The following is an 83,355-nucleotide window of genomic DNA, read 5'->3' on the forward strand; positions in this document are numbered from 1 at the left end:
CGTCGTAGCGCGCGCATTCTTCCGCCGCCAATGCCAGCAGGTCCAGTTCTTCGGAGTCGGTGTTTTCCGGGATCGCGCCCAAGCGGCTGGCCAGCAGGATTTCATCCAGCAGGTGATTCAGTTCGGCGATGTCCTGTTCCAGGCCTTTGCGCCGTTTCGGATCAATGCCTTCCGGGATCAGCTCCAGCGCCAGCCGGATGCGCGCCAATGGTGTGCGCAATTCGTGCGAGGCGTTGGCCAGCAGCGTCTTGTGCGCGCCAACCAGTTGCTCGATCTGGTCGGCGGCGCGGTTGAAGCTTTGCGCCAGCCGCGCCACTTCGTCCTTGCCTTCGATTGGCACGCGCGCGGTGAAATCGCCGGCGCCGAGTTTTTCGACGCCGATTTGCAGTCGCTCCAGCCGCTTGGTCAGATGCCGCACCAGCGGGAAGGCCGCCACGCCGATGCCCAGCGCCACCAGCAGCAGGGCGTTGTGCAGCATGGCCTTGGGCCGCGTGAAACCCAGCGGTTCGCTGGACAGCAGCTTGCGGCCGTCCGGCAGGCGCACAAACGATTCCGGCGGCGGCCCGGTCACGCCCTGGCGGCGCCAGTGACGCGCCGGGATCAGGTCGCCCACCACGGCCAGCGGACGCCAGTCGCGCGTGTACAGCGTCATGTGGGCGTCATTCAGGTTGGCGGCAACACGCGCCAGTGCGGCCTGCTGCATGTCGGGCGGCGCGTCGGGCGGCGCCAGCACGTTCTGCATCACTTGCGCCAGCGTGGCGTTGGAGCGCTCCAGCGGGCTGCCGGTGCGGTTCCAGATTTCCAGCGTTGCGAAGGCGAAGATCGCCAGGATCACCAGCAGCGCGACGTAAAAGCGGAAGTACAGGCGTGGCAGGCCGACCAGCGCAAGGTTAAAGCGGCGCTTCATCAGTCCTGCACCTTGGCGAACAGGTAGCCGGCGCCGCGCACGGTGATGATGCGGCGCGGTTTTTTGGGATCGTCTTCAACGGCGGCGCGGATGCGCGACATATGCACGTCGATCGAGCGGTCGAAGGCTTCCAGCGGTTCGCCCTTGAGCAGGTCCATCAGCGCATCGCGCGACAGCACGCGGCCGGCGTGTTTGGCCAGCACCAGCAGCAGGTCGAACTGGTAGGCGGTCAGCTCACACGGCACGCCGTCGAGCCGGGCGGCGTGGGCGGCCGGGTCAACTTCCAGCCGGCCGAAGCGCAGGAACTCGTCCTGGCCGGGCTGCCCGCGCTGGCCGGCGCCGGGCGGCGTGTCCAGGTGGCGCACGTCGACGCGGCGGCGCAGAATGGCGCGCAGGCGTGCCAGCAGTTCGCGCGGTTCGAAAGGCTTGGGCAGGTAGTCGTCGGCGCCGATCTCCAGGCCGACGATGCGGTCGATGGCGTCGCCGCGCGCGGTCAGCATCAGCACCGGCACGTCGGAGGTGGCGCGCAGCTGGCGGCACACGTCCAGGCCATCCATATCGGGCAGCATCAGGTCGAGGATCACGGCGTCGATCTCGGAGGCGGCGATATGGTCCATGGCGATGCGGCCAGTGGGGGCGTGCAGCACGCGAAAGCCGGACTGGCCCAAGTATTCAGTGAGCATTTCGGCCAGGCGCGGGTCGTCTTCTACCAGCAAAATTCGGTCTACAGGGTTCATGCGATTAATTCTACGCTACGGTGAGTGCGGCCAGTATGCCGCGCACGCGTGTAGGAGCGATGTCGGCCCGGTAAAGATATGTAAAGGTAGTTTAACGATAAATGCGCAAAGTCCTTGATTTGTAGCGAGATTGTAACCCTAGGCAAAGGCCCACAGACAGCGGCAAGACCTTGTGCTAGAGTCCACGCATTGATTCCATGGCGCGTTTGCCATGGACACGCACGCCTAGAAAAAGGATAACGATGGATTCGCAAGCCAAGCCGACTTTGAATGCCAAACCTCCCAAACGCAGCCGCAAGCTACTCGGCAGCGTGATTGCCGTCGCCGTGATGGCGGCCCTGGGCGGGTTGGCGTGGTATCTGACGCACCAGCCGGCAGGTGGCGCGGCCAGTGCACAAGGTGCAGGCGGTCCTGGCCCAGGCGGTCCCGGTGGTCCTGGCGGCCCTGGTGGCGGTGCAGGCGGCCGCCGCATGCCGGCGACGACGGTCGGTGTAGCCACGGCTGAAAAGGCCGACGTGCCGGTGACGCTGGAAGCGCTGGGCACGGTGACGGCGGCTGCCACCACCACGGTGCGCGCCCAGGTCTCTGGCATCCTGCAATCGGTGCTGTTCAAGGAAGGGCAGATGGTCAAGGCCGGCCAGGTGCTGGCGCAGATCGATCCGCGCCAGTTCGAAATGGCGCTGATGCAGGCCACCGGTAATCGCCAGCGCGATGAAGCGCAGCTGGAAAACGCCAAGCTGACGCTGAACCGCTATCGCACCCTGTTGACCCAGGACTCGATCGCCCGCCAGGACGTGGACACGCAGGCGGCGCTGGTCAAGCAACTGGAAGGCACGGTGCTGACCGACAAAGCGGCCGAAGGCACGGCCAAAATCAATCTGGGCTACACCAAGGTAGTGGCGCCGATCTCCGGCCGCGTGGGCTTGCGCGTGGTCGATATCGGCAACCTGGTCAGCTCCAGCGACACCGGCGGCCTGGCTGTGATCACCCAGCTGTCGCCGATCGACGTTGAATTCTCGATCCCGCAGGACAGCGTGCCGGGCGTGGCGCAGCGCGTCAACGACGGCGCCACCTTGCCGGCGCTGGCGCTGAACCGCACCCGCACCGCAACGCTGGACAGCGGCGCCTTCAAGGCCATGGACAACCAGATCGACACCCAGACCGGCACCGTCAAGGCCAAGGCGCGCTTCGCCAACACCAAGCTGACGCTGTTCCCGAGCCAGTTCGTCAACGTGCGCCTGGAACTGAACACCATCAAGGACGCCATCATGGTGCCGGTGAACGCACTGCGTCATGGTAACAGCGGCGACTTCGTCTACGTGTTGAAAGAGGACAAGACCGTGACCGTGCGTCCTGTCACGCGCGGCGTCGCCACGGTCGACAAGGTGCAGGTCACCGACGGCCTGAAACTGGGCGAACAAGTCATCACCGAAGGTGCCGACCGCCTGAAAGAAGGCGCCAAGGTCACGCTGCCGGGCGCTAAAGGCCAGGGCGCTGGCGCGGCCGGCGCCGCATCGTCGCCGAACGGCGAGCACCATCGCCGTAACAAAGACGGCGCAGCCAAAGAAGGCGCAGCCAAGCAATGAGTCCATCCGCACCCTTCATCCAGCGTCCGGTAGCGACGTCGCTGCTGATGCTGGCGATCGTCCTGGCGGGTATCGTCGGCTTCAAGTTCCTGCCGTTGTCGGCGCTGCCGCAGGTGGACTTCCCGACCATACAGGTACAAACGCTGTACCCGGGCGGCAGCCCGGAAGTGATGGCGCAGACTGTGACCGCGCCGCTGGAGCGCCAGTTCGGCGCCATGGCCGGCCTGTCGCGCATGAGCTCCACCAGCGCCGCCGGCGTGTCCATCATCACGCTGCAGTTTGGCCTGGGCCAGACGCTGGACGTGGCCGAGCAGGAAGTGCAGGCCGCGATCAACGCCGGCAACTCGCTGCTGCCGACCGACCTGCCGGCGCCGCCGGTGTACGCCAAGGTTAACCCGGCCGACGCGCCGGTGATGACGCTGGCGATCACCTCCGACACCATGCCGCTGACGGAAGTGCAGAACGTGGTCAACACCCGCCTGGCGCTGAAAATGAGCCAGGTCTCGGGCGTCGGCCTGATTACCCTGAGCGGCGGCCAGCGTCCTGCGGTCCGCATCCAGGCCGACACCAATGCCTTGGCCTCGTATGGCCTGGGCCTGGACACGTTGCGCACCGCCATCACGGCGGCCAACGCCAATGGCGCCAAGGGCAGCTTCGACGGCCCGACCCGCGCCTACAGCATCAACGCCAACGACCAGCTGGTGGCCGCCAAGGACTATAAAGACCTGATCCTGGCCTACAAGAACGGCGCCCCGGTGCGCCTGTCCAATGTCGCCCAGGTGATCGACAGCGCCGAGAACGTGGAGCTGGGCGCCTGGTCCGGCACCAAGTCCAGCCTGAAACAGGCGATCATCCTCAACGTGCAGCGCCAACCCGGCGCCAACGTCATCGCCACCGTGGACGCCATCAAGGCGCGCCTGCCGGAGTTGCAGGCCGGCCTGCCGGGCGCCATCCATGTCGAGGTGCTGAGCGACCGCACCACCGGCATCCGCGCTTCCGTCGAACACGTCGAGATGGAGCTGGTGCTGGCCGTGGTGCTGGTGGTGCTGGTGATCTTCGCCTTCCTGCACAGCATCCGCGCGACCGTGATCGCCAGCCTGTCGGTGCCGATTTCGCTGATCGGCACCTGCGGCGTGATGTATTTGCTGGGCTATAGCCTGAACAACCTGTCGCTGATGGCGCTGACCATCGCCACCGGTTTCGTGGTCGATGACGCCATCGTCATGATCGAGAACATCGCCCGCTACATCGAAGAGGGCGAAACGCCGATGGCCGCCGCGCTGAAAGGCGCCAAGCAGATCGGCTTCACCATTATTTCGCTGACGGTGTCGCTGATCGCCGTGCTGATTCCGCTGCTGTTCATGGGCGACGTGGTGGGCCGTTTGTTCCGCGAATTCGCAATCTCGCTGGCGATCACCATCCTGATCTCCGCCGTGGTGTCGCTGACGCTGGTGCCGATGATGTCGGCCCGCTGGCTGAAGAGCCACGCCGAAGAGAAGCCGTCGCGCTTCGCGGTACGCTTCCAGCAGTTCTTCGACTGGGTGATCGGCCATTACGACAAATCGCTGACCTGGGTGATCAACCATAGCGGCCTGACGCTGCTGGTGGCGCTGGCCACCTTGCTGTTGACGGCACTGCTGTACGTGGTGATTCCGAAAGGCCTGTTCCCGACCCAGGACACCGGCCAGTTGCAGGCGCGCCTGGAAACCGGCAAGGCTGTTTCGTACGACAAGATGGCCGAGCTGCAGCAGCAGGCGGCCAGGGTGATTTTGCGAGATCCGGCGGTCGAGAACCTCAGCTCGGTGGTGGGCGTGGACGCAGCCAACAACACCATGCTGCACACCGGCAGCATGCTGATCAACCTGAAGCACGACCGCAGCGGCAACCAGCAGGACATCATGGACCGCCTGCGCGCGCATGTGGCCGAGATTCCTGGCCTGACGCTGTACCTGCAACCGACCCAGGACTTGACCATCGACGCCGAAACCGGCCCGACCCAGTTCCGCGTCTCAATTGAAGGCGCGGACAACGCTTCCGTCAACGAGTGGGCCACCAAGCTGGAAGCGCAGATGCGCACCAAGGCCCAGCTGCGCAACGTCACCTCCGACGTTGGCGCCAGCTCGGCGGCGGCCTATGTCACGGTTGATCGCGACACCGCGTCGCGCCTGTCGGTGACCGCCGCCTCGATCGATGACGCGTTGTACAGCGCCTTCGGCCAGCGCATCGTCTCGACCATCTTCACCGAGACCAACCAGTACCGCGTGATCCTGGAAGCGCGCCGCAATTCGATCAACACCCCGGCCGACCTGGAAAACCTCCAGCTGCGCACCGGCTCCGGCAAGGCCACGCCGCTGGCGGCGGTAGCCAGCGTGACCGAACGCACCGCGCCGTTGCAGGTAACGCACGTGGCGCAGTATCCGGCCACCACGCTGGGCTTCGATACCGCGCCGGGCGTGTCACTCGGCACCGCGGTGGACAGCATCAAGCAGGCCGCCGCCGAGATCAAGTTCCCGTCCGCCGTGACGCTGACCTTCCTCGGTGCGTCCGGCGCGTACCAGAATTCGTTGAACAACCAACTGTGGCTGATCCTGGCCGCCGTGGTCTGCGTCTACATCGTGCTGGGCGTGCTGTATGAAAGCTATATCCACCCGCTGACGATTCTGTCGACGCTGCCGTCGGCCGGCGTCGGCGCCTTGCTGGCGCTGTGGATCACCGGCCAGGACCTGGGCGTGATCGGCATCATCGGCATTATCCTGCTGATCGGTATCGTCAAGAAAAACGCCATCATGATGATCGACTTCGCCATCGAGGCGGAGCGCGACGAGGGCAAGCCGCCGCGCGAGGCGATTCACCAGGCCGCGCTGCTGCGTTTCCGCCCGATCCTGATGACGACGCTGGCCGCGCTGTTCGCCGCCGTGCCGCTGATGCTGGGCTGGGGCGAGGGCGCCGAATTGCGCCGTCCACTGGGTCTGGCCATCTTCGGCGGCCTGATTGTCAGCCAGATGCTGACGCTGTTCACCACGCCGGTGATTTACCTGGGCTTCGACAGTCTGGCGCGCCGCTTCAACCGCCGCTTCAACGGCGAGCCGCCGCGCGACCCGCACCAGGCGGCGCTGCTGTCGCCGGCGCCAGGTCAGGGCAAAGGTGACGTGTCGTGAATCTGTCGTCCCCATTCGTCAAGCGTCCGATCGCCACCGTCCTGTTGACGGTGGGCGTGGCGCTGGCCGGCATAGGCGCGTTCTTCGTGCTGCCGGTGGCGCCGCTGCCGCAGGTGAACTTCCCGATTATTTCGGTAAGCGCCACGCTGCCCGGCGCCAGCCCGGACACCATGGCGACCAGCGTCGCCACGCCGCTGGAGCGGCACCTGGGCACCATCGCCGGCGTCAATGAAATGACCTCGCAGTCGAGCACCAGCTCCGCCAACGTCACCTTGCAGTTCGATTTGAACCGCAACGTCGACTCGGTGGCGCGCGAGGTGCAGGCGGCGATCAACGCCAGCCGCGTCGACCTGCCGTCCACGCTGCGCAGCAATCCGACCTACCGCAAGGCCAACACCTCGGGCGCGCCGATCATCATCCTGGCGCTGACCTCGAAAACCCGCACGCCGGGCCAGATCTACGACGCCGTTTCCAACATCGTGCTGCAACGCCTGTCGCAAGTGACCGGCGTCGGCGACGTGGAACTGGGCGGCAGCTCGCTGCCGGCGGTGCGGGTGGAACTGAACCCGTATGCGCTGAACAAGCAGGGGCTGTCGATGGAGGACGTACGCGCCGCCATCCAGGCCGCCAACGCCAACCGGCCGCGCGGCGCCTTGCAGGGCAACGGCCGCCGCTTGCAGATCTATTCCGAGTCGGCCAACGCCTCCGGCGGCCGCAGCGCCTCCGACTACCAGAACCTGATCGTCGGCTACCGCAACAGCACCGCGATCCGCCTGAAGGATGTGGCGGAAGTGGTGGACGGCGTCGAGGACCAGAACAACCTTGGCCTGTTCAACGGCGAAAAGGCCATCATTGTGCTGCTGCGTTCCCAGGCTGGCGCCAACGTCATCGAGACGGTGGACAGCGTGCGCGCGCAATTGCCGATGCTGCAGGCGCAGCTGCCGCCGGACGTCAAGATCCAGGTGGCCAGCGACAGCACCAACTCGATCCGCTCGTCGCTGCATGAAATCGAGATCACGTTGATCATCTCGATCCTGCTGGTGGTGCTGGTGGTGAGCGTCTTCCTGCGCAACGTGCGGGCGACCATCGTGCCGACCGTGGCCACCATCGTCTCGCTGCTGGGCACTTTCGGCGTGATGTATCTGCTGGGTTTCAGTCTGAATAACCTGTCGCTGATGGCGCTGACCGTGGCCACCGGCTTCGTGGTCGATGACGCCATCGTGGTGCTGGAAAATACCACCCGCCACATCGAGGCCGGCATGGACCGCCTGGAAGCGGCGCTGCTGGGCGCCCGCGAAGTGGGCTTCACCGTGCTGTCGATCAGCCTTTCGCTGATTGCCGTGTTCATTCCGCTGTTGTTCATGGGCGGCCAGTTTGGCGCGCTGTTCAAGGAATTTGCGATTACGCTGTCGGCCGCCGTCATGATTTCGCTGGTGATCTCGCTGACCACCACGCCGATGATGTGCGCCTGGCTGCTGTCGCCGGGGAACCTGCACGCCAAGCCGCCAGGCCGCATTGCGCGCTTCTTCGAGCGAGGTTTCGACGCCATCCTCAAAGGCTACGAGCATGCGCTGGACTGGGCGCTGCACAGCGTCTGGCTGGTGATGCTTAGCCTGGTGTTCGTGATTGGCCTGAACTTCTATCTGTTCGCGGCGATTCCCAAGGGCGGCTTCCCGCAGCAGGACACGGGCCAGATCAACGGCGGCATCCGCGCCGACCAGAGCATCTCGTTCCAGGCCATGCAGGGCAAGCTGAAACAGCTGGTCGACATCATCAAGGCCGATCCGGACGTGGCCACGGTGGTCGGCTTTACCGGCGGCCGGCGCGCCGGCGGCGGCTTCATGTTCGTCAACCTGAAACCGGCCAATGAACGCAAAGTGGCAGGGCAGGCGGTGATTGCGCGACTGCGGCCGAAGCTGGCCAAGGTCACCGGCGTGACGCTGTTCCTCAGTCCTGTGCAGGACTTGCGCTCGGGCGGCCGTTCGGCCAACGCCAACTACCAGTACACGCTGAAGTCCGACAACCAGGCCGACCTGAAAAAATGGGCGGCCCGTCTGGCGGAAGCGATGAAGGGGCAGAAAGCGCTGACCGACGTTGACTCCGACCAGGCCGACAATGGTGTCGAGACCTTCGTCACCATCGACAAGCAGAGCGCCTCGCGCCTCGGCATCTCGACCAAGGATATCGACAATGCGCTGTACGACAGCTTCGGCCAGCGCCAGGTGGCGACCATCTACGATGAGCTGAACCAGTACCACGTCATCATGGAAGTGGCGCGCGAGTATGCCAAGAGTCCTGAGTCGCTGAAGGACGTCTACGTGCCGTCCACCGGCCTGCCGGCGCCGAGCGCCGCCAACCCGAGCGGCGCCCAGGTGGCGACGACGGCGGCGGCCACCAGCACCAGCGGCACCAGCAGCACCACGACGACGTCGTCGGCCACCGCCGCCAACATCGCCGCGCCGGCGGTGCGCGATGCCTCGTCCGGCAATTCGCTGAGCACATCGGCCACCACCATGGTGCCGTTGTCGACCGTGGCCAGCTACGCCGAAAGCTCGGCGCCGACCTCGATCAACCATCAGGACGGCGAACTGGCCACCACCATCGCCTTCAACCTGGTGGACGGCGCCAGCCTGTCCGAGGCGGCGACACAGATCGCCCAGGCGGAAGCGGAAATCGCCATGCCGAACAATGTGCGCGGCAGCTTTGCCGGCGCCGCCAAGTCGGCGCAGGACAGCAACAAGTCGCTGCCGCTGCTGATCCTGGCCGCCATCGTGGTGATCTACATCGTGCTGGGCATCCTGTACGAAAGCCTGGTGCACCCGGTGACGGTGCTGACCACGCTGCCGTCGGCCGGTGTCGGCGCGGTGCTGGCGCTGCTGATCTTCAAGATGGAGTTCTCGACGATTGCGCTGATCGGCATCTTCCTGCTGATCGGTATCGTCAAGAAGAACGCCATCCTGATCATCGACTTCGCGCTGGAAGCCGAGCGCGCGCGCGGCCTGTCGCCGATGGAAGCGGTACGCGAAGCCTGCCTGCTGCGTTTCCGTCCGATCCTGATGACCACCGTGGCCGCCGCCCTGGGCGCGCTGCCGCTGGCGATCGGCTTCGGCGAAGGCTCGGAGCTGCGCCAGCCGCTCGGCGTGGCCATTATCGGTGGCCTGATCGCCAGCCAGCTGCTAACGCTGCTGACTACGCCCGTGGTCTACATCCTGATGGACAAGCTGCGTCGCCGTAGCCCGTCCGAACAACAACTAAGCCGCATCCATAGCGGCGAATCGCCGATTACTCCATGAGCACATACTCTCTGACTTCCCGTTATCCCCTGACTGCGCTGGCCATGGCGGTTGCGCTGCTGGCCGGCTGCTCGGTCACGCCGACCTACAAGGTGCCGGAGACGCCGCAGCCGGCGGCCTACAAGGAAACCCCGAGCGACGCCGACAAGGCCGCCGCCGGCTGGACCGCCGCCGCGCCGGCCGACACGCTGGAACGAGGCCCGTGGTGGCAGCTGTTCGGTGATCCGGTGTTGAACCAACTGGCCGACAGCATCGAGGTGAATAACCAGAACGTGGCCGCCGCCATCGCGTCGTACGCGCAAGCGCGTGCGCTGGTGGCCGAGCAGCGCGCGTCGCTGTTCCCGGTGGTGGACCTGAACGGTAGCGGCACCCGCAGCGGCGGTGGCGGCAACACGCAGACCGCCAATCAGTACCGCGCCAACATCGGCGCTAGCTGGGAACCGGACGTGTGGGGCAAGCTGCGCGCCGGTGTCGGCAACGCCAACGCCAGCCTGCAAGCCAGCGCCGCCGACCTGGCCGCCGCGCGCCTGTCGGCACAGGGCGAGCTGGCCACCAATTACTTCGCGCTGCGCGAGGCGGACGCCGAGAAGGCGCTGCTGGAGCAGACCACCGAAGGCTATGAGCGCGTGCTGCAAATTACGCAGAACCGCTTCGACGCCGGCATCGCCGCCAAGTCGGACCTGCTGCAGGCGCAAACCCAGCTGGCGAGCGCCCGCATCGACCAGATCACGCTGGTGCGCACCCGCGCCACCTACGAGCATGCGATCGCGGTCCTGCTGGGCAAGGCCGCCAACGACTTCTCGCTGGCGCCGGCCGAGTGGAAGATCACCGTGCCGGATGTGCCGACAGGCCTGCCATCGACGCTGCTGCAACGCCGTCCAGACATCGCCGCCGCCGAGCGCCGCGTGGCCGCCGCCAATGAAAACATCGGCATCGCCCGCAGCGCCTACTTCCCGAGCCTGAACCTGACCGGTTCCTTCGGCTACGGCGCGGCGTCCACCGGCGGCTTGTTCAACGCCTCCAACAATCTGTGGTCGCTGGGCCTGACGGCGGCGCAGACGCTGTTCGACGCCGGCGCCACCAAGGCCCGCGTCAGCGGCGCCGAAGCGGCGCGCGACCAGGCCATCGCCAGCTATCGCCAGGCGGTGCTGACGGCGTTCGCCGACGTCGAGAACCAGCTGGTGGCCACGCGCGCGCTGGTGCAGCAGCAGGATCTGCGCAAGGCGGCGTCGGAAGCGGCCGACCAGGTCGAAGCGCAGCTGCTCAACCGTTACCGCGCCGGGCAGGTCAGCTATAGTGATGTGGTCACGGCGCAGCAGACCGCGCTGACCGCGCGCCGCGCGCTGGTGCAGGCCCAGGTCAACCGCCAGACCACGGCGATTGCGCTGATCCAGTCGCTGGGCGGCGGCTGGCACGCCGCTAGCGAGTAAGTTGGCGACTAAGCTGCACGCTTGGATTTTGACGGAGGGCTTTGTATAATCTGGCAAGATGATCACGCCCACCCCAGCCCCTGACGAGCCAGCCGCCAGCGCCACCGCGTCGCCGGACGCCGGTGTTCCGGTGGTCGGGATAGGCGCATCCGCCGGCGGCCTCGATCCGATCTGCGAATTCCTCGCCAGCGTGCCGGCCGCCAGCGGCATGGCCTACGTGGTGGCGCAGCATGTCGATCCGCAGCACCAGGATATTCTTACCCAGCTATTGCAGCGCGTGACCCCGATGCCGGTCAGCGATGTGCAGGATGGCATGGCGCTGCTGCCGGACCGGGTCTACGTGATGCCGGCGCGCGGTCAGCTCAGTCTCGACGGCGGCCGTATCGCCTTGCAACCGCACGCGGTGCGGCACCAGGACCATTTGTCGATCGACCGCCTGTTTATGGCGCTGGCCCGGCATAGCGCCGGCCAGACGGTCGGCGTGATCCTGTCCGGCATGGGCGCGGACGGCACCCTTGGCCTGAAAGCGATCCGCGATAGTGGCGGTCTGACCATGGCGCAGCTGCCGCCGTCGGCCCGCTTCGAATCCATGCCGGTCAGCGCCATCAGCGCCGGTGTGGTCGACGTAGTGGCGCCGCCGGGTGAACTGGCGCGCCGCGCGCTCGACTGGTGGCGGCGCGACAGTGGCCTCGGCCTCAATGTCGACGCGTTGCTGCAGCGCGACGCTCTGCAGCAGATGTACCAGCTGCTGCTGTCGCAAACCGGCGCCAATTTTTCCGACTACAAGCTGAGCACCGTCATGCGCCGCATCGAGCGCCGCATGAAAGTACGTCAATGCCGCGAGCTGCCGGCCTATATCGACTTCCTGCGCGATAATCCGGCCGAAGTCGAGCTGCTGTTCAAGGAACTGCTGATCGGCGTGACCAATTTTTTCCGCGGCCCCAAGGTGTGGGACTACCTGATCGAGACGGCGCTGCCGCAATTGCTGGCGAGCCATCCGCACGGCGCCGCGTTCAAGGCCTGGGTGCCGGCCTGCTCGACCGGCGAGGAAGCCTACACGCTGGCCATCAGTTTTCACGAAGTGCTGGAGCAACTGCGTCCGGCAGCCCAGTACACGCTGCAGATCTTCGCGACCGACCTTGATGACGACGCAGTGACGCGGGCGCGCCAGGGCCTGTTCAGCGCCGCCATCCGTGACGACGTCGGCGAGCAGCGCCTGCAACGCTATTTCGTCGCCACCGCAAACGGTGCTTACCGCATCCGCAAGGACATCCGCAACACCATCATCTTCGCGCGCCAGAACATCATTTCCGATCCGCCGTTTACCAAACTCGATCTGCTCTGCTGCCGCAACCTGCTGATATACTTTACCGCAAAGCTGCAGCGCGACTTGATCCCGCTATTCCACTATGCGCTCAAGCAGGACGGCCTGCTGCTGCTGGGTAGCGCTGAAACGCCGGGCGAGTTTGCCGAGCTGTTTGCGCCGATGAACGGCGCGGCGCGCGTGTACCGCCGGCTGGATGCATCGATCAACCATGTCGCCAGTTATTTTCCAACCCGGGTCAGCAATGTCTCGGCTCCTTCTGTTATCGCATCCGATCTCCCATCCATGAACGGCAATCTCCAAACTCAGGTCGAGCAGCAGCTGCTCAAGAAGCACACGCCGGCGGCGGTATTGCTGAACGTGCATGGCGACATCCTGTACATCCATGGCCGCACCGGCGCCTATCTGGAGCCGGCCGCCGGCAAGGCCAACTGGAACATCCATGCCATGGCGCGCGAGGGCTTGCGCCACGAACTGGCCGGGCTGCTCAAGCGCGCCATGCAGGGCGAGGAAACCCCCACTGTGCGCGGCCTGATACAGCGCGACGCCGCCGGCCATCCCGCCACGGCGGTCGACATGACGGCGGAGGCGATGGAGGAAGCCGGGCCGCTGGCCGGCGCCGTATTGGTTACCTTCGCCAGTGTCGCGGTGCCGGCCGAGCGCCGTCGTCCGCGTTCGCGCAACCCGCAGCTGCTGGAGCTGGAGCAGCAACTGGCGCAGGCGCGGCTGGAAATCCAGGCGGTGCGCAATGAAATGCAGGCCTCGCGCGAGGAGCTCAAGTCGGCCAATGAAGAGCTACAGTCGACCAACGAGGAACTGCAATCGACCAACGAGGAGCTGACCACCTCCAAGGAAGAGATGCAGTCGCTGAACGAGGAACTGTACACCGTCAACGCCGAGCTGCAATCGAAGGTGGACGACCTGTCGACGGTCAATGGCGACATGAAAAATCTGCTCAACAGCACCGATGTCGCCACCATCTTCCTCGACAGCGAACTGCGCATCCGCCGCTTCACCGACCGCGCCACCCAGATCTACAAGCTGATTCCCGGCGACGTGCAGCGGCCGTTGGGCGACATCGTCAACGACCTGGCCTACCCGGAACTGGAGGAGGACGCGCGCGAGGTGCTACGCACGCTGGTGTACAGCGAGCGCCAGATTCCGACCCGTAGCGGCGGCTGGTACACGGTGCGCATCATGCCTTATCGGACGGTGGACAACGTCATTGACGGCGTGGTGGTCACCTTTATCAATATCAGCGAAGCCAAGCAGCTGGAGGCCAGGCTGCGCCTGATACAAGGTACGCCGGAGTGATGATGAAAAAGCCGCCGCGTCCCGAGCTCGATCCCGTGCAACTGCGGGCGGCGGCCGAGCATGCGGTGGCGCGTCACCCGCTGCCGCCAGCGCCGGATGCCGGCAGCGATGAGCTGCGCCACTGGCATGAACTGCAAGTGAGCCAGATCGAGCTCGATCTGCAAAGCGAGGCGCTGGCCGAGCTGCAGACCGAGCGCGATCAGGCCAGTGCGCTGCATGCGCGCTACGCCGCGCTGTACGAGCAGGCGCCGGCCGGCTATGTGTCGCTGAACCACAGCGGTTTCATCACGCGCGCCAACCTGGCCGCCGCCGAACTGTTGGGCGAGGCGCAATCGCCGCTGCTCGGCAAGCGCTTCGAGCAGTTCGTGGCGCCGGCGGCGCAGGGCGGACTGCGCCGCTTTCTGCAGCGGCTGTTCGACAACGGCGAGCGCGCGGCGCTGGAAGTGCTGCTGTTTGAGCCGCCCGACGCCGCCGCCGGCCAGGAGCCGCGCTGGCTGCGCATCGAAGCCAATCTGGATGCGGGCGCGCAGACCTGCCGCATGATCCTCACCGACGTCGGCAACGCCACCACGCGCGACGCCGCGCGGTTGCGCGCCATGCAGGTGCTGAGCAGCATCAACGAGGGCGTGCTGGTGTGCGATGCCGAGCTGAATATCGTCTCCGTCAATCACGCCTTCAGCCAGCTGACCGGCTATGCGGCGGAAGAGGCGCTGGGCCGCAATCCGCGCTTCCTCGGCCGCGTCGGCGCCCACCCGCCTGGTTATCACGCGGCTGCGCTGGCGCAGGTGCGCAGCCACGGACGCTGGCAGGGCGATGTGTTCAACCGCCGCCGCGACGGTACGCCGTACGTGGCCGCCATGTCGCTGACGGTGATCCGCGACGGCGAGGGCGCCATCACGCATTTCATCGGCGTGTTTTCCGACGTCACGGCGCAGCGCGACGCCGACGCCGCGCTGCAACGCTGGTCGCAGGAGCTGGACGCGCGGGTGGCGGCGCGCACCGTCGAGCTGACCGCATCGCGCGAGGAATTGCGCCAGCTGGCCACCCACCTGGAAACCATCAAGGAGGATGAGCGCAAGCGCATCGCCCGCGACATCCACGACGAACTGGGACAGAACCTGCTGGCGCTGCGCATCGACCTGTCGATGCTCAACGCGCGCACCGCCGGCAGCCATGGCCGCCTGCACCAGCGCGTCAGCGCGGCGCTGGAGACGGTGGACGCCACCATCCGCAGCGTGCGCGGCATCATGAACGAACTGCGGCCGGCGGTGCTGGACTTGGGCGTGCAGGCGGCGCTGGAGTGGCAAGCCGCCGAATTCGCCCGGCGCAGCGGCCTGGCATGTGCGCTGACGCTGCCGGATGCGGACGGCCTGGCGGCGCTGGCCGGACTGTCGCCGGACATGCAGATCGTGCTGTTCCGCAGCCTGCAGGAGGCGCTGAACAATGTGCGCCGCCATGCGCATGCGCGGCGGGTGAACATCGTGCTGTCGCTGCGCGCCGGCCATCTGGCGCTGAGCGTGAGCGACGACGGTGTCGGCATCGGCCTGCAGCAGCCGGAGCGGCGCAAGCCCGAGTCCTTTGGCCTGATCGGCATGAACCAGCGCGTCGCCGCGCTGGGCGGCCGCGTGGATCTGTGCAACCAGCCGACCGGCGGCTGTAGGCTGACGTTGAGCTTCGATCTATAATACTGGCGCCGTAACCAATCAGGGGCCATATCTTGTTAAAATATTTAGTTATTCCCGCCGCACTGCTGTGCGCCACCAGCGCACACGCCGACGAAGGGCAATGGCAGCCATACCAGCTGCCGCAGCTGAAATCCGAACTCAAACGCATCGGCATCGCCATCCCGGCGGAAAAGCTGGCCGACCTGTCGAAGCATCCGATGAGCGCCATCGTCTCGCTGGGCGGCTGCTCGGCGTCGTTCGTGTCGGACGCCGGCCTGGTGGTCACCAATCACCACTGCGCCTATGGCGCCATCCAGCGCAACTCGACGCCGGAACATAACTACATCGCCAACGGCTACCTGGCCAAGACCCGCGCCGACGAGCTGCCGGGCGGCCCGAATACGCTGGTGTACGTGACCGACAAGGTGGAAAACGTTACCGGCCGCGTGCTGAAGGACATCACGCCGAGCATGAGCGGCAAGGCGCGCAGCGAAGCGGTGGACAAGAACATCAAGGCCCTGATCGCCGAATGCGAGAGCGACAAGTTTTATCGCTGCTCGGTGCCGGCCTTCCATCGCGGCCTGGAATACTACCGTATCCGCCAGATGATGATACGCGACGTGCGCCTGGTGTACGCGCCGGCCAATTCGCTGGGCGACTTTGGCGGCGATATCGACAACTACGAGTGGCCGCGCCACGTGGGCGACTATTCGTTCCTGCGCGCCTACGTCGGCAAGGATGGCCGTCCGGCCGAACCGTCGCCGGACAACGTGCCATATAAATCCAAGGACTTCCTGGTGGTGTCGGCCGCAGGCCTGAAGAACGGCGATCCGGTGCTGCTGGCCGGCTACCCTGGCCGCACCAGCCGCTACAAGCTGCCGTCGGAAATCCGCTACGCGCGCGACGCCGCCTATCCGGCCAAGGCCGCCGAGATCCAGTCCGACCTGGACGTGATCGCCGCCTCCACCGAGAAGAGCGAAGCCAACGCCGTGCGTTACGCCAGCGTGGTCAAAGGTCTGAACAACGTGATGAAGAAAACGCGTGGCCTGATCGACGGCTTTGCGCGCAAGGACATCGCCGCCATCAAGGACGTGCAGGACGCCGAGTTCCGCGCCTGGTACGCCAAGCAGCCGAACAGCGACAAGAAGCTGCTGGCCGAACTGGATGCGCTGATCGCCGCCGACATCGCGCTGAGCGACGAGGAATTCGGCTACAGCGTGGCCACCACCAGCGACCTGCTGAAAGCCGCCGCGCCGCTGTACCGCCTGGCGCAGGAAAGCGCCAAGCCGGATGCGGAGCGTGAGCTGGGCTTCCAGCAGCGCGACCTGCCGTTCATCAAGGCGCGTTTGAACCGCCTGGAGCAGTCGTATGTGGGCAGCGTTGACCAGGCGCGCTTCGTCGCCGCCTTGCAGCGTTACGCCAGGCTGCCGAAGTCGATGCACGTTACCGGCTTGGATGCGCTGCTGCCACCAGTGGACGCGGTGCCGGCGCTGTACGCGCAATCGCAGCTGGGCGATACCGCCACGCGCCTGTCGTGGGTTGGCAAGGATACCGCCGCCTTCGGCGCCTCGAACGACGCCTTCATCAAGCTGGCGGTGAAGACCGACGACGTGTCGCAGTCGCTGAAGGACCGCCGCAAGGAACTGGATGGCAACCTGGAACGCGTGATCCCACAGTACATGGCAGCCGTCATCGCATGGAAAAAATCGCAGGGCAAGCCGGTTTATCCTGACGCGAATTCGACGCTGCGCGTGACCTATGGCACCGTGTCGCCGTACTCGCCGAAGGACGGCATCACCAAAGGTCCGTTCACCACCATCGAAGGCATCGTCGAGAAGAACACCGGCAAGGCGCCGTTCGACGCGCCGCAAAACCTGCTGGATGCGATCAAGGCCAAGCGCTACGGCCAGTTCAAGGATCCGGTCCTGGGCACGGTGCCGGTTGACTTCCTGACCAGCGCCGACACCACCGGCGGCAACTCCGGTTCGGCGGTGATGAACAAGAACGGCGAGCTGATTGGCCTGAACTTCGATTCGACCTACGAGTCGATCACCAAGGACTGGTACTTCGACCGCGACATCACCCGCGCCATCCACCTGGATATCCGGTATATGCTGTGGGTGATGTCGGAAGTCGATCATGCCGACAACGTGCTCAAAGAAATGACCATCAAATATCCTAAAAAATGAACGTACTGACACTCCTGCTGGGTTACGCGAATATGCCGTTGCACCTGGCAGTATTTGCCACGACCCCGCTGGAGCTGTTGTCGTTCCTGCTGTCGGTGGCCACGGTGTGGCTGAACATCCGCCAGAGCCATTGGGGCTGGCTGTTCGCCATCATCTCGTCGGCCACCTATGGCCTGGTGTTTTATGGTTCGCGGCTGTATGGCGACATGGGGCTGCAGCTGGTGTTCATCGCGGTGTCGGTGTTCGGCTGGTATCAATGGCTGCACGGCGATGATAGCCACGACAAGCTGCCGGTGACGGCGCTGTCGGCGCGCGGCCGCTGGCTGGCCGCCGGCGCCTGGCTGGCCGGCTTTGCGCTGCTGGCGTGGTTCCTCAAGTCCTATACCGATACCGACGTGCCGAATTCGGACGGCTTCCTGACGGCCGGTTCGCTGGTCGGCCAGCTGCTGCTGTCGCGGAAGAAGATCGAGAACTGGCATGTGTGGATCATTGTCGATGTGCTGTATGTCGGACTGTATCTGCACAAGCACCTGATGTTGACGGCGATCTTGTACGCCATCTTCGTCGGCATGGCGGTGATCGGCCTGCGCACCTGGAGCGGCGACACGCATACGGGCGGCCGCCGTCTGGCAATGGAATGAAACCGCTGCGCATTGCGATTCTCGGCACGGCGTCCTCCGGCAAGACCACCTTGGCGGCGGCGCTGGCGCAGCGCTACGGCACCGTGTGGGTGCCGGAATACCTGCGCGAATTTGTCGATACGGAAGGCCGCGTGCCGGTGGCGGCGGACCAGATCCACATCGCCCGCACGCAGCGCGCACGCGAGGACGCCGCCGCGCCGCTGGCAGGCAAGTATCTTTTTTGCGACACTACGCCGCTGATGACGGCGGTCTACAGCCGCCATTATTTTGGCGGCATCGATCCCCAGCTGGCGCTGCTGGCGGACGCGCACCCGCGCGACTACGCCATGACGCTGGTGATGGCGCCCGATATCCCTTGGGTGGCCGATGGCTTGCAGCGCGAGAACGAGGAAGTCAGCATCATCGTCAACCGCATGCTGCTGGACGAACTGGCGGCGCGTGAGATACCCTACATCTTGATATCGGGCGATCCCGATCAACGCATCTCACAGGCGTCAGGGCATTTATGATCAAGCGGTTGGCGGCGTTATCGATGTTGGTTACTCCGCTGGCGCTGGCCGATACCGGCTACTACCTGGTCTCCACCTACGATGTGGAAGGCCAGGCATCGATCGACTACAAATACTGGCACGCCCAATACAGCGGCCGCACCACGGCGTCGCCGGAAATCGGCGTCGGCTATGGCGTCACATCGCGCTGGTACACGGAAATTTACGAAGAATGGTTCACGCGCAATGGCAGCGGTACGCAGCGCACCGCCACCGCCTGGCAGAACGACTACATGCTGACGCAAGGGCAGTATGACTTCGACCTGGCGCTGCACACCAAGGTGGAGCGCTCGCATGATCGCGACAATGGCTATATGCTGGAATGGGGGCCGGTGCTGCAAACGGAAATCGGCCGCACCCAGTTCAACGCCAACCTGTTCTTCCAGCGCGATTACCGCACCGTCTCCGGCCCGAATCCAGCCGAACTGACTTACCAGCTACAGGTGAAGCACAACTGGAAACCATGGTTCCAGCCCGGCGTGCAGGCCTTCGGCGAGGTAGGGAAATGGAACGACTGGTCGCCATACAAGCAGCAGTCGCATCGCGCCGGGCCGATGGTCGGTGGGCACACCGATATCGGACGGCAGGAATTGAAATATGAATTCGCTTACCTGATCGGCAGGAATTCGGCGCGCGCAGCGAAAAGTTTTTCGATGCGCGCGCAGCTGATCTTTTAAAGATCGAAGGTGGCCGAGATGCGGAAGGTGCGCAAGGCGCCCGGCATCAGGTAGCCACCCAGTTCCGGCGTCACATCACGCCAGTAGAACTTGTCGAACACGTTGTCGATACCGGCGCGGAAGGTGGTGCCGATATTGCCGATGCGGGTGGCATACGATCCGGTCAGGTTGACCACGTGGTAGCTCGGCACGAACACCGAGTTGGCGGCGTCGAAAGCTTTCTTGCCCGAGTACTGCCAGTTGGCGCCGACCTTCAGGCCCTGCACCTGCGGCACGGCGTAATCCGCATACACCGACGATTTGAACGCGGCGACGTCGGTCACGCGCTTGCCGTCCAGCTCCGCCGAACCGGTGCCGCTTTGTTTCGTATTCAGCGCAGTGGCCGATACGCCGACCGTCAGGTCACGCGATGCGCGGCCGTTCAGCGCTACTTCCAGGCCGCGGTTCTGCGCTTCGCCGTTGCGCACGTAGTAGTTGGCGGCGTCGGTGTATTCCAGGCCTTTGCGGATCTGGAACAGCGCCACGCTGGCGCTCAGGTCCTGGCGGATGTCGGCCTTGATGCCCACTTCCACCTGTTTCGATTTGCTTGGCTCCAGCGCGCGGTGCTCGTTCTCGGTGCCCATCGGCGCGACGCCGCCATGCTCAAGGCCCTGCGCGTAGGAGACGTAAGTCGCCACGTTGGAACGCACGTTGTACACCAGCGCCACATTCGGCAGCCAGAAGCCGATGTCGGTATGCGCGTACGGCAGCACGGCGCCGTCATCGTCGACGCCGACGTATTCGTCACGCTTCAATTTCACATAGCGCGCGCCGGCATGCAGCTTGAGTTGTTCATTCAGGCTGACGATGTCCTGCGCGAACAGCGCGCGTTCGTTGTCGCGGCGGCGTTCCGAGACCGGGCCGCTGGTGCCCGGCGCCGGCGCCACCACTACCGGATGATAGATGTTGCTGACGCCGGACAGGTCGTACAGGTAGTCGCCCCATTTTTCGCTGTTCTTGAAGAACGATGCGCCGCCGGTGAAGTCATGCTTGATCGTGCCGGTGGCAAAGCGGCCTTGCAGCAAGGCTTGCGCCGTCAGCGGCGATTTCTTTTCGCCCAGGCTGATGTAGTTGTAGACGTCGTAATCGCCATTGCCGCAGAAACCCGGATACAGATCCTGCGCGCCGCAGCCGTAAGGGAAGGCGGTGTAGTCGTCGCGCTTGAAGTTGTGCTGGTTGGCGCTGATGGTGGCGTTCCAGTCCGGCGAGAACTTGTATTCGAAGCGCGCGCCGACGTTGCTGCTGGTGGTTTCCACCGGACGGCTCCACGGCTGGTCGTTCAGCAGCTGGTCGGCCGGCACGTTTGGCAGCGTCAGGTTGTTCAGCAGCTGGTAGCCCGGCGCGGTGACCTGCGATTTGCGCTGGTAGTCAGCGTCGATTTGCAGCAGCGCCTGCGGCGAGATGCGCCAGTCGAAGGCGGCCGAGACGAACTTGCGGTTGCCGTCCGCGCCCTTGATGTAGGAGCGCAGGCGTTCGGCGGCGGCGTTGATGCGGTAGCCGAAGTCGGTGTTGTCGAAGCGGCCGCCCAGGTCGACCGCGCCATACAGGTTGCCGCGTTCGCGTTCTTCCAGCACCACGGTGCGCAGCGGCGTGTCGGTCGGACGCTTGATGACGTAGTTGATGATGCCGCCCGGCGCGCTGACGCCGGCCTGCAGGCCGGACAGGCCTTTCAGCACTTCCAGCCGCTCCTTGTTCTCCAGCGGGATCTGGGTGTCGCCGGTGATGGCCATGCCGTCCTTGCGGTAGCTCGATTCGTTATCCAGATTGAAGCCGCGGATCGAGAACTGCTCGGCATAGCCGACGGCGTTGTAGGCGTCGCTCAGGCTGGCGTCGTAGCGGGCGGCGTCGGTGGTCGAGCGAATTTGGAGGTCCAGCATCTGCTGCGAGGTCAGCACGCTGACCGAGGCGGGCGTTTCCAGCAATGGCGCGTTGGCGAAGCCGGCAACGCTGGCGGTGGTGGCGCGCGTCTTGGCGGCGCTGACGACCACTTCCTGCATGGTCTGGTCGGGATCTTCCGCGCGCGCGGCGCTGGAAGTCATCTGTAAAACCGCCAAGGCGATGGCGGACACTGCGAAGTTTGGTGTGGACATATTTGCTCTCTACTTGTCTCGGCTGGGGGCCGGCGAAGAGAGCCATCAAAGGAGGGAGATCCGACTTTTGCGCTTTCCTTCGCTGGCATTATCCAGATCAGGTACGAAGGGTATCTCTCACCCGGAAACGATGTTCCAGGACCCCTAGCGAAGCCGCGAGTGTATCACAGTTCACAATTGACATCTCGTGCGCCACGTTTGGCGCGGCGTCGCTACACTGCGAACTTGCGCCGCTGGGCGGAGGTTGAAGGGGTTGGAATGAAGCAGTCGTATCAAGAGGGGAGCTGGTTTGCCGTGCCATTGCTGGACGGCGGCTATGGATGGGGGCTGGTGGCGCGACTGTCGCCGGGCAGTAAAATCATGCTGGCCTATCTGTTCGGCCCCAAGCTGCCGCGCTTCCCGTCGCTGGAAGAACTGAACACGCTGCGGCCGCAGGACGCCGTCAAGGTGCTGCGTTGCGGCGACATGGCGCTGGCCAGCGGCCACTGGCGCGTGCTGGGCGATATCGATATGTGGGACCCGGCGCAGTGGCCGGTGCCGCAGTTCCTGCGCCGTGCCGACACGCTCAAGCGCGCTTGGCGCGTGACCTATGCCGATCCGGATCCGAGCCGCTCGGAGCGCGAAGAGTCGGTACCGTACGAGACGGAAGGGTTGGACGCCGACTCGTTGTACGGTTACGGCTCGGCCGAGTTATTGCTGACCAAATTGCTGGAAGGGCCGGACCACCCGATTAATCAGCAAACTGCGCGCAGCTGACATTCCACGCCGCGTATTCGCCGCGGCTCTTGCGCACCGCGACCCGCACCTGCGTGTCGCGGTCGCTGTCGAACACCATGCCCACCATGGTTGGTGCGCCGTTGGACGGCGGCGCTGGCTCGATCGCGCTGAGGCGGAAAGTCAGCGAGCGTTGGCGCGCGCAGCCGGAATTCCCCGCGAACAGCAGCCGCGCCCGCGCCAGCAGTTCGCGGTGCTGCCAGATCAGCGCCTTGACGTCGTCCGGATGCACGGCCGGGGCCATGCGCGTGGTGTATTGCGCGGCGGTGCAGATGGTCTTCGGCGTGGCCAGCCAGACATACCATTCCGGCGCGGCTGCCGACGGTGTCCAGCGCTGGTCCTGCGGCGCCTTGGGATTGTAGATGTAGCTGGTGCGCACCTGCCGGCACAGGTCCGGCGTGAAGTGGCGCGGCGACGAATCGACGCGCGCGATCACCCGCCACGGCTCATTGCCGCGCCGCTGGATGTCGAATGCTGGTGCAAACAGCGACGAGCCGCCGCTGATCTTGGCCGGCACTTGCAGGCGATAGTATTCCTCGAACGAGCTGCGTTCCTCGGCAGTCGGCTCGCGCAGTTGCAAGGAAGGCGGCGCCTTTGGCTTGGCGGCCGGCGCGGCGGCGCAGGCGCTGGCGGCAAGCGCCAACGCGGCGGCAAACAGGACGCGCCGCATCACAGCGCCTTCATCACGATCTGGATCTGCAAGCCGCCGCCTTCGCGGTTGCGCACATTCAGCTCGGCGCCATGGCGGGTGATCACGCGGTCGACGATGGCCAGCCCCAGGCCGGCGCCGTTGGCCTGGCCGCGCGCCGCGTCGAGCCGGGTGAAGGGCTTGAGCAGCTGCTCGATCTGGTCGGGCGGCACGCCGACGCCGTGGTCCTGCACCTCGATCGTCACGCGTTTGGCCGCATGCATGCCCTTGACGCTGCACTTGATGTCGATCTCGGTGTAGTCGGCATCCGCCGTGCGGCCGTAGCGGCGGGCGTTTTCGATCAGGTTGTTGATCACGCGCTTGATATCGGTGGCGTTGCCCATCGCATGCGCATCGGGTGCGATATCGGTGTTGATGCGCACGTCCGGCAGGCGCGCTGCTTCGTGCGCGGTGTCGGTCAGCAGTTCGCTGATGTCGACGTTGACGAAGCTGGACGCCTCGGTAGGCTTGGCGTAGTCGAGGAACTGGCCGATGATGGCGTCCATCTGGCCGATGTCGGACTGCATGCCTTCGCGCGCGTCGGTCGACAGATTGGCCATCTCCAGCTCCAGCTGCATGCGCGCCAGCGGCGTGCGCAAATCGTGCGAGATGCCGGCCAGGATCACGGCGCGATCCGATTCCACCTGCTGCAAATCGGTGACCATCTGGTTGAAGCTGCGGTTGGCTTCCATGATTTCGGCCGGGCCGCGTTCCGGCAGCGGGGCAGGGCGCTTGCCCTGGGCGAAATCGCGGGTAGCCTGGGTCAGGCGGCGCAAGGGCAGGTTGATCAGGCTCGAAATGAAGGCGGCGCCCAGCAGCGACACCACCGATACCACGCTGGCCCAGCCCAGCCACTGGATGCCGGTCAGGCCGCGTATGCGTTCGCGCTCCAGCATCAGCCAGTACTGGTCGTCGTCGATCTTGAAGCTGACCCAGAAGCCGGACACGCCGTTCACCTTGGACGAGAAACGCGTGTCCTGTCCCAGCTTGGCGCGCACCAGCTGCTCGATGTCCGGCATCAGCGCGTTGTTGGCCGGCGGCGCCACCTGGTCGTCCTCCTCCAGCGTGAACACGCGAATGCCCTCGTTGGCCACCAGGTCGAACAGCAGCTCGCGCCGCAGTTCGGGCGCGGCGTGGGTCAGCGCGGCGTGAGTGATGGTGACCACGGAGATCACCTGGGCGGAAATCTGCTGCACCTGCGGCTCGTGCTGCACCACGCTGATCATGCCGACCCAGGCCGTCATGCTGGTGGTGGTGAGGGCGCCGAGCAGAAAGAAGGTGCGCCAGAATAAGCCGCTTTTCAGGCTGGCGAGGCGTAGCGGGAAGGGAAACTTCAGCAGCGACTTCATAGGCGTCCGCAGATTAGCGCGGCTGTCCCTCCGGGATGAACACATAGCCCAGGCCCCATACGGTCTGGATGTACAGCGGGCTGGAAGGATCCGGCTCGATCAGTTTGCGCAGGCGCGAGATCTGCACGTCCAGGCTGCGGTCGAACACTTCGTATTCGCGGCCGCGCGCCAGTTCCATCAGCTTTTCGCGCGACAGCGGCTGGCGCGCATGGCGGGCGAATACTTTTAGTACCGAAAATTCGCCGGTGGTTAGCGGCACGGTCTCGCCGTTTTTCTTCAGCGTGCGGGTGCCCAGGTCCAGCACGAACTGGCCGAACTCGAAGGTCTGCGGGGTTTCCGACGGTGCGCCAGGGATTTCGTCCGGGCCGCGGCGGCGCAGTACGGCGCCGATACGGGCCACCAGTTCGCGCGGATTGAAGGGCTTCGGCAGGTAGTCGTCGGCGCCCATTTCCAGGCCGACGATGCGGTCGACGTCTTCGCCTTTTGCGGTCAGCATGATGATCGGCGTCTGGTCGCCGGCGCCGCGCAGGCGGCGGCAGATCGACAGGCCGTCTTCGCCGGGCAGCATCAGGTCCAGCACCAGCAGGTCGTAGCGCTCGCGCAGCCATAGTTTGTTCATGGCGGTGGCGCTTTCCGCGGTAAAGACGTTGAAGCCTTGCTCGGTCAGATAGCGGCGCAGCAGATCACGCAGTCGGACGTCGTCGTCGACCACCATGATTTTGGCGGCATGGCCCTGGCCATGGGTCGCGTTGTTGCCGGATTCAGTCGTTGTTGTAGTCATTTGGCTGCCAGATTTGTCTTATTCATGTTGCTATGGTAACGTCATATTCGTCCTGCGAAAACACGCACGACAACCCATTACAAAGTGTTACAAACTTTACCCAATTCGCCTTACCCCCTCAGGCAAAGCATCATACACTGCGGGCATAGATTCAGCTTTCCAGGGGACGTCATGTTCATCGATCACAAAAGAAAATTCGCGGCAGCTAGCGCATCTTTTTGCGTTCGATTCACTACGGCTTCCGCATTGGTGTGCGGCCTGCTGGGCGCCAGCCTGGCGCATGCCGACGGCGATGGTCCCAATGGCCAGCAACGCCGCGACCAGCCTCCGCCACCATCGCAGCATCAGCAGAACGCGCCGCGCGGCGATCAGCCGCGTGCCAGTGATACGCGCCAGCTCGATCCACGCAGCTACGAAGCGCGCGCCGAAGAACAGCGTCGCGCCATGCAGGACGCCAGCCGCAACGCCGAGATGAGCCGCCGTGTCGGCCGCATGACGCCGGACGAGCGCCGCGACCTGCGTCGCCAGATCAACGAGGTTAGTCAGGACTTGTACGCGGTGCCGCCGCGTCGTTGATGACTTTATTAATTGCTAGTCAATTAATGATAATAAAACGTTAAATTTATTATTTGCGTATTATTGTTTTGTATCAATATACTCACACTTGATGCGCTAAGAGCCGCCTTTCTCCTATCTTTTCCATGGTCTGCGTGTAAGATCAATTAATCACACGCAACGCCTTCCGGCAGCCTGCGTGCCGTTTGGAGGAAGACCGTGGTTCAAGACGTTGCATCCGCAGCGCCAGCCGCCGGCTCGGAGCCAGAAGCTCCCGGTCCCGGCTTGCCTATTGGTTTAGTGAAGCGTGCGGACGGAATTTATATCGATGTGGGCATGAGCAAGCCGGCGCTGACGGCGGCGGTGACGCACGTGTTCCAGTCCGGCGGTTACTTCGCCGGTCTCGATTACGCCGCGCTGATGCAGGCGCTGTATGGCGTCGGCCCCGACCTCGGCGAAGTGCAGGCGCTGCGCCTGGCCGATGCCGTGCAGGTGTTTGACGGCGTCCGTCTGGCGCTGTACAAGAATCCCAAAATCAGCCTGTCCTATGCCGAGTACACCTTCCAGCCGCTATTCCTGGACGAGATCACACTGCCCGACGGCACCGTGATTCCGGAACGCCCGGCGTATCTGGATATCGATGAATTCATCGCCGATATGTGGAACAAGGGTATCCGCTTCGGCATCGACGTGGCGGCGGTGAAGGCTGCCATGGCCTCGCCCAAGGCCGACCGCATCACCTTCGCCACCGACCTGGAACCGGAAGACGGCAAGGACGCCTTCGTGGTGGAAGTCTCGTCCGACCTGCACCGCAGCGATGCGCCCAAGGCGCGTGCCGACGGCCGCATCGACCTGCAAAGCTTCCAGAACCGCTTCCCGCAGATTAAGGCCGAAGTACGGCTGCTGAAGAAGGAGCCGTCGGTGCCAGGACTGCCGGGCTTCGACCTGGCAGGCCGCAGGACCGAGCCGGCGCCGCCCAAGGATTTGACGCTGCGCTTTCTGGCCGGCGAGGGCACCGAGGCGAAAACCTTCGACGATGGCGAATACCTTGTCTCCACGCGCGAAGGTTTTTTAAGCGTGGACGCCAAGTCCAACCGCATTTCCATCACCGATAAAATCATCAGCCTGGAAGGCGTCAGCGGCCGCACCACCGGTAACCTGCAACTGGCTGGCGCCTATGAGGAATACGGCGACGTGCAGGAGCAGCGCGATGTCACCGGCTCCGACATCACGGTGCATGGCAACGTCTATGGCAATATCCATTCGCGCGGCGGCACGGTGGTGCTGGACAAGAACCTGGTCAGCGGCAGTGTGCATAACGTAGCTGGCAATATCAACATCGCCGGCGTGGCGTCCAATTCGGTGATCCATGCGGTGAATGGCGCGATCACCATCCAGCGCGCCGAGAACTGCGTGATCTCCGGCGTCAACGTCACGGTGGAAGAAGCCTCCAACTGCGAAATCATCGGCGACGTCGTGCTGATTTCGGTGGCCGAAGGCTGCGCTATCGCCGGCCGCAACGTCGAGGTGGAAAGCGCCGGTCCCCGTCGCCGCACCGAGATGATCATCTATGTGCTGGTGAAGGATGTGACGCAGTTCGACCAGGAGATCGCTGAGCTGGAGGCACGCGTGGCCGCTTTCGCCCAGGCCAACGCCGACAGCCAGCAGGAGATCGACCGCATCTCGGCGCTGCCGGACGTGCGCCGCTATCTGGCGCTGGCGGCCAAGCTGCGCACGCAGGAACTGGTGCTGACGCCGGAGCAGGGCCAGTTCCTGCGCAAGATCGCCACGGCGGTGGCGGAAGAGATCAAAGCCATCCAGAAGCACAAGCTGGATTGGCAGGTCGGCCAGACCCAGCACACGCTGCTGAGTGAGCGGCTGGCGCGGGTGATCGAGCAGAAGGTGGAGGCGGCCGGCATTGCCCGCTGCGGCCTGCACATGGCCAGCGGCGAGACGCTGGTGCGCACCATGCCGTTCGTTGCCGACACGGCGGCGCTGCGGCAGCTGCCGCCCAAGGATCTGAAGCAGCGCCTGCGCGGCACGCCGACCGGCGGCCAGTTGCTGTTTGCCGACAGTGCCGGCTCACTGGACTGGCATCTGAATCCGCGCCTGCGGCCCACGCCTTAATGCGGCTGGCGCAAGCCCGGCGTAACATGCTAATCTTGGGCTAACATCAAAAAGTGAAGGGGACGCGCCATGGCGCGCCGGCCCGACGTACATCTTCCTGGGGATTAGACTGTGTCAGACGACGCTACGGCGCTGGAACCAACTGCGGAAGGCGATCTCCCGACAGCGATCGTCAAGCGCGCCGACGGCATCTTCTTCAAGGGCGATGCGTCGGCCGTGGCTTGCGCCCTGGCGGCCAGCCAGGTCTTCATGGGCAGCGCCTATTTCGCCGGGCTGGATTACGCGGTGTTCAGCAAGATGCTGTACAACGTTGGCCCGGACCTGCCGGAAACCCTGCGCGACCAGCCGCTGCTGCGCTTTGCCGACGCCATCGAACCATTCCACGCGCCGCGCCGCGCCTTGTACAAGACCGTCAAGGTCATCAACGGCGAGGCCGAATACTACTTCGAGCCGGTGTTCTTCGACGTCCCTGATATGCCACCGCAACCGGCGCGCCTGAACTTCGACGAATTCGTCGCCGATATGTGGGTCAAGGGCATCCGCTTCGGCATCGACGCGCCGGCGGTGCGCGACGTGATTGCCACCGGGAGGCTGGCGCGCATCATCGTCGCGCGGCGCCTGAACGCGGTGCCGGGCAAGGATGCTGCCATCGTTGAAGTCTCGCAGGATATCCACCGCAGCAATGCGCCCAAGGACATGGGCGACGGCCGGTTGGACCTGCAATCGTTCCAGAACCGCTTCCCGCAGGTGAAGCCGAACGTCAAGCTGCTGCGCAAGATGCCGCTCGCGGCGGGCGTGCGCGGGTATGAGTTGTCAGGACTGGTGCTGGAGCCGCCGCTGCCTAAGGATATCGAACTGGCCAGCGTGGCCGGCGACGGCACGGTGATTGAGAACCTGCGCGGCGGCGAATTCCTGGTGTCGGCGGTCGAAGGTTTTTTGAGCGTGGACCCGGCCAGCAAGCGGCTGTCGATCGGGCCCAAGATCATCAGCCGCGAAGGCGTGAGCGCGCGCACCACCGGCAATCTGCAGCTGACCGGCGAGTATGAGGAATTCGGCGACGTCCAGGAACAGCGCCTGGTCGACGGCGGCAACATCACCATCCACGGCGACGTGTTCGGGAATATCGTCTCGCGCGGCGGCGATGTGCTGCTGAGTAAAAACCTGATGGGCGGCACCGTCACCAATGCCGATGGCGCGATCCGCGTGCGCGGCGTGGCCTCCGGCGCGGTGCTGCAAACCAGGCGCGGCGAGGTGGCCCTGACGCGCGCCGAGAGCTGCATCATCTCCGGCAGCCGGGTGGTGATCGGCGAGGCCAGTAACTGCGAGATCATGGCCGATGAAGTGGTCATCAAGGTGGCGGAAGGCTGCGCCATCGCCGCCCGCAAGATCGAGATCGTGCACGCCGGTCCGCGCAAGCAGAACGAGATGCTGCTGTACGCGCTGGTGCCGGACACCACGAAGTTCGACAAGAAGATCGCCGAGTTGCAGCCCAAGGTGCAGCACGCGGCGCGCGAAGCGGATGCACGCAAGGCCGAAATGGATACCATCACCGGCCAGACCGAAGTGCGCAACTACCTGACGCTGGCCACGCGCGTGCGCAAGCGCGAGGTGGTGCTGACGCCGGAGCAGCTGCCGCTGTTCCAGAAGATGGCGGAGGCGGTCGGCCCGTCGCTGCGCCAGGTGGCGAAGATTTCGCTGGCGATCAAGGCGGCGCAGGTGCAGCAGGAACAGGCGCAGGGCGAGGTCGATCAGGTGCAGCGCCAGAAGGCCGCGCTGATACGCGGCTCGCGCTGCACGGTGGAGCTGATCACCGGCGACGTGCTGCTGCGGACCATGAGCTTTGTGCCGGGCGAACCGCCGCCATACGACCGGCCGGCCAAGGAACTGAAAGCCAAGGTGCGCACCGCCACGCCGGGCATGACGGTGCTGCACTCAGGCCCGGTGGGGGCGATCAATTGGGCGCCGTACGTGGAGTGAAGCCGACCACGGCGCCGTCGGGTGGATACTCGGCGCTGCGGCGCTGGCCGTTCAGCTGGAAGGCGTCGATCACGTAAGGCAGGCCTTCACCGCTCATGAAGTCGGCGCTGTTGGATACCTGAAAATGCAGGTGCGGCACGCGCGCGTCGCCTGAGATGCCAACCTGCGCCACCGGCTGGCCGCGTCGCACCCGGTCGCCGGCTCTGACCTTGACGCTGCCGGGCCGCAGGTGCGCGTACTGCGCATACTGGCCGTCACCCAAGTCGATCACGATGAAATTGCCGGCCAGTTTATCCATCGTCATTGGCACTGCCGGCGTGAAGCCGGCGCTGGTGCGTGGCACGTTGTCCGGCGCGTCGTTGCGGGCGGCGATCACCATGCCGTCGGCCACCGCCAGCACTTCCGCGCCGTAGGCCAGGTGCGCGTGGGCGTCGCGCGGATCGCCCTTGTAGGGTTGGCCGTCCTGATACTTCTTCCAGTCGATGGCGTAGCGGCGCGTGTTGTAGGCCAGGCCGCCGGCGACGAATACGCCGGTGCGGTGATGCGACTCCAGGCTGGGGCCATTGTCGGCGCTCCAACCGGGGCCGCTCAACGGTGGACCCAGCGTTTTCAATTGTGTGGTGTGGGTGCCGATCAGTGGGCCATCGGCATAGCCGTCGCCAAGCAGCACGCGGTTGCGCAGCCCCTGCGGCACGGCGGCGCCGTCAAACGCCAGGCAGAGAAAGACCACGGCCGTGCCGCCGCTGCCATATTGCTGCATGCGGCTCTTGAGTTGCGCCTCGCTGACGCTGGCCAGCAGCTTGCCCTGGTCGCTGATGACTTCCACGCCCTTGACCGGCAGCGGCTGGTCCGCATACGTGTGCAGGTGCAGTTCATATAGCAGCAGGTTGCGGCCTTCAATGGGGAAAGCCGTCGGCGGTTGCGGTGTGCGGATCTCCAGCTGGACCGGCGGGAAGGCGGGTTGGCGGATCTGTGCGGCCGGCGGTGCTGCGGGGATGTCGTCGCAGCCCTGGGGCATGGCGGCGTGTGCCGAGGCGATGGTGCAGCACAGTACAGCAAGGGTTTTGATCGACATGGCCTGGCCGGTGGACTAAAGCAGGCATCTTAGAATCCGGCCGGGTACCGAGACTGCCAATTTGCGATGAATTTATGCCAGCACCAGTGCGGCCAGCAGCTCGCGCGCGTAGCCGGGCAGCGCGGCTTCGTCGCGCACGCAGACCAGCAGTTTGCGGTCAGCCCAGGCGTCGCTCAGCTTGACGATGCGCAGTTCGTCCGGGCTGCGGCGGGCGGCGGTTTCGGGCAGCAGCGCCAGGCCGGCGCCGCTGGCGGCCATGCGGGCCATCGCTTCAAAGCTGCGCAGGCGGATCTTGCAGTGCAGCCGGCGGCCCAGCCGCGCCGCTTGTTCGGCCACTTGCTGCTGAAAGGCGCTGTCGCCGGCCAGTCCGATAAAGTCGTGGTCCAGCGCATCGGCAAACGCCAGGTGGCGCCTGTGGCCGAGCGTGTGCGCCAGCGGATGGCTGCGCGCCATCGCCAGCACCAGCGGGTCGTCGCGGAAGGGGAAGGTTTGCAGCGCGGCGTGGTCCACTGCATCCGAGATGATGCCGATGTCCGCCACGCCGTCGGCCAGCGCCTGCACGATGTCACGGCTCAGGCGCTCTTCCAGGTTGATGCTCAGTTGTGGATGCGTTTTCAGGAACGCCGCCAGCGCGTCCGGCAGGAACTCGGTCATGGCGGAGGTATTGCACAGCAGCCGCACCTGGCCTTTCAAGCCGGTAGCGAATTGCGCCAGGTCGGCGTGCATGTCCTCCACCTGGCGGGTAATGGCACGCGCATGCTGTAGCAGCGTGCGTCCGGCCTCGGTGGGTTCGGCGCCGCGCCGGCCGCGTTGCAGCAGTGGCACATTCAGCGCTTCCTCCATGCCGCGTACGCGGGCGCTGGCCGAGGGCAGCGCCATATGCGCCAACTGCGCGCCAGCCGTAATGCTGCCGCTGTCGGCGATATGGATGAACAGCTTAAGATCGGTCAGGTCGAAGCGCATAGCCTATGGATAATCCGAAGTCTGCCTCAGTATATGCCAGATTTTCAACCATGGCGCGGGAGGGCACAATGGCGCTCATGGATACCTTATTTATTACCGTTGTTTTCATCGTGGCAGGCCTGGTCAAGGGCGTTACCGGCATGGGCTTGCCGACCGTGGCGATCGCGCTGCTGTCGTTGCGCATGCCGCCGCTGTCCGCCGCCGCGCTGCTGATTGTGCCTTCGTCTGTGACGAATGTATGGCAACTGGCGGCCGGCCCGTCCGTCTATCCGCTGTGGCAGCGCTTCAAATGGGTGATGCTGGCCATCTGCGTTGGCGTGGCGGCTGCCGGCTGGCTGGGCGCAGCGTCCTGGAGCGGGGCGGTGCTCGGGTTGGCGCTGGTGGGCTATGGCTTACTGGGGCTGAGCGGCTGGCGCGCGCAGGTGGCGGAGCGCCATCAGCGCTGGGCTGGTCCGCTGGCCGGCGCGGCGACGGGGCTGATGGCGGGCGTTACCGGCGTCTTTGTCATGCCGGTAGCGCCGTATCTGCAGGCGCTCAATCTGAACAAGGACGATCTGGTGCAGGCGCTGGGCATGGCTTTCACCATTGGCACACTGGCGCTGGCGGTGATGTTGACGCTGAATGGCACCTGGCATGCAACGGCGGCTGGCGCTTCGGTGCTGACCTTGATTCCTGCCGTCGCCGGCATGCAGCTGGGGCAATGGCTGCGCGACCGCATGCCGCCGGCCGTATTCCGGCGCTGTTTCTTTATCGCTTTGCTGGCACTGGGTGCGCACCAGCTGATCCGACTCTAAAAATTGACTTTGCCGCGCATCTGTTTGCGTTCGCCGTCCTTGGCCTTGCCTTCGAGGCGGCGGCGTTGCGATCCCATGGTGGGCTTGGTGGCACGGCGGACGGCGGGCAGCACGGCCACGCTGTCGACCATCTCCTGCAGGCGGCGCAACGCGTCCTGCTTGTTGGCGCCCAGGCTGCGCGACTGCTGCGCCTTCATCACGACCACGCCTTCGCGCGTGAGGCGACTGTCGCGCAGGGCCAGCATGCGTTGCTTGATATGGTCGGGCAGCGACGACGCGGCGATGTCGAAGCGTACATGCACGGCGTTCGACACCTTGTTCACATTCTGCCCGCCCGGCCCCTGAGCGCGGATGGCGGTGAATTCCACTTCATCGGGATTAATCTGGTTCATACGGCGATTGTAGCAAACACGCCAACGCGCCGGGGAAGGTTGATGCCTGTCAACGCCGATCGCGGCGCGCGCGGTTAGGATGGCACTTGCTGTTCTCCGAACGAAAGGATCAACATGTCTTCCTCGACCACGCAGGCCAGCGCCGCTGAGGCGCAGCAGTATCTGGTATTCCGGCTCGGCGGACTCGATTACGCGCTGGATTTCAGCAAGGTGCAGGAATTGCGCCCGTTGCAGGCATTGGAGCGCTTCTCGTCGGATGACGGCGAGATTATCAGCGGCGTGGTGGTGTCGCGCGGCGTGATCATGCCGATCGTCGATATGCGCATCGCCTTCGGCCCGCGCCCGCCGCAGCATGATCCGCTGACCGACGTGATTATTCTCAAGCTATCGAGTTGCGTGATGGGGATGGTGGTAGATGGCGTGACGGATATCGTCGCGCTGAAGCTCGATCAGGTGCAGCCGATTGCCGGCGCAGCGGCGGTGGACTATCTGATCGGACTGGGGGAGGTGGACGGGCGCCGTTTGATCGTGGTGGACATCGATAAGCTGATGTCCATCCGCAAAGTGCAATTCGGCGCCCGCCAGGCGGCCTAGCGGCTAAAGCTTAGCCGAGTGCTTCCATCTGCTCGTTCAACTCCAGCCACTGGGCTTCCAGCTCGCCCAGGTCTTTGTTGAAGAAGGTCTGGTCGGCCAGCAGTTGTTTCAGCTTGGCCTTGTTGGCGGCGTCGTAGATCGACTCTTCGCCCAACTTGGCTTCCACTTCCGCCTTCTGCGCGGTGCGCTTGGCGATCTGCTCGTCCAGGCGCTTGATCTTCTGCTCCAGCGGCTTGCGCAGCGCGGACAGGCGCTGGCGCTCTTCCGCCTCCTTGCGCTTCTGTTCCTTGGTGTTGACCACCGGCGCATCAACCGCAGCCTTTTCCGGCGCGACCGGCGACTGCACCGGGAACGCGGTTTTGTTTTCCTTGCCCGCCGCCGGCAGCACGTCGGTGCCTTTACCCAGCTTGGTCTGGAACAGCCAATCCTTGTAGTCATCCAGGTCGCCGTCGAACGGTTGCAGCTTGCCGTCGGCGACAATGATGAACTGGTCGGTGGTGGCGCGCAGCAGGTGGCGATCGTGGGATACCACTACCAGCGTGCCTTCGAACTGCGCCAGCGCTTCGGTCAACGCTTCGCGGGTTTCCAGATCCAGGTGATTGGTCGGTTCATCGAGCAGCAGCAGGTTAGGGCGCTGCCAGACGATCAGCGCCAGTGCCAGGCGCGCTTTCTCGCCGCCGGAGAACGGCGCGATCGAGCTGGTGACCATGGTGCCCGGGAAGTTAAAGCCGCCCAGGAAGTTGCGCAGTTCCTGCTCGCGCACCGTCGGCGCGATCTTCGCCAGGTGCCACAGCGGCGATTCGTCGTGACGCAGCATCTCTACCTGGTGCTGGGCGAAGTAACCAATGTTCAGGCCCTTGCCAGTGGTCGATTCGCCGGTCAGCGGCGTGATGTCGCCGGCGATGGTCTTGATCAGCGTCGATTTACCGGCGCCGTTCACACCCAGCAGGCCGATACGCTGGCCGATCTGTAGCGAGAAGTTGATGTTGTTGACGATGGTCTTGTGCGTGATCTCGCCGGTCGCCTGGTCTTCGATCTTGTAGCCTGCATCGACGTCTTCCATCACCAGCAGCGGGTTCGGTGCGCTCAGCGGCTCGCGGAATTCAAACGAGAATTCGGCGGCAGCCCGCAACGGCGCCAGTTCTTCCATCTTGGCCAGCGCCTTCATGCGGCTCTGCGCTTGACGGGCCTTGGAGGCTTGTGCCTTGAAGCGGTTGACGAACGATTCCAGGTGGGCGCGTTTGCGCTGCTGCTTTTCCAGCGCGCCGGCGGCCAGGATCATCTGCGCTGCGCGCTGACGTTCGAAGGCCGAGTAGTTGCCCGAGTAGCGTTTCAGCTTGCGCTCATCGATGTGCACCACCACGTTGACGATTTCGTCGAGGAAGTCGCGATCGTGGGAGATGATCAGCAGCGTGCCAGGGTAGCGTTTCAGCCAGTCTTCCAGCCAGATGATCGCGTCCAGATCCAGGTGATTGGTTGGTTCATCGAGCAGCAGCAGGTCGGAAGGGCACATCAGCGCCTGCGCCAGATTCAAACGCATGCGCCAGCCGCCGGAGAAGCTGGCCACCGGTTGCTGCATCTGGTCCAGCGAGAAGCCAAGGCCCAGCAGCAGCTGTTCGCCGCGCGACTGCACGGTGTAGGCGTCGGCATCGGCCAGCGCGCTGTAGATTTCACCGATGGCGATGCCGTTTTCGGTGGTTTCCGGTTCCGACTCCAGGCGCGCCAGTTCGGCTTCCAGCTTGCGCAGTGTGACGTCGCCGTCGATGGCGTAGTCCAGCGCCGCGCGTTCCAGCGGCGGCGTTTCCTGCGCCACGTAGGCGACACGCCATTTGGCCGGGAAATCGATATCGCCCTGGTCCGGGTGCAGCTCGCCGCGCATCATCGCGAACAGGCTGGATTTGCCGGCGCCATTGGCGCCGATCAGGCCAATCTTATCGCCAGGATTGAGGGTAACGTCGACTTGTTCCAGCAGCGGCTTTATGCCGCGCATCAGGCTTACTTGGTTAAAACGGATCATTGCGTATTCTTCTTAGAGTTTCAACTGGTCGGCGGTCAGCAGGAAGACCATGTCGTCGCCATTGCTGGTGGTGAGCCACGTCAGGCCAAGTTCACCGAATGCGGCTTCGGCGAATTCTTTTTCATTGCCGATTTCGACGATCAGCAGGCCGTCGTCGGTCAGGCGTTCGGCGGCGCCGGCCACGATGCGGCGCACCAGGTCCATGCCATCCTTGCCGCCATCCAGCGCCAGTTCAGGCTCGGCGCGGTATTCCATCGGCAGCTTGCTCATCGACGCCGAGTTCACGTACGGCGGATTGGTGATGATCAGGTCATACTTCTTGTTCGGCACATTGGCGTACAGGTCGGACTGGATCAGCGTCAAACGGTCTTCCAGCTCGTAGGTGGCGACGTTGCGCTTGGCGACTTCCAGCGCGTCGGCCGAGATATCGACCGCATCGACGGCGGCATCCGGGAAGGCGTCGGCCATCATGATGGCCAGGCAGCCGGACCCGGTGCACAGTTCCAGGATGTTGGACACATTCTCAGGCTCGTTGACCCACGGCGCGAAGTATTCCGGAATCAGCTCGGCGATGAAGGAGCGCGGCACGATGGTGCGCTCGTCGACGTAGAACTTGTAGCTGCCGAGGAAGGCTTCGTTGGTGATGTAGGCAGCCGGCACGCGGTCGTTGGTGCGGCGGTCGATCACGGCCAGCACCGCAGCCACTTCTTCCGGCAGCAGCTTGGCGTCCAGGAAGGGATCGAGCAGGTCCAGCGGCAGCTTGAGCGTGTGCAGGATCAGATAGGCTGCTTCGTCATATGCTTCGGTGCTGCCATGGCCGAAGAACAGCTTGGCGGTGTTGAAGCGGGTGACGGTGTAGCGCAGCAGGTCGCGCGGCGTGGTGAAAAGAGTCGTGTTCATGGCTATCTCGGTAAAACGGTCATCGGAGCCCACGCCGCGCTGCTGTTTACGTCAGCAGGTTTTCCAGCGTGCGGCGATAGATATTCTTCAGCGGATCGACAAATCGCAGCTCGATATGCTCATCGATCTTGTGGATACTTGCGTTGGGAGGCCCGAATTCTATCACCTGAGGGCAGATCTGCGCGATAAAGCGGCCGTCCGAGGTGCCGCCGGTGGTCGACAATTCGGTGGTGACGCCGGTTTCCGACTTGATCGCCGCCGACAGCGCGTCACTCAGGGTGCCGCGCGGGGTCAGGAACGGCAGGCCGCTCAGCGCCCATTTGATGTCGTAATGCAGATGGTGCTTGTCCAGGATGGCGTGCACGCGGCGTTTCAGCTCTTCGTGGGTGCTGGCGGTGGAGAAGCGGAAGTTGAAGTCGACTACCATTTCGCCAGGGATGACGTTATTGGCGCCGGTGCCGGCGTTAATGTTGGACATCTGCCAGGAGGTCGGCAGGTAGTACTCGTTACCGTGGTCCCAGACTTCGGCCGCCAGTTCGGCCAGCGCCGGCGCGCCCAGGTGGATCGGGTTCTTGGCCAGTTGCGGATAGGCGATATGGCCTTGCACGCCCTTGATCGTCAGCTTGCCGGACAGCGAGCCACGGCGGCCGTTCTTGATCATGTCGCCCAGCGTTTCGTCCGAGGTTGGCTCGCCGACGATGCAGTAGTCCAGCGTCTCGCCGCGTTCCTTCAGCAGATTGCAGACGATGACGGTGCCGTCGGTGGCCGGGCCTTCTTCATCGCTGGTGATCAGGAAGGCGATCGAGCCTTTGTGGTCGGCGTGCTTGGCGATGAACTCTTCGCAGGCCACGACGAAGGCGGCGATCGAGGTTTTCATATCGGCGGCGCCACGGCCATACAGCTTGCCGTCGCGGTGGGTCGGCGTGAAGGGCTGCGAGCGCCATTGTTCGACCGGGCCGGTTGGCACCACGTCGGTATGGCCGGCGAACACCATCACCGGCGAGGTCGTGCCACGCCGCGCCCACAGGTTGGTCACGCCGTTCGATTCGATGGTCTCGCAGGCGAAGCCCAGAGGCGTCAGCAGGTCGATCAGGTGCTGCTGGCAGCCCTTGTCGTCAGGCGTGACGGACGACAGGGAGATCAGCTTTTCGGTCAGCGCCAGGGTCTTGGAGGGAGTCATATCAGCCATTGAAAATTTGTTGGTATTGCGCGTCGGAGAAGCCGACCGAGAAGGCGCCGTCCTTGTCCAGCACCGGGCGCTTGATCACGGACGGATTTTCCAGCATCAGGGCGATGGCCGCCTCGTCGTCGACGATCGACGCCTTGCGCTCATCGGACAGCGCGCGCCACGTGGTGCCCTTGCGGTTCACCAGTACATCGCGCGACAGGTGTTTCAGCCAGCCGGCGACGATGTCGCGGCTCAGGCCCTGCTTTTTAAAATCGTGGAAGACAAATTCCTGCTGCTGGTCGGCCAGCCAGGTGCGTGCTTTTTTGACGGTATCGCAGTTCGGGATGCCGTAGACGGTAATGGTCATGATAGGTCGGGGAAGTTGGACCCGGTAGGATACCACGCCCGGTAGCCGGACTGATAGTCGCCCGGCACCGCCGGCTATGAGCGGAGTGCCGGGTCCGCCGCCGCGTCCATCAGGCGCGCAGTTCGCGCTCGATCGCTTCCTTCAGCAGGGCGTCGTCGGTGGTGGTGTCCGGCGCGAAGCGGCCGACTACCTTGCCTTCTTTACTGATCAGGAATTTCTCGAAGTTCCACAGCACGTCGGTCGGGTTGTCCTGTTTGATGCCGTAACCGGCCAGCTTGGCGCGGAAGTCGCTGCCCGGCTTTTCCTGCGCCTGCGGCTGTTCCTCGATCAGGCGCTGGTACAGCGGATGCTGGCCCGGACCCTTGACGACGATTTTTTCAAACAGCGGAAACTTGACGCTGAATTTGCTGGTACAGAAGGCGGCGATTTCTTCATTGGTGCCCGACTCCTGCTCGCCGAATTCGTTGGCCGGGAAGCCCGCCACCACCAGGCCCTCGGCCTGCTTTTCCTCGTACAGCTTTTCCAGGCCTTCGTATTGCGGCGTCAGGCCGCAGGCGGAAGCCACGTTCACCACCAGCACGACTTTGCCGCGATAGGCGCCGATGCTGGTTTCTTCGCCGTCAATGCGGCGCACTGGAATGTCGTAGACAGGTTGGCTCATATGGACCTCAAGTATTCAGGGTGAATTCGGTGAAGGAGGCTTCGCTGGCAGGCGGCTTGGCCTCCGGTTCGGCCTGGGCGGTTTTGCTGTCCGGGCCATTATTGATGAGCCACAGCAGATTGGTGGCTGAATCGGCGTTGGCCAGCGCTTCGTCCTGGCTGATCAGCCCATCCTGCACCAGCTTGAGCAGCGACTGCTCAAACGATTGCGAGCCGGGCGACAGACTCTTCTCCATCGCTTCCTTGATCTGGCCAATTTCGCCTTGCTCGATCAGGTCCGAGATGTAGCGCGTATTGACCATCACCTCCACCGCCGCCGAGCGCGTGCCGCCGTTGACCGAGCGCACCAGCCGCTGCGACACAATCGCCTTGATGGCGCTCGACAGATCCTGCAGCAGGGCAGGGCGGTTTTCGATCGGATAGAAGCTGATGATGCGATTGAGCGCGTTGTAGCTGTTATTGGCGTGCAGCGTCGCCAGCACCAGGTGGCCCGACTGCGCGTAGGCCAGCGCCGCCGCCATGGTCTCCTTGTCGCGGATCTCGCCGATCAGAATGCAGTCCGGCGCCTGGCGCATCGAGTTGCGCAGCGCGGTGGCAAAGTCCCTGGCGTCGCTGCCGATCTCGCGCTGGTTGACGATGGATTTCTTGTTGCGGAACAGGTACTCGATCGGATCTTCCAGCGTCAGGATATGGCCGGAGCGGAGGTCGTTGCGGTGATCCAGCATCGAGGCGATGGTGGTCGATTTGCCGGATCCGGTGGCGCCCACCAGCAGCAGCAAGCCGCGCTTTTCCATGATCAGGTCCGCCAGCACCGACGGCAGCTGCAAATCGGCCAGCAGCGGGATGGTGGCGGGCACAAAGCGGAACACGGCGGAGATGCTGCCGCGCTGCTTGAACGCCGACAGGCGGAAGCGGCCCAGATTCGGCACCGACACGCCCATGTTCAATTCATTGGTGTCAGCCAGTTCGTCCATCTGCTCCGGCGTGGCGATTTCCGCCAGCAGGGCATGGATGTTTTCCGGCTCCAGCTTTTGCTGGTTGATCGGGATGAGGTTCCCGTTGATCTTGATGTGAACCGGAGAGTTCACCGCGAAGAACATGTCCGACGCGTTTTTTTCCTTCATCAGCTGGAACAGGCGGTCCATGGCCATGGCGAATCTCCGGTTTGTACTACATTAAACGCCGCGCAGCAGTTCGTTGATGCTGGTTTTGGAGCGGGTCTGCGCATCGACGCGCTTGACGATCACCGCGCAGTACAGCGAGTACTTGCCGTCTTCCGATGGCAGCGAACCCGATACCACCACCGAACCCGAAGGCACGCGGCCGTAGGTCACTTCGCCGGTGGCGCGGTCGTAGATCTTGGTCGACTGGCCGATGTACACGCCCATCGAGATCACCGAGTTCTCTTCGACGATCACGCCTTCGACGATTTCCGAACGGGCGCCGATGAAGCAGTTGTCTTCGATGATGGTCGGATTGGCTTGCATAGGTTCCAGCACGCCGCCGATGCCAACGCCGCCCGACAGGTGGACGTTCTTGCCGATCTGCGCGCACGAACCGACGGTGGCCCAGGTGTCGACCATCGCGCCTTCATCGACGTAGGCGCCGATGTTGACGTAGGACGGCATCAGCACCACGTTCTTGGCGATGAAGGAACCGCGGCGCGCCACAGCTGGCGGCACCACGCGGAAACCGCCCTTGGCGAAATCGTCGGCGGTGTAGTTGGCGAACTTGGTCGGCACTTTGTCGTAGAACTGCATGGTGCCGTCCGATGGCAGCACGACGTTGTTCTCCAGGCGGAACGACAGCAGCACGGCCTTCTTGACCCACTGGTTGACCACCCAGGTGCCGGTGGCTTTGTCGGCTACGCGAATGGTGCCCGCGTCCAGGCCAGCCAGCACGTGGTTGACTGCTTCGCGCAGTTCGGCGGCGCCGTTGGACGGGTTGATGTTCGCGCGGTCTTCCCAGGCGGTTTCGATGATGTTCTGGAGTTGTTGGCTCATGATGGACTCTTTATTTATTAAGGGACTTGCAGAATTGGACGATGCGCTGGGCCGCTTCCAGGCCTTCCGCCGTTTCGGCGACCAGTGCCATGCGGATGCGGTTGCGGCCTGGGTTGACGCCATGCGCTTCGCGCGCCAGGTAGCTGCCCGGCAGTACGGTGACATTATATTCGGCGTACAGGCGCTGAGCGAATTCGGTGTCGGACAGGCCGGTGCGGCTGACGTCAGCCCACAGGTAGAAGCCGGCGTCCGGCAGTTCGACATCCAGCACTTCCTTCAGCAAAGGCGTGATGGCGTTGAACTTGGCGCGGTATTGTTCGCGGTTTTGTTCGACATGGGTTTCGTCGTTCCACGCCGCGATCGACGCAGCCTGCACGGAGAGGCTCATGGCGCCGCCGTGATAGGTGCGGTACAACAGGAATTTTTTCAGCACGTCGGCGTCGCCGGCCACAAAGCCCGAGCGCATGCCCGGCACGTTGGAGCGCTTCGACAGGCTGCTGAACACCACCAGGCGCGCATACGGCTGGTCGATCGTGGCCAGGCCCAGTTGATGGGCCGCTTCCATCGCGCCCAGCGGCGGCTCGCCCTGGTAGATCTCGGAGTAGCACTCGTCGGCGGCGATGATGAAGTTGTAGCGCTCCGACAGCGCGAACAGGTTTTCCCAGTCGGTCAGCGACAGCACGGCGCCGGTCGGGTTGCCCGGCGAGCAGACGAACAGCAGCGCCACGCGCTGCCATACCTCGGCCGGAATACTGTCGTAGTCGCAGCCGAAGTTGCGTGACGGGTCGGAGTTGATGAAGTACGGCTCGGCGCCGGCCAGGTAGGCCGCGCCTTCATAAATCTGGTAGAACGGATTCGGGCTGACCACCAGCGACTTGGCGTCCTTGTCGATCACTGCCTGGGCCAGCGCAAACAGCGCCTCGCGCGAGCCGTTCACCGGCAGCACCTGGGTGGCGGGATTCAGCTTGGGCAGGTTGTAGCGGCGTTCCAGCCACCCGGCGATGGCGGCGCGCATCTCGGGCGAACCGATGGTGGTTGGATAGACGGCCAGACCGGCCAGGTTGTCGGCCAGCGCCTGCTCGATGAACTTGGGCGTCGGATGCTTGGGCTCACCCATGCCAAGGCTGATGGCCTTGTACTCGGGGGCGGGCGTGACCTGCTCAAACAGCAGACGCAGTTTTTCGAACGGGTAGGGATGCAGCTTGTCGAGAAGTGGATTCATAGTCTTTGATTATAGCGCCTCCACGCCTGCCCGGTCATCCATGCTAAATTGTTAAACTAATCGAATTCATCATCATTGGACGGAAAAGATGGAACACAACGAGATCGCGCTGGAGGCGCAGGTCAGCCGCAAGGTGATGGCGGCACGCCTGGCAGTGGGGCTGGTGCAGGGATTGCTGTTGTATTGGCTGTACGCCGCCGGCCGCGATGTAGCGTGGCCGGCCACTGCGCCATACCTGATGGTGCCGCTGCTGGCGGTGCTGCTAATACTGCCGGTATTGCTGGTCTCCAGCCTTGGCCATCTGGCGCCGCGCCAGGCGGTTGTCTGGTTGCTGGCGGCGCTGGCCGTGCTGCTGGTGCTGGCGCTGCATGATGTGTGGCGCGGGGTGAACAACGATCCCTTGCTGGGCGACTGGAACGACAAGCCGGTATTCTCGCCGTCCATGCTGCTGGTGTTCTTCAGCTGCGTGTTTTTCTTCATCGCCCACGCGCTGGTGCTGGCCGGCGCGCAGGACGGCAAACGCATCGCCAGCTACAACACGTATTTTGAAGTGGCGTGGAAGCTGGCGATACAGCTGCTGTTTTCCGCCTTCTTCGTTGGCGCGCTGTTCCTGGTGCTGCACATGGGCGCCACCCTGTTCATGCTGGTCAAGCTGAATTTCCTGCATAAGCTGCTGGAGAATTCGTGGTTCAACGTGCCGGTGATCTGCACCGCCTTCTCCTGCGCGATGCATGTGACGGACGTGCGGCCGTCGATCGTGCGCGGCATCCGCACCTTGCTGCTGTTGCTGATGTCGTGGATCTTGCCGGTGGCCGTGGTGCTGGTGACCGGCTTCCTGTGCACGCTGCCGTTCACCGGCCTGACCGCGCTGTGGGAGACGCGTCACGCCACGTCGGTGCTGCTGTTCACAGCGGCGGTGCTGCTGGTGCTGATCAACGCCGCCTTCCAGAACGGCCAGGCGATCGTCGCCTTGCCGCTGCGGGTGGGCGCGCGCACCGCCGCCATCCTGATCCTGCCGGTGATCATGGTCGGCATCTATGCGTTGGGACTGCGGGTGATGCAGTATGGCTGGACCGCGGACCGCGTGACCGCAGCCGCCTGCCTTCTGGTGGCCAGCAGCTACGCCATCGGCTACCTGTGGGCCGCGTACCAGTACGACACCTGGCTGCAGCCGCTGGCGGTGGTGAATATCTTCACCTCGTTCCTGGTGCTGGCGGTGTTACTGGCCTTATTTACACCGATTGCCGACCCGGCGCGCATCGGCGTCCATAGCCAGATGGCGCGGCTGGCCAAGGGCAAGATCGTCGCCGCCAAGTTTGATTTCCGCTATCTGCGCTTTGAGGGCGGCCGATATGGGCAAGCGGCGCTGGAAGAGCTAAAGCGCAGCACGGGTCCGGACGCTGCGCTGCTGCAGCGCGAGGCCGCCGCCGTGCAGGCGCTGGATCTCAAACAGCGCTGGCGACCGCCGGTGCGCTCGACCGCGCCGGTGTCGGTCGTCGCCAATATGACAGTGTGGCCCGCTGGCGCGCAGCTGCCGGCTAGTTTTGTGGCGCAAAAGTGGGAGGCTATGCAAGACGATCGCAAGCCGGACTGCCTGACCAGCAAGGACGGTAAATGCGACGCCTTTATCCTCGACGTGGGCGGTGACGGCAAGCAGGAGGTGCTGCTGGTAGCGAACTCGTATGGAAGCCAGGGCCGCCTGTTCGCAGCGGGGGCGGACGGTAACTGGACTGTAGCCGCTACCATGAGCTACCGCGACACCGCCTGCAAGCAGGTGATAGAAAAATTGCGCAAAGGCGAATTCAATCTGGCCGACCGGCCTTACAAAGACCTGAACGTCGGCGGCCATCGCGTGGAATTTGAGATCAGCGCCACGCCGGAAGATGAGTGCTCGAAGATCAAGTAGCCGCGCTTTGCAGCGGGCAGTCCTGCATGTCGTCGCCGAGGCGGCGCGCCAGCTCACCGCGTAGCAGGTGCAGGCCGTTGATGCGCTGGTCGATATCGGCCAGCTTGCGTTCCAGCGCCGCGCGCAATTGCGGTCCGGCTGCATCCGGTTCGGCCAGCAGCGGCAGGTCGGCCTCGATTTCAGCCAGCGTGAAGCCGAGCGTTTGCGCCAGTTTTATGTAGCGCAGCCAGTCCACCGCCTCCGGCGGATAGTCGCGGTAGCCATTGGCGCTGCGGCGCGCGCGCAGCAGGCCGCGCTTCTCGTAGAAGCGCAAGGTGTCGCGGCTTAGCCCCGTGGCGCTGGCGATTTCGCCGATTTGCATCTGAAGTCTCCCAATATCGCTTGACCCTGGAGTGTACTCCAGCCTTTAGCATGGCTCCATCATTCATTGGGAGAGCTCATGCTGACATCCACCACCTACCGCCGCATCGTCCTCGGTAGCGCTGTATATGACCTGCTGGTCACCGCGCCATTTGCCACGCCCTGGAGTTTCGCCTACGCGCATGCGCAGCTGGACGGCATCAACCAGGCGCTCGGCGGCGCCGCGCTGCCCGCGTTCATGCCGTTCCATGTGCTGTTTGCCTGTCTGCTGGGTAGTGTGGTGCTGGTGTGGGCAGCGCTGCGCATCAGCGATCCGCAGCCGCGCTACGGCCGCTTCGACGGCGTCGCGCGGCTGCTGTTCACTACCTGGATGATCTGGGCGCTGACAGCTACCGGTCAGCCGCTGCTGTGGCTATTTATCGTGCCGGAGCTGGCGTGGGGTGTTATCCAATGGTTGCCAGTAGCGCCGCCGTCGAGCGCACATGGCCAAGAATCGGGAAGATGGCCTGTACCGAAAACTGGTGCATCTCCGCCTTGAGGCTGGACATGGCGTCTTCTGCGAACATTAGCGCGTAGCCCAGGTCCTGCGCTGCGCGCGCGGTGGATTCCACGCCGAAGTTGGTGGCGATGCCGCCCAGGATGATGGTCTTGATGCCGCGCCGGCGCAGTTGCTGGTCCAGCGAGGTGCCGTGGAAGGCGCCCCATTGGCGCTTGTCAATGACGATGTCGCCCGGCTGCATGCCGGCCGCGTCGACAATTTCCCACGCCTGCGGTGGCAGTAGCGGGGCGGATGGATCGCGGCTGATTGAGACGTCCGCAGGCTGCGGCCGCAGTTCGTTGACCAGCACGCGCACGTAGACCACCGTGCCGCCCTTGCTGCGCACCGCGTCCGCCAGCCGCGCGCCGTTTTCCACTACCTGCTGCGCGGAGTGCGGCGCCAGCGTGCGTGCCACGTTGCTATGTTGAAGATCGATTAATACCAGTGCTGTCGTTTCCATGGTATGCGCTCCTTGAATGTGAGAGTGTCCTCATATATTGTAGCCTATAATGTGAGGATGTCCTCAGATGCTCAAAAACGGCGCAAGCCGCAGCAGTTGCGCGGCGAGCAGCGCATGGCCGCCATGCTGGATGCCGCCGCCGCTGTCTTCGCCGAATCCGGCTTCGATGCCGCCACCATGACCGCCATCGCCGAGCGTTCCGGCTCGTCGATTGGCGCGCTGTATCAATACTTCCCCAACAAGCTGACGCTGGCCCGCGCGCTGCGCGAACAGTATGGCGAAGACATGGCGCAGCGCTGGAGCGGCCTGACAACCGATGCCGCCCACCTGAGCGTGAACGCACTGGCGGACCGGGTATTCGATTTGATGATCGGTTTCTTTGACGAGCATCCGGCTTATTTCACGCTGTTGAACGCCACGCTGGGCTACCAGCGCAGCGCCGATGCCCGCCAGCGTTTGCGGGCGCAATTCGGCGCGGTGTTAAGGCAGAAAAATCCGGAGATGGAGGAGGCGGACGCGCTGCGCACCGCCAATGTAGCGCTGCAAATCGTGAAGGGATTGAATCCGTTGTACGCGCAAGCCAGTGCGGCCGAGCGCCGCGAACTGGTGGCGGAATTCAAGCTGGCCTTGCAGGCCTACCTGAAAATCCGCCTGCATAAATAATCAAGCGGCTTTGGCTAGCGCCGCTTCGGGTGTGCCCCAGACCTGCTGCGCCACACGCATCATGTTGCGGCCCAGGACCAGCTCCGCCTCGGTCTCGCTCATGCCGGTGCGGCGCAATGCGGCCGGCAGTTCGCGCCAGACTTCCGGCGGCGTAAAGCTGGGCGGCTTGTCGGCGCTGTAGCCGGCGGACGCGGGCCACCAGTGTTCCGCGTCGAAGTCGCCGGGCGGCGTGTCGTCCAGGCCGGGCTGCTGGAAGCAGATATCCAAACCAATTCCCGCATGCCGGACGCCCACCAGGTCCGCAATGTAGGCCACGTGACGCGCCACGTCGTTGGCGTCCGGCTGTGCGCTACCGAGGAAGAACGAGAGGCCGGACACGCACACCACGCCGCCGGTCGCCGCGCAGGCGCGTATCTGTTCATCGGTGACGTTGCGGCCGTGCTGCACCAGCGTGTACGGATTGGCGTGGCTGAAGATCACCGGCTGCGATGAGGCGTTCATGATCTCCAGGCTGCACAGGCGCCCCGTGTGCGAACAATCCATCAGGATGCCGTTCTCGTTGACTGCTTCCACCATGCGCTGGCCCAGCGTCGTCAGGCCGCGCGTGACGTCATGGCAGCCGTCCGCCACGCTGTTATTGCGGTTGTAGGCGAAGTGAATCTGGCGCACGCCCAGTTGCGCGTACAGCGCTACCATGTCCGGCTGCTCCAGCAGCGGCAGCGCGCCTTCCAGGTCGAAGCTGATCGCCATGCGGCCATCGGCGGCGGCCTGGATGATGTCGTCCACGCTGGACACCAGTGCATAGCGTTCCGGATCGGCGGCGATGGTGGCGCGGTAGCCGGCGATCACCGACATCACCTGCGACAGCGGGTTCATGTCCGCACCCACGTTGAGCGACACGTAATTGACGCCGGCGGCATGCAGTCGGCGAACGGGCGTGAAGTCGGCCAGCGGGTGCTGGGGCAGGCAGGCATGGGCATCCCAATTGATCATGGCACTTTTTCTTTATCAAAACGGCTATTTTGCATGATAATGGATCGTGTGTATCGACACCGGGGAAAATTCTTATGCGTTTATCCTGTTTGATGTTGTTGGCCGTGCTGTGCGCCGGCGCGCATGCGCAAGGAACCAAGAAAGATCCGTATCTGGATGCGGCGGCCAGTGCGGCGCAGGTCAAGGCGCTGCAGGACCGCACCGATCCGGCCGTGAAGAAGGCGGTGGCCGATGCCATGGCGGCCGAGGTGCCGCCACCGCCGCTGCTGCAAAGCGTGCCCGATTTCAGCGTCGCCAAGTCGGACATCATGACCGCAGCCTTCATCGACGCCAAGGTGCCGGACTGCCTGCATTCGGAGGGCCTGAAGCGGCAGTCGACCTTTTTCCTGGGTGGGTATTTGGCGCTGCCGTTCATCCCCATCGCCGCGCTGCGGGGGAAATGCAACTAGCATGCTTTATACTTGCGCCTAATTTACTGATTTTAGGCCGATATGTCTTTTTCCACACTGGGCCTTGCTCCCTCCCTGCTCAACGCCATCACCGAGATTGGCTACCAGGAGCCGACTGCCATTCAAACCGCCGCCATCCCCGCCATTTTGCGCGGCGAGGATGTGCTGGGCGCTGCGCAAACCGGTTCCGGCAAGACGGCCGCCTTCGCGCTGCCGCTGCTGCAATCGCTGCTGGATAACCGCGATGGTCCGCGCCAGCTGCATGGCCTGGTGCTGGTGCCGACGCGCGAACTGGCGGTGCAGGTGGGTGAGTCGATCCGCAAGCTGGTGTCGCATCTGAGCATGCCGGTCAAAGTCGCCATCGTGTTCGGTGGCGTCTCGATCAACCCGCAGATGATGGCGCTGCGCGGCGGCGCCGACATCGTGGTCGCCACGCCTGGCCGCCTGCTGGACCTGATCGACCACAACGCGCTGAAGATCTCGCGCGTCTCCATGCTGGTGCTGGACGAGGCAGACCGCCTGCTGGACCTGGGCTTCAGCGAGGAATTGAACCGCATTCTGGAATTGCTGCCGAAGCAGCGCCAGAACCTGTTTTTTTCCGCGACTTTCCCGCCGGCGGTGCAGAAGCTGGCCGATGGCATCCTGCATCAGCCGTCGCGCATCGAAGTGCTGTCCGAGCCGTCCAGCAAGCCGGATATCGTGCAGCGCGCGATTGCGGTCGATGTGCCGCGCCGTACCATGCTGCTCAAGCATCTGATCGAGGAGCACAAGTGGCGTGGTGTGATGGTGTTCGTCGCCACCAAGTACGCAGCCGATCATGTGGCCGACAAATTGAATCGCAACGGCATCCACGCCGCTTCCTTCCACGGTGAATTGAGCCAGGGCGCGCGCACGCAGACGCTGACCGATTTCCGCTCTGGCTATTTGCAAGTGCTGGTGGCGACCGATGTGGCGGCGCGCGGCATCGACATCGCGCGCTTGCCGGCGGTGGTCAACTACGACCTGCCGCGTTCCGCCGTCGACTACACGCACCGCATCGGCCGCACCGGCCGCGCGGGTGAGAGCGGTGTGGCGATCAGCTTTGTGACGGCGGAATCGGAGCCGCATTTCCGCCTGATCGAGAAACGCCAGGAACAGCGCGTGCCACGCGAAACCATCGCCGGTTTCGAGCAGACGGAAACGGCGGCGCCGGTCAGCGCAGTCACCGACGTGGAAAACGGCGGCATCAAGGGTAAGCGCAAGAGCAAGAAGGACAAGCTGCGCGAAGCTGCCGCTGCCGCCGGCGAGGCAGGCGAATAATCAGCCTGCGCTGGCGCGGAACTGGCGGCGGTAGTCGGACGGCGAAGTAAGCAGTACGGCACGGAAGTGCTGGCGCAGCGATAGCGCCGAACCGAAGCCGGCTTCTTGCGCCACTAGCTCGATCGAGGCGTCGCTGCTTTCCAGGAGCCGCTGGGCGTGCGCCACGCGCTGGTTCAGCAGCCATTGCTTGAACGAGGTGCCGGTGGCGTCGCGGAAGTGGCGCGTGAAATTACGGCGACTCATGGCGGCGCGCGCAGCCAGCGCGTCGATGCTGTGGTTATCGGCCAGATGGCGGTTGACCCAGTCCAGCACCTGCGCAAAGCGGTCGTCACTGCCGCTCACCGGCACCGGACGTTCGATGAACTGCGCCTGTCCACCCTGACGGTGCGGCGCCACCACCAGTTGCCGCGCCACCTGATTAGCCGCATCGGCGCCGCACAATTGGCGCAGCAGATGCAGGCAGCAGTCCAGGCCCGCCGCCACGCCGGCGGAGGTCAGCACATCATCATCCACATACAGCACTTCGCGGTCGACAACGACGGCGGGATGGCGCTTGGCCAGCGCATCGGCATAGGCCCAGTGGGTGGTGGCCGTGCGTCCATCCAGCAAGCCTGCCTCCGCCAGCGGGAAGGCGCCCAGGCACAGGCCGACGATGCGGGCGCCGCGCTTGTGGGCGCGTTTCAGCGCTTCCAGCAGCGCGGCTGGCGCTGGCCGGTAGTCGTCATGCCAGGTCGGTAGGATGACGATATCGGCGCGGCTGAGCGTCTGTAGTCCATGCTGGACGCTGATATCGAAACCGCCGGTGGTGCGCAGCGGCGACGGATCGGGCGAGCAGATTCTGAGGTCGAACGCGGCGTCGCGAAACACCATGCCTGGCAAGGACAGGTGGAAGGGCGTGATGCCGTCAAAGGCGATGACGGCGATGCGGTGGCGTTTTGCAATGGACGCGTTCATGGCCCGATTATATCGTATGTTTGCCTTCGGGCCGCTGTCGGCGAGGTGCCGCAAGGCGCAAAATGGCCTCATTAACCAACAGGAGAATATGATGCGCCGAGCCTTGATCGTCATTGATGTGCAAAACGAATACTTCAGCGGGAAGATGAAGATTGAATATCCGCCGGTGGACGTGACGCTGCCGAATATCACGCGGGCGATGGATGCCGCCCGTGCCGCCGATATCCCGGTGGTGGTGGTGCAGCACGACGCGCCGGAACAGTCGCCGATTTTCGCCAAGGGATCGGCGGGCTGGCAGTTGCACGACGAAGTGGCGAAGCGCGCGGCCAGCCTCCATGTGAACAAGACCTATGCCAGCGTATTCACCGGCACCGGTCTGGCGGAGTGGCTGACGGCGCATGGCATCGATACGCTGACCATCGTCGGCTACATGACGCACAACTGCGATGCCGCCACCATATACGAGGCCGCGCACAAGGGATTGACGGTGGAGTTCCTGAGCGACGCCAGCGGTTCGCCGTCCTATGAGAACGCGGCCGGCAAAGCCAGCGCAGAGGAGATACACCGCATATTCAGCACGGTGTTCCATTCCGGTTTTGCCGCCGTGGGCAGCACCGATGCGTGGATCGCCGCATTAGGTGAGGGCAATGCGCTGGAGCGCGACAATATCTACCTGTCGGTCCAGCGTGCGCAGGGCGGGCAGGCTGCGGGCTAACCGCCCACGCGTTTGGGCTTGTGGCCGAGCTTAGTCAGTTCGACCATCACGCGTTCGCAATGGTCGCCCTGGATTTCGAGCACGCCGTCCTTGACGGTGCCGCCGGAACCGCAGGCGCTGCGCAGCTGCTTGCCCAATGCGGCCAGCGCGTCGGCGTCCAGCGGCAGGCCGCGCACCAGCGTGACGGTCTTGCCGCCGCGTCCCTTGGATTCGCGCGACACGCGCACATTGCCGTCGCCTGCCGGTTTGGCCTTGGCGGCGCTCTTGCAGTCGCAGTCGGTCAGCGGCTTGCGGCAGTCAGGGCACATGCGGCCCGTTTCGGTGGAGTAGACGAGCGCCATGGCTTAGTCTTTCAACAGTCGTGGCATGAAGATCTCGAAGAAGCGCTTCTGGTCCGAAGCCAGGCACACTTGCGCGTTCGGCTTGCCCGCCTGTTCGCGGGTGTAGCCGTCCTTGTCCACCACGATATGCAGCGGCGTTAGCTGGCAGACGGCGGGATCGAGCAGCCACGCCACCGGCACCACGTCAAACAGCGAGGGCATATTGCTGGACCAGGGCTGGTAGGCGTCGATCCACTGGTGGTAGAGCAGCGCCAGTTGATCCGTGACCGCCGAGCCGTGGCCCAGCAGGGCGTTGCGTTCCACTTCATCCAGGCGGATTTGCGTGGAGTCGACCGGCATCATCACGATCGGCACGCCGGCGGTGAACAGCTTTTGCGCGCCGGCGATGTCGGAGACGATGTTGTATTCCTTGTCGGCCGGGCGCGATGGCACGTATTGCGATTTACGATAGCCGCTGCGCACCGAGCCGCCCATCATCACCACTTGTTTGAGTTTGCCGAAGGTGGCGGCATCGCGCTCGATGGCGGCGCCGATGTTGGTCAGCGGGCCGAGGGCCAGCAGCGTGATCTGGCCGGGCTGGCGCTTGATCTGGTCCAGCATGAAACCGATGGCGTCCACCGGCGGCAGCGCTTTGCCGCGCTGGGCGTAGCGGGCTTGCGTGAAGGGCTGCGGGTTGTTGGTGGTGCGGACGCCTTGTGCGACCGGGATCTGGCTGTGGCCTGTTTCGCGCAGCATGCGCTCCAGCAGTTGCGCGCGCAATGCGGTGTCGCCCCAGGCGGTGGTGATGCCGACAATCTCGATCTCCGGGCTTTGCAGAAGCAGGCCGAGGGCAAAGGCGTCATCGATGTCGTCGCCGATGTCCATGTCGACGATGACTTTTTGTGGCGCGGCCTGCGCCAGCATCGCGCAAGACAGCGCGAATGCGGTGAACAGCCCGCGCAGCGGCCGGGCAAGGTTGTAAGCCATGTAAGTCCTCGATTCGTTGGAAGCGGGGATTTTACAGGAAGCGGGCGTTCCTCAGCGTGGCCGGCACAATGCGGCGGTGGGCCGGCGCCACGAACAGCATGTAGATGCGGCCCAGCGCATTCCGGGTGTGCACCACGGTGCTGACGGCCACCTTGTCGGTCAGCTTGCAGACCGAGACTTCCACCTTCAGGTGCTTGTCCGAGTCGCCCAAGATGACTTCCTGCTCGCTGAGGTAGACGATGGAGAAGATGCCGACACGGTCGCCTACGCGGTAGGCGCTGGCCGGCTTGGTGCTGTCGGTGTCGCCCAGCGCACCCAGGTTTTTCAGGCCCACCAGCTGCACGATGCGGTTACGCAGCGTCATCATGGCGTTGACCCAGCGTGGCGTGGCGGCCACCACTTTCAGGTAAAGCGCCAGCGCGGACTCGGAGGTCGGTGCGATGTCTGTCTGGTAGCAATCGTGGAAGTCCGCGCCGCGCAGGTGCTGGGCGATTTCGGTATGTTGCGGTATGGCCGTGGTGGCGATGGTGGCGGTAGTCATTTTGCGGTAATCAGGTCGATGCGGCGTTTGATGCGTTGGGCTTCGGCGCTGTCGCCGGCTTGTTCTGCGCGCATGGATTGTACGCCCAGCCAGGCCAGCAGCGGCCGGCGCCATCCTTGGGCGGAGGCGGTGTCCACAGCGCCTGCCAATACCGGCGGGCTGGCTTTGCCGGCGCGTAGCAGCACGCCGCTGGCGACCAGCTTCGAAAAGGGATCGGTGACGGCTTGCACGGCGCTGGCGGCGGCTGCGTCGTTGGCCGCTGCGGCCACCGGCTGGTGCTGTGCGGGCAGCAGGGCGGCGTCGCTGGCGGTGGCCCGGCCGGCCAGATAAGCGGCATAGGCGCGGTCGGCTGGGCTGGCGTCTTGCGCCAGTTTGTCGAAGCCGGCGCAATCCTCGAACACCAGCGCGGCCACGCGGGCGGCGCATTGCGTCAGTTCGGCGCGGATGATCAGATCGACCTTGCCGGTGCTGGACAAGGCGTCGCGGGCGCGCTTGTATTCGGCCGCTTCCACGCGGGTGTTGCCCTCCATATAGGCGGCGGTGGCGCGGTCGATGCCATTTTTGGCATTCATCTGCCAGTCCGGCACGGGCGGGTTGTTGCTGCAGCCGGCCAGCAGTAGTGTGGTGATGACAATGCGCTTCTTCATGGCAGCTTGATCTCCGTATCGCGCTTGAACGGCCATTTGCGGTTGATTTCATTGACCAGCTGCTCGACGCGCCGCAAGCTGCTTTCCACTTCGCCGCGCAACGTGCCCAGATCGGCCGTGGCTTCCTTGGTGTTGGACGCCACCGCCTGCGCCTCCACCAGCACCGCGTCCATTTTCTTCAGCGAGTTGCGCGCATCGGCCAGCAGGCCGTTGAGCTGGACGATGGTGGCCTGTGCATCCGTCAGCACGCCTTGTTGGCCGAAGACGCGTTCGTCGGCGTGGCCGATCAGGCTATCGGCCTTCAGCGTCAGCGCGTTCACGGTGGTGAGCAGCTTGTTGGCGCGTTCGGTCAACTGCTGCGCGTTCTTGTCGTCGCCGGCGATCAGGCCCATGGCGCCATGCGGACCATTCAGCTTGCCGGTGACGCCGGCCACGTTGGCCAGGCTGGCGGCCAGCGCGGAATTTTCCGCTGTCAGATCGTTCAGGTTTTGCAGCAGGTCTTTAGCCGCCGACAGCAGGCGCGGAATTTCGGCCGCCGCATCGCCCACCAGCAGCGAGCGGGTGGCGCCGTCTTCCAGCGGGGGATCGGTCGGAATGCCGCTGAAGGCGCGCAGCTTGGCGCCGCCGACAATCGCCCGTTCCAGCGTGAAGATGCTGGAGCTGCGCAGCCAGTGGGCGTCGTCGCGCGGCACGTCGACCACCAGTCGTGCCTTGCCTTCCTTGCTCAGTTCAATGCGCCGCACGCGGCCGATGGGGAAGCCGGCGAAGGTGACGTCCATGCCGACGCTGACGCCTTCCGAGTCCTCGGCTTGCAGGATCAGCGTCTGCGTCGATTCGAATGCGCCGCGTGCGTACAGCAGGTACAGGGCGGAACCGAGCACCAGCACCGCCATCAGCACCAGCAGCAGGGCGGCCTTGAATTCAGCATTGCGCACAGGGGCGGCTTGATTGATTGGTTCTGTCATAGTTTTAGTAGTAGTTACCCATGAGCGACGCGACTTCGATCAGCAGGATCACGGCAAACAGCCGCACCATGTCCGACAGGCCGTGCGTGACCTTGTTGCGGTAGCTGGCGCCGAAGTAGAACGAGGACGCCATCGGTATCAGGCCGACGGCAAAGCTGAAGAAGACGATCTTCAGCACCAGGATCAGCGTCACGGCGGGATTGAAGACCTGCCCGACCACGCGCGTGTAGCCGGTCAGCGCCCACGGCGTAAAGCCGTACAGCGACAGGTAAGCCAGGATCAGTGTCAGCACGCAGCTGACCGCCGCCAGCATCCACACGGCGAAGATGCCGGCCGCCACGCGCGGGAAGAAGTCGTTGTGCAGCTCCTGCTCCGTTACCTGGCGGTCGGCGCTGCGGCCTTGCGAGAATTCCAGCCCGGCGGGCAGGGTGGTGCGCAGCGCAACAAAGGCGGCGGCGGTCAGCGGGATCAGTTCCAGCACCAGCACGCGCACCACCATTTCCAGCGCAAAGCGCGACAGGCCGTAGCTCAGCGAGGTGACCACCACGATGCGGATCAACACCAGGCTGACCAGCGCCGACAGCACGCCGTACCAGGCCAGGTTGGGGGCGGTGTCGGCCACCAGATGGCCGGCCAGCACCGGACGCCTGTCGCGGCCATAGCTGGACGGCGTCAGCGCGACGGAGAACATCAGCACCGCAAAGTGTAGCAGCCGCCACCAGCTATGCAGCCACGCGACCGTGCCGTGCTGCAGCCGTTGCAGGAGGTTGGGAAGGGATGCTTGCATACTCATGTTGGCATCTTAGCACCGCAGGGCGTGAAACTGGTGTACGTTACTTTTCCGGGAAGGTGTCGATGATGGCGTCGGCCACGGCGCGCACGCGGGCGCTGCGGCTTAAATCGCTGTGGGTTACCAGCCAGACGTCGTACTGGTCGACCCGCTCCGGCCATAGCCTCACCAGGCGCGGATCGCCGTCGGCCATGTGGCAGGGCAGCTCGGTCACGCCCATGCCCAGCCGCGCCGCCTCCAGCAGCGCCAGGCCGCTGTTGACTTCCATCGCCACGCGGGCGTTGTGCACCGGCTCCATGCAGATCTTTTCCTGATGGCGCGGCGCCACCGAGGCCTGGTAGATGACGATGTCATGCCCGGCCAGGCCGTTGCCCGGCACCGGCATGCCGCGCTCCTTCAAATAATCCGACGTGGCGTACAGGCCCATGCTGCGCCGGGTCAGGTGGCGCGAGATCAGGTCCGGGCTGGTGGGCTTGAGCGTGCGCACCGCCAGGTCGGCCTCGCGCCGCGTCAGGCTGGTGATTTCGGTGCTGGTACTGAGCACAATGCGGATTTCGGGATGCATCACGTGCAGCCGCTGCATGGCGGCGATGACGAAATGGGCGGCCATGGTGTCCGAGGTGGTCACGCGCACGCTGCCGGACAGGCGATTGTCGATGCCTTGCATCTCGCGCTGGAATTGCAGCGCCGCCTGTTCCATCTTTTCGGCGGCGGTAACGGCCAGTTCGCCGGCCGGCGTGGCCAGGTAGCCGGACGGGGTGCGCAGGAACAGCCGCGCGCCGAGCGATTTTTCCAGCGCGTTGAGGCGGCGGCCGACGGTGGCCTGGTCGATGTCCAGTAGCGCAGCGGCGGCGCGCAGCGTGCCTTTGCGGTAGATGGCGAGGAAAATGCGGGCGTTGTCCCAGTCCATGGTGTTCTCCATGATGCATTTTTGCATCAGAGTGCTGATGTTATGCGTATTTACTGCATCACGCAAGCGGCCTACCATGCGAGCATGAATACTTCCATTTCCACTGCGGCGCCAGCCCGCCAGGTACCTCCTTTATTGATGCTGATGACGCTGGCCATCGGCTTTGTGATGGCGATGATCGATGTCACCGCCGTCAACACGGCGTTGTCCGATATTTCCGTCAGTCTGGCGGTGCCGCTGACCGGCCTGGTGTGGGTGGTGGACGGCTACACGCTGACCTTTGCCGCGCTGCTGATGGCGGGTGGCGCGCTGGCTGACCGCTTCGGCCCCAAGACCGTGTATCAGGGCGGATTGAGTGTGTTCATCCTCGGTTCGGTGCTGTGCGCGGTGTCCCCCAGCGGCCATGCGCTGATTGCGGCGCGCCTGTTGCAGGGCGTGGGTGCGGCGCTGTTCATGCCCAGCTCTTTGAGTTTGCTGACGCACGCCTATGAGGATCAGGCCACGCGGGCGCGCATGCTGGGGACGTGGTCGGCGATTGTCGGCTGTTCGTCGGCGGCGGGGCCGTTGGTGGGTGGGCTGCTGGTGCACGAATTTGGCTGGCGCAGCGTGTTCTGGGTGAACGTGCCGATTGGCGTGGTGGGGATTGTGCTGACCCAGATGCTGGCGCCGGCCACGGCGCGCCATGCGCGCGATCTGTCGATGCTGAGTCATGTGTTGGGCGTGGTGACGCTGGCGGCCTTGAGTTTTGTGCTGATCGAGGGCCCGGCGCTGGGCTGGACTTCGTCGGCGGTGTTGATGGCGGCGGTGGTTGCGCTGGCGGCGGCCGCGTTGCTGGTGCGGCGCGAGCGGGCCGGCGCGCATCCCTTGCTGCCCAAGGCCTTGTTTGAGACGCCGGCGTTTGCGGCGGCCAATGGCGTGGGCTTCCTGATTAATTTTGCGGTGTTCGGGCAGCTGTTCTTGCTGAGTTTATTCATTCAGCAGGGCGGGGCGGATGCGCTGCAAACGGGTGTGAAACTGATTCCGATGATGGCGGCTTTCGCGATTGGTAACCTGACTTCGGGCCGGATTACGGCGCGTGTGGGCACGCGGCCGCCGATGATGTATGGCTTGCTGGTTGGCCTGGGCATGGCGCTGGTGATGCTGTTTGGCTTGCGTCCGGAGTCGCCGTACTGGCAGCTGGTGACGGCGGCGGTGCTGATGAATGTGGCGATCGGGATTGCGATACCGGGCATGACGGCGACGGTGATGCTGGTGGCGGGCAAGTTGCATGCCAATAGTGCAGCAGCGGCGCTGAATGCCAATCGCCAGATCGGCGCGCTGGTTGGCGTGGCGATGATGGGGACGGTGATGCATATGGCGCCGGCGTGGGGAATGCGGCTGCCGCTGGCGTTCACGCTGATCGCAGCGGCATACGCAGGCGCGTTATGCCTGGTGTACCGCTACGTTAAACCCGCACGGCCACGCGGGGTCTGACCCCGTACGGGGTCAGACCCCTAAGTTGTGATGCGAGCGTCGAAGCAAAAGCGAGCGGGTTAGATGCCGTTCTTGGTGCGCCACTCGATCATTTCGGCGATGGTCAGGATTGGCATCTGATGCAGCTCGGCGAAGCGTTCGATGTCAGCGCCGCGCATCATGGTGCCGTCTGGGTTCATCAATTCGCACAGCACCGCCGACGGGTTCAGGCCCGCCATCGTGGCCAGGTCCACCGAGCCTTCGGTATGCCCTTTGCGCGACAGCACCCCACCCGGCGTCGCCCGCAGCGGGAACACATGGCCCGGATGCACCAGGTCCGACGGCTTGGCGTTGGCCGCCGTCGCCGCGCGGATGGTGGTGACGCGGTCCGCCGCTGATACGCCGGTGGTCACGCCTTCGCGCGCCTCGATCGACACGGTGAACGGTGTGCCGTAACGGCTGCCGTTATTCGCCGCCATCATCGGCAGCTCCAGTTCGCGCACGCGGTCGGCATTGAGGCACAGGCAAACAATGCCGCTGCATTCGCGGATCATCATGGCCATGGTCTGCACGGTCATCTTTTCAGCCGCGACGATCAGGTCCGCTTCGTTTTCGCGGTCGAAATCGTCCAGCAGGATGACCGGCACGCCGGCGCGCATGGCTTCCAGCGCCGCGCGAATGCGGCCTTCCAGATCGTCGGATACCAGGGAATAAGGGGATACTGCGGTGTGGTCCAGCATGGTGATACGCTCCTTGTAAGAATCAGGAACGCGACAGGGCAAGCGAATACGCGCAGCCAGCCGCGCCACAAGTGGGCAGCAGGATGCGTCAAGCGCACATCTTCTTTCATCCGGACTCTAACCGTCGGCCCTGGAATTACACCAGATCTGCGCATTTCTGCGCTCGCGGGCTTGGTTGTGAACCTTACCGCCGGTGGGGAATTACACCCCGCCCCGAAGACGTTGTTATTACCCGCCAAGTGGCGGGCAACAGGATTTTAGCCTAAACCGGGGAATTCGGTGTAAGGTAGCCGTTCCCTTAGATTTTGTGCATTCGGAATGAAGCTGATTACCCTGCGTATCCTGTCCGGCGCTGCAATCCTGGCGTGTTCTTTCCTGGCGCAAGCCGACGACCTGCCGGCGCCGAAGCTGAGCGACCCGATTCCAGTGGGTCCGCAGGTCAAGGTTGGCAAATTGGCCAATGGCCTCACCTACTACATCCAGCAGAACGGCCGCCCGGAGAAAAAGCTGGAGCTGCGGCTGGTGGTCAAGGCGGGTTCGATCCTGGAGGACGAGGATCAGCAAGGCCTGGCGCACTTCACCGAACACATGGCGTTCAACGGCTCCACGCACTTCAAGCGCAATGAGCTGGTGTCCTACCTGCAGTCGATTGGCGTGAAGTTCGGCGCAGATCTCAACGCCTACACCAGCTTCGACGAAACCGTCTACATCCTGCCGATACCGACCGATAAACAGGAAATCGTCGACAAGGGCTTCCAGGTGCTGGAAGACTGGGCGCATGGCCTGTCCTTCAACGACGCCGATATCGACAGCGAACGTGGCATCGTGCTGGAAGAGCTGCGCCTCGGTAAAGGCGTGGATGACCGCATGAACAAGGTGGTGCTGCCCAAGGTGCTGAATGGCTCGCGCTACGCGCAGCGCATGCCGATTGGTAAAGAAGACATCATCAAGGGCTTCAAGTACGACGCCATCAAGCGCTTTTACCGCGACTGGTATCGGCCGGACCTGATGGCGGTGGTGGTGGTCGGCGACATTGAACCGGCTGCGGCGCAGCGCCTGATCGAGCAGCATTTCGCGCACCTGAAAAATCCTGCCCATCCGCGCCCGCGCGCTTACGCCACCATCCCGGAACGCCAGGATTCGGAAGGCATTGTCTTCACCGACAAGGAAGTCAGCGCCAACACGGTGTACATCCGTTACCCGATCCAGATCCTGCCGGAAGAGCGCACCTTCGGCGATTATCGCCAGAAGCTGGTCGAGAACCTGTACAGTTTTATCCTCAGCCAGCGCATGTTTGAATTGACGCAGCAAGCCAATCCGCCGTTCCTGCAAGGCGGCAGCGGCATGAACAAGATCGTGCGCGGCTACCGTTCATATGGCGCCGGCGCGGTGCTGGGCAAGGGCGGCGTTACGCCGGCCATCAATGCGCTGGTGCAGGAAGACCAGCGCGCGCGCCAGTACGGCTTTAGCGCATCGGAAGTGGAGCGCGCCAAGAAGGGTATGCTGCGCAACTACGAACGCATGTACAACGAGCGCGAAAAATCCGATTCGGGCGGCTATGCGGCGGAGTACATCCGCAACTTCCTGGAAGATGAATCGATTCCCGGCATCGCCGCCGAATACCGCTACGTCAACCAGCTGCTGCCGAGTATTTCGGTGGACGAGGTCAACGCCTCCGTGCGCGCCGCCATTCCGGACAACCAGAGCAAGCTGGTGATCTACAGCGGCATCGACAAGCCGGGCATCGTGCAGCCGAAGGCCGATGACCTGGTCAACACCGCCAGCGCGGCCGAGAAGATCGCCGTCAAGCCGATGGAAGACAAGGTCTATGCGACCCAGCTGATGCCCAATCCGCCGAAGGCCGGCAGCATTGTCAGCGAAAAATTTGACGCCAAAATCGGCACCACGGAGCTCACGCTCAGCAACGGCGTGAAGGTGGTGCTGAAGCCGACCGACTTCAATAACGATCAGGTGATCCTGGGCGGCTTGCGCTACGGCGGCTGGTCGCTGCTGCCGGACAGCGATGTCTTCGCCGCGCAGTATGCCAGCAGCATCGTCGGCCAGATGGGCGTGTTGAATTACACGCCGAATGACCTGGTCAAGGTATTGGCCGGGAAGAGTGTCAGCTCGACCGCCAATGTCAGTTCGCTCAATGAATCGGTGGGCGGCGTGTCCGGCAGTTCGGACGTGGAAGCCATGCTGCAACTGGTCTACTTGCAGATGACGCAGCCGCGCAAGGATGCCGCCATCTATACTGCCTATGTCGATCGCCAGCGCGAACTGGCGCAGAATAATCTGGCGCGGCCGGAGTCGGTGTTCTACGATACCGTGACGGCGACGCTGTACAACAATAGCCCGCGCGTGCTGCGCGCCGCGCGCCCGGCGGACTTTGACCAGCTGGGACTGGACCGCGTGCTGGATATTTACAACAGCCGCCTGTCGAGCGCGCGCGATTTCACCTTCTTCATCGTCGGCAGCTTCGATGTGCAGAAGATCAAGCCGCTGATCGCCAACTACATCGCCAGCCTGCCGGTGGGCGAGATTCCGGTGGCCTTCAAGGACGAAGGCGTGCGGCCGATCAAGGGCGTGGTGAAGAAGGAAGTGCACGCCGGCTCGGAGCCGAAGAGCACCATTTCGCTGTCCTTCACCGGCGACGTCGAATACTCACGCGCCGCGCGCATGCGCTTGCAGGCGCTGGTCGAGGTGATGAACATCAAGCTGATTGAAACGCTGCGCGAGAAGATGGGCGCGATGTACAGCGGCGGCATGAGCGGCAGCATGAGCCGCATCCCCTACGGTAATTACACCATCAACGCCAATTTGCCGTGCGCGCCGGAGAACGTGGACAAGGTGCTGGCCGCTACCTTTGCCGAGATCGAGAAGCTCAAGCAGGACGGCATCGACGAGGCGGACCTGAACAAGGTGAAGGCGTCGTGGATCAAGGGTTACCGCAAGGGCTTGCGTGAAAATGGCTATTGGATGGCGTCCCTGCAGAATGCCTTCTTCAATAATAACAATCCAGAGGATATACTTGCTTATGAGTCGCGCGTAAACGCGTTGACGACGGCGGACCTGAAAGAGGCCGCACAGCGCTACTTCGATACCAACAACTATCTGCAAGTGGTGCTGTACCCTGAGAAGTAAGGAGCAATCATGGCAAAGAAAAAAGAAGAGCTGGACCCGGAAACCCTGGAACTGATTAACTGGTGCATTGAAGTGGAGGGCTTCCTGGTGAAGGGCGGCGCCACGGTGCAAGAGGCGCAGGACCATATCGAAGAACAGGTGGAGTGGTTCACCGACCAGTTCTACGATGGGCTGACGCCGGAGGAAGCGGCCAAGGAAGCACTGGCTTAATCCGGAAAAGCGTCGTGACAGACGACGCTGAGTTTATTCCCCTCGGGGTCGCGGAAGTAGGCGCCATAGTAGTTGGCGTGGTACTGCGGCCGCAGGCCCGGCGCGCCTTCGCAGGCGCCGCCGTGCGCCCGCGCTGCGGCGTAGGCGCGGTCCACCATCTCGCGTGAGGTTGCCATCAGGGCGATCATCTGGCCGTTGCCGCAGCCGGCCGGCTGGCCGTCGTATGGCGCGCCGATCACGAACAGCGGCCTTGGCGCTTCCGCCGGTTGCCACGCGGCCCACGGCCGGATGGTGTCCACAAAGCGCTGACGGGCGCCGATCACTTCCATTACCGCGCTGTAGAACGCCAGCGCCGGCTCAAAGTTGTTAATCCCCACATAAACGTGCGACAGCATTTGCATCCTCCGGCGAGTGAGTATATCGTCAACATTTGGAGATATAGTGTACGCGGAGAAGAACAACTATGGGCAAAAACACCATGGAACTCACGCCGGGGCTGGCGCCATTACGCCACATTGCCGACCTGCCGGGGCCGAAGGCGCGGCCGCTGCTGGGCAATGTGCGCGAGATCCGCGCGCAGCCGTTCCACCAGGTGCTGGAGGGCTGGGGCCGCGAGTACGGCCCGCTGTACCGTTTCCGCGTCATGTGCAAGCAGATGCTGGCGACCGCCGACCGCGAGATGATCGTGGCGCTGCTGCGCGACCGGCCGGACATGATGCGCCGCTCCAGCCGCACGGCGGAGATGCTCAACGAGATCGGCACGCGCGGCCTGTTCACCGCCGAGGGAGAGGACTGGCGCCGCCAGCGCAAGCTGGTGATGCGGGCGCTGACGCCGGAAGTAATCCATAACTTTTTCCCGATGCTGGCGGCGATGACCGACCGCCTGCGGCTGCGCTGGGAAAGCGCGCTTGCCGCCGGCCAGCCGGTCGACCTGTTGCGCGACCTGAAGGCGTACACGCTGGACGTGACCATCGGCCTGGCGATGGGGCAGGACATCAACACGCTGGAACTGGAGGCGCATCCGCTCCAGCGCGACATTGAATTTCTGTTCAAGCTGGTGGCGCGGCGCCTGACCACGCCGTTTGCCTATTGGCGCGTGCCGGTGCTGAAGCGCGCGCAGGACCATGAAGCGATTGCCGCCTCGGCGCGCATCCAGCAGGCCATCTTCGGCTTTATCGCCGACGCGCGCAAGCGGCTGGCGGAAAATCCGGCGCGGCGGCTCAAGCCCGGCAATCTGCTGGAGGCGCTGATCGTGGCGCGCGACGAGCCGGATTCCGGCTTCACCGACGAGGCCGTAGTGGGCAACGCCATCACCATGGTGTTTGCCGGCGAGGACACGACGTCGAACACGGCGGCGTGGCTGATCGACTTCCTGGCCGATCATCCGGCCGCCGCCGCGACCATGGCGCAGGAGGCGCAGCAGGTGCTGGGGGAACGGGCGGTGCTGGCGGATTATCATCTGCTGGACCAACTGAAGTATATCGACGCCGCCACGCGCGAAGCGATGCGCCTCAAGCCGGTGGCGCCGTTCATGGCGGCCGAGCCGAATCAGGATGTGGTGCTGGGCGATCTGGTGGTGCCGGCAGGGACGGTGATCTTCCTGCTGCTGCGCCATGCGTCGGAACGCGAGTGCGAGTTGCCGGAGCCGGAGCGCTTTTTGCCCGAGCGCTGGCTTGACGGCGCGGCCGCGCACGGCGATGATCCCGGCCGCAAGCTGCTGCCGTTTGGCGGCGGGCCGCGTTTCTGTCCGGGGCGTTATCTGGCCATGGCGGAGATTAAAATGGTGATGTCGATGCTGGTGCGGCATTTCGCGCTGGAGCGGGTGGAAGGTGCGCCCGCCGCGCGCGAGTGCTTCACCTTCACCATGACGCCGGACTCGCTGCCGGTCAGGCTCGCGCGTAAAACATGATAGGCTCGTGTCACAATAAAAAGGAAAACAACCATGTTCAAGAAAATCATTATCGGCATATCGGTACTGGTGCTGGTGTTGCTGGCCTGGGCCGCGATCCAGCCGTCGACGTACAGCGTGCAACGCTCGATCGTCATCAAGGCGCCGCCTGAAAAAATCCAGCCGCTGATCAGCGACTTTCACAACTGGCCGCAGTGGTCGCCGTGGGAGGGGCTGGACCCGGCCATGAAGCGCACCTTCAGCGGCGCATCGAAGGATCTCGGCGCGGTGTACGCCTGGGAGGGGAACAAGGATGTCGGCTCCGGCCGCATGGAGGTGGTCAGCCTGACGCCGACCAAGGTGGGCATCAAGCTGGATTTCCTGACGCCGGTGAATTCAAGCTCGATCACGGATTTCGTGCTGGAGCCGCATGGCGATACCACCACGGTGCGCTGGACCATGTCCGGCAATAGCGATTTCATGGCCAAGATGATGAATGTGTTTATCAGCATGGACAGCATGATCGGGCCGGCGTTCGACAGCGGCCTGGCGAAAATGAAAACGGCGGCGGAAAAATAAGGAGGCGCGTGATGCGGACGGCGTGGACGATACTGGCGATGATGGTGGCGCTTGTGGCCACAACGGCAGCGATGCCGGCGGCTGCCGCGCCGCTGCGGCACGACCATCCGCTCATCGGCATCTGGCGGATCATGCTGCCCGATAGTACGTGCAGCGAGACTTACCGCATGCGCGCCGACGGCAGCACGCTGGTGTTCAGCAACGAGGAGGTGGCCGAATCCAGCTTTACCATCTCTGACCAGCCGGACAAGAATGGCTTCTACAAGCAGGTGGACACCATCACCAAGGATAATGGCAAGCCCGATTGCAGCGGCGATATCACCAAGCCGGGACGCGCCGTGACCAGCTACCTGCAATTCAACCAGAGCGGCACGCTGTTCGTGATGTGCGTGGAGCCTAATCTCCAGCGCTGCATCGGTCCCTTTATCCGCGTGCGCGGACTGCGCATCTAGCCGCTGCGCCAGGCGCCGGGATTGATGCCGGCCCATTCCTTGAAGGCGTGGTTGAACGCACTCTGTTCCTGGTAGCCGAGCAGGAAGGCGATATCGACCAGGTTCAGCTCCTGCCGTTTCAGATACTCCTTGGCCAGCGCAAAGCGGGCCTGGTCCAGCACCTGCTGGAAGGTGGCGCCGGCGTCGCTCAATTTGCGTTGCAGCGTGCGCGGCGAGAGTTTCAATACCTCGGCGATGGTGGCCAGCCGTACCTGGCCGCCCGACAGGCTGGCGACGATGGCGTCATGCACCTGCTGGGTGATGGCCGGCGCGTTGTTGGCGCGCTGTTGCAGCAGATGTTCCGCGTGCTGTTGCAGCACCGGGTACAGGCTGACGTCCGCATTCGGCACCGGCCATGACAGCATCATGGCGTTGATGCTGGCGACATTGGCCTCGGCGTTAAACAGCGGCATATCGCCCAGCACCTTCACATATTCTTCACGCAGCTCGGGCGGGCCGCCGTCGTGCGTCAGCGTCAGCTGGTTGGCAGGCAGCGTGATCCCGGCCAGCCAGTTGCTGAACACGCGGATGCCGGCGAATACGCTGTCGGCCAGGTGGCGGTGCGCGCTGCCATAGTTGCTATGCCAGGTGTAGTGGGCGATGTCGTCGTCGATGGTGATGGCCGAGCGTCCCAGGTCATGCGCCAGTTGCTCGTAGCGCATGGTCTGCTCGAACACCTGGCCGAAATCGCGGCAGCTCAGGAGTATCAGGCCGTACACGGTGTAGGTGCCGAGCTTGACGCATTGGCCGACATGCAGGCCGAAGTGCGGATCGTTGGCCAGTTCGGCGCCGATGTCGAGCAGGAGAACGTAGTCGTCGGCCGGCAGCGATTCCGGCAGTGGCTCCAGCGCGCCCGGCGGCAGGCCGGCCGCCTGTTCCAGCGCTTGCGCCGTCACGCCGCGCAGGGCGGCAGCTTCCAGCAGCGGCTGCAGATACGAGCCGGCGACGCGTTTGGCATGATCGAACAAGGGGGATGTCATGAATGCGCAATACCGGCGGGCGGCATTGTTTTAATCTCAAGTGGTGAATAATCGGTGCGTTCGCAGTATAGCAAGCGCGCCGCCAGGGAGATAGAAAAACAATGAGACGCTGGAATGGTTGGGGCGATGAGTCGATTGAGTTTGCGCTGCATGCGGATGCGCTGGCGTTTCTGGCGCAGCGCATTGGCGCCGGCCGGCCGGTAACGGATGCCGGCCTGGCGCAGGCGCGCGCCCAGATCGGCGCGTCGCGTTTGCCCGAGCATGCGCTGATCGATACTTCGCCCGAGGTACGGTTGCGGAATGCGCTGGGCCAGAGTTTGCCAGACTGGCTGCGGCTGCGCTATGGCGTGATCGGCCGGGCGCCGGATGGCGTGGCGTATCCGCAAAGCGCGCAAGATGTGCGCGAACTGCTGGCCTATGCAACGCAGCATGGCGTGGCGCTGATCCCGCAAGGCGGCGGCACCAGCGTGGCCGGGCATTTGACGGCGCCGTCCGGCATGCCGTCGGTGGCGGTGAACATGACGCGCATGCGGCAGTTGCTGTATCTGGATACCGAATCGCAGTTGGCGACGTTTGGCGCCGGTGTGTTCGGACCGGATCTGGAGGCGCAGTTGCGGGCGCGCGGTTATACGCTGGGCCATTTCCCGCAGTCGTTTGAGTATTCGACGCTGGGTGGCTGGATCGTTACGCGTTCGTCGGGGCAGCAGTCCTTGAAGTATGGACGCATTGAGCAGATGTTCCGTGGCGGCTCGATGGAGACGCCGTCGGGCACGCTGCATCTGCCGACCTTTCCGGCATCGGCGGCGGGGCCGGATCTGCGCGAGATGGTGCTGGGTTCCGAAGGGCGGATGGGCATCCTGACGGAGGCCACGGTGCGCGTGACACCGGCGCCGGAGTATGAGGCGTTTCATGCGGTGTTCTTCCCGAACTGGCATGCGGCGGAAACGGCCGTGCGGCAGGTAGTGCAGGCGGGGTTGTCGCTGTCGATGCTGCGTTTGTCGAATCCGCTGGAGACGACCACCATGCTGGCGCTGGCGGGCCACAAGAAAATGATCGCGCTGCTGGAAGGGTATCTGTCGCTGCGCGGCTGCAAGGGCGGGAAGTGCATGCTGATGATTGGCGTGAGCGGCCGCAAGTCGCTGGCGCGGGCGGCGTTGCGCGAGGCGCTGGTATTAACCTTGCCGCATGGCGGCGTGCATGTAGGCCGCACCATGGGTGAAAAGTGGAAGCAGAACCGCTTCCGCAATGTCTATCTGCGCAATACGGCCTGGCAGCATGGTTATGCCATCGATACGGTGGAGACGGCGGTCGATTGGCCGCGCGTGGAGATCATGATGCGGGCGGTGGAGGCGGCTGGCGCTGCGGCGTTGGGGCAGTATGGGGAGCAGGTGCACGCTTACACCCATTTGTCGCATCTGTATGCTCAGGGAGCGAGTGTTTATACGACCTTTGTGTACCGGCTGGCGGGCGACTACGAGGCCGATCTGGCGCGCTGGAAGTCGTTGAAGAAAGCGGCGTCCATGGCGATTGTGGACAATGGCGGCACGATCAGCCATCAGCATGGCGTGGGCAGCGATCACGCGCCGTATCTGGCGGCGGAGAAGGGCTGGCTAGGAATGTCGACGCTGCGCGCGGTGTTTGCGCATGTGGACCCGCAGCAGATCATGAATCCTGGGAAGCTGGCGCCATGAGCCGCGCGGACTTTGCACGCGAGTGGGATCTGGTGGTGATTGGCGGCGGCATCACCGGTGCCGGGATATTGCTGGAGGCGGCGCGGCGGGGTTTACGGGTGCTGCTGGTGGAGCAGCGCGATTTTGCGTGGGGGACGTCGAGCAGGTCTTCAAAGTTGGTGCATGGTGGCTTGCGCTATCTGAAGGAGGGGCAGTTTGGCCTGACGCGCGAGTCGGTGCATGAGCGTGAGCATTTGCTGCGGCAGGCGGCGGGGCTGGTGGAGCCGCAGAGTTTTGCGTTTGGCGATTATGTGGGGCGCAAGCCGGGCAAGCGGGCGTTTCTGGCGGGACTGGCGATTTATGATCGCATGGCCGGGCAGCGCTCGCGGCATTATTACGGCCGCGCAGAGTTCGCGGCGCTGGCGCCGAATGTGGCCACCGACGGTCTCCAGGGCGGAATGGTCTACATGGACGCCAAGACGGACGATGCGCGGCTGGTGCTGCGCGTGCTGCAAGAGGCGCGCCGGTATGGCGGCGTGGCGGTGAACTACGTGGCCGCCGAGGCGCTGCTGCGCGGGGATGCGGCCGACGCTGCCACCGGAGAGGCCGGCGATGTGTGCGGCGTGCGGCTACGGGATGGTCTGAGCGGCGCGCAGCACGAGGTTCGCGCGCGGCTCGTCATCAATGCTACTGGTGCATGGGCCGACCAGCTGCGCGCGTCGCAGTCGACCGCGACAAGTTTGCGGCCTTTGCGCGGCAGCCATCTGGTGTTGCCGGCGTGGCGGCTGCCGCTGGCTCAGGCTATCAGTTTGATGCATCCGGCCGATGGCCGTCCGGTCTTCGCCTATCCGTGGGAGGGCATAACGCTGGTTGGCACGACGGACGTCGATCACCATGACAACCTGTCGCGGGAAGCAGCCATTACGCGAGCTGAATGCGATTACCTGCTGGCCGCCTTGCACGCCCAATTCCCGCAACTGCACCTGACCGACGACGACATCATCGCCACCTACGCCGGCGTGCGTCCAGTGATCGATAGCGGCAAGGCCGATCCATCCAAAGAAACGCGCGACCACGCGTTATGGCTGGAACACGGCCTGCTGACCGTCACCGGCGGCAAACTGACCACCTTCCGCGTCATCGCACTGGACGCGCTTAAGCTGGCCGCCACACGTCTGCCGGAGCTGCGCGACAAGCTGACGCCGCAGCCAGTATTCGCCGCCACGCCGCCGTTGCGCTATCTGCCAGACCTGCCCGCAGGACAAGCACAACGCCTGCAAGGCCGCTATGGCGCCGACGCCCAAGCGCTGATCGATGCCGCGCAGCCGAATGAACTGTCATGCATCGCCGGCACAGAAACCATCTGGGCCCAACTGCGCTGGGCCGCGCGCCACGAAGACGTCTGCAAGCTGGAAGACCTGCTGCTGCGCCGCAGCCGCATCGGCATCCAGTTGCGCGGCGGTGGCGTCGACATCCTGCCGCGCATCCGCAGCATCTGCCAGCCTGAACTCGGGTGGAGCGACCAGCGCTGGAACGATGAGCAAGCAGCCTACCTGGCGCTATGGAGCACGCATTACAGCGTGCCCAAAACATAAAATATAAAGAGACATCATGGCAGACCAATACCTGCTCTCCATCGACAACGGCACGCAAAGCGTGCGCACGCTGCTGTTCGACTTGAACGGCAATCTCGCAGCCAAAGCGCAGATCCATCTGCAAGCCTATTTCTCCGACCATCCCGGCTGGGCCGAGCATGACGCCGATGGTTATTGGGACGCCGTCGCCGCCGCATGCCAGCAGCTGTGGCGCAGCACCGATATCCCGCGCAGCGCTATCAAAGGCGTGGCAGTCACCACGCAGCGCGGCACGGTGGTCAATCTGGACCGCGACGGCAAAGTGCTGCGGCCTGCGATTACCTGGCTGGACCAGCGCCGCGTCGGCAAACAGAAGCCATTAAGCCTGTGGTGGCGTACCGCCTTCAAACTGGCGCGCGTGGACAGCACCATCGAATACTTCCGCCGCGAAGCGGAGATCAACTGGATCGCCGAACACCAGCCGGAGATCTGGGCCAAGACGCATAAATACGTGCTGCTGTCTGGATTCCTCAACTATCGCCTGTGCGGGCGGCATGTGGACTCGATCGGATCGCAGGTTGCGTATCTGCCGTTCGACTACAAGCGCCACAAATGGGCCGGCGCGCATGACTGGAAATGGGAAGCCTTGCGCGTTCGGAAGGACATGCTGTCCGAGCTGGTGGCACCGGGCACGGTGATCGGCGCCATCACCGCCAGTGCCGCTGCGGCGACCGGCATCCCGGAAGGCACACCGCTGGTGGCCGCCGCCGCCGACAAAGCCTGCGAAGTGATTGGCGCCGGCAGCCTGGAACCGCACATCGCCTGCCTGAGCTACGGCACCACGGCCACCATTAACACCACCAGCCGCAAATACGTCGAAGTCACGCCCTTTATTCCGCCGTATCCTGCTGCGGTGCCGGGTGCTTACAGCACCGAGGTGCAGATCTTCCGTGGCTATTGGATGGTCAACTGGTTCAAGGAGCAGTTTGGCCATCTGGAGCAGATTGCTGGTGCGGAGCAGGGGCTAGCGCCGGAAGCCATGTTCGACCTCCTCGTCAACGAAGTGCCGCCGGGTTCAATGGGGCTGATGCTGCAACCATACTGGAGTCCGGGCATCCGTATTCCCGGCCCTGAAGCCAAGGGCGCCATGATCGGCTTCGGCGATGTACACACCCGCGCCCATATGTACCGCGCCATTCTCGAAGGCCTGGCGTATGCGCTGCGTGAAGGGAAGGAGCGCATCGAAAAACGTAGCGGCGTCGCCGTGACGGAGCTGCGCATCGCCGGCGGTGGATCGCAAAGCGACGCGGCCATGCAGCTGACGGCCGATATTTTTGGCCTGCCTGCCGCCCGTGCGCACGTCTACGAAACCTCCGGCCTGGGCGCCGCAATCGCCATCGCCGCCGGCCTCGGTCTGCACAAGGACTTCGACACCGCCACCCGCGCCATGACGCGCCCCGGCCGCATCTTCCATCCGATCGCCGCCAACCAGCAAATCTACGACCAGCTATACCGGCGCGTCTACCTCCGCATGTACAAGCAACTCCAGCCGATGTACCAGCAAATCGCCGACATCACCGGCTATCCAGAGCAGTTATAGGCTGCCGCGCAGTTCGAGGGCGATGGTGCGGGGCGCGGTGATGCTGGCGTAGGGAAGGCCGAAGGCTTTGGTCTGGCCATCCAGGTTGTAGACGTAGCGCTTGTCGAACAGGTTGTTGACCAGCAGGCCGATGCCGAATTTGCCGTCAGCCGTGTCCCAGCCAACACGCAGGTCGGCCTTGCTGACAGAGGTGCCGGTGCGGAAGGCCGGGGCATTCAGGCATTGCAGCGCGCGGGTGTCGTCGTTGCAGCGGTTCTTGCCGTGGTAGCTCCCTTGTAGCGTGGCGCTCATGCGGCCATTCAGCGCTTCCCAGTTGGCGTTGACGCCGGCCATGCCGCTGAACACTGGCGTGCCGACCGGCTGGCCGGACAGGTTGAGCGTGGCGCCGCTGGTGTCGGTGGTTTCAAAGCGCTGGTAGGTCTGGTCGATGAATTCCACGCCGGCGAATAGCGTGATGCGCGGTGTTATGCGAATGCGGCCATCAAGATCCAGCCCTTTCGCTTCCTGGTCGCTGTTGATGATGTTGTAGGTGGGGATGGCGCTGCTGCCACCCAGTTTGACGTCCTGCAGATTCTTGAAACGGTAGGCGAACAGGGAGCCATTCAGTGTGGCGCGCAGCGACGGTGCATACAGTTTGAAGCCCAGTTCCAGATTGGTCATCTTCTCCGGATTGAAGCTCGGGTCGCGCTCACGCAGATTGGATGACGTGGGATTCGGCGGCGTGAAGACGTTGAAACCGCCGGCCTGGTAGCCGCGCGACAGCGATGCAAACAACAGCAGGTCTTCCGTCAATTTATGATCCAGTACCAGGCGCGGGCTCCAGTCGTTCCAGCTGTGGGTGGCGTTGACCGGCGTGGCGGCCAGCGGTCCGGCGGCGGCGAAGATGACGTTGGCCGGCAGCGCGGAAGCGTCGATGCCTGCGGCGGGGCCGTAGGTGTTGAGCAGGGTGTCGAGCGAGGCGGACTGCCGGCCCGGCACATACCACTGCATCTCCTTACGGTCGCGGCTCCAGCGCAGGCCTGTGGTCAGGCGCGTGCCGGGCGCCAGGCGCCAGATCAAATCTCCATAAATTGACGCGGCGCGCGTGTGCAGCCGGGCGTAGTTGTTCTCTTCCCAGCCGAATACCGAGTTGCCATTCACGCCGGGCACGCCGGCTTCGCCAAGGCCCGAAAACAACGTGGCCAAATCGGCGCTGCCGCCTTGCATCAGGCTGATGCTGTCCAGCGTCTGGGTGTTGACGATGGCGGAGCTGCGCTGGCGTTCGCGGTTGTCGTAGAAGCTCACGCCCGCGACCCAGTCCAGTTTATCGGTGGCGCCGGATAGCTTGAATTCCTGCTGCCAGTTGTAGGCTTTCTTCTGGTCCTGGGTGGCCAGCATGAAATCGGTGCGCGCGGTACCGTCGTTGTCGGTCAGGTTGAGCGAGGAAAAAGTGCGGTAGGCGGTGGTGGAACGCAGCGTGACGCCACCCAGCGGCACTTCGGCGCGCAGCGTTACGCCGTCGAAGTTGCGGGTCTCGCGGCCGTCGGTGTCGTTCTCCAATGGCGTCTTGCGCGGATCGCTGAAGTTGGCGACGTAGGCGGCATCGTACACGCCGGTGTAGCCGGCCATCGGCAGCGCGCTGCCTTTAACTACGCCGAATGCCGGCCAGCCGTGCTGACGCAACTGCTCATGTTCCCACGACAGCAACAGCGTGGCGTCGCCGGCCTTCTGTTTGACCGACAGGCGCGTAGCCCATGAGTTGTCGCCGGCAGTACGGGTGCCGGTGGTGGCGTTGCGCACCCACCCGTTGCTGGTGTCGCGCACGAACACCAGCCGCGCAGCGGTGGTCGCGCCCAGCGGCACATTGAGCATCGCGTCCAGATTGGCGCGGCCGTAATCGCCCACCTTGATATGGCCGGACGCGTCGAAGTCCGCCTCGGGTTCATTGGTCACCACCGAGATGGCGCCGGCGGCGCTGTTACGGCCGAACAGCGTGCCTTGCGGCCCCTTGAGCACTTCCACGCGCTGGATGTCGATGAAGTTCATCAGCGCGCCGCCGGTCTTGCCGGTATAGACCCCGTCCACATAAATACCGACCGGCGTGTCGGTGCCGATGCCGAAGTCGCCCGCCTGAACGCCGCGGATGCCGAAGATCGGCTGCGTGGCCTGGGTGGCGTCCACTTGCAGGCCGGGGAGATAGCCGGTCAGGTCGCCGAGGTTGCGCGCACCGAGGTTCTGGATGTCGCGCGCGGTGACCACTTCCATCGAAATCGGCACCTCCTGCGCCGACTGTGCGCGCGACTGCGCGGTGACGATCACTTTCTGCATCTCGTCGTCCGCCTGTGCGGCGTGGTGAAGCATGGTACCGGCAAAGGCAAGGGCGATGCTGCGCGCAAGGATGCGCATAGGACGGGGTGGCGGCTTCATTGCAGATGGCTTCACGGTCTCTCCTCGGTTGTTTGGTTTTTTTTCAATGTAGACGCGTGCTTTGCCATGCCGGGGGCCGGATCGGACAGACAAGGACGCCCACACGGCCAAACGGCCAAGGTGTTGCGTGGCCGCTTCGGCTCCCCGTCTGTCCTTTTTGCCCCCGTGCCGCGCGGCCTTTGTTTGCACAATGAACCCGGGACTTTCAACAATAGGGGAGAACAACAATGAGCAACGAGATTATCGACTGCGGCAACGCGGTATGCGTGGTGGGGGCCGGGCCGGGCGGCTTGTCTGCGGCGCGGGCGCTGAAGTCCATGAAGCTGGCGTACGAGCAGTTCGAGCGCCACTCGGACGTGGGCGGCATCTGGGACATGCATAATCCCGGCAGCCCGATTTATGAATCGGCACACTTCATTTCATCACGCGACCTGTCGGGCTTTATCGGCTTTCCGATGCCGAAGTCGTATCCGGACTATCCGACCAATCAGCAGATCCTCAGCTATGTGCGCAGCTATGCGGATGCCTTCGGCCTGCGCGCGTCGATCCGATTCAGCACGCCGGTGCAGCATGTGCACAAGGAGGACAACGGCAATTGGGTGGTCACGCTGGGCGATGGCACGCGCCGCCGCTATCTGGCGGTGATCTGCGCCACTGGCTGTAACTGGGATGCGAATATGCCGGAGCTGAAGGGGCACTTCAATGGCGAGATCCGCCACTCCGTCACCTACAAGAGCAGTGACGAATTTGCCGGCAAGCGGGTGATGATCGTCGGTGCCGGCAATTCGGGCGCGGACATCGCCTGCGATGCAGCCAATCGTGCAGACCGCGCTTTCATCAGTCTGCGGCGCGGCTATCACTTCATCCCCAAGCATTTGTTCGGCATTCCCGCCGACCAGGTGGGCGAGAGCGGCCCGCCGCTGCCGCTGTGGGTGGCGCGTCCCGTTATGAGCCTGCTGCTAAAGATGTTCACCGGCGACCTGACGCGCTTTGGCCTGCCCAAGCCGGATCACAAACTGTTCGAAAGCCATCCGCTGCTTAACTCGCAACTGCTGCACAATCTCCAGCACGGCAATGTCGCGGTCAAGCCGGATGTATCGCACTACGATGGCGACGACGTGGTGTTCAAGGACGGCAGCCGCGAGAAGCTGGACCTGGTGATCTACGCCACCGGCTACAAGTGGAGCTGCAAATACGCCGCCGAATACTTCGAATGGCGCGGCGGCAGGCCGCAGCTGTATCTGTCGATGTTCAGCCGCGATCACCGCAACCTGTTCGGCATCGGCTACGTGGAGACCAACTCCAGCGCCTACAAGCTGTTTGACACCGAGGCCTTCATGATCGCCGCTTACCTGCGCGACCAGCTGGACAACCCCGGCACCGCCAGCCGCTTCGACGAACTGATCGCGCATGACAATCCAGACCTGTCCGGAGGGCTGAAGTTTGTGCAGTCGCAGCGGCATGAGGTGTATCTGGAAGCGCATGCGCTCAAGTCCTACCTGAAGCGCTTGCGCCGCAAGATGGGCTGGCCGGAGCTGACCGAAAACTACTACGACAAGCTGCGCGTGGATACCGCCGCCGCCCGTCCCGCCGCCTTGCGCGCAGCGGCTTGAGGAGCGCCGCATGGAGAATACTTTTGAGTACTATCAGCAGCAAGCCACGCAACTGGATTTTGAAACCCGCGCATTGATCGACGGCCGCTTCGTCAACGCCATCTCTGCGGAGGAATTCGACACCGTCAATCCCGCCACCGGCCGCCGGCTGGCCGGCATCGCCCGTTGCGGCGCGCTGGAGGTGGACGACGCGGTCAGCGCCGCGCGCCGCGTGTTCGAGCGTGGCGATTGGTCGCGCGCCGCACCCAAGCACCGCAAGAGGGTGCTGCTGCGCTTTGCCGATCTGGTCGAAGCCAATCTGGAGACGTTGGCGCTGATGGAGAGCCTGGACTCCGGCAAACCGATACGCGATGCGCTGTCGGCCGATCTGCCGGACATGATCGAAAGCCTGCGCTGGCACGCGGAAGCCGCCGACAAGCTATACGACCAGGTGGCGCCGACCGCGCCGGACATCGTCGCCATGATCGTGCGCGAACCGATCGGCGTGGTGGGCGCGGTCTTGCCGTGGAATTTTCCGATTTATCTGGCCGGCTGGAAGATCGGCCCGGCGCTAGCCAGCGGCAACTCGCTCGTCATCAAGCCCGCCGAACAGACCACGCTGACGGCGCTGGTACTGGGCCGCCTGGCATTGGAAGCGGGCGTGCCGGACGGCGTGTTGAATATCGTGCCGGGCTATGGCGAGACGGTGGGGCAGGCGATCGGCCGCCATCGCGATATTGATTGCGTCAGCTTTACCGGCTCGGGGGAGGTGGGACGACAGTTCCTCAAATATTCGGCCGAGTCGAATATGAAGCGGGTGGTGCTGGAATGCGGTGGCAAGAGCCCGGCGCTGGTGCTGGCCGATGCCTACGATCTGGCCGGCGTGGCGCAGCAGGTGGCGCTGGGCGCGTTGTTCTGCCAGGGCGAGAATTGCAGCGCCGGTTCGCGGCTGATCGTGCACCGCTCGCGCAAGGACGAGCTGCTGGAAGAGGTCAAGCGCGCCTTCGACCAGTGGCGCGTCGGCGATCCGCTCGATCCTTCCACGCGGGTGGGGGCGATGATCGAGCCGCAGCATATGCGACGGGTGCTGGGCTACATTGAAAGCGGCAGGGCGCAAGGTGCGCAGCTGGTGTATGGCGGCCGTCAGTTGCGGCAGGAGAGCGGCGGCAGCTTTGTCGAGCCGACCATTTTTGATGGCGTGCGCGCGGAAATGATGATTGCCCGCGAGGAGATTTTCGGTCCGGTGCTGTCGGTGATGACGTTTGACGATCTGGCGCAGGGCGTGGCTATTGCCAACGATACCAGCTACGGGCTGGCGTCATCGGTCTATACCAGCAGCCTGGATGCGGCGCACGGCGTGGCGCGGCAGATTCGCGCCGGCACAGTGTCGGTCAACTGTTTTTCGGAGGGCGATACCGGCGTGCCGTTCGGTGGCTACAAGGAGTCCGGCTTCGGCGGGCGCGAGAAGTCGCTGCTGGCACATGACCAGTACACGGAGACCAAGACCATCTGGATGCAACTGGGAAGGGGCGCGCCATGACGACGACCACACCGGGCCGTGTGGCCTTGATTACGGGCGGCGCCGGCGGTATTGGCCGCGCCATCTGTCGCGGTTTTATCGAGCGTGGCATCCAGTGCGTGCTGGCGGATTACAACCAGGCGTCGCTCGACATGGCGGTCGCCGAACTGGGGCCGGCGGCGACCGGCGTGCAGATTGATCTGCGTGATTTCAATAAGCTGCCGGAGTTGCTGGCGCTGATACAGGAGCGCTACGGGCGGCTGGATATCCTGGTCAATAACGCCGCCATTACCGGCACCGGCCATTTCGAGGAGCGCTCGGTCGAGAATATTCTCGGCGAGTTGAATATCAACCTGCTGTCGCCGATTGTGCTGACGCGGCTGGCCTTTCCCGCCTTGCAGCGCTCAGGCGATGGCCGCGTGATCAACACCGTGTCGCTGGGCGGGATTTTCCCGCTGCCGGAGACGGGCATCTATTCGGCCACCAAGTTCGGACTGCGCGGCGCCATGCTGTGCCTTGGCATGGACACGGAGCGGCACGGCGTCAAGATCGGCAACGTCATGCCATCGGCGACCGAGACGCCGATGCTGATGCGCGAGGCGATCGAAGGCGGCAACACGCTGCAATTCATGGACCCGCCGCAGCAGCCGGAAGACGTGGCGAAGCAGGTGATGCGGATGCTGGATAGTCCGTGCCTGGAGCGCTATCCACGCGTCAGCGAATCGTGGACGGTGCGGCTGGCGATGCTGGTGCCAAACATGCTGCCCAAGCTGATACCGCTGTTCCGCAAGAAGGGCTTGCGCGGGCATGCGCGCTATCTGGAGTCGCTGCGGCGGCGCGGACTGGTACAAGTCCGCGCCGGCAAGTGGGAATTATCTTAAACTGCGGCTTGCGCGGCGTTGCTGTTACTGCCGGCCCGCTCCATGGGAATCAAACGTGGGGCGGGCGCGCCCTGGCGGATCTGGTTAGGCAGCATGCCGCACCAGCGCTTGAAGGCGCGGCGGAAGTTGCGGGCGTCGGTAAAGCCGGTGGCCATGGCGATATCGATCAGCGGCATGTCGCTGCGCTTCAGCAGATCCAGCGCGCATTCGTAGCGTACCTGGTCCACCAGTCGCTGGTAGGACGTGTCCAGTTCCGCCAGCCGGCGGCGCAGCGTGCGTTCGCTCAGGTTGAGCGCTTCGCCGATGCGCGCCAGCGCCGGCACTTCGTCGATGGAGCCGCGTAGCTCGTTCATGATGGACTCCACCAGATCGTTGCGCGGTGTTTCCTGTTCCAGCAGTTCGTCGATCTGCGCTTGCAGGCTGTCCTGCATGTAGCGGTCATGCGTGGGCAATGGGCAGTGATACCAGGCCATGTCGCAGATCAGCCGATTCAGCGGGGCGTTGAAGATCACCGGGCAGCGGAAGTATTCGCTGTAGGCCGCCGCATACTCGGGACGCGGATAGCGCAGTTCCAGCCGCGCCGGGCGGAAGTGCGAGCCGACCATCGCCCGCGACACTTCCACGCCGCTGACAAAAATCTCTTCGATAAAGAACGGCTCCAGCTCCGGATCGTGAAAGCGCGTATTCACCTCCGTGACGAAGTGGTGTTCGTCGAGGATGCTCATCTCGTTGGTGGTCAGCGCCCCGGCCGCGCGCTGGTATTTGATCAGGTACTGGAAGGCTTCGCCCAGCGTGGCGCAGGTCAGCATGCCGAGACCGGGCAAGCCGAAACACACCACCGTCTGGCGCGCGCCGGTGGCGATGCCGATGGCCGGATCGCCCCAGCGCTGCATGGCGCGCCGCACTAGCAGACTGGTTTGACGGTAGGAGACGCGGAAGTTGGCGTCGCACAGGTTCTCCGGCGTGAATCCCAGCCCCTTGCACAGGCGTTCCGCCGAGTGGCCCCGGCTGGCTACCAGTTGCAGCACCTGGCGGATCACATGCGGCGGCACATCGGCTGCGGCTTCGGCGTCGGGATGATGCGGTTTGACCGGCATGGGCGCTCCTTGGGTGAACTTTGCGGTTAGCATAGTACGGTTTGTGGCGGCTGGATCACGCATGGTCGCAGTGGCCGTTTCGGTGCCTTGTTTGGCCATTTTAGACCCGTTACGCGCCGCCGCCATCGTAAGCTTGGAAAAAAGCGGCAAGGCCGCCAACAACTGGGGACACGACATGACGCAACCTCCGACCTTCATCCTGTCCTGCACCTGGGCGCTGGGCATCGGCGGCACCACGATGATGCCGCTGCTGGTGACCAATGCGATGGCGCGCCTGCATCTGGACGAAGGGCAGGCGACCATGCTGACCGGCGCGGAGATGATCGGCATGCTGGTGGGCTGCATCGTGCTGCCGGCGCTGGCGCGGCGCGCGCCGACGGCGTTGACGGCAGGCGCCTTGCTGTTGCTGGCGCTGTGCCAGGCGGCGTGCATGCTGGTGCTGCCGGTGGCTGTATTCAGCGTGCTGCGGCTGGTGGCCGGTTTGTGCGAGGCGCAGATGATCGTCATGGTTGGCATCTGCCTGGCCTGTCATCGCGATGCGGAGCGTTTGTGGGGACTGGTGCTGCTGCTTTCCGGACTGGCGGTGGCGGGCGTGTTCACGCTGCTGACCCTGTTCCCCGATGCGGCCAGCGGCGCGGCGGTGTGGCAAGGACTGGCGCTGATGACGGCGGTGCTGGGCGTGGTGGCGCTGCGCGTGCCATCGTTGATCCCGGAGCGGCCGGCTGGCGTCGCGGTGGGACGGCAGCGCGGCATGGCGGAGATCTGGCTGGCGTGGGGCGTGTTTGTCGGCGTGTATAGCGTGCAGGCCGGCGTGTGGGCGGTGTCGGCCTTGCAGGGCGAGCGGATTGGCCTGACGCTGCCGCAGATCGGCGTGCTGCTGTCGGTGTCGTCGCTGCTGGGATTCTTTGGCGCGGTGGTGCCGGCGATACCGGCGCTGGCGGCGCGGCGCGGGCTGACGGTGATTGGCGCGCTGGCGGTGATGTTTGCGTCGGTGGCGTGCTTCTTCACCGCACATGACGCGCTGCTGTTCTTCGTCGGCCAGTTGATGCTGAACGCGGCCTTCTACACCATCATGGCGGTGCTGAACAGTTTCATCTCGGCGCAGGACCGCGACGGTACGCTGCTGTCTCGCTCCGTGGTGGTGACGTTTGCGGCGGTGGCACTGGGCACTGTGGGCGCGGGCGAGTTGTTCCAGGATGCCGGCGGCATGGGCGTGGTCGTGTTTGCGCTGCTGGCGCTGGCGGGCAGCGTGCCGCTCGGCCTCAAGGCCTTGCGCGGCACGCCAAATGTCAGCGCATCACCAGTGCTTTGACGGCGGCCAGCGAGGCGCCGCCGGTTTTGGTGGCCTGGACCTGATTGCGGCCGCCTTCCTTGGCCACGTACATGGCGCGGTCGGCGGCGACGAACAGCGACTCGGTGTTGTCCAATTGGTGCGGGTGGATGGTGGCCACGCCGATGCTGACCGTCAGCCATGCCGAGGTGGTGGAACGCGGATGCGGGATTTGCAGCGATTCGATGTGGTTGCGGATCGCTTCGGCCAGCAGGTAGGCAGCGTCGCCATCGGTTTCGGCGAACAGCAGCACGAATTCCTCGCCGCCGTAGCGCGCCGCCAGGTCGGTCGGCCGCAGCGCGTGCGAGGCGATGGCGGCCGCGACCTGTTGCAGGCAGCTGTCGCCGGCCGGGTGGCCCAGCGTGTCGTTGTAAAGCTTGAAGTGGTCGACGTCCAGCACCACCAGCGACAAGGGCTGGCCGCTGCGCATGGCGCGCTGCCATTCTTTTTCCAGGAAGCTGTCGAAGTGGCGGCGGTTGGCGATCTTGGTCAGCGGGTCGACCATGGCGGCGCGCAGCAGAGTGTCTTCCGACTGCTTGTGGTGGGTGATGTCGTGCAGCAGGCCGATAAACAGCGGCTGGCGCAGGTACATCGGCGTCAGCGTCAGGTCCATGCACACCGAACTGCCGTTGCGGTGGCGGATGATCACTTCGCGCGTGCCGTGGTTGTGCGCTGTCTGCGGGGCGGCGGCGTAGCGCTCGAAGTAGTCCAGGTATTCCTGCGCCACCAGGGGGTTGAGCAGCTCGGCGATGGTGCTGCCGGCCAGTTCGTCGGCCTGGTAGCCCAGGTATTTGTCGCAGGCCGGATTGGTAAACTGGATGCGGCCATCGGCTTCGATGATCAACAGGCCTTCGGCCATGTTGTTGACGATGGTGCGCAGGCGCTCGGCCTGTTCTTCGTGGGTCTCGCTGCGGCTGCGGATTTGCAGTTGCGTGCGGACCCGCGCGCAGACTTCCGCCATGCGCAGCGGCTTGCTGATGTAGTCGACCGCGCCGAGGTCGAAACCGGCCACCACATCGTCGGTATCGCTGAGCGCGCTCATGAAAATTACGGGGATGCGCTGAGTAGCTTCGTAGCTTTTGAGCTGGCGGCAGGTTTCATAGCCGTCCATCCCCGGCATCATGATGTCGAGCAGGATCAGGTCCGGATGGACGCGGCGGGCGATTTTCAGCGCGCGTTCGCCGCTGGTGGCCACAAAGGTCTGGTATCCCTGTTCGACCATCATCTTGCGCAGCGCACCCAGGTTCTCGGGGGCGTCGTCCACGATCAGGATCGCGGCATCGCGCCGCGTCGCGTAACTCAAACTTCCGGAATTCATTGGCGAGCGCCTTTAACCTGACAGATGGCGCAGGCGTCTCCGGCCGGTTGCGGGGGGCGGCAACGGCGTTGGCAAGCAGTGACGGTGAGGGCGCGTTTCAACAAGGCTGGCCTGATATGAAAGTGACTATCCGTTCAAATCATACCGCTTTGCAACGCCTGTAGGTGAAAAAAAATCCAAGCGAACGAGGGTGTTGCATTGGATGCATCAGGTGGCACTCAGGCTCGCGCCAGATGGTGTAAGTAATGTTGGTGGGATGTTACGGAATCGGCCGTTTTAGGTGACTATTGGTGATAAAGTCGCCGGCGATGTGTTGTATTTTTGCGGGTAGCCGTCATCGTACAACGGCCGCCCGCAATGGTGCTGCTTACAGTTTTGCGGCGATCAGCTTGCCCAGGATTTCGATGCCGTGGCGAATGCGTTCCGGCGGCACGGTGACGAACGACAGGCGCAGCGTGTTGGTGGCCGGCTCGTTGGCGTAGAACGGCGAACCCGGCACGAAAGCGACTTTTTGCGCGATCGCTTCGTCCAGCAGTTTCATGGCGTCGATGTGCTTCGGCAGCGTGACCCAGATGAACATGCCGCCTTCCGGCTTGGTCCACTCAACGCCGGCCGGGAAGTGCTGGGCCATCGCGTCCAGCATGACCTGGCACTGGTCGCCGTACAGCGCGCGGATTTTTGGAATGTGCTGGTCAAGGAAACCGTCCTTGATCACTTCGTGCACCACCATCTGGGTCAGCTGCGAAGTGTGCAGGTCGGCCGCTTGCTTGGCCAGTTCCAGGCGGCGCGCCAGCGGCAGCGGGGCTACTACGTAGCCGAGGCGGATGCCAGGCGTCAGCACCTTGGAGAAGGAGCCCATGTAGATCACGCCGTCCGGGTTCATCGCCACCATCTTCGGCAGCGGCTCGCCTTTGTAGCTCAGCGAACCGTACGGATCGTCCTCGATCAGCGGCAGGCCCAGACGGGCGCAGGTCTCCACCAGTTCCTGGCGGCGCTCGAACGACAGGCTGCGGCCGGTCGGGTTCTGGAAGTTAGGCAGCGAGTACAGCAGGCGCGCGCCTTCTGCGACGGCGGCGATCGACGACGGCACCAGGCCATGGTCGTCGGTATCCACCGATTTGAATTCCGGCAGGTAGACCGAGAAGGCTTGCAGGGCGCCCAGGTAGGACGGCGTCTCGACCAGCACGCGGCTACCTTCGTCGATCAGCACTTTGCCCAGCAGGTCGAGCGCTTGCTGCGAACCGGAGGTCATCAGCACTTGTTCCGGCAGGATCTTGGCGCCGCCGGTCGACAGCGATTCGGCGATCCACTGGCGCAGCGGGGTGTAGCCGTCGGTCGGGCCGTATTGCAGTGCGACTTTGCCGTTATTGGTCAGCACTTTGTCGTAGGCGACTTTCATTTCCTCGACCGGGAAGGTCAGCGGCGACGGCAGGCCGCCGGCGAAGGAGATGATCTCCGGCTGTTGCGTGATCTTCAGGATCTCGCGGATGAAGGAAGCTTGCAGCTGTTCGGCGCGTTCGGCGAACTGCCACTGGATCGGATTGGGATTTTCGATTTTCATACGTGTCTCACTAGAGGATAACAACAAGCTCGCTTGTGGCGTGCTTTTATAGATGGAACGGCAACGGGTAAGCTGCCGCCCGCTTTACGCGACTTCCGCGATCAGTTCGATTTCGACGCAGGCGCCAAGCGGGATTTGAGCGACACCAAAGGCCGAGCGGGCGTGTTTGCCGGCATCGCCGAAGACTTCGCCCAGCAGCTCGGAAGCGCCGTTGGTGACCAGGTGTTGTTCAGTAAATTCAGAGGTGGAGTTCACCAGGCTCATGACTTTGACGATGCGCTTGACGCGGGTCAGGTCGCCGCCGACAGCCGCTTGCAGGGTGCCGATCAGGTCGATGGCGATGGCGCGTGCGGCGGCCTTGCCCTCTGCGGTGTCGATGTTCTTGCCTAGCTGGCCGACCCAGACGCTGCCGTCGGCGCGTTTGGCGATGTGGCCCGACAGGAATACCAGATTGCCGGTTTGAGCGTACATGACGTAGGCGGCGGCCGGGGTGGCTGGCGCAGCCAGGGTGATATCCAGCGCTTTGAGTTTTTCGTAAACAGACATGTGCTTATCCAGTTGTTATGTGTGTTGAGACCGATATTGTACTCTCGCGGCGCGGCAGCTCTCCAGTTGCCGTGAAATCGAGATAGTGTACGGCGTCAGCCGCGTTTTACCTGCATTTTGCGGCCTGTTGCCACGGTGGCGATGACGGCGATTGCAAATACCAGGGTGGGCCACTCCAGCGTCTCGCCTAGCACCACGGTGGCGCCCAGTACAGAGAGGAAGGGCTGGACCAGCTGTACTTGTCCCACCCGCGCCACGCCGCCCAGCGCCATGCCGCGGTACCAGAAGAAAAAGCCGATAAACATAGAGAATACCGAGACGTAGGCAAAGCCGGTCCAGGCGGCGGCGCTGGCGTGGGCCAGTTGCGCGCTGTCCTGCCAGGCCAGCCAGCCGACTACCGGCAGCAGCGGCGGTGCGGCCAGGATCAGCGCCCAGCAGATGGTTTGCTGGCCGCCCAGCGTTTGCGACAGGCGGCCACCGGCGGCGTAGCCCATGGCGGCCAGCAGCACCGCCAGGAAGATCGCCACGTCGGCGGCGTGCAGGGCGCCGCCGCTCTGGCGCAGCGCAAAGCCGATCACCAGTACAGATCCTAAGATGGCCATGATCCAGAAGCCTTTGGACGGTTTCTCGCCGCCCAGCAGGGCCGCGAACATGGCGGTGGCCAGCGGCAGCACGCCGACCAGCACGGCGCCGTGGGCGGCCGGCAGGGTGCGCATGGCCACTGAAGTCAGCCACGGGAAGCCGATGACGCAGCCGATGGCCACCATGGCGAGGGCGGGCAGGGCGGAGCGCGGCGGCAGCGGCGCGCGTTTCCAGTACAGCCAGCCGGCGGCCAGGATGGCGGCGGTCAGAGCGCGGCCCAGAGCGACGAACATCGGCGACAGGCCGACGCCGGCGGTGCCCATGCCGCCGTTGACCGCCAGGCGGGTGAAGGGCAGCGTCAGGCTGAAGATAGCCACGCCGATCAGGCCTAGCAGCATGCCGGTGGTTTCATCGCTAAGGCGGCGGTGAGTGGTCAGGACTGGTGTATTTGTATTCATGGGTTTATGCTACGTGACAAAACCAGTACAGTGCCAGTACACTTCGCAACATAATTTCTTATACTGTGACGGTAATATGACCAATACACGACCACGCACTTCGCTGTTGGGAGCCGCTGCGGCAGCGGCGGCGGAAGCAGTCAATGAAGCGCTGGCCGCCGCACAGGCCCGCGAGACGCGTGCCTTGGCCGCGCCGGCGCCCGGTCCGGCGGTGACGTCGGTGCCGGTGCCGGTGCC

72 protein-coding genes and 2 riboswitches (1 of these 74 running past the window's edge) are annotated in these 83,355 nt (G+C 64.1%); of the genes, 35 read left to right on the plus strand and 37 right to left on the minus strand.

Translation table 11 applies throughout. The features are described from left to right. Nucleotides 1-907 carry the 5' portion of a sensor histidine kinase gene (locus tag GTP69_RS04805; protein ID WP_161053796.1) on the minus strand. It extends 362 nt beyond the left edge of the window, so only the first 907 of its 1,269 coding nucleotides appear in the window; its start codon is at nucleotides 905-907; its stop codon lies beyond the left edge, outside the window. Continuing rightward, complete coding sequence (locus GTP69_RS04810) at nucleotides 907-1,644, minus strand: response regulator (RefSeq protein ID WP_161053797.1); 738 nt, start codon at nucleotides 1,642-1,644, stop codon at nucleotides 907-909. The genes GTP69_RS04805 and GTP69_RS04810 overlap by 1 nt, the downstream gene beginning before the upstream one ends. 242 nt (nucleotides 1,645-1,886) lie before the next feature. Here GTP69_RS04810 and GTP69_RS04815 point away from each other — a divergent pair, with 242 nt between their 5' ends. From GTP69_RS04815 to GTP69_RS04860, 10 genes are read left to right on the plus strand one after another with little or no spacing between them, the layout of a single operon-like run. Then, nucleotides 1,887-3,230: an efflux RND transporter periplasmic adaptor subunit gene (locus tag GTP69_RS04815; RefSeq protein WP_161053798.1), complete on the plus strand. Its 1,344-nt coding sequence runs from the start codon at nucleotides 1,887-1,889 to the stop codon at nucleotides 3,228-3,230. Then, complete coding sequence (locus GTP69_RS04820) at nucleotides 3,227-6,388, plus strand: efflux RND transporter permease subunit (protein WP_161053799.1); 3,162 nt, start codon at nucleotides 3,227-3,229, stop codon at nucleotides 6,386-6,388. The genes GTP69_RS04815 and GTP69_RS04820 overlap by 4 nt, the downstream gene beginning before the upstream one ends. Next, complete coding sequence (locus GTP69_RS04825) at nucleotides 6,385-9,681, plus strand: efflux RND transporter permease subunit (protein ID WP_161053800.1); 3,297 nt, start codon at nucleotides 6,385-6,387, stop codon at nucleotides 9,679-9,681. Before GTP69_RS04820 ends, GTP69_RS04825 begins: the two co-directional genes overlap by 4 nt. After that, nucleotides 9,678-11,111 (plus strand): efflux transporter outer membrane subunit, encoded by a 1,434-nt coding sequence (locus tag GTP69_RS04830; RefSeq protein ID WP_161053801.1) that lies wholly within the window; start codon nucleotides 9,678-9,680, stop codon nucleotides 11,109-11,111. Before GTP69_RS04825 ends, GTP69_RS04830 begins: the two co-directional genes overlap by 4 nt. A gap of 58 nt (nucleotides 11,112-11,169) precedes the next feature. After that, nucleotides 11,170-13,749 (plus strand): chemotaxis protein CheB, encoded by a 2,580-nt coding sequence (locus GTP69_RS04835; RefSeq protein WP_161053802.1) that lies wholly within the window; start codon nucleotides 11,170-11,172, stop codon nucleotides 13,747-13,749. Nucleotides 13,750-13,751: 2 nt separating this feature from the next. Next, nucleotides 13,752-15,434, plus strand: coding sequence for a PAS domain S-box protein (locus GTP69_RS04840; protein ID WP_161053803.1), 1,683 nt, complete (start codon nucleotides 13,752-13,754; stop codon nucleotides 15,432-15,434). Between the two features lie 32 nt (nucleotides 15,435-15,466). Next, nucleotides 15,467-17,602 (plus strand): S46 family peptidase, encoded by a 2,136-nt coding sequence (locus GTP69_RS04845; protein ID WP_161053804.1) that lies wholly within the window; start codon nucleotides 15,467-15,469, stop codon nucleotides 17,600-17,602. Then, nucleotides 17,599-18,243: a nicotinamide riboside transporter PnuC gene (pnuC, locus tag GTP69_RS04850; RefSeq protein WP_229260810.1), complete on the plus strand. Its 645-nt coding sequence runs from the start codon at nucleotides 17,599-17,601 to the stop codon at nucleotides 18,241-18,243. The genes GTP69_RS04845 and pnuC overlap by 4 nt, the downstream gene beginning before the upstream one ends. After that, the gene (locus tag GTP69_RS04855; RefSeq protein ID WP_161053805.1) at nucleotides 18,240-18,752 is read left to right on the plus strand and encodes an AAA family ATPase; all 513 of its coding nucleotides are present in this window, start codon (nucleotides 18,240-18,242) and stop codon (nucleotides 18,750-18,752) included. Before pnuC ends, GTP69_RS04855 begins: the two co-directional genes overlap by 4 nt. Nucleotides 18,753-18,775: 23 nt before the next feature. Beyond that, nucleotides 18,776-19,468, plus strand: a complete 693-nt coding sequence (locus tag GTP69_RS04860) for a hypothetical protein (RefSeq protein WP_229260811.1) — start codon at nucleotides 18,776-18,778, stop codon at nucleotides 19,466-19,468. Here the strand turns inward: GTP69_RS04860 and GTP69_RS04865 are convergent. Further along, entirely contained in the window at nucleotides 19,465-21,597 is a 2,133-nt protein-coding gene (locus tag GTP69_RS04865) for a TonB-dependent siderophore receptor (protein WP_161053807.1), read from the minus strand. The two genes, GTP69_RS04860 and GTP69_RS04865, sit on opposite strands and share 4 nt — an antisense overlap. A 57-nt stretch (nucleotides 21,598-21,654) precedes the next feature. Continuing rightward, nucleotides 21,655-21,753: riboswitch (TPP riboswitch) on the minus strand. Nucleotides 21,754-21,855: 102 nt separating this feature from the next. Here GTP69_RS04865 and GTP69_RS04870 point away from each other — a divergent pair. After that, the gene (locus tag GTP69_RS04870; RefSeq protein ID WP_161053808.1) at nucleotides 21,856-22,353 is read left to right on the plus strand and encodes an Imm26 family immunity protein; all 498 of its coding nucleotides are present in this window, start codon (nucleotides 21,856-21,858) and stop codon (nucleotides 22,351-22,353) included. Here the strand turns inward: GTP69_RS04870 and GTP69_RS04875 are convergent. Genes GTP69_RS04875 through ompR form a run of 3 tightly spaced genes read right to left on the minus strand, consistent with a single transcriptional unit; the run spans nucleotide 22,328 to nucleotide 25,189 of the window. After that, on the minus strand, nucleotides 22,328-23,041 hold the full coding sequence (locus GTP69_RS04875; protein WP_161053809.1) for a hypothetical protein: 714 nt from the start codon (nucleotides 23,039-23,041) through the stop codon (nucleotides 22,328-22,330). The genes GTP69_RS04870 and GTP69_RS04875 overlap by 26 nt on opposite strands. Further along, nucleotides 23,041-24,408 carry an ATP-binding protein gene (locus GTP69_RS04880; protein ID WP_161053810.1) on the minus strand — a complete coding sequence of 456 codons (1,368 nt, stop codon included), beginning with the start codon at nucleotides 24,406-24,408 and terminating at the stop codon, nucleotides 23,041-23,043. Before GTP69_RS04880 ends, GTP69_RS04875 begins: the two co-directional genes overlap by 1 nt. A gap of 13 nt (nucleotides 24,409-24,421) precedes the next feature. Beyond that, complete coding sequence (ompR, locus tag GTP69_RS04885; protein ID WP_161053811.1) at nucleotides 24,422-25,189, minus strand: osmolarity response regulator transcription factor OmpR; 768 nt, start codon at nucleotides 25,187-25,189, stop codon at nucleotides 24,422-24,424. A 249-nt stretch (nucleotides 25,190-25,438) separates the two neighbouring features. Here ompR and GTP69_RS04890 point away from each other — a divergent pair, with 249 nt between their 5' ends. The 3 genes from GTP69_RS04890 to GTP69_RS04900 all read left to right on the plus strand — a co-directional run bounded on the left by GTP69_RS04890 (nucleotide 25,439) and on the right by GTP69_RS04900 (nucleotide 29,848). Beyond that, nucleotides 25,439-25,765, plus strand: a complete 327-nt coding sequence (locus GTP69_RS04890; protein ID WP_371867803.1) for a hypothetical protein — start codon at nucleotides 25,439-25,441, stop codon at nucleotides 25,763-25,765. Nucleotides 25,766-26,080: 315 nt separating this feature from the next. Further along, a complete protein-coding gene (locus tag GTP69_RS04895; protein ID WP_161053813.1) occupies nucleotides 26,081-27,871 on the plus strand; it encodes a flagellar assembly protein A in 1,791 nt (596 codons plus the stop codon). Between the two features lie 111 nt (nucleotides 27,872-27,982). Further along, a complete protein-coding gene (locus GTP69_RS04900) occupies nucleotides 27,983-29,848 on the plus strand; it encodes a flagellar assembly protein A (protein WP_371867804.1) in 1,866 nt (621 codons plus the stop codon). Here the strand turns inward: GTP69_RS04900 and GTP69_RS04905 are convergent. Together GTP69_RS04905 and GTP69_RS04910 are read right to left on the minus strand one after the other, a co-directional pair. Continuing rightward, nucleotides 29,823-30,923: a M23 family metallopeptidase gene (locus GTP69_RS04905; RefSeq protein WP_161053814.1), complete on the minus strand. Its 1,101-nt coding sequence runs from the start codon at nucleotides 30,921-30,923 to the stop codon at nucleotides 29,823-29,825. The two genes, GTP69_RS04900 and GTP69_RS04905, sit on opposite strands and share 26 nt — an antisense overlap. A 72-nt stretch (nucleotides 30,924-30,995) precedes the next feature. Beyond that, nucleotides 30,996-31,886 (minus strand): LysR family transcriptional regulator, encoded by an 891-nt coding sequence (locus tag GTP69_RS04910; protein WP_161053815.1) that lies wholly within the window; start codon nucleotides 31,884-31,886, stop codon nucleotides 30,996-30,998. A 77-nt stretch (nucleotides 31,887-31,963) separates the two neighbouring features. On the opposite strand from GTP69_RS04910, the gene GTP69_RS04915 reads away from it, so the two are divergent. Then, nucleotides 31,964-32,680 (plus strand): sulfite exporter TauE/SafE family protein, encoded by a 717-nt coding sequence (locus GTP69_RS04915; protein ID WP_308494409.1) that lies wholly within the window; start codon nucleotides 31,964-31,966, stop codon nucleotides 32,678-32,680. On the opposite strand, the gene arfB is transcribed toward GTP69_RS04915, so the two are convergent. Then, nucleotides 32,677-33,072, minus strand: coding sequence for an alternative ribosome rescue aminoacyl-tRNA hydrolase ArfB (arfB, locus tag GTP69_RS04920; RefSeq protein WP_161053817.1), 396 nt, complete (start codon nucleotides 33,070-33,072; stop codon nucleotides 32,677-32,679). The two genes, GTP69_RS04915 and arfB, sit on opposite strands and share 4 nt — an antisense overlap. Before the next feature lie 114 nt (nucleotides 33,073-33,186). On the opposite strand from arfB, the gene GTP69_RS04925 reads away from it, so the two are divergent. Next, on the plus strand, nucleotides 33,187-33,666 hold the full coding sequence (locus GTP69_RS04925) for a chemotaxis protein CheW (protein ID WP_161053818.1): 480 nt from the start codon (nucleotides 33,187-33,189) through the stop codon (nucleotides 33,664-33,666). Nucleotides 33,667-33,676: 10 nt separating this feature from the next. On the opposite strand, the gene GTP69_RS04930 is transcribed toward GTP69_RS04925, so the two are convergent. The 8 genes from GTP69_RS04930 to dapC form a co-directional block, all read right to left on the minus strand. Then, complete coding sequence (locus tag GTP69_RS04930) at nucleotides 33,677-35,683, minus strand: ATP-binding cassette domain-containing protein (protein WP_161053819.1); 2,007 nt, start codon at nucleotides 35,681-35,683, stop codon at nucleotides 33,677-33,679. Nucleotides 35,684-35,695: 12 nt separating this feature from the next. Next, complete coding sequence (gene prmB, locus GTP69_RS04935; protein WP_161053820.1) at nucleotides 35,696-36,583, minus strand: 50S ribosomal protein L3 N(5)-glutamine methyltransferase; 888 nt, start codon at nucleotides 36,581-36,583, stop codon at nucleotides 35,696-35,698. A 46-nt stretch (nucleotides 36,584-36,629) separates the two neighbouring features. Beyond that, nucleotides 36,630-37,763 carry a succinyl-diaminopimelate desuccinylase gene (gene dapE, locus GTP69_RS04940; RefSeq protein WP_161053879.1) on the minus strand — a complete coding sequence of 378 codons (1,134 nt, stop codon included), beginning with the start codon at nucleotides 37,761-37,763 and terminating at the stop codon, nucleotides 36,630-36,632. A gap of 1 nt (nucleotide 37,764) precedes the next feature. Beyond that, nucleotides 37,765-38,118 carry an ArsC family reductase gene (locus tag GTP69_RS04945; RefSeq protein ID WP_161053821.1) on the minus strand — a complete coding sequence of 118 codons (354 nt, stop codon included), beginning with the start codon at nucleotides 38,116-38,118 and terminating at the stop codon, nucleotides 37,765-37,767. Nucleotides 38,119-38,227: 109 nt separating this feature from the next. Next, nucleotides 38,228-38,779 carry a glutathione peroxidase gene (locus GTP69_RS04950; RefSeq protein WP_161053822.1) on the minus strand — a complete coding sequence of 184 codons (552 nt, stop codon included), beginning with the start codon at nucleotides 38,777-38,779 and terminating at the stop codon, nucleotides 38,228-38,230. Nucleotides 38,780-38,786: 7 nt separating this feature from the next. Next, nucleotides 38,787-39,929: a PilT/PilU family type 4a pilus ATPase gene (locus GTP69_RS04955; RefSeq protein WP_161053823.1), complete on the minus strand. Its 1,143-nt coding sequence runs from the start codon at nucleotides 39,927-39,929 to the stop codon at nucleotides 38,787-38,789. A gap of 24 nt (nucleotides 39,930-39,953) precedes the next feature. Beyond that, the gene (gene dapD, locus GTP69_RS04960; protein ID WP_161047232.1) at nucleotides 39,954-40,781 is read right to left on the minus strand and encodes a 2,3,4,5-tetrahydropyridine-2,6-dicarboxylate N-succinyltransferase; all 828 of its coding nucleotides are present in this window, start codon (nucleotides 40,779-40,781) and stop codon (nucleotides 39,954-39,956) included. A 10-nt stretch (nucleotides 40,782-40,791) separates the two neighbouring features. Then, nucleotides 40,792-42,003: a succinyldiaminopimelate transaminase gene (gene dapC, locus GTP69_RS04965; RefSeq protein WP_161053824.1), complete on the minus strand. Its 1,212-nt coding sequence runs from the start codon at nucleotides 42,001-42,003 to the stop codon at nucleotides 40,792-40,794. Nucleotides 42,004-42,091: 88 nt separating this feature from the next. Here dapC and GTP69_RS04970 point away from each other — a divergent pair, with 88 nt between their 5' ends. Continuing rightward, entirely contained in the window at nucleotides 42,092-43,909 is a 1,818-nt protein-coding gene (locus GTP69_RS04970; protein WP_161053825.1) for a DUF4153 domain-containing protein, read from the plus strand. On the opposite strand, the gene GTP69_RS04975 is transcribed toward GTP69_RS04970, so the two are convergent. After that, on the minus strand, nucleotides 43,902-44,270 hold the full coding sequence (locus GTP69_RS04975; RefSeq protein ID WP_161053826.1) for a MerR family transcriptional regulator: 369 nt from the start codon (nucleotides 44,268-44,270) through the stop codon (nucleotides 43,902-43,904). The two genes, GTP69_RS04970 and GTP69_RS04975, sit on opposite strands and share 8 nt — an antisense overlap. A 78-nt stretch (nucleotides 44,271-44,348) precedes the next feature. On the opposite strand from GTP69_RS04975, the gene GTP69_RS04980 reads away from it, so the two are divergent. Continuing rightward, nucleotides 44,349-44,807: a hypothetical protein gene (locus GTP69_RS04980; RefSeq protein WP_161053827.1), complete on the plus strand. Its 459-nt coding sequence runs from the start codon at nucleotides 44,349-44,351 to the stop codon at nucleotides 44,805-44,807. Here GTP69_RS04980 and GTP69_RS04985 read toward each other — a convergent pair. Continuing rightward, complete coding sequence (locus GTP69_RS04985; RefSeq protein WP_202424291.1) at nucleotides 44,713-45,267, minus strand: isochorismatase family protein; 555 nt, start codon at nucleotides 45,265-45,267, stop codon at nucleotides 44,713-44,715. The two genes, GTP69_RS04980 and GTP69_RS04985, sit on opposite strands and share 95 nt — an antisense overlap. Nucleotides 45,268-45,324: 57 nt before the next feature. On the opposite strand from GTP69_RS04985, the gene GTP69_RS04990 reads away from it, so the two are divergent. Continuing rightward, nucleotides 45,325-45,930 (plus strand): TetR/AcrR family transcriptional regulator, encoded by a 606-nt coding sequence (locus GTP69_RS04990; RefSeq protein WP_229260812.1) that lies wholly within the window; start codon nucleotides 45,325-45,327, stop codon nucleotides 45,928-45,930. Here the strand turns inward: GTP69_RS04990 and GTP69_RS04995 are convergent, their stop codons facing one another. Next, on the minus strand, nucleotides 45,931-46,923 hold the full coding sequence (locus GTP69_RS04995; RefSeq protein ID WP_161053829.1) for a dipeptidase: 993 nt from the start codon (nucleotides 46,921-46,923) through the stop codon (nucleotides 45,931-45,933). It abuts the gene before it with no gap. 74 nt (nucleotides 46,924-46,997) lie between these two features. Between GTP69_RS04995 and GTP69_RS05000 the strand changes: the two genes are divergently transcribed. After that, entirely contained in the window at nucleotides 46,998-47,372 is a 375-nt protein-coding gene (locus GTP69_RS05000; RefSeq protein ID WP_161053830.1) for a hypothetical protein, read from the plus strand. A gap of 42 nt (nucleotides 47,373-47,414) precedes the next feature. Continuing rightward, nucleotides 47,415-48,671 (plus strand): DEAD/DEAH box helicase, encoded by a 1,257-nt coding sequence (locus GTP69_RS05005; RefSeq protein WP_161053831.1) that lies wholly within the window; start codon nucleotides 47,415-47,417, stop codon nucleotides 48,669-48,671. On the opposite strand, the gene GTP69_RS05010 is transcribed toward GTP69_RS05005, so the two are convergent. Continuing rightward, a complete protein-coding gene (locus GTP69_RS05010; protein ID WP_161053832.1) occupies nucleotides 48,672-49,625 on the minus strand; it encodes a GlxA family transcriptional regulator in 954 nt (317 codons plus the stop codon). It abuts the gene before it with no gap. An 88-nt stretch (nucleotides 49,626-49,713) separates the two neighbouring features. Between GTP69_RS05010 and GTP69_RS05015 the strand changes: the two genes are divergently transcribed. After that, a complete protein-coding gene (locus tag GTP69_RS05015; RefSeq protein ID WP_161053833.1) occupies nucleotides 49,714-50,340 on the plus strand; it encodes a cysteine hydrolase family protein in 627 nt (208 codons plus the stop codon). Here the strand turns inward: GTP69_RS05015 and GTP69_RS05020 are convergent. The 7 genes from GTP69_RS05020 to GTP69_RS05050 are packed head-to-tail and all read right to left on the minus strand — an operon-like array spanning nucleotide 50,337 to nucleotide 55,500. Next, nucleotides 50,337-50,681, minus strand: coding sequence for a translation initiation factor Sui1 (locus tag GTP69_RS05020; protein ID WP_161053834.1), 345 nt, complete (start codon nucleotides 50,679-50,681; stop codon nucleotides 50,337-50,339). The genes GTP69_RS05015 and GTP69_RS05020 overlap by 4 nt on opposite strands. A 3-nt stretch (nucleotides 50,682-50,684) precedes the next feature. Further along, on the minus strand, nucleotides 50,685-51,647 hold the full coding sequence (locus GTP69_RS05025; RefSeq protein WP_161053835.1) for a nucleoside hydrolase: 963 nt from the start codon (nucleotides 51,645-51,647) through the stop codon (nucleotides 50,685-50,687). 31 nt (nucleotides 51,648-51,678) lie between these two features. After that, on the minus strand, nucleotides 51,679-52,188 hold the full coding sequence (locus tag GTP69_RS05030; protein WP_161053836.1) for a DUF2867 domain-containing protein: 510 nt from the start codon (nucleotides 52,186-52,188) through the stop codon (nucleotides 51,679-51,681). Continuing rightward, nucleotides 52,185-52,835 (minus strand): hypothetical protein, encoded by a 651-nt coding sequence (locus tag GTP69_RS05035; protein WP_161053837.1) that lies wholly within the window; start codon nucleotides 52,833-52,835, stop codon nucleotides 52,185-52,187. Before GTP69_RS05035 ends, GTP69_RS05030 begins: the two co-directional genes overlap by 4 nt. Next, complete coding sequence (locus GTP69_RS05040) at nucleotides 52,832-53,800, minus strand: MlaD family protein (RefSeq protein WP_161051350.1); 969 nt, start codon at nucleotides 53,798-53,800, stop codon at nucleotides 52,832-52,834. The genes GTP69_RS05035 and GTP69_RS05040 overlap by 4 nt, the downstream gene beginning before the upstream one ends. A 4-nt stretch (nucleotides 53,801-53,804) precedes the next feature. After that, entirely contained in the window at nucleotides 53,805-54,593 is a 789-nt protein-coding gene (locus GTP69_RS05045) for an MlaE family ABC transporter permease (RefSeq protein WP_202424294.1), read from the minus strand. Nucleotides 54,594-54,633: 40 nt separating this feature from the next. Beyond that, nucleotides 54,634-55,500 carry a LysR family transcriptional regulator gene (locus GTP69_RS05050; protein ID WP_161053882.1) on the minus strand — a complete coding sequence of 289 codons (867 nt, stop codon included), beginning with the start codon at nucleotides 55,498-55,500 and terminating at the stop codon, nucleotides 54,634-54,636. A gap of 84 nt (nucleotides 55,501-55,584) precedes the next feature. Here GTP69_RS05050 and GTP69_RS05055 point away from each other — a divergent pair, with 84 nt between their 5' ends. After that, nucleotides 55,585-56,973: an MFS transporter gene (locus GTP69_RS05055; protein ID WP_161053838.1), complete on the plus strand. Its 1,389-nt coding sequence runs from the start codon at nucleotides 55,585-55,587 to the stop codon at nucleotides 56,971-56,973. Nucleotides 56,974-57,032: 59 nt separating this feature from the next. Here GTP69_RS05055 and ribB read toward each other — a convergent pair whose 3' ends face one another. Continuing rightward, the gene (ribB, locus tag GTP69_RS05060) at nucleotides 57,033-57,692 is read right to left on the minus strand and encodes a 3,4-dihydroxy-2-butanone-4-phosphate synthase (RefSeq protein WP_161053839.1); all 660 of its coding nucleotides are present in this window, start codon (nucleotides 57,690-57,692) and stop codon (nucleotides 57,033-57,035) included. A gap of 94 nt (nucleotides 57,693-57,786) precedes the next feature. Beyond that, a riboswitch (FMN riboswitch) is annotated at nucleotides 57,787-57,917 on the minus strand. A gap of 93 nt (nucleotides 57,918-58,010) precedes the next feature. On the opposite strand from ribB, the gene GTP69_RS05065 reads away from it, so the two are divergent. Then, complete coding sequence (locus tag GTP69_RS05065) at nucleotides 58,011-60,836, plus strand: M16 family metallopeptidase (RefSeq protein WP_161053840.1); 2,826 nt, start codon at nucleotides 58,011-58,013, stop codon at nucleotides 60,834-60,836. Between the two features lie 9 nt (nucleotides 60,837-60,845). Next, nucleotides 60,846-61,046 (plus strand): hypothetical protein, encoded by a 201-nt coding sequence (locus GTP69_RS05070; protein ID WP_110848843.1) that lies wholly within the window; start codon nucleotides 60,846-60,848, stop codon nucleotides 61,044-61,046. On the opposite strand, the gene GTP69_RS05075 is transcribed toward GTP69_RS05070, so the two are convergent. Beyond that, entirely contained in the window at nucleotides 61,043-61,441 is a 399-nt protein-coding gene (locus tag GTP69_RS05075; protein ID WP_161053841.1) for a VOC family protein, read from the minus strand. The two genes, GTP69_RS05070 and GTP69_RS05075, sit on opposite strands and share 4 nt — an antisense overlap. Before the next feature lie 68 nt (nucleotides 61,442-61,509). On the opposite strand from GTP69_RS05075, the gene GTP69_RS05080 reads away from it, so the two are divergent. Genes GTP69_RS05080 through GTP69_RS05090 form a run of 3 tightly spaced genes read left to right on the plus strand, consistent with a single transcriptional unit; the run spans nucleotide 61,510 to nucleotide 63,965 of the window. Further along, complete coding sequence (locus tag GTP69_RS05080; protein ID WP_229260813.1) at nucleotides 61,510-62,955, plus strand: cytochrome P450; 1,446 nt, start codon at nucleotides 61,510-61,512, stop codon at nucleotides 62,953-62,955. A 33-nt stretch (nucleotides 62,956-62,988) separates the two neighbouring features. After that, on the plus strand, nucleotides 62,989-63,513 hold the full coding sequence (locus tag GTP69_RS05085) for an SRPBCC family protein (protein ID WP_161053842.1): 525 nt from the start codon (nucleotides 62,989-62,991) through the stop codon (nucleotides 63,511-63,513). Nucleotides 63,514-63,524: 11 nt separating this feature from the next. Beyond that, nucleotides 63,525-63,965, plus strand: coding sequence for a hypothetical protein (locus GTP69_RS05090; protein ID WP_229260814.1), 441 nt, complete (start codon nucleotides 63,525-63,527; stop codon nucleotides 63,963-63,965). Here the strand turns inward: GTP69_RS05090 and GTP69_RS05095 are convergent. Further along, nucleotides 63,962-64,984 (minus strand): helix-turn-helix domain-containing protein, encoded by a 1,023-nt coding sequence (locus tag GTP69_RS05095; RefSeq protein ID WP_161053843.1) that lies wholly within the window; start codon nucleotides 64,982-64,984, stop codon nucleotides 63,962-63,964. The two genes, GTP69_RS05090 and GTP69_RS05095, sit on opposite strands and share 4 nt — an antisense overlap. A gap of 101 nt (nucleotides 64,985-65,085) precedes the next feature. On the opposite strand from GTP69_RS05095, the gene GTP69_RS05100 reads away from it, so the two are divergent. From GTP69_RS05100 to GTP69_RS05110, 3 genes are read left to right on the plus strand one after another with little or no spacing between them, the layout of a single operon-like run. Continuing rightward, on the plus strand, nucleotides 65,086-66,675 hold the full coding sequence (locus GTP69_RS05100) for an FAD-binding oxidoreductase (RefSeq protein ID WP_161053844.1): 1,590 nt from the start codon (nucleotides 65,086-65,088) through the stop codon (nucleotides 66,673-66,675). Further along, on the plus strand, nucleotides 66,672-68,249 hold the full coding sequence (locus GTP69_RS05105; RefSeq protein ID WP_161053845.1) for a glycerol-3-phosphate dehydrogenase/oxidase: 1,578 nt from the start codon (nucleotides 66,672-66,674) through the stop codon (nucleotides 68,247-68,249). Before GTP69_RS05100 ends, GTP69_RS05105 begins: the two co-directional genes overlap by 4 nt. 16 nt (nucleotides 68,250-68,265) lie before the next feature. Next, nucleotides 68,266-69,828, plus strand: a complete 1,563-nt coding sequence (locus tag GTP69_RS05110; protein WP_161053846.1) for an FGGY-family carbohydrate kinase — start codon at nucleotides 68,266-68,268, stop codon at nucleotides 69,826-69,828. Here the strand turns inward: GTP69_RS05110 and GTP69_RS05115 are convergent. Next, nucleotides 69,823-72,249 (minus strand): TonB-dependent receptor, encoded by a 2,427-nt coding sequence (locus tag GTP69_RS05115; protein ID WP_371867805.1) that lies wholly within the window; start codon nucleotides 72,247-72,249, stop codon nucleotides 69,823-69,825. The genes GTP69_RS05110 and GTP69_RS05115 overlap by 6 nt on opposite strands. 212 nt (nucleotides 72,250-72,461) lie before the next feature. Here GTP69_RS05115 and GTP69_RS05120 point away from each other — a divergent pair, with 212 nt between their 5' ends. Genes GTP69_RS05120 through GTP69_RS05130 form a run of 3 tightly spaced genes read left to right on the plus strand, consistent with a single transcriptional unit; the run spans nucleotide 72,462 to nucleotide 76,226 of the window. Continuing rightward, nucleotides 72,462-73,847, plus strand: coding sequence for a flavin-containing monooxygenase (locus GTP69_RS05120; protein ID WP_161053847.1), 1,386 nt, complete (start codon nucleotides 72,462-72,464; stop codon nucleotides 73,845-73,847). A 10-nt stretch (nucleotides 73,848-73,857) separates the two neighbouring features. Then, entirely contained in the window at nucleotides 73,858-75,366 is a 1,509-nt protein-coding gene (locus tag GTP69_RS05125) for an aldehyde dehydrogenase (protein WP_161053848.1), read from the plus strand. Continuing rightward, the gene (locus tag GTP69_RS05130; protein ID WP_161053849.1) at nucleotides 75,363-76,226 is read left to right on the plus strand and encodes an SDR family NAD(P)-dependent oxidoreductase; all 864 of its coding nucleotides are present in this window, start codon (nucleotides 75,363-75,365) and stop codon (nucleotides 76,224-76,226) included. The genes GTP69_RS05125 and GTP69_RS05130 overlap by 4 nt, the downstream gene beginning before the upstream one ends. On the opposite strand, the gene GTP69_RS05135 is transcribed toward GTP69_RS05130, so the two are convergent. Then, nucleotides 76,223-77,323, minus strand: a complete 1,101-nt coding sequence (locus GTP69_RS05135) for an AraC family transcriptional regulator (protein WP_161053850.1) — start codon at nucleotides 77,321-77,323, stop codon at nucleotides 76,223-76,225. The genes GTP69_RS05130 and GTP69_RS05135 overlap by 4 nt on opposite strands. 175 nt (nucleotides 77,324-77,498) lie before the next feature. On the opposite strand from GTP69_RS05135, the gene GTP69_RS05140 reads away from it, so the two are divergent. Then, on the plus strand, nucleotides 77,499-78,635 hold the full coding sequence (locus GTP69_RS05140; protein ID WP_161053851.1) for an MFS transporter: 1,137 nt from the start codon (nucleotides 77,499-77,501) through the stop codon (nucleotides 78,633-78,635). Here GTP69_RS05140 and GTP69_RS05145 read toward each other — a convergent pair. The 4 genes from GTP69_RS05145 to GTP69_RS05160 form a co-directional block, all read right to left on the minus strand. Further along, nucleotides 78,613-79,971 (minus strand): diguanylate cyclase domain-containing protein, encoded by a 1,359-nt coding sequence (locus tag GTP69_RS05145; RefSeq protein WP_161053852.1) that lies wholly within the window; start codon nucleotides 79,969-79,971, stop codon nucleotides 78,613-78,615. The genes GTP69_RS05140 and GTP69_RS05145 overlap by 23 nt on opposite strands. Nucleotides 79,972-80,338: 367 nt before the next feature. Next, nucleotides 80,339-81,532: an aminotransferase-like domain-containing protein gene (locus GTP69_RS05150; RefSeq protein WP_161053853.1), complete on the minus strand. Its 1,194-nt coding sequence runs from the start codon at nucleotides 81,530-81,532 to the stop codon at nucleotides 80,339-80,341. Nucleotides 81,533-81,616: 84 nt separating this feature from the next. Then, nucleotides 81,617-82,078, minus strand: a complete 462-nt coding sequence (locus GTP69_RS05155) for a RidA family protein (RefSeq protein WP_110848828.1) — start codon at nucleotides 82,076-82,078, stop codon at nucleotides 81,617-81,619. Nucleotides 82,079-82,173: 95 nt separating this feature from the next. Next, entirely contained in the window at nucleotides 82,174-83,118 is a 945-nt protein-coding gene (locus GTP69_RS05160; protein ID WP_229260815.1) for a DMT family transporter, read from the minus strand. Nucleotides 83,119-83,355 lie beyond the last annotated feature (237 nt).

It is taken from the genome of Duganella levis (assembly GCF_009857605.1).
Taxonomy (GTDB): domain Bacteria; phylum Pseudomonadota; class Gammaproteobacteria; order Burkholderiales; family Burkholderiaceae_D; genus Rugamonas; species Rugamonas levis.

Coding starts and splice junctions, on each gene's coding strand:
- GTP69_RS04810 (WP_161053797.1), bottom strand. CDS start 1,644: ATGAACCCTGTAGACCGAATTTTGCTGGTAGAAGACGACCCGCGCCTG.
- GTP69_RS04815 (WP_161053798.1), top strand. CDS start 1,887: ATGGATTCGCAAGCCAAGCCGACTTTGAATGCCAAACCTCCCAAACGC.
- GTP69_RS04820 (WP_161053799.1), top strand. CDS start 3,227: ATGAGTCCATCCGCACCCTTCATCCAGCGTCCGGTAGCGACGTCGCTG.
- GTP69_RS04830 (WP_161053801.1), top strand. CDS start 9,678: ATGAGCACATACTCTCTGACTTCCCGTTATCCCCTGACTGCGCTGGCC.
- GTP69_RS04835 (WP_161053802.1), top strand. CDS start 11,170: ATGATCACGCCCACCCCAGCCCCTGACGAGCCAGCCGCCAGCGCCACC.
- GTP69_RS04840 (WP_161053803.1), top strand. CDS start 13,752: ATGAAAAAGCCGCCGCGTCCCGAGCTCGATCCCGTGCAACTGCGGGCG.
- pnuC (WP_229260810.1), top strand. CDS start 17,599: ATGAACGTACTGACACTCCTGCTGGGTTACGCGAATATGCCGTTGCAC.
- GTP69_RS04855 (WP_161053805.1), top strand. CDS start 18,240: ATGAAACCGCTGCGCATTGCGATTCTCGGCACGGCGTCCTCCGGCAAG.
- GTP69_RS04860 (WP_229260811.1), top strand. CDS start 18,776: ATGTTGGTTACTCCGCTGGCGCTGGCCGATACCGGCTACTACCTGGTC.
- GTP69_RS04865 (WP_161053807.1), bottom strand. CDS start 21,597: ATGTCCACACCAAACTTCGCAGTGTCCGCCATCGCCTTGGCGGTTTTA.
- GTP69_RS04870 (WP_161053808.1), top strand. CDS start 21,856: ATGAAGCAGTCGTATCAAGAGGGGAGCTGGTTTGCCGTGCCATTGCTG.
- GTP69_RS04875 (WP_161053809.1), bottom strand. CDS start 23,041: ATGCGGCGCGTCCTGTTTGCCGCCGCGTTGGCGCTTGCCGCCAGCGCC.
- GTP69_RS04880 (WP_161053810.1), bottom strand. CDS start 24,408: ATGAAGTCGCTGCTGAAGTTTCCCTTCCCGCTACGCCTCGCCAGCCTG.
- ompR (WP_161053811.1), bottom strand. CDS start 25,189: ATGACTACAACAACGACTGAATCCGGCAACAACGCGACCCATGGCCAG.
- GTP69_RS04895 (WP_161053813.1), top strand. CDS start 26,081: ATGAGCAAGCCGGCGCTGACGGCGGCGGTGACGCACGTGTTCCAGTCC.
- GTP69_RS04905 (WP_161053814.1), bottom strand. CDS start 30,923: ATGTCGATCAAAACCCTTGCTGTACTGTGCTGCACCATCGCCTCGGCA.
- GTP69_RS04910 (WP_161053815.1), bottom strand. CDS start 31,886: ATGCGCTTCGACCTGACCGATCTTAAGCTGTTCATCCATATCGCCGAC.
- GTP69_RS04915 (WP_308494409.1), top strand. CDS start 31,964: ATGGATACCTTATTTATTACCGTTGTTTTCATCGTGGCAGGCCTGGTC.
- arfB (WP_161053817.1), bottom strand. CDS start 33,072: ATGAACCAGATTAATCCCGATGAAGTGGAATTCACCGCCATCCGCGCT.
- GTP69_RS04925 (WP_161053818.1), top strand. CDS start 33,187: ATGTCTTCCTCGACCACGCAGGCCAGCGCCGCTGAGGCGCAGCAGTAT.
- GTP69_RS04930 (WP_161053819.1), bottom strand. CDS start 35,683: ATGATCCGTTTTAACCAAGTAAGCCTGATGCGCGGCATAAAGCCGCTG.
- prmB (WP_161053820.1), bottom strand. CDS start 36,583: ATGAACACGACTCTTTTCACCACGCCGCGCGACCTGCTGCGCTACACC.
- dapE (WP_161053879.1), bottom strand. CDS start 37,763: ATGACTCCCTCCAAGACCCTGGCGCTGACCGAAAAGCTGATCTCCCTG.
- GTP69_RS04945 (WP_161053821.1), bottom strand. CDS start 38,118: ATGACCATTACCGTCTACGGCATCCCGAACTGCGATACCGTCAAAAAA.
- GTP69_RS04950 (WP_161053822.1), bottom strand. CDS start 38,779: ATGAGCCAACCTGTCTACGACATTCCAGTGCGCCGCATTGACGGCGAA.
- GTP69_RS04955 (WP_161053823.1), bottom strand. CDS start 39,929: ATGGCCATGGACCGCCTGTTCCAGCTGATGAAGGAAAAAAACGCGTCG.
- dapD (WP_161047232.1), bottom strand. CDS start 40,781: ATGAGCCAACAACTCCAGAACATCATCGAAACCGCCTGGGAAGACCGC.
- dapC (WP_161053824.1), bottom strand. CDS start 42,003: ATGAATCCACTTCTCGACAAGCTGCATCCCTACCCGTTCGAAAAACTG.
- GTP69_RS04970 (WP_161053825.1), top strand. CDS start 42,092: ATGGAACACAACGAGATCGCGCTGGAGGCGCAGGTCAGCCGCAAGGTG.
- GTP69_RS04975 (WP_161053826.1), bottom strand. CDS start 44,270: ATGCAAATCGGCGAAATCGCCAGCGCCACGGGGCTAAGCCGCGACACC.
- GTP69_RS04980 (WP_161053827.1), top strand. CDS start 44,349: ATGCTGACATCCACCACCTACCGCCGCATCGTCCTCGGTAGCGCTGTA.
- GTP69_RS04985 (WP_202424291.1), bottom strand. CDS start 45,267: ATGGAAACGACAGCACTGGTATTAATCGATCTTCAACATAGCAACGTG.
- GTP69_RS04990 (WP_229260812.1), top strand. CDS start 45,325: ATGTCCTCAGATGCTCAAAAACGGCGCAAGCCGCAGCAGTTGCGCGGC.
- GTP69_RS04995 (WP_161053829.1), bottom strand. CDS start 46,923: ATGATCAATTGGGATGCCCATGCCTGCCTGCCCCAGCACCCGCTGGCC.
- GTP69_RS05000 (WP_161053830.1), top strand. CDS start 46,998: ATGCGTTTATCCTGTTTGATGTTGTTGGCCGTGCTGTGCGCCGGCGCG.
- GTP69_RS05005 (WP_161053831.1), top strand. CDS start 47,415: ATGTCTTTTTCCACACTGGGCCTTGCTCCCTCCCTGCTCAACGCCATC.
- GTP69_RS05010 (WP_161053832.1), bottom strand. CDS start 49,625: ATGAACGCGTCCATTGCAAAACGCCACCGCATCGCCGTCATCGCCTTT.
- GTP69_RS05015 (WP_161053833.1), top strand. CDS start 49,714: ATGATGCGCCGAGCCTTGATCGTCATTGATGTGCAAAACGAATACTTC.
- GTP69_RS05020 (WP_161053834.1), bottom strand. CDS start 50,681: ATGGCGCTCGTCTACTCCACCGAAACGGGCCGCATGTGCCCTGACTGC.
- GTP69_RS05025 (WP_161053835.1), bottom strand. CDS start 51,647: ATGGCTTACAACCTTGCCCGGCCGCTGCGCGGGCTGTTCACCGCATTC.
- GTP69_RS05030 (WP_161053836.1), bottom strand. CDS start 52,188: ATGACTACCGCCACCATCGCCACCACGGCCATACCGCAACATACCGAA.
- GTP69_RS05035 (WP_161053837.1), bottom strand. CDS start 52,835: ATGAAGAAGCGCATTGTCATCACCACACTACTGCTGGCCGGCTGCAGC.
- GTP69_RS05040 (WP_161051350.1), bottom strand. CDS start 53,800: ATGACAGAACCAATCAATCAAGCCGCCCCTGTGCGCAATGCTGAATTC.
- GTP69_RS05045 (WP_202424294.1), bottom strand. CDS start 54,593: ATGAGTATGCAAGCATCCCTTCCCAACCTCCTGCAACGGCTGCAGCAC.
- GTP69_RS05050 (WP_161053882.1), bottom strand. CDS start 55,500: ATGGACTGGGACAACGCCCGCATTTTCCTCGCCATCTACCGCAAAGGC.
- GTP69_RS05055 (WP_161053838.1), top strand. CDS start 55,585: ATGAATACTTCCATTTCCACTGCGGCGCCAGCCCGCCAGGTACCTCCT.
- ribB (WP_161053839.1), bottom strand. CDS start 57,692: ATGCTGGACCACACCGCAGTATCCCCTTATTCCCTGGTATCCGACGAT.
- GTP69_RS05065 (WP_161053840.1), top strand. CDS start 58,011: ATGAAGCTGATTACCCTGCGTATCCTGTCCGGCGCTGCAATCCTGGCG.
- GTP69_RS05070 (WP_110848843.1), top strand. CDS start 60,846: ATGGCAAAGAAAAAAGAAGAGCTGGACCCGGAAACCCTGGAACTGATT.
- GTP69_RS05075 (WP_161053841.1), bottom strand. CDS start 61,441: ATGCTGTCGCACGTTTATGTGGGGATTAACAACTTTGAGCCGGCGCTG.
- GTP69_RS05080 (WP_229260813.1), top strand. CDS start 61,510: ATGGGCAAAAACACCATGGAACTCACGCCGGGGCTGGCGCCATTACGC.
- GTP69_RS05085 (WP_161053842.1), top strand. CDS start 62,989: ATGTTCAAGAAAATCATTATCGGCATATCGGTACTGGTGCTGGTGTTG.
- GTP69_RS05090 (WP_229260814.1), top strand. CDS start 63,525: ATGCGGACGGCGTGGACGATACTGGCGATGATGGTGGCGCTTGTGGCC.
- GTP69_RS05095 (WP_161053843.1), bottom strand. CDS start 64,984: ATGACATCCCCCTTGTTCGATCATGCCAAACGCGTCGCCGGCTCGTAT.
- GTP69_RS05100 (WP_161053844.1), top strand. CDS start 65,086: ATGAGACGCTGGAATGGTTGGGGCGATGAGTCGATTGAGTTTGCGCTG.
- GTP69_RS05105 (WP_161053845.1), top strand. CDS start 66,672: ATGAGCCGCGCGGACTTTGCACGCGAGTGGGATCTGGTGGTGATTGGC.
- GTP69_RS05110 (WP_161053846.1), top strand. CDS start 68,266: ATGGCAGACCAATACCTGCTCTCCATCGACAACGGCACGCAAAGCGTG.
- GTP69_RS05120 (WP_161053847.1), top strand. CDS start 72,462: ATGAGCAACGAGATTATCGACTGCGGCAACGCGGTATGCGTGGTGGGG.
- GTP69_RS05125 (WP_161053848.1), top strand. CDS start 73,858: ATGGAGAATACTTTTGAGTACTATCAGCAGCAAGCCACGCAACTGGAT.
- GTP69_RS05130 (WP_161053849.1), top strand. CDS start 75,363: ATGACGACGACCACACCGGGCCGTGTGGCCTTGATTACGGGCGGCGCC.
- GTP69_RS05135 (WP_161053850.1), bottom strand. CDS start 77,323: ATGCCGGTCAAACCGCATCATCCCGACGCCGAAGCCGCAGCCGATGTG.
- GTP69_RS05140 (WP_161053851.1), top strand. CDS start 77,499: ATGACGCAACCTCCGACCTTCATCCTGTCCTGCACCTGGGCGCTGGGC.
- GTP69_RS05145 (WP_161053852.1), bottom strand. CDS start 79,971: ATGAATTCCGGAAGTTTGAGTTACGCGACGCGGCGCGATGCCGCGATC.
- GTP69_RS05150 (WP_161053853.1), bottom strand. CDS start 81,532: ATGAAAATCGAAAATCCCAATCCGATCCAGTGGCAGTTCGCCGAACGC.
- GTP69_RS05155 (WP_110848828.1), bottom strand. CDS start 82,078: ATGTCTGTTTACGAAAAACTCAAAGCGCTGGATATCACCCTGGCTGCG.
- GTP69_RS05160 (WP_229260815.1), bottom strand. CDS start 83,118: ATGAATACAAATACACCAGTCCTGACCACTCACCGCCGCCTTAGCGAT.